The following is a 111,364-nucleotide window of genomic DNA, read 5'->3' on the forward strand; positions in this document are numbered from 1 at the left end:
AGTTCGACGACCCGTCGCTCGCAGCCGTCGTCGTCGGGACCTCCTACTTCGACCCGAGCCAGGGCATCACGAAGGACGACGCGCTCTTCCTCGACGACTCGCTCTCCGAGAAGAACCTGCCCTACGTCAACGTCATCGCCACCCGCGACGAGGACAAGGACAACCCGGCCTGGAAGATCCTCGAGGACACCTACGCCGACCCGCGCGTCGCCGAGGCGCTCGACGACGAGTTCGCCGGGAACTCGATCCTCGTGAAGGTTCCGGTGAAGGACCTCCGCGACAAGCTCGCCGAGCTCCAAGCCGAAGCCGAGTAGGACGATGGCGGCCGATCATCGCCTCCCACGATGACCGGCCGCCACCACGCAGTGGCCGTCCGGGGTCTCCCGGACGGCCCTCCCGCGAGAGGAGCAGGTGATGAACACAGCAATCGTCTTCGAGGACGTCAGCAAGACGTTCGAGGTGAAGGGCCGCGCCTTCGAGGCGCTGCGGAACGTCGACCTGACGGTCGAGCGGGGCGAGATCTTCGGCATCGTCGGGTACTCCGGCGCCGGGAAGTCGACGCTCCTGCGCACCGTCAACGCCCTCGAGCGGCCGACGAGCGGGCGGGTGGTCGTCGAGGGCCTCGAGATCTCCGCGCTCGCCGGGCAGGCGCTGTACGCCGCGCGTCAACGGATCGGCATGATCTTCCAGCAGTTCAACCTCCTGGAGTCTCGGACCGTCTACAAGAACATCGCCTACCCGCTCAAACTCGCGAAGGTGCCGGACGCCGAGATCCTCGACCGCGTCGAAGAACTGCTCGCGTTCGTCGGGCTGAGCGACAAGGCGCTCGCCTACCCGTCGCAGCTCTCCGGTGGGCAGAAGCAGCGGGTCGGCATCGCCCGCGCCCTCACCACCCGCCCGGAGATCCTCATCTCCGACGAGGCCACCAGCGCCCTCGACCCGCAGACGACCGGCGAGGTCCTCGAACTCCTTCGGCGGGTGAACGAGGAGTACGGCGTCACGATCCTGCTCGTCACCCACGAGATCGACGTCATCCGCGAACTCGCCGATCGGGTCGCCGTCATGGAGGACGGCGAGGTGGTGGAGCAGGGCAGCGTGTACGAGGTGTTCTCGGCGCCACGCACCGCGACCGCGCGACGCTTCGTCTCGTCGGTGCTCCACCACATCCCCTCCGAGGAGGTGCTCGCGAAGATCCGAGCCGTGCACCACGGGCGCCTCGTCCAGCTGCACGTCGAGGACCGCGACACCAACCACCCGTTCCTCTCGCGGGTCGCCCGCGACAACGACATCGACTTCAACGTCGTGTTCGGCGGCGTCGACGAACTGCAGGGGCGACTGTTCGGCAGTCTCACGGTCGAGCTGCTCGGACCGGACGACCGCGTGGACGCCGCCATCGCGGGGCTCCGCGCCACGGCGACGGTCACCGCGATCGACCCTGCCCCGGCCGCGCCGGTCGCTGAGCCTGCACCGGTCCCTGAGTCCACGCCGGTCCCTGAACCTGCACCGGTCCCTGAACCTACACCGGTCCCTGAGCCTGTCGAAGGGTATGAACCGCTCGCCGAGGACCCCGACACCCTGAAGGAGCACACCCATGCGTGACTTCGATCCCGACGCGTTCTTCCCGCGTCTCCTCAAGGCCATCGGGGAGACCGGCCTCATGGTGTCCGTCTCCTTCGCCGTCGCGACGGTCATCGGGATCCTGCTGGGCCTCCTGCTCTACGCGAGCCGGCCCGGCAACCTCCTGCAGAACCGCGTCGTGTTCGGCGTCCTGAACTTCATCATCAACGTCATCCGACCGGTACCGTTCCTCATCGTCGCGATCGCGCTCATCCCGCTCACACGGCTCGTGTTCGGCACCGGCCTCGGACCGCTTCCGGCGACGATCCCGCTCATCCTCGTCGCGAGCGTCGCCATCGGGCGCGTCTCCGAGTCGAACCTCGTCGCCGTCTCACCGGGCGCCATCGAGGCCGGCGCGGCCATGGGTGCGAGCCCCGTGCGGGTGCTGTTCACGATCGTCGTGCCCGAAGCGCTCGGCCCGCTCATCCTCGGGCTGACGTACATCCTCGTCGCCCTCGTCGATGCGACGGCCGTGGCCGGGGTGCTCGGCGGCGGCGGCCTCGGTGACCTCGCCATGACCTACGGCTACCAACGGTTCGACTGGATCGTCGTCGGACTCGTGGTCGTCACGCTCGTCCTGCTCGTGCAGCTCGCCCAGTTGCTCGGCAACGTGCTGGCGAAGCGGGTGCTGCACCGATGAGCGCCGACGACTTCGACTCCTTCCTCTCCGCCATCCGCGGCGGCGCCATAGCGCGCGAGACCGACCGGCGCCTCCTGTTCGACGAGGTCGCCGAACTGAAGCACCTGGGCTTCGCAGCAGCCAGGGTCCCCATCACATCCGGGGGTGGCGGACTCACCCTCGAGCAGCTCTTCGAGCGGCTCATCGACCTCTCGGCGGCCGACTCGAGCCTCGGGCACGTCTGGCGAGGGCACATCCTGTTCGTCGAGGCACTGCTCGCCTCCCCCGACGACACCTATCGGGAGCACTGGTTCGCCCGACTGAACGCCGGCGACCTGGTCGGGAACGCGCAGTCGGAGCGGCACGCGACCGCCCACCTCGAGACCGTCCTCGACCGCGACGGCGAGTCGCTCACGGTGACCGGCACGAAGTACTACACCACCGGCAGCATCTACGCCGATTGGATCTACCTGTCCGCGCTCGACGGGACCGACCGCGTCGCGGTGACCGTGTCCGCGCACGATCCGGGAACCCGCTCGGTGGACGACTGGGACGGCTTCGGGCAGCCGTTGACCGGGAGCGGGACGACCACCTTCGACCGCGTGCCGGTGGACCAGCGCGACCTCGTCGTCCACAGCGGCGACGCGGCCGCGTGGCACCGGACGGGCGCACTCCAACAGCTCATCCTCCTCGGCGTGGTGGCCGGCATCGCCCAGCGCGCCCTCGAGGACACCGTCGACTACGTGCGTGCGCGACGCCGGACCGTCGGTCATGCGGGTGAGCACCTGCCGCGCGAGGATCCGCTCGTGCAGTCGATCGTGGGCCAGCTCAGCAGCGTCGTGCACACGGCCCGCGCGCTCGTCCTCACGTCTGCTCGGACCTTGGAGGGACCGGCCACCGAGCCCGACGCCGCCCGGTCCGCACTCCTGGAGGTCTTCCGCGTCCAACAGGTCGTCCTTCCGCTCGTCCTCGACGCGCTCAGCCGTCTGTTCGAGGTCGGTGGCGCCTCCGCCGTCGGCCGGTCCTACGCACTGGACCGGCATTGGCGGAACGTCCGGACGATCGCCTCCCACAATCCCGCTGTGCAGCGTTCGGCGGCACTCGGGCAGTTCGAGCTCAACGGCACCCTGCCCGAGTGGCAGGCTCCGGGCGCACGGCCCGAGACCGAGCCCGTTCCGGCGGATGGAGAGCAGGCATGAGCGACACGGCGACGATCGACCGCGACCTGGCGCAGCGCTTCGCGCCGCTCTTCGACGAGCTGGGGCGGGACGCCGTCGAACGAGAGCGCGAGCGCCGTCTGCCGTATGCCGAGGTGGAGGCGCTGCGTGCGGCGGGCTTCACCCGCGTGACGCTGCCGCGACGGTACGGCGGCGAGGACGCCACGCACGGGGAGCTGTTCGAGCTCCTCGCCGAGCTGGCCAGGCGCGACCCGAACCTCGCGCAGCTGTTCCGCTCCCACTTCTCCTACATCGACCGCACCCTGCACACGCCGTCGTCGGCGGACCGTGAAGCGCGTCTGGCCCGACTGGCCGACGGAGCCATCGTCGGCAACGCGAGCCACGAGCGGTCGGCCGCGAAGGTGGGCTCGCTCGCCACCCGGCTCACCGAGACGCCGGGCGGTCTCCGACTGAACGGGACCAAGTTCTACAGCACGGGGACGCTGTTCGCCGACCTCGTCGGGGTCGCCGCTGAGCAGGACGGCGAGTTCGTCTCGGTGCTCGTGGAGACGGACGCCGCGGGTGTCGATCGGATCGACGACTGGACCGGGTTCGGCCAGCGACTGACGGGCAGCGGCACCACCGTCTTCACCGAGGTCCCCGTCGAACCGTCGACGGTGACCCGGCGCGAGCCGGAGCGCCCCTCGCATGGCGGCGCGTTCGTACAGCTGGTCCTGCTCGCGGCGGCGACGGGCATCGGCCGCGCGATCGTCGACGACGCCGGCGCGTTCGTCCGGACTCGGACCAGGACCTACAGTCACGGCGCGGCCGCGACCGCCCAAGCCGACCCGATCGTGCAGGAGGTCGTCGGCGAGCTGTCGGCGAAGTCGTTCGCCGCCGATGCCGCACTGGCCGCCGCGACGACTGCACTCGGTCGTTCGAGCGCGGCGATCCTCGGAGCCGACCCGGATCTCGTCCAGGAACGGATCGCCGACGTCGAACTCGCGACGGCGCGCGCGCAGCTGGTGATCCTGCCCGCCGTGCTCGAGGCTGCGACCGCCCTGTTCGACGTCGGCGGTGCGAGTGCCGTCGAGACGCACCGGGCGCTCGACCGGCACTGGCGGAACGCCCGCACGATCGCCTCGCACAACCCGTCCCGCTTCAAGGCGAGGGCGATCGGCGACCACGTCGTGAACGGGACGCCGATCGCCTCCTGGTGGAGCACCGGCGAGGCCTGACGCCCCACCGGTCACTGAGCCGAACCCCGGTCCCTGAGCCTGTCGAAGGGCGGAGACCTGAGAGCCCTTCGACAAGCTCAGGGACCGGAAGGGACGCTCAGGGACCGGAGGGGACGCTCGGGGAAACGGGGCAGCACCTACTTCAGCCCGGAGAACGCCAGCCCGTCGATCACCCGGCGCTGGAGGACGATGAACAGGATGAGCACGGGCGCCATCGCGAGGATCGACGCCGCCATCATCACCGGGTAGTCCGTCGTCTTGTCGCTCGAGAGCGTCGCGAGACCGGCGGCGAGCGGCATGGAGTTGGCGTACGTGGACACCACGAGCGGCCAGAGCAGTTCGTTCCACGACCACAGCACGGTCGTGATGGCGAGGACGCTGATGCTGGGCTTGGCGAGCGGCAGCATGATCTTCCAGAAGATCTGGAAGGGTCCGGCGCCGTCGATCCGCGCCGCCTCCTCGAGCTCCGTCGGCAGGTTCAGGAACGCCGTCCGCATGAGGAAGGTTCCGAACGCGCTGAACAGGCCGGGTGCGACGATGCCGAGCGTGGTGTTCAGCCATCCGAAGCCCTGCACGATCTGGTACTGCGAGATGAGGTACGCCTGCGACGGCACCATGAGGATCGACAGCGTCACGGCGAGCAGCACCGCGCGTCCGCGGAACCGCATCCGTGCGAACGCGTAACCCGCCATCGTGCAGAGGACGATCTGCGCGAGCGTCCTGATCACCGTGATGACGATCGACGTGCGCAGCTGATCGAGGAACGGAAGACGCTCGAACACCGCGGCGTAGTTCTGCCACTGCAGTTCGGCCGGCCAGAACGTGGGGACCACGCTCTGCACCTCCGCGTTCGTCGACAGCGACATGATGATCTGCCAGATGAACGGGAACGCCATGATGAGGCCACCGACGCCGAGCACGATATGGGCGACGACGTGCGACCCGCGCCGCTGGCCGGGCCGACCGACCTCGCGGCGTCGCGCGGACGCGGCGGACGGACGACCCGATCCCGGAACGGTGACGGCACGGGTGGTGAGCGGTGCTGTGGCGGTGAGTTGCTCAGTCATTGTTCACCCATCGTTTCTGGAGCCGGAACTGCAGGAGCGTGACGAGTCCGATGATCAGGAAGATCACGATCGCGATCGCCGCCGCGTAGCCCTTGTCGTTCTGGACGAAGCCCTGGTCGTAGAAGAAGTAGACGAGCGACATGCTCTTCGGGAGCACCGGGTTGGTGCTGCCGAGGATCGCGTACAGCAGGTCGAAGAGCTGGAAGCTCGAGATCACCGTGATGATCGTGACGAAGAAGATGCTCGGGGTGAGCAGCGGCACCGTGATCGAACGGAACTGCCGCCACCGGGTGGCGCCGTCGAGCTCGGCCGCCTCGTAGAGCTCCGGCGCGATGTTCTTGAGCCCGGACGCGAGGATGATCATCGAGAAGCCGAGCGACGACCAGAGGCCGACGATCGCCACGGCGAACATCGCGGTGCCCGGCGTGCTGATCCAGTAGGGACCGTCGACACCGACGAGCGACAGCGTGTAGTTGAGGATGCCGAAATCACCGTTGAAGATGATGCGCCAGACGATGGCCACGGCGGTCGGCATCGCGACGTACGGCAGGAAGAAGAGCACCCGGTAGAAGCTCGCGAACCGCAGGCCGGGGAGGTTCAACAGGCTCGCGAGGTAGACGGCGATCGGGATGCCGAGGAGCACCACCGCCGTGTAGATCAGCGTGTTGCCGAGGGAGGCGTAGAGCCGCGGGTCGGCGAACAACCGGACGTAGTTCTCGACGCCCGTGAACGTCGTTCCGCCGAAGACGCCCCACTCGGTGAACGAGTAGTAGGCGGTTTGGATCATCGGCCAGATGAAGAAGACGCCGATGCCGGTGAGGAGCGGGAGGACGAAGACCCACGGCCAGGCGCCGTCACCGCGGGCGGCACCCCGCCGGGCCACGCTCCGCGAGGAGCGTGGCGCCGACGGGGTGCGCAGCACGGTCTGACCGGTCACTTCTTGGCCAGCGCGGCGTTCATCTGCTCGGCGAGATCCTTCGCCACGTCGGCGACCGGCTTGTCACCGCTGAACGCGTCGGGCAGGAGCTCGACCTCGAGGGCGTTCCAGGCGGCGGTGTTCTCCGACACCGGCAGCGGCTTGGCGTAGTCGAGCGCGTCGAGGAAGACCTGCAGGTTCATCGTCGGGTAGGAGTCGACGAACGACTGCTGCGTACCGGTGTACGCGGGGATGACGGCGCCGAGGTCGCCCTGCTGCTGCTGGGCCTCCTCGCTCGCCAGGAAGACCTGCAGGGCCTGTGCAGCCTGCTTGTTCTTGCTCGCCGACGCGACGACGTTGGAGACGCCGTGGATGACCGTCGCCTGCTCCTTGCCGGTCGGCAGCGGGAAGGCCTGGGCGGTGGCGGCGACGTCGGACTCACCGACGAGTGGACGCAGCCAGCTTCCGCCCCAGTACATGGCGAGCTTGCCGGAGGTGAACCACTGGTCGGCCGGCGTGTCCGTCAGCTGCTGGATGCTGGGCGAAGAGCCGTCCGCGATGAGGTCCGTCCAGAACTGGAGCCCTTCCTGGGCCTCGGGGCTGTCGTACTCGGACTCGGTCTGGTCGGCGTTGATGACCTCGCCACCGGCCTGCAGGATCGTGTTGTAGTAGGTGGTCTGGCCGTCCATGCCGCCGGCGGCACCATAGACGCCCTGGTCCTTCAGCTTCGTCGAGATCTCCTGCGCGGCGGTGTCGAAGTCGTCCCAGGTCCAGCCGTCGGCGGGCAGCGCGACGCCAGCCTGCTCGAAGAGCGCCGTGTTGACCCAGACACCGATCGTGTCGAAGTCCTTCGGCACGCCGTACTGGGTGTCGTCCAGCGAGTACAGCTCGTTCAGGGCCTCCGGGTAGTTCTTCGGGTCGATGTCGCCGGCCTTCACGGCCCCGGTGATGGGCTCGATCTTGCCGTTCGCCGCGTAGACCTGGAAGTTCGGCCCGTTCAACCAGAAGAGGTCGGGCAGGGTGTCGCTCGAGGCCTGCGTCTGGAGCTTCGACCAGTACGAGGCCCAGGGTGTGACGTTCACGTTGACCGTGATGTCGGGGTAGACCTTGTTGAAGGCCTCGATGTTGGCGTCGATCGCCTCGACCTGGGCCTGGTCCCAGACGCCGTAGGTGATCTCGGCCTTGAGGTCCTTCGGGGCGGCGGCGTACTCGCCACCGGTGGCGCCCCCGCCACCGGTGCTGCAGCCGGCGGTGAGCGCGGCGGCGGCGAGGAGGCCGATGCCGCTGAGGACGGCGCGGCGGCGGGCGCGACCGCCGGATGCGGTGTTGCGGTTCATGAACGGCGAAGGCATGACTGGAGTCCTTTCGAGGTGCGCTACCGGGTGGCGGCGTCGAGGGAGTGCGGTGCGGTGCGGGCGGTGAGGGAGGAGAAGTACTCGACGAGTGCGGGGTCGAGCGGCGGGACGTCGAGTGGGATCGAACCGTTGCGGAGGGAGTGTGCGGCGAGGGCTCCGGCTGCGACGGCCTGTCGCGCGGCGACCGGCGACAGCGTGGTGGGGGTGCCCTCGGCGACGAAGGCGAGGAACTCGTTCATCGTGTCGAGGTCGGCGTCGGCATGGCCCTCCTCGACGCCCGCGATCGGGTACTCCACGTCGCCCTCGGTGCTCCAGGTACGACGACGGTTCCAGACCTTGACGGTGCCACCGGCGGTGTCGCCGATGTTCTCGAGCCTGCCGTGCGTCCCGATGACGGTGTAGTTCCGCCAGTAGTCGGGGGTGAAGTGGCACTGCTCGTAGCTGGCGGTGATCCCGTGCTCGAGGGTCATGAGCATCATCGAGACGTCCTCGACGTCGACCACGGGGTTCAGACCGCGCTGCGCCTCGGGCGGCCAGTTGTCGTAGGAGAACCAGTCGGCCATGGTCTGGCCGCTGCGGTCCTCGTGGTCGTCGATGTCGCCGTAGACCGCGAGGTCGCCCATCGCGACGACGCGCCGCGTGTACGCGCCGGCGAGGAAGTGGACGACGTCGATGTCGTGGCTCGCCTTCTGCAGGAGCAGGGTGTTCACGCGCGAGCGGTCGGCGTGCCAGTCCTTGAAGTAGTAGTCGCCGCCGTTGCCGACGAAGTGGCGGACCCAGACGGACTTGACCGCGCCGATCTCGCCGCGCTCGATGACCTCGTGCATGAGCCGGACGACGGCGGCATGTCGGAAGTTGTGCCCGACATAGAGCGGCGTCCGCGACTCGTAGGCGGCCTGGAGGACCGCGTCTGCGTCGTCGAGCGTGATCGCGAGCGGCTTCTCAAGATAGACCGCGATGCCGGCGCGCAGCAGGTCGACCGCGATCTCCTTGTGGGTCCAGTCGGGCGTCGTCACGATCGCCGCGTCCACGCCGCCACGCTCGATGAGCGCCTCGTGGGAGTCGAGGACCTCGATGTCGTCGCCGAACAGCTGCCGTGCCCGACCGCGACCGATCTCGGTGGTGTCGACCGCCGCGACGACCGAGGCGGACGTGGGGCTCGTGGCGACGTGTTCGGCGATGTAGGCCCGCTGGCCGGTGCCGATGACGGCGACCCGGAGGCCTTCGGGGGTGGTGGCTGGTGCAGTGCTCACTCGATCACATCCGCTTCCTTGCGTGAAGTTGATTCATATGATGCCAAAACGATCATGAAATGACAATAGGCGATCACAGCGCTGACGCAAGCGCGGGGTGGCTGATGTGGAGAGGTTTTACCGCGCCGAAACATGGGGAGCGCACTTCGACAGGCTCAGTGACCGGGAGGTGGCGGCTCAGTGACCGGGAGGGGGCGGCTCAGTGACCGGGAGGGGGCGGCTCAGTGGTCAGGAGCAGGGTGGCTCAGTGGTTGGGAGGGGCAGCTCAGCGACCGGGAGGTGGATGGCTCAGTGGCCAGGAGCGGGGCGGCTCAGTGGTCAGGAGCAGGGTGGCTCAGGGACCGGGAGCGGAGGACTCAGGCGGCGATGATGAGCTCGACGCCGGCCGCGGCCAGGGCGTCGGCGAACGCCGGATCCACCGGCTGGTCGGTGACGAGCACGTCGATGCGGTCGAGTGGGCAGATGCGGGCGAAGGTCGCCTTCGTCATCTTGGTGCTGTCGGCGACCACGATGACCCGCTTCGCGACCTTGACGAACTCCTGGCTCACCGAGGCCTCACCCTCGTGGAGGGTGGTGGCGCCGAACTGCGCGCTCAAGCCGTCGACGCCCAGGATCGCGACGTCGAGGGCGATCTCGGCGAGCGCCCCCGCGACGAGCGAGCCCACGAGTTCGTAGGACTGGCGTCGTGCGACGCCTCCCGTCACGACGATCTTCACGTGCGAGCGCACGGACAGTTCGAAGGCGATGTTGAGCGCGTTCGTCACGATCGTGACCGAGGCGTCGCCGTCCGAACGGACGAGGTGCTCGCTCCGCCCGATCACCCGCGCGACCTCGCTCGTGGTGGTGCCGCCGTTCAGTCCGACGGCGTCGCCGACGTTGATCAGGGCGGCCGTGGCCTTCGCGATGGCCATCTTGGCGTCCGCCTGGCGGGCGATCTTGTACTGCAGCGGCAGCTCGTAGCCGGTGCCGAGGGCGGCGGCACCGCCGTGGGTCCGCGTGACGAGTCGCTGCTCGGCGAGCGCCGTCAGGTCGCGACGGGCGGTGGCCGCGGAGATGCCGAGCGCTTCGCCGATCTCCGCGATCGTCACATTGCCGCGTTCGCTCACGAGCTCGAGCAGGGCGTTGAGTCGCTGTTGCTGCGTCATCTGTCCTGCTTTTCCGGTCGGGTCGGGCGTACTGTGACCATCATATGGGCGCTCAGCCAGCGCCAGTCTGATTGATTCTGACGATTTGCACTGGTATCGATCAGATTCGATCCGGTATGGTTGCGGCAACGCATCGCCGCGCTGCGATCGCGTCCCCTCACGTGAAAGGCACGTCATGCCCGAGACCTTCGTCGCCGCCGAACTGGCGTCGCAGCCCGAATCCTGGCGCACCGCCGCCGCCCTCGTGCCGGAGGCCGTCGCCGTGCTGCCGCAGCCGGGAGAGCGGGTCGCGGTGGTCGGGTGCGGCACCAGCTGGTTCATCGCGATGAGCTACGCCGTGTTGCGCGAGCAGGCGGGGCTCGGTGTCACGGACGCGTTCGCCGGCTCGGAGTTCCCCGGCGTCCGCGACTACGACCGCATCGTCGCCATCTCACGCTCCGGCACGACCACGGAGATCGTGCACCTGCTGGAAGCGGTGGGCGACTCGGTCACCACCGTCCTCATCACCGCGGTCGACGACTCCCCCGCGACCGTTCCGGCGGCACACGTGATCGCCCTCCCCTTCGCCGACGAGCGTTCGGTGGTCCAGACCCGCTTCGCCACGACGACGCTCGCGCTCCTCCGCGGCTCGCTCGGACACGACGTCGAGGCACTCGCCGCGGAAGCCGAGCGGGCGCTGCAGATCCCGATCGACGAGTACCTCGGCGCCGACCAGGTGTCCTTCATCGGACTCGGGCACGCTGTGGGCCTCACCTTCGAGGCCGCGCTCAAGACCCGGGAGGCGGCACAGTTCTGGGCGGAGTCCTACCCCGCCATGGACTACCGCCACGGCCCCATAGCGATCGCGCAGCCCGGCCGACTCGTGTGGTCCCTCGGACCGACGCCCGCCGGCCTGCCGGAGGACGTCGCGGCCACCGGAGCGACCTTCGTGCAGCACGACCTCGACCCCATCGCCGGGCTCGTCGTCGCGCAGCGCTTCGCGGTCGCGTTGGCCGAGGCCCGCGGCCTCGACGCCGACCACCCCCGTTCGCTCACGCGCTCCGTCATCCTGACGCCGTGACCGAGCGGGCGGTCCTCGGCATCGACGTCGGCGGGACCGGGATCAAAGCCGCACTGACGGATGCCGACGGCACGGTCCTCGGGCGCTGGCGCGAAGCGACGCCCTCGGGCGACACCTCAGGCGTCCTGACCCGCGACATCGTCCTCGGACTCGTCACCGCCGCGAGCCGCGTCGCGGCCCCGGCGGCCGTCGGGGTGGTCGTGCCCGGCGTCGTCGACGAGGAGCACGGCGTCTGCATCCACGCGGTCAACCTCGGTTGGCGCGACCTCGCCTTCCCCGAGCTCCTCCGTCCCGCACTCGACGTCCCGCTCGCCTTCGGGCAGGACGTCCGGGCCGGGGCGCTGGCGGAAGCGGTCTCGGGCGCTGCAGCCGACGTCACGGGCACGATCGCGTTCGTACCGGTCGGAACCGGCCTGGCCTCGGCACTCGTCATCGACGGGGTCCCCTTCGCCGGCGGCGGCTGGGCCGGCGAGATCGGCCAGCGCGTGATCCAGGACGGCCCGCACCGCGGACTCCGGGTCGAGGAGCTCGCCTCAGCGGGCGGCATCGCACGTCGTGCGGGTGCCCGCGACGCGAAGACCGTCGCCGACGCGGTCGCCGGCGGTGACGCCGCCGCCAGCGCCATCTGGAACGACGCCGTCGATGCACTCGCCGAGGCCCTCGCCGGCATCACCGTCGTCGCAGCACCCACCGCCATCGTGATCGGCGGCGGGCTCGCCCTCGCCGGAGCCGCCCTCTTCGAGCCACTCGAGCACGGACTCCGCGAGCGGCTCGACGTCGTCCGCGTCCCGCAGCTCCTGCCCGCTCGTCACGGCGACGAGGCGGCAACGGTCGGTGCGGGGATCCTCGCCCGCCGACTGGTGACGGCGCGATGACGACCACCCCCGCACCGCGTCGCGTCGTGGTCGTGACGCCGAACCCGGCCGTCGACATCACCTACACGGTCGCCGAGCAGCAGCTCGGGGTCACACAACGCGTCCAGTCCGTCGTGCGGCGTGCCGGTGGGAAGGGCGTGAACGTCGCTCGCGTCCTGGAGTCACTCGACGTCCCGACCCTGCAGGTGCTCCCGCTCGGCGGCGCCTCCGGCACCTGGCTCGGGGACGCCCTCGCGGCCGACGACCTCCCCGCCCGGGTCGTGGAGCTCCGCGCCGAGACACGCTCGACGGTCGCGGTCGTCGACGGCATCCAGCATCCGACCCTCTACGCCGAGGCCGGACCGGCGGTGACGCCCGAGGAGTGGGCCGCCCTGACGACCGAGCTCAGGCGCTCATTGCAGGACGCGAGCGCACTCGTCATCTCGGGCTCGCTCCCGCCGGCCACGCCCGGCAGCGTCGTCGAAGCCCTGGTCCGAACCGGGCACGACGCCGGCGTCCCCGTGATCGTCGACGTCAGCGGCACGGCGCTCCTCGCCGCGGCACGCGCCGGTGCGACGATCCTCAAACCCAACCTCGACGAGGCCCTCGAGGCGACGGGCGCGGCCGACCTCGCATCGGCTCGCGCGTCACTCCTCGCACTCGGCGCCCGCGCGGTCGTCATCTCCCGCGGTGCCGACGGCCTCACCGCCGGCGACGCCGATGGCGCCCACGAGGTCCCGGCCGTCCCCGGCGTCAGCGGCAACCCGACCGGCGCCGGCGATGCCGCGACGGCCGGCCTGGTCGCAGCACTCCGCGCGGGAGCCACACTTCCCGAGGCACTCCGCACAGCGGCGGCTGCAGGAGCGGCGGCCGTGCTCGAACCGATCGCGGGCGCGATCGACCTCGCCGCCTTCCACCGATTCATCGACGCACCCGCCGCATCCGACCCCATTGGAGCAACCGAATGACCACCGCCCTCGACTTCACCGCGCTCCTCGCCAACGCCTCGGACTCGAACGCCGGCATCGCGGCGTGCAACGTCGTCCTCCTCGAGCACGCGGAGGCGATCGTCGCCGGCGCCGAGGAGGCCGGGCTGCCGGTCATCCTGCAGATCAGCGAGAACTGCGTGCGGTACCACGGGTCGCTCGCGCCCATCACGCTCGCCTCGCTGGCCATCGCCCGTGCAGCGACGGTCCCGGTCCTCGTCCACCTCGACCACGTGGAGTCGGCCGAGCTCGTGCACGAGGGCGTCGATCTCGGCGTCGACAGCGTGATGTTCGACGCCTCGACCCTGCCGTACGACGAGAACGTCCGCGCGACGAAGGAGATCGTGGACTTCTGCCACGCTCGCGGCGTGGCCGTCGAAGCGGAGCTCGGCGAGGTCGGCGGGAAGGACGGCGTCCACGCTCCGGGCGCGCGCACGGTGCCTGCAGAGGCCGTCGCGTTCGTCGCAGCGACCGGCGTCGACGCCCTTGCCGTCGCCGTCGGCACCTCGCACGCGATGACGAGCCGCGAGGCAGCCGTCGACCACGCGCTGATCGCGCAGCTCCGCCGCGAGGTGCCCGTTCCGCTCGTGCTGCACGGCTCCTCCGGACTCCCCGACGACGAACTCCGCGCGGCAGTGCGTTCCGGGATGACGAAGATCAACCTCTCGACGCACCTCAACGGGTTGTTCACCCGGGCGGTGCGCGACGTCCTCGACGAGCAACCGAAGCTCGTCGACCCCCGCACCTATGTCCGGGCCGGTCGCAGCGCGGTCGCGATCGAGACGGCGCGGATCCTGCGCCTCCTCGCCACCGACTGAGCACTCCCAGGAATCCCACAGCAACACGCAACGCTGAGCTGTTAATATATATTGCGTTGGAGTTCTTCCAGCGTCTCCACCGGTAACCGATCGTCCCCCGCGATCACCCTCCGGCCTCCCGAGCCCGATATCCCTTCGGGTGCGCGGGAGATACGGCCACCCCTCCCCTAGGTGCGGTGGCCCGAAGCTCTGCGACACCGCCGGTCGATGCTCGGGTCTGACCTCGGGCATCGACCCGCGCAAGCAGTGAAGCCCGTTCTTCCCAGGTCGTTCTCAGCTTGGTCGCGTACGTTCATCTCTTGAGTGCCGATGTCACAACCGGCTTCCGTGTGCAGAGTCCACACCTCCACGGATACGCCGATGCTCCCGACACGTCACCACCAGCCGCCCTCCAGAACGGCGAAGAACGATCCACCGGACGGCCCCAGCCGACCAGCGCAGCCGAATCTCGGCGCAGCTGCACTCCGGACGGTCTCGTCGCTCCATCCATGCGACCTGCACCGATCGTCATCGCATTCCCCTTCTGGAACCGGCCCATCCATCATCCGCAACACCAGAATCGAGAACCACCATGTCCATCACCCAGACTTGGACCCCAGCGTCCTCCAACCGTTCCGCGGGCACCGCCGTCCACGGCCGCGGTCACTCCACCGAGAAGCTCACCTACCGCTTCGGTCTCCGCACCCGCGAGACCGGCGCGGAGCAGCGCGGCTCCAGCAGCGCGGCCAACCGCCGCGGCTGAGCCGCCTCACCGTTCCAACCGACGCCCCCGCACGGCTTGACCGTGCGGGGGCGTCGTGCGTTCGGAACCGGCGCCGCTCACGGCGGGTCCGGAGTTCGGACGATCGTACGGACGACCACGGCCTCCCAGGTGGGAGAATCCCCACATGGATCCCGTCGCGCTCATCTCGTGGATCGTCGTGTTCGTCGTCGTCACCGTCATCGTGTCGGGCCTGTCCGGCCGAGCGGGCGTCTCCGCCCCGGTGGCCCTGGTGCTCGTCGGCGGCGTCGCGTCGTTCATCCCCGCCGTCCCGACCGTCGAGATCGAACCCGACCTGATCCTCTACGGCCTGTTGCCGCCGCTGTTGTTCGCGTCGGCGATCCGGATCTCCCTCATCGACATCCGTGCCCGTAACGACGGCATCATCCTGCTCTCGGTGGGTGCCGTCGCGTTCACCGTCGTGTCCGTCGGATTCGCCAGCTGGCTCCTCATCCCGTCGATCACCCTCGCAGCGGCGTTCGCGTTCGCAGCGGTCATCGCGCCGACCGACGCCGTCGCCGTGAGCGCGATCGCCGGACGACTCGGGCTCCCCCGCCGTGTGCTGACGATCCTCGAGGGTGAGAGCCTGCTCAACGACGCCACCGCTCTCGTGGCACTCAACGCCTCGATCCTCGCCATCACGAGCGTCGTCAACCCGGTCATGATCGCCGGCGAGTTCGTCATCGAGGTCGTCGCCGGCGTCGGTGTCGGTCTCGCGGTCGGTTGGGTGCTGTCCGAGGTCCGCCGACGCCTGCGCGCCCCGGTCCTCGACACCTGTCTCTCCCTCATCACCCCGTTCCTCGCGTTCCTCCTGGCGCAGGCGATCCACGGTTCGGGTGTGCTCGCGGTCGTCACCGCCGGGCTGCTGCTCGGCTACCGGGCGCCCATCGTGCAGTCGGCCGAGGCGCGCATCGCCGAGTCCCTCAACTGGCGCACCATCCAGTTCCTGCTCGAGAACGCCGTCTTCCTGTTCATCGGGCTCAACCTGGCCGGCATCCTCGAGGGGGCGATCCAGACCGGTCCGGGGCTCTGGCCGACCGTGTTCATCAGCATCGGGGTCCTCGCGGCGCTCATCGTCTCGCGATTCGTGTGGGAGATGACGGTCACGGCGATCTACCGGCTCGGACCCAGACGGCTCCGTGAGCGGAGCTGGTCCTGGGGCAACGGGATCGCCGTCTCCGCAGCCGGCGTCCGTGGCGTGGTGACCCTGGCGGCGGTGTTCCTGCTGCCCGAGGACACCCCGTCGCGCGAGTTCCTGCAGTTCCTGGCGTTCGTCGTCGTGGTCGGCACACTCCTCTCGGGGCTCGCGCTCCCCCGGATCATCCGCGCGCTGCACCTCCCGCCGCCGAACCACAGCCAGGAGCGCGTCGAGCAGCTGATGCTCATGGCGGAGGTCCAGACGGCCGGCCTGGACCGCCTCGACGAGCTGACGACCGAGGCGGACGAGGAGCAGGTGCTCAACCGTCTGCGGACCAATGCGAGCTTCGTGGCCAACGCCCTCGAGCAGTACACCGGTGACGGCTCGGAGCTCCGGACGGTCGCGTTCGCCCGACTGCGCCGCCAGATGATCGCGGCGGAACGCGAGGCACTCCTCTCGGCGCGCGCCGAGGGTCGCTACCAGGAACCGGCGGTCGCGGCTGTTCTGGCCGCGATCGACGCCGAGGAGGCGACGCTCAAGGCGATGACGCCGAAGCCGCCGCGGTCATAGCACCCCGACCGGTCCGCTCGCACGCCCCGTCCACCAGGCCCGCGCACGACGATCGGTCGGGCAGGATGAGCGCATGATCATGTTGTTCCCGGCCGCCGTCTTCGCGGTGCTCTACGTCGTGAGTCGACGCAGCGATGCCCGCCGCCTGCGCAACGGGGTCTTCCTGGTCTCCGCGATCGCCTGCGGGCTGGTGGCGCTCCTCTCGGAGGCGTCCCGCACGACGCCGTTCACCGTGCTCCTCGCCGCGTTCGGCACAGTCCTACTGGTGGGTGTGCTCGGGGTCCTCCTCATCGGCAACGGCATCACGATGCTCCGGCTCGAAGGACGCAGCCTGGGCAACCTGCTCTCGCTGTTCGCCGGGGTCGCGATCCTCGTCCTGCCCGTGCTGGCCGTGCTGCTGGTCCTCGGAGCGCACCCGCAGTCCCTGCCCTCGTGGCTGACGATCGTCCTCGTCGCGCTGGGCCTCCTGCTCGGGTTTGCCTGCTTCTACGCGGCGGCGACGTTCGCTGCCTTCGGCGTGTACTCACTCGTCTACAGCCGCTATCGGCACACGCGGACGCCCGACGCCCTCGTCGTCCTCGGGTCCGGCCTCATCCACGGTGAGGTCCCGCCGTTGCTGCGCAGTCGCCTGGACCTGGCGCTCCGCATCTACCGGGCCACGTCACCGGGGGCGACGCGGCCGCTCCTGATCCCGTCCGGCGGACAGGGCGACGACGAACCCCGCCCGGAGGGCACCGCCATGGCCGAGTACCTCGTCGCGAACGGCGCGGACCCGTCCGACGTGCTGCCGGAGACCGCGTCCACGAACACGCGCGAGAACCTGGTGCTCTCCCGCGACCTGCAGCAGTCGGTCGGACGGGACGGCGAGACGATCGTGGTGACGAACAACTACCACGTCCTCCGCGCGGCCCTCCTTGCACGTTCGATCGGGAGCGAGGCCCAGGTGATCGGCTCCCCGACGGCCGCCTACTACGTGCCGAGCGCGTTCCTCCGCGAGTACGTCGCCATCATGGTCGAGCACCGCCTGCTCAATGCGCTGGCGATCGCCGGCGTCGCGGCCCTGATCGCGCTCGCGGTGGTCTGGTCGCTCCTACCGATCTGAGCCGCCCTCCCAGCCCGAGGCCGACGACGCCCGCAACGCGCGACGGGCCGTCGTCCGAATGGATCGGATGACGGCCCGTCGGTCGTGTGGTGTCCGACTCAGTCGGGTGCGGTGTCGTAGACCTCGCGGGCGTCGTCGGTGGCCTCGGAGGCCGGCCCGGAGTCGGGCTGGTGGTCGGCCGAACCGTCGGCGTCGCCACCCTCGCCCTCGGCCAGCGGTGCGTCGAGTTCGGTCGAGGGCTCCGGGGTCTCGACGGCCTCCTCGGTCGCCTGCTCCTCGTCGGGAGCCGCGTCCTCCGAGCCGGTGCCGTCGACGGTCTGACTCGACCCGTCCGAGCCCGGTCCGGCGGTCGTCTGGTCGGAGCTCACGAGCTCTGCGGTGTCGATGTCGGCACCCTCCCAGGCTTCCTGGTCCGCTCCGGCCGCACCGGTCGCGAGGTCGTCGCCTGAATGCTGGTCCTGCTGATCCGTCATGATGCACTCCTCTCCGCGGAACGCGTCGCGCTCCGTGTCCTCGGACTCTACGACGTGATCCTCCACGGTCTCCCGGGGTTGACAGCCGCCGACGGGCGTCCGGGCCGGTCGCGATAGCGTGGGGACATGAGCCTCCCCGTCACGGACACGCGCGTCACCTATCCCACCGGAGCCCTCGTCTCGACGGGCACGGTGCTGCACGTCGAACCCGTCGGCGATCACCTCGCCGTCGTGCTCGATGAGACGGCCTGCCACCCGGTCGACGCCGCGTGGCCCGACCAGCCCGCCGACTCGGCGACCATCACCTTCGGTGAGGGCACCAGCGCCGTGGAGGTCGCCGTGACCGACTGCGTCGTCGCCGCGAGCGACGGGACCCGGCTGTACCTCGGCGCCGACATCCCTGTGAAGAAGGGCACCGAGGGGTGGGCCTTCCTCGTCGCCCACCTGGTCTCCATCGAAACGGCCCGGAGCGCCGTCGAGGGCGCGACGGCCCGCATCGAGGTGGACGCGTCCACCCGACACGCGCTCTCCGCCGGGCACACCGGGTGCCACCTCGCATCACTCGCCTTGAACGCCGCGCTCGCCGACGCCTGGCGCAAGGAGGTCGTCCCCGATGCCCTCGGAGCCCCGGATTTCGACGCGCTCGCCTGCGAGTCGTCGCGGATCGCTCCGAACGCGTCGACCGACCGTTACCGCATCGGCAAGTCGCTCCGTCGAAAGGGGTTCGACCCGGCCGCCCTCGACGACCTCGACGCACTCGGGTCACGCATCCGGAACACCCTCGACGGCTGGCTGGACAGCGGCGCCGCCGTCCGGATCGATCGCGAGGGCGAGCTGCTCACCGATCGGCGCAGCTGGCACTGCGAGCTGCCGGGCGGCCCTGCGGTCATCGCCTGCGGCGGCACCCACGTGGCGTCGTTGGGCGAATTCTCGAGCATCGCGGTGTGGCTGGAACGCGAAGAGGTCGACGGCGCCGTGGTGCTGTCGATGATCAGCACCGTCGTCCCGGCCGGCTGACCGGAGGCTCGACGGCTGACCGGCGGCTAGGCGGCGATGCCCGTGGAGGCCGCACCGCCGACGCCGGCGAGCAGGCCGCCGATGACGAACACCCAGAGCAGCACGAGTGCCGCCCAGACGAGCAGGAACAGCCCGTTGAGCACGACGCCCGTGATGGCCATCGCCCGACCGGCGGGCTCACGGCGGAGCCCCATGAGGCCGAGCACGAATCCGACGACCGGGAGCACGAAGGTGAACCCGAAGAACAGCGACACCAGGCCGATGACCATGCTGGAGATGCTGAGGCCCTTCGGCGGCGACGCCGGGTACGGGTAGGGCGGGGGGTACACGGGCGCGTACGGCTGCATGCCGTACTGCGGCGGGTAGGGCGCCTGCTGGGCGTACGGCTGCACCCCGTACTGCTGCGGCTGGAGCTGATGTTGCGGGTACTGCTGCGGCTGGAGCTGCTGTTGCGGGTACTGCTGCGGCGGAACCGACTGCTGCGAGTGTGCCTGCTGCGGCGCAAGGGGCTGCGGCTTCGATCCGTCCGGTGTGCTCATGCCCGTCAGCCTATCGACGAGCAGCCACTCGGTGCCCGAATCCGCGCCCCGACGGCAGCCTCCAGCTCTCTGGGAGCTCACGCTCAAGGGCGGCGAGGGGCCCGGAAAGCGACTACCGTATTCGTGCGGTCCTCGCAGGGAACCCGGAACACGGACCGCGCCACACCCAGAAGGAGCACCGTGCAGAACGACGCGATCGCCGAGGAACAGGACCATCTCGATCGGCTGCACGACGTCATCCGGTCGCAGTCGGACATCGAGGAACGGCGCTCCGAGCTCGCCCTCCGCGCCTTCGACGGCGACGACGACTCGAGCTTCTCGGAACGCGACGCCCTGGTCGCCCATCACCGCCAGCGGATGGTCGAGCTGCGTTCGTCCAGCTACGGACTCCTCTTCGGCCTCCTCGAACGCGAGACCGACGAACGGCACCACATCGGCCGCATCGGGCTCCGCGACCCGGAGAGCGGCGACCAGCTCCTGTTGGACTGGCGCGCACCGGCCTCGCGCCCGTTCTACACGGCGACGCCACTCCGCCCCGAAGGCCTCCGCCTGCGCCGCCGCATCGGCACGGCCGGTCGCCGCGTCACCGAGGTGCACGACGAGGTGCTCGACACGACCATGCTCAGCGACGACGAGCCGAGCGGCATCGGCGAGTCCGGTGCGCTGCTGGCGGCCCTCGGTCGCGCTCGTACCAAGCACATGGCGGACATCGTCGACACCATCCAGGCCGAACAGGATGCGATCATCCGGGCGCCCCTCCCCGGCACGCTCCTCGTCCAGGGCGGTCCGGGCACCGGCAAGACCGCCGTCGCCCTCCACCGTGCCGCCTATCTGCTCTACGAGCACCGCGAGCGACTCATGCGCAGCGTCGTGCTCATCGTCGGGCCGAACTCGACGTTCCTCGACTACATCAGCCGTGTGCTGCCGTCACTCGGCGAGACCGCCGTCGTCCTCGTCACTCCGGCGACCCTCGTGCCGGGCCTCGACGCGCACGCCGAGGACTCGCTCGAGGCCGCCGAGCTCAAGGGCCGGCTGCGCATGGCCGACGTCGTCGCCCGGGCCGTCCGCGAGCGTCAGGTGCCGCTCGACCAGCCGGTCACCATCCGCATCGCCGGCGACGGCCCGCTCCGCGTCACGCCGGGCGTCCTCCGCCGGATCAAGGCCGGGATCGAGCGATCGGGCACCCCGCACAACGAGGCCAAGCTGCGGTTCGACCGCGCCGTGCTGACGCACCTCATCGGGCTCGAAGCGAAGCGCGACGGCTTCGAACCCCGCACGGGTGAGGACGCCGACGAGCGGCGACAGGAGCTGAGCGAGGAGCCCGAGGTCGAAGAACTGCTCGACACGATGTGGCCGATCCTCGAGCCGGCCGAGATCATCGACCGCCTCTTCACCGATCCCGAGCTGCTGGCTCGCGTCGCTCCCGACCACACCGAGGAGGAGCGTCGCCTGCTGCTCCGTCAACCCGCCGCCGGAACGGACGGCGCGGGTGAGGTCGACTGGGCCGCGCGGCTCACGCCCGGCGACATCGCCCTCGTCGACGAGGCCGCCGAGCTCATCGGCGAGGATCAGCGCCCCGAGCTGGAACGGCAGCGCCGCGCCGCCTACGAACGCCGTCACGACGTCGAGTACGCGCGCAGTGTGCTCGAGATGATCGGTGACATCAGCATCGACGACGAGGCCCAGGACGACGACTACCTCCGCTCCGCCCAGGACCTCGCCGACCGCCAGACCGTGGAGGACGACCGCAGCCCCGCCGAACGCGCCGCGAGCGACCGCACCTGGGTCTACGGGCACGTCATCATCGACGAGGCCCAGGAACTCACCCCCATGCTGCTTCGAGCCGTCCTGCGACGCGGTCCCAACCGCTCGATGACGCTCGTCGGCGACATCAACCAGCAGAGCACCTCCGCCACCCGCTCCAGCTGGCAGCAGCTGCTCGGCCCGCAACTCCCGCGCTGGACGGAGGAGCTGCTCACCGTCAACTACCGGACGCCCGAGCAGATCATGGCGCTCGCCGATCCCGTCCGGCTCGAACTCGACCCGGACTCCCCGGCGCCCGTCTCGATCCGACGCGGCGAGGAGGAGCCCGTGCAGCTCACGGTCGAACCCGCCGCGCTGGCCCCGACGGCGGTCCGCGCCGCCGTCGACGCGATCACCGCACACGCCGGCATCGCGGGGGTCATCGCTCCCCGCTCGCTCCTGGCGGAGATCGACGCCCTCCTCGCCGAGACCGGAGCCGATCGCGCCCGGGTGTGGACCGGCACCGCGCGCGAGAGCAAGGGCCTCGAGTTCGACAGCGTCGTCCTCGTGCAGCCCGACGCGCTGGGCGGGACGGGCCACGCGGCCCTGTCACTCCGGTACGTCGCACTCACCCGCGCAACCCAACGGCTCACGGTCATCGACTCGTCGAGCTGACCGTCGGCAACCGGCGACGCACCGTCGTCCGGACCCCTCCAGAGCACCAGGCGACGGGAAGGACCGTAGGCTTGGGCTCTGCCAACAGAATGTGAGGCTGGGATGAAGGTCATCAGCTACAACCTCCGCAAGAACAAGGCCAGCGGCGAGCTCGTCGCACTCACCGAAGAGTTCGGCCCGGACGTCCTCGCGTTGCAGGAGGCCGACACCCTGCAGCTGCCCGCCGAACTCGGCGGCCTGCACCTCGCCGACAGCACCCACCGCAACCGGCTCGGCCTCGCGATCTACTACCGCCGCGACCGGTTCACCGCCGAGTCGACGCAGACGTTCGCGCTGAAGAAGTCGCTGCACGACATGGTGCTCGCGCCGGCGCACGAGCGGCTCATCGGCACCCGCCTCACCGACGTCGAGGCCGGGCGCGAACTCATCGTCGCCTCGTTCCACGCGGCCCCGCTCACCGCGCTCAACTCACTGCGTCGGCACCAGATCAAGGCCGCGCACGAGCAGCTGCACGCGATGGGCGACGTCCCGACGCTCATGGTCGGTGACTACAACTACCCGCTCTTCCAGAAGGGCCTCGGCACCAAGATGCAGGAGAGCGGCTACGATCTGAGCCTCAGCGACCGCAGCACCTACACGCGCTACAAGATGTTCCGTGGACACTTCGACTTCGCGACGTCCGTGGGCCTGAAGATCGACCGGGTGCAGACGCTCCGCCGCGGTATCTCGGACCACCTGCCGATCCTCGTGGACGCCACCTACGGTGCGGCCGTGCCGGTCGACGACGACGCTCCGGAGTCCGCCGCCCGCTGACCCGGTCGCCTGCCTCTGCGCGCGCCCCGTCCGGTTCGCAATTCAGGATGCGCTCGGCGCGGTGCCCTCCGCCGCGGCGTGCCGCGCGGGACACGCCGCGCTCGTCCTGAGTTGTGAACTCGGAAGCGACGTCAGATGAGGCCGCGGAGGAACTCCTGGACACTCGTCCCGGCCTCGCGGGCGCGGCGGACCAGGCGCTCGTGCTCGTCGGTCGTGAGGTCGAGGGTGAGCTGGTGCCACGTCGGTTCGACGTCGAGTGAGAACAGCGCGCCGTCGTCCTCCGCGTCGAACACGGGGGCGGTGCGTTCCTCCTGGACCTCGAGCTCGGCGAAGAGCTCCGGCTCGGTCGTCTCGGGAGCGTCGTCAGCGTCGGCATCAGCCTCGGGGGTGGACAGGGTCTCCGCAGCTCCGGCACCGGTCCAGCCTGGTCCCTCCGGGACCGGCGTCTTGCGCTGGAACGCCTCGGCGGCCGTGCGGGCACGGATGTCGGCGGCCTCGTTGAGTCGGTGACCGACGTGCCCCTTCACCCACTCGAACCGGTAGCGCCTCCCGGCGATGGCGGCGTCGATCTCCTGCATGAGTTCGAGGTTCATGACGGGCTTGCCGTCGCCCTTCTTCCAGCCCTTCTTCTTCCAGCCCGGCATCCACTTCGTGATGGAGTCGATGACGTACTTGCTGTCGCAGAGGATGTGGAGGTCCTCGTCGAGGTGCTCGGTGGCGCGGAACAGTTCGAGGACGGCGCGAAGCTCGCCCATGTTGTTCGTGCCGTGCGGCCATCCCCCGGCTGCCCAGCAATCGTCGTCGACATACCAGGCCCAGCCGGCGGGTCCGGGGTTGCCGAGGGCGGAGCCGTCTGCGGCAGCGGTGATCGTCATGTGCGCCTTTCGATGAGTGCCCTCCATCGTATCGACGCACCACCGACGCCCCGACGCCGGCCTCGCGGTGCCGGCGTCGGGCCGGGCGACGTCAGGCGGGCGCGAAGACGCTGAGCGTGACGGCGACCGTGACCGTCGTGTAGCCGGGTAGGTCGGCGATCGCCTGCTCGAACACGTCGTCGTCGAGGTGGTGGGCGCTCGGCCCCATGCGGACCTCGTCGCGCACCTCCTCCGGCATGAGTTCGACGGCGTAGTCGAGCGTGTCACGGGAGCGGAGCGTGAAGCCGTCGAGCTGCGCGTCGAGGCGGGCGTCCTTGCGCTCGGCGATCCCGATCATGCCGAGTCGGTCGCGCAGCTCGGCCAGGTGACCGGGTTGGGGTGTCACGACGGTGAGCAGGCCGTCCGGACGCAACACCCGACGCATCTCGGGACCGTTCCGCGGGCCGAAGATGCTCAACAGATGATCGACCGACGCCGCCTGCAGCGGGAACGGCGCCCAGGCGTCAGCGGTCGCCGCTGCAGCCCGGCCGTGTGCGCGCGCGGCGCGACGTGCTGCGAGCGGTGACAGGTCGAACCCGAACCCGCGCCAGGCCGGTCGGGCGTCGAGGATCCGGCCGAGGTAGTAGCCGGTCCCGCCGGCGATGTCCACGACGAGGGGCGACCCGCTGTCGTCGACCGTGCCGTCCGGGTGCAGGCGCGCCTGCGGCAGCGTCTCGGCGACGTGGTCGGCGATCGGTTCGTAGTGCTCGGCTTCGAGGAAGGCCGCCCGGGCCGCGACCATCTCCTGGGTGTCGCCCGTCTTCGGGGTCCGGCCACCGACGACGAGCGACGCATACCCCTGGCGGGCGATGTCGAAGCTGTGGCCAGCCGGGCAGCGGAGCACGCGGTCTCCGAGGGTCAGCGCCGCCGAGCAGATGGTGCAGGCGAGATCCGGGGCGACGAGCGTGAGCCGGTCGTGCTGCGGGACCTCCGCGAGCGCCGGCACGTCGACGAACCGCTCCGATTCCAGCTGCGACGATCGCTGTCGTCGCATCGTTTCCGGTTGTCGCACGTCACCCACACGGTGAGTCTAGGCGCGCCGGGCACCCCCGTGCGACGCCGCGTCCCTCAGTCGTCCAGCGCGGAACGCAACCGCTCCGCCTCGGCGCGGGTGGCCTCGCCCGCGCGCTGTGTCCGGTCCGCCTCGCGCTGTCGGCGGGCCAGCTCCCGGGTGGCGTCCGCAAGCTCCGCGTCCAGCTCGTCCAATCGACGGGCCAGGTCCTCCCGCTCACGGAGGAGCTCCGAGCGACGCACCGTGGACTCGTCGAGCAGCGCGGTGGCCTGCTCGCTCTCGCGATCCGCGGACTCCTCGGCGCGCTCGGCCGCTTCGAGCCGCGCACGCAGTCGGCGCCGTCGGTCATCGGCGTCGGCGGATGCGCCCGTTCCGGCGGTGTCGTCGCCGCTCTGGCCGCCGTCCGACCGTGCGGTCGACGCGTCCTCGCCTGAGGCTCCGGCCCCGCCGACCACACCGCCCCACCCCGCTCCACTCGACGTCGGGGCGTCGGTCAGTCGACCGGACGACACCTGCGCGGCGAGGTCGGCGTCGGCACTCGCCGCTTGAAGACTCTGGCGGACGGTCTCGATCACCGCTCCGGAGAGGGACGCCCCCTCCGCTGCTGCGGCTTCGACGGTGGCGGTGACGAGCGTCGCGATCAGCGAGCGACGTTCGGTGCCGAGCGTGCGGAGCGCTGTGGCGTCGCCGGAGCGTTGGGCGTCGCCGAGCGCGGAGCCGAGTTGTTCCAGTTCGCTGAGCAGGTCCGGGCGGTGCGCCGTCAACACGTTGAGCGCCCAGGCGGCGACCGACGGTTTGCGGAGGGCGAGGATCGCGGTCGCCAGCTCGTCGTCCCCGTCGTCGCGCGCTGCGACGGCCAGGCGTCTGCGCTCCGTCACGAAGCCGCTGAGCGGGACGCGCAGTAGCTCGACGGCGGCAGACGCCAGGCCCGTCGGGGCCGGCGTCCCGGTGTCGCGGTCGTCGGGCACGGTGCCGCTCCCTCGCATCATTTCACGTCAGGCTAGCGCTCTCTTGCGCCAGAACGGCGTCCGACTGTCGCCTTTTCGGGGGTCGATACCGACAATGTGGACATGGATGCCAGACCTTACCCCGACACGGCGGAGCCGCCTGAAACAGCGGCCTGCGCCGATTTGAAGTCCCTCCTCAGGACCGTGGACTTCCCGATCTCACGCCGCGAACTGCAGTCGATCGCCGTCCGTTCAGGACTCGACCGCGGGACCCTCGCCGCGCTCAACACGCTCACCGAAGAGCACTACGCCGGCTCGTTCGGCATCCTCCGCGAACTCCGCCACCACGGCGAGCTCCGTCGCTCCGCCTGACCGCCCCGTCCGACACCTGGTGGACTCCCCAGCGCGGTGCGCTGACGTGAGCGCGGGTCACAGACCCGGGCGCGGGTCTCCGGAGGGGCGCACTCACGCCTACGGGGCGCGGTGACGTCAGCGCACCGCGCTGGCGATTCCGACAGACATCGTGCAACGCAGAAACCCCCGCCGAGGCGAGGGTTTCGAGCTGAGATCCAGTGCGGAGACGGCGGGATTTGAACCCGCGGTCCCCGTGAGGGGACTCCACCTTAGCAGGGTGGTGCACTAGGCCGAACTATGCGACGTCTCCATGTGCGCTCGCAAGCGGACGCACGACGACCAGCATAACCGGAGATGGGCGTGGTGACGAATCCCCGTGTCCGCGACGCCCTTCGACACGCTCAGGGAACGAGGTCGGGACGCCTACTGGTCGTCGAGGGTGCGGCCGCGGGAGCAGGTGCGCTGGTCGGCGGTCTGGCCCGTCACCGTCGACGGAAGCACCACCGCACCCCCGGCGGACGTGTCGGTCGCATCGGCAGGCGGAGCCGTCGCGGCAGGATCGCCACCTGCATCCGCACCTTCGGCGGGATCGACCGCGGTCGGGTCGGTCGGGTTCGTCACCGCACCGGCGCCGGTCGCGCCCGACAGCTGGATGGGCTGGTCGTTACCGAGGGCCTCGAAGAGCGCGGCGGCCGCGTCGTCGATCGGTTCGACCCCGCCCTCGACGGCCGCGTTCGGGTACTGCACGAACGCGATATTCGACAGGTCGACGTCGCGCAGCGTCATGGCGATCGCGATCATCGTGTCCAGGCTCGTCAGGCTGTCGGACAGCTGCATGTTCTGCGCCGCCGCCTTGGCCAGGGAATAGAGGGTCCCAGGGTTGGTCAGCGTCTCGGCACTCTTGACCTGCTGCATCATCGCCGACAGGAACACCTGCTGGTTGCTGATGCGACTGAGGTCGCTGCCGTCCCCGACACCGTGCCTGGTGCGGAGGAACTGCAGCGCCTCGTAGCCCTCGAGCGTGTGTTCGCCGGCCGACAGGAAGGTGTTCGTGTACTCGTCCTCGATCGGGTCGGCGACGCACACCGTCACCCCGCCGAGTGCGGTCGACATCGCCATGACGCCGCTGAACTGCACCTCTGCGGCGAACGGGATCTCGAGACCGGTGAGCTGCGACACCGTCAGCGCCGTGCACGCGAGCCCGCCGTAGCTCAAGGAGGTGTTGATCTTCTGCCGGCTCATCGAGTCGAACGAGCCGCCGGCCGGGTCGGGGCAGGACGGGATGGGGACGAACATGTCGCGCGGGAAGCTGACGACCGTCGCGTTGCTGTGGTCCTCCGAGATGTGCACGAGCATCGTGACGTCGTTGAGGTTGCCGGTCTCCTCCTCGGCGTCGCCGAAGACGGGGTCCTGGCCGGCGCGGGAGTCGCTGCCGACGATGAGGAGATTGACGCCGCCCGGATACGCTCCGATCGCCGGCAGGTCGGTGACCGCCTCACCCTGCGAGTCGACGAGCGCGACACCGGGCTTCACCGAGGCGGCGACGTCCCAGAGGGCGATCCCCGCGACGATGCCACCGCTGACCAGCGCGACGGCCAGGGTCGAAGCGATGATCTTCAGGCCGGTCCGCACGGCGCTCGGTCGCTGCAACCGCCCGTGACGGGCGATGGTGCTGAGCTTGCGGGAACGTCCCTCACGACCGGTTGCGCCACGGCCCGTGCGGTTCCGCGCGGGCTCGACGGCGTCAGACGTGATCGGGGGCATCGGAACAGTAAAGCAGGTCCGGCTGTGAACGAGGGTGCGCGACCGGGTTTCCGCGACGCATCAGTCCCAGCGCACCACCGGGGTTCCCGAGGTGAAGTCCACCTGCGGCGAGCCGAGCGAGGGACCGAACAGGATGTCGCAACCGCCGGTCGCTCCGTTCTGCGTGCAGCTCGTCGAGGACGCCTTGACGCTCCCGATGTAGTCGCCATAGACCTGGAGCGGGTTGACGAACGTCTCGCGGGGTTCGAGGTTGGCGAGGTTGGCCTGCGCGTCCGCACTCAGCGTGCGCGTGATGGTGCCGTCCGCGACCGCCGTGCCGTCCGACAGTGTGGCCGGGATGTCGAGACCGCACCCTGCGGTGAGGCTGGTCGAGGCGATGCAGGCGTTCACCGCTTCCGTCACGGCGTCGCGGAACTGCTTGACGCCTGCCTCGTTGAGCTCGACCTTCACGTCCGAGAGGAGGTCGTAGGAGTCACCGGCGGCGACGAGGTCGTCTGCTCCGGAGATCGAGAACGATTCCTCGAGTGTCTTGGGGAGCGCGAGTTGGTAGGCGCCGGGGAACACCGTCCAGGAGTCGCCCTTCGCCTCCTGTCCGTTGACCGTTACGGTGACGCCGTCGAGCATCGACGGGTACAGGCTGACCGTTCCCCCCGAGAGGATGGAGTAGCCACCTTTGTACGCCTTGTAGACGGTGAACTCCTGGGTCACGGGGGTGGAACCGACCGAGAACGTCGCCGTGACCGTGGTGGTGGAACTGGATTCCTTCGCGGAGGTCAGCTTGACCTTGCTGATCTTGCCGAGCTTCGCGGACGCTTTCAGGACGTCGTCGGTGAGCAGCGTCTTGTCGCTGATCGACTCGTCGAGGTAGCTCAGTGCCTGCTTGGCGTCGCCGTCCTGCAGGGCGGTGAAGTAGTCGGTGACGATGCTCTTCGGGTCACCCTGCGCCCCGCGGATCGCGGAGCTGATGCCGATACCGGCGGCCGTGACCACGATGATCACGAGGACGACCGCCCCCGCGATGATGCCGATGAGTCCGCCGCGGGACAACTTGCGCCGCTTGGCGGGACCGGCGACTCCGGGGGCGTAGGGGGACGGTGCACCGGCGTAGGGGTTCTGGGACGCACCGTACGGATTCTGCGGAGCGCCCGCCGGGCTCTGGGACGCGCCGTACGGGCCCTGCGGGACACTGACGGGATACTGGGACGCACCGTACGGATACTGCTGAGTCCCCGCACCGTTCTGCGGTGCATCGGCACGCGGCATGGATCCGTCGGTCGACGGGGTCTGTGGGACGGGGCCCTGAGGCGGCGGCACCTGCCCGCCCGTCTCCTGGGAGTTCTCAGGCTGGTCGGATGGCTCGGTCATCGCTGGTTCTGCTTTCGAATCGTCTGCCGACACGAGTCGACGAGTACGCACTCGAGCCGCTCCATGTCTACATATCAGTCGATGAATATCATACCGATGAACGGTGCAGCGCAGGCCCACCCAGCCATTCCGAATACGTGCGGAGGGCGTGGGATTCGAACCCACGAGACATTTCTGCCCACCAGTTTTCAAGACTGGCTCCATCGGCCGCTCGGACAGCCCTCCTGATGGTCGATCGTCCGCCATGACGCAGCTGACGACCAGGATCGAGTGTATCGGATGGGGCCAGCGGCGAAGCGGCCCCATCCGATCACGCGGTGACTACTGGTCTTCCTCCGGACGACCGGCCGTGCAGGTGTTCTGCGCGGCGTTCTGGCCGGTGATCGTGTCGGGCAGGGCGACGGGGCCGGCGGCGGACGGGTCCGCGGGCGCAGCCGGGTCCGCCGTGGCAGCGGGATCCGCCGCCGCGTCGGTCGTCGCCGGGTCTGGCGTGACCGGTGCGTTCGGGTCGGTCACGACGTACTTGCCGGTGGCGGACAGCGCGACGGCCTGATCACTCTGCAGCGCCGTCCACAGGACGTCGGCATCGGACGTCGCCGCGACCCCGCCCTCGACCGTGGCCGTCGGCGTCTGGACGAACGCGACGCGGTCGAGCGGGATGTCCTTGAGCGCTGCGGCGATCGACACCATCGTGTCGATGTTGTTCAGGCTGCTCGACAGGGTCACGTTCTTCAGCGCCGCACGGGCGATCGAGTAGAGCTTGATCGGGTCGGAGAGCGTGTCGCTGCTCTTCAGCGTGCGGACGAGCGAGGAGAGGAACACCTGCTGGTTCGAGATGCGCGAGAGGTCGCTGCCGTCGCCGACGCCGTGACGCGAGCGGAGGAAGGCGAGCGCGGACGCACCCGAGAGGTCGTGGGTACCGACGTCGAGGTTGATGCCGCTCCAGGCGTCGTTCAGCGGCTCGGTGATGCAAACGGGAACGCCGCCGACCGCGTTGGACATCGAGATGACACCGTCGAAGCCGATCTGCGCGGCGAACGGGATGGAGAGCCCGGTGATGCCTTCGACCGTGGAGACCGCGCAGGCGAGCCCGCCGTCGGCCCCGCCGTACATGAGGGCGGTGTTCATCTTGTCGCGACCGTTGCCGCCGTCGGCGCAGTCGCCGATCTGCACGTACATGTCACGCGGGAAGCTGACCACGGTCGCGCTCGAGTGGTCTGCCGAGATGTGCATGAGGATCGTGACGTCGTTGAGGTTCTCCTCGCGATCGCCGTACGCCGCATTGCCGTCGCCCGAGTCGCTGCCGACGAGGAGCAGGTTGACGCCGCCCTCGATCGCGCCGATGTTGGGCGGCGGTGCACCCGGCGTCTCGTTGTCGAGGTGGGCGACGGGCTTCACGCTGTTGGCGAGGTCGAGTGCGGCCACACCGGCGACCGCGATACCACTCACGCCGACGACGGCGGCCGTCGCGGCGACGATCTTCGCGACGGTGACGAACGGGTTCGACTTGCGGAGTCTGCCGTGACGGACGGCGGCGCGCGGTTTGGACGCGTCGGCGTTGCGGGTCATGGATCTCGCTCTCGTCTCAGGAACAGGGGTTGCCGGAACCCTGGAGACCGGGCTGCGGCGAGTCGTCCGGCGGACACCTGCAGCAGGCTCGCACCGACGCCCCGTGCCCACCGGAAACGGCGTGACGACACGGAGCTTTGGACGATGCTAACCCGAAATGCTCCTCAGGAGCTGAGAGAGACCGTCGTCGGTGACCGTCCCGGTGACCTCCGACGCGACCGCGAGGACCTCCTCGGGTGCCTGGCCCATGGCGACACCACGTCCTCCCGCTGCCGCCCAGCCGAGCATGTCGACGTCGTTGCGGCCGTCGCCGACGGCGACCATCTGCGAGCGCTCGAGCCCCAGCCACTCCCGGACACGCTCCAGCGCGGTCGCCTTGTTGACGCCCTTCGGCGCGATGTCGAGCCACGCCGTCCACCCGATCGCGTAGCTCACCTGGCTGAGCCCGATCTCGTCGACGATGCGGAGGAACTCCTCCTCGTCGTGGCTCGGGGACACGACGACGACGCGCGTCACCGGGCTCGTCACGAGTTCCTCGAACGGCACCTCGATCGCGTTCTCGAGGTTCCAGTCCTCCACACCGACCGTGTACTTGCGGAAGCCGTCGGGGTACTCGACCATGTAGCTGCCCTCGGAGAGGTGCGGCTGGATGAGCCCGAGGACCTCGGTCGGGTCGAAGGTCTCCGTGAAGAAGCGCTCGTAGGAGTCGGGCTTCGACTCGTCGCGCTTCATGATGAGCGCACCGTTCGCGCAGACGACGTACTGCGGCGTCAGCTCGAGCTCCTCGAGCACCGGGCGCGTGCTCTCCCAGCTGCGACCGGTGGCGAGCGTCACGATGTGGCCGAGGGAGACCACGCGACGCACCTCGTCGGCGACCGACAGGCTGAGCGAACCGTCCTCGTGCAGCACGGTGCCGTCGATGTCGAGGGCGATGAGCAGCGGGGTGGCGGTGGTGGTCACCTCGTCCGTCATCGGATCGGCCTCGCGACCTCGATGCCGCCCAGGTACGGACGCAGCACCTCGGGGATGACGACGCTGCCGTCCTCCTGCTGGTGCGTCTCGAGGATCGCGACGATCCAGCGAGTGGTCGCGAGCGTTCCGTTGAGCGTCGCGACCGGCGTGGTCTTGCCCGACTCCGTGCGGTACCGGGTGTCGAGGCGACGCGCCTGGTAGGTGGTGCAGTTCGAGGTGCTGGTGAGTTCGCGGTACGCGTCCTGCGTCGGCACCCAGGCCTCGACGTCGAACTTGCGTGCCGCGCTCGACCCGAGGTCGCCGGCGGCCGTGTCGATGACCCGGTAGCTGAGGCCGAGCGACTGCAGCATCGCCTCCTGGTACGACAGCAGGCGCTCGTGCTCGGCGGCGGCGTCCTCCGGCTTGGTGTAGACGAACATCTCGAGCTTGTTGAACTGGTGCACCCGGATGATGCCGCGGGTGTCGCGCCCGTAGGATCCGGCCTCCTTGCGGTAGCAGGTCGACCAGCCGGCGTAGCGGAGCGCGCCCTGCTCGAGGTCGAGGATCTCGTCGGAGTGGTACCCGGCGAGCGCCACCTCGCTCGTGCCGGTGAGGAAGAGGTCTTCGCCGGCGATCTGGTAGACCTCGTCGGCGTGTTCTCCGAGGAAGCCGGTGCCCTTCATGATCTCGGGGCGCACGAGCGTCGGGGTGATGAGCGGGACGAAGCCGGCCTCGATCGCGCGGTCGAGCGCGAGGTTCATGAGGGCGATCTCGAGGCGGGCGCCGATGCCGCGGAGGAAGTAGAAGCGCGAGCCGCTGACCTTGGTGCCGCGCTGCATGTCGATGGCGCCGAGGAGTTCGCCGAGCTCGAGGTGGTCGCGGGGGGCGAAATCGAAAGACGGGCGTTCGCCGACCTCGCGGAGCGTGATGAAGTCGGCCTCGCCGCCGGCGGGTACGCCCTCGAGGACAGGGTTCTGGATGCGGCCGGCGACGTCGGCGAAGTAGGCCTCGGCCTCCGTCGCGACCTGCTGGGCCTCCTTGACGCGGGCGGCGAGCTGCTGCGCCTGGGCGACGAGGGCGGCCTTCTCCTCCTTGGGGGCCTTGGCGACCTGCTTGCCGAACGCGTTCTGCTCGGCACGGAGTTCCTCGAACCCGGTGATCGCGGCGCGGCGTGCGGTGTCGGCGTCGATCGCCTGGTCGACGAGGTCGACGGAGGACCCTCGCTTCTGCTGCGACGCTCGGAGGACTTCTGGCTGTTCGCGGAGGAGTACGGGATCGATCACCCGGCAAGTCTAGCGATCGAGGTCGGTGACGAGGCCCCGGGACAGTACCGTTGGGCCATGCCGACTCCCGCGCACGCCGCGCTCGTGTACAACCCGGTGAAGGTCGACGCCACCAGGCTGCGGAGCGCGTTGGAGGCGCGGTCGCAGGAGGCGGGATGGGCGGCTCCGCACCTGTATGAGACGAGTGTCGACGACCCCGGTGTCGGTCAGGCGCGGCGCGCGGTCCTCGACGGCGCCCGGGTGGTGCTCGTGGCCGGCGGCGACGGGACCGTGCGGGCCGTCGCCGAGGGGCTGCGCGGGAGCGGTGTGCCGCTGACCCTCATCCCCTCGGGGACCGGCAACCTGCTCGCGAGGAACCTGAAGCTGCCGCTCGGCGACCAGGTGGCCGCGATCGGGACGGCGTTCACCGGCGACACGCGCGCGATCGACATCGGCGTCGCCATGATCACCCGTGCCGACGGGTCGGAGGAGGAGTACGCGTTCGTGGTGATGGCCGGCATGGGCATCGACGCGATGATGATCGCCACCGCGAACCCCGACCTCAAGAAGTCGCTCGGCTGGCTCGCCTATGTCGAGTCCGGTCTCCGCTCGATCGCCACGGCCGCGCCGTTCCGCATCCACTACCAGTTGCGCGGGCACCGTCAGCATGCGGCGACCGTGAGTTCGGTGCTCGTCGGGAACTGCGGCACGTTGCAGGGCGGCGTGCAGCTCATGCCGGACGCCGAGCTCGACGACGGCTTCCTCGACGTCGCGGTGCTGCAGCCGAAGGGTGCCTTCGGCTGGCTGCTCGTGTGGCGGAAGGTGACGTGGGAGAACCGGGTCCTGCGGCGGACGGCCGTCGGGCGGCGGATGATCCGGTTCACCGAGGGCCGAGGTGGGAACACCGTGACGAACCTGCGTGCTGAGGCGTTGACCGTGCGGGTCGACGAGGCGCAGGACCTCGAGCTCGACGGCGACGCGTTCGGTATGGCGACGATGGTCGCGTTCGACGCGCACCGCGGCGGGCTGCTCGTCAAGCTCCCGTAGTCGGCGACACCGCTGAGCCCGGCTACCCTCCTTCGACGAGGTCCGCGATCTCGGCGAGGAGCGCCGTCGCCCGCTCGAGGTCGGGGCGGAGGTCGCGGTCGGCGTCGTCCGAGCCGAGCGACGCCGATGCCCGGGCGAACACCTCGGCGAGCACCCCGGTCAGTCGATCGGCCACACCGAGACGCCGCACGACCCGCACCGCTCCGAGGAGTTCGCAGCCGATGAGCGTCCTCGTGGCGACGACCGCGTCCTCCAGCTGGGCGACGGCCTGCGCGGCGAACGGCGCGTCCTCCTCGGCTCCGCGCGACAGGACGACCGTGCCGAGCGCCGCCGGTTGCGCCGCATGCCGGATGTCGGCGACCGCGCCCGCCGCGACGTACTCGACCATCATCAGTCCTGAGGCACCCGGTTCCCCGTCGCCGAGGAACGGCGGCAGCCCCGTGAACGCGGGCTCGTTCAACAGTCGCAGGCGGGAGAATGTGACCGTCGACGCCTGCGCGAGCGCGAGTGCGGTCGCGTCCAGTTCCGCTGCCAGCTGCGCCTGGAAAAAGGCGCCATGGTGGAGGACCGCGCGTGATCCGTCATCGACACCGAAGACGTACAGCGGGTTCTCCTGCGCGGCACCGATGAGCGCTTCCACCTGGTCCGCGAGCCGGTCCGCCGCCGTCACCACCACGCCCTGCGTGATCGCCGCGATGCGGAGTGCGAACGGGTCCTGGATCCGGGCCGGTTCCGGCACGGGTCCGATGAGCGCGCGCACCGCCGCAGCAGCGGCTTCGACACCGGGTGCGGCGGACGCACCCGCGGCCGCCTCGGCGTACGCCTGCGCATTGCCGTCCAGCGCGTGGAAACTGAGCGCGCAGACCGCCGACCAGGCGCGGTCGAGCCTCCGCAGCTCCGTGACCGCGAGCGCCGCGCGCGCGATGGTCAGGGCGCTGCTGCTGATGAACGACAGGGCGCTCTCCGAGCCCCAGGCGTCCAGCGCCTCCAGTGGCGTCGACGCCGGCCGTTCGCCGAGGAGGGTCAGCGCCGTACCGGCGAGCGCGGTGAGGTCGCCGGTCCCGATCGACCCGAGGGTCCGGACGGTCGGCAGTGCGTCGCGGCGCAGCATCTCGGCGAGCGCCGCGACGACCGCGGGCTCGACACCCGATCCGCCGACGGCGAGCTGGTTGAGCCGGACCGCGAGCATCGCCCGCACGACCCGGTCGGGGACGACCTCCCCCGCGTCGACCGCGTGGCTGCGGAGCAGGCGGCGTGCGTGGGCATCGCCGTCGTCGGCCACCGCGGTGTCCTTGTTCGCCCCGACGCCCGTGCTCCTGCCGTAGACGGCCGCGTGCTCGGCGAGGTCCCGTGCTTCGTCATGAGCGGTGGCCAGCCGGTCGAGCACCGCGCGAGGCACCGAGGCCTCCTCCTCGAGGTCCGCGATCCGCCGCAGCTCGGCGATCCCCAGTGCTCCCGCGATCTCGATCATCCCGACACCCTCTCTTGCGCTCCGCCGTCGTGTGCACCATCCTTGCTCACACGGCGAACGTCCCACCAGATGAAATTCGAGTTTTACCTGACGGAAACATTCGAGGCGGTTCGCTGAAACGGCGGAGCCATAACGTGGTGGCTCGACAGAGAGGGATCTGATGGCTGAATCATCGACTCGAACCGTGGAGCGTGCACTCTCGCTCCTCGCCGTGGTGTGCGACCGCGGTCGCACGACCCTCGCCGAGAGCGCGCGACTCGTCGACCTCTCGCCGAGCACCGCCCTCCGGCTCCTCCGCACCCTGGAGTCCACGGGGTTCGTCCGGAAGGACGCCGACGGCAGCTACCGACCCGGCAGCCGCGTCGTCCAGCTCGGCACGCAGGCACTCAGCAACGAGTCGCTCGTCGGCTTCTGCCACACGGAGATGCTCGACCTCGTCGAACGCACCGGCGAGTCCGCCTACCTGAGCGTCGAGGGTCACGCGTCCACCGCGCTCTACCTCGCGATCACCGAGGGCACCCACTCCGTCCGTCACGCGAGCTGGGTCGGTCGCACGATCCCCCTCGACGGGTCCGCCGCGGGTGCCGCACTCACCGGGCGGACCCCCTCCGCCGGATACGTCACGGTCGAACGGGGCGTCGAGTCGGACGTCACCGCGATCGCCGCACCAGTCCGCTCGGGAGCTCGGGTCGTCGCGGCGCTGAGCCTCGTCATCCCGAGCTACCGGATGACCGACGACCTCATCGCCTCCTACGGCGAGCTCCTCGTCGCCGCCACGGACCGGCTCTCCAGCGGGCTCGCCTCGTACACCGGCCCCATCGACAACACACCCGCGACCGTCCCCGACGACGCCGCTGACCTCCTGGAGGGACGCGCATGATCCGCTTCACGAACGTCAAGAAGGCCTACCCGGACGGCACGGTCGCCGTCCACGACCTCTCCTTCGAGGTGCCGACCGGATCCCTCACGGTGCTCGTCGGCCCGTCCGGCTGCGGCAAGACCACCTCGCTCCGGATGATCAACCGCCTCATCGATCCGACCTCCGGGTCGATCCTGCTCGACGACGTCGAGACCCAGTCGCTCGACCGCGTCACCCTCCGTCGTCGGATCGGCTACGTCATCCAGAACGCCGGTCTCTTCCCGCACCGCACCGTCGTCGACAACGTCGCAGCCCTCCCGCGCCTCCTCGGCGGCTCGCGTCGGGAGACACGCACGGCGGCCCTCGAACTACTGGAGCGCGTCGGTCTCGACGAGAAGTTCGCGAAGAAATACCCGTGGCAGCTGTCGGGCGGTCAGCAGCAGCGCGTCGGCGTCGCCCGCGCCCTCGCGACGAACCCGCCGTTCCTCCTCATGGACGAACCCTTCAGCGCGGTCGACCCGATCGTCCGGACGCAGCTCCAGGACGAGTTCCTGCGTCTGCAGGCCGACATCTCGAAGACGATCGTCATGGTCACCCACGACATCGACGAGGCACTCAAGCTCGGCGACCAGGTCGCGGTCCTGCGCGAGGGCGGCCTCCTCGCGCAGATCGCGCCGCCGGTCGACCTCCTGACCCGCCCCCACGACGCGTTCGTCGCCGACTTCGTGGGCGAGGCCCGCGGCTACCGTGCACTCGGCTTCCTCGGACTCGACCACGACGACGCCCTCCACCGCGAGCCCGTCGCCCGGCTCGGCGACACCGCCGTGACCGGCGTGCACGCGAGCGGCTGGGTGGTGGTCACGGACGACGAACGCCGTCCCCTCGGCTGGTTCGACACGGCAGCCGGTCACGGCTCCGTCTCGACCGACACGATCAGCGGTCACGGCCTGTTCGTCCCGCGCACGGCGTCGCTCCGCATCGCGCTCAACGCAGCGCTCGCGCACCCGAGTCGACGCGTCGGCCTCCTCGACGACGACGGCCGACTCACCGGCACCATCGCCGCCAGCGAACTGCTCGAGCGTCCCGCCCCCGAGCGGAGCCTCCGATGACGATCGACTGGATCTGGGAGAACCTCCCGCTCATCGGCGACCTCACGCTCAACCACCTCTGGTTGACACTCACCCCGACGGTGCTCGGCCTCCTGGTCGCCCTCCCGTTCGGCTGGTGGGCGCACCGCTCGCGTCGCGGCCGACCGTTCATCGTCGGTACCGCCGGGCTGCTGTACACGATCCCGTCGCTCGCGCTGTTCATCATCCTGCCGACGATCCTCGGCACGAAGATCCTCGACCCGATCAACATCGTCATCGCCCTGACCGTCTACACGGTGTCGCTCCTCGTCCGCGTCGTCTCCGACGGACTCTCCTCGGTGCCCGTGGACGCGGTGCAGGCGGCCGAGGCCATGGGCTACCGGTCCTGGCAGCGACTCGTGCTGGTGGAACTACCCGTCGCCGTCCCGGTGATCGCCGCCGGCCTGCGCGTCGCGGTCGTCTCCAACGTCAGCATCGTGACGATGGCCGCCCTGCTCGGCATCCCGCAACTCGGGACACTGTTCACGCAGGGCTTCCAGCTCCGCCTGTTCGTGCCGCTCGTCACCGGCATCCTGCTCTGCGTCGTCCTCGCCGTGATCCTCGACCTCGTCATCGTCCGGCTCGGCTCGCTCGCGACGCCCTGGCGTGATCGGACGGTGGCGGCATGAGCGTCATCGACTGGCTGACCGACCCCGCCAACTGGACCGGCCCCGACGGCATCCCCTCGCAGATGGGCTACCACCTGCTGTACACGGGCATCGCGCTCGTGATCGCCGCTGCGATCGCCGTGCCGCTCGGTGTCCTCGTCGGCTACACCGGCAAGGGCGAGCGCCTCGTCGCCGGATCGGCCAACGCCCTCCGCGCCCTGCCGACCCTGGGCCTCCTCATCCTGCTGTTCCTCCTCATCTCGCCGGTGGTCCCCGGGCAGCTCGTCTACGTCATCCCCACGATCGTCGTCCTCGTACTCCTCGCCGTCCCGCCCATCCTGACCGGGACGTACACGGGCATCCAGAGCGCCGATCCCGACGCGGTGGGCGCCGCCCGCGGCATGGGCTACACGAGACTGCAGATCCTCTGGCACGTCCAGCTCCCCTGCGCCCTCCCCCTGCTGCTGTCCGGCATCCGCTCGTCCACCCTCCAGGTCGTCTCGACCGCGACAGTCGCCGCCTACCTCGGCCTCCAGGGGCTCGGCCGGTACATCATCGACGGCCGCGCCCAGGCAGACTTCTTCCAGATGGCCGGCGGCGCGATCCTCGTCGCCGCCCTCGCCTTCGCTCTGGAGATCGCCTTCACCCTCCTCGGCACCCTCATCGTCTCCCCCGGTCTGCGGCGCACCAGCCGCAGGCGGCGGACGGCGGCCCCGACCACCGTCACCGGGGCGATCCCCCGGCCGGCCTGAGCCGCACCCGCACCGCACGACCACCTCCGCACGACCGCACCACCGATCCGTCCATCTCACCGAATCGAGGTCCTCATGCCCTTCCCCACCTTCCCCCGTCGACTCGCGGCCATCGCCGCGACCACCGCAGCCGCCGCTCTCGTCCTCACGGGCTGCGGCGGCCAGGACGCCCTCAGCAGCGACGGCGCGTCCGGCTCCTCCGGCGACGCCGTCATCATCGGCTCAGCCGACTTCACCGAGAGCCAGCTCATCGCCACCATCTACTCCCAGGCGTTGCAGGCCGAGGGCGTCACAGTGAAGGAGCAGTTCAACATCGGCAGCCGCGAGGTCTACATGGCCGCGCTGCAGGACGGCTCCATCGACCTCCTCCCCGAGTACTCGGGCGCACTGCTCAAGTACCTCGACTCCGAGTCGAAGGCCAGCACGAGCGAGGACGTCGTCGCGGAACTCGGCGACAAGCTCCCGAAGGGTGTCAGCATGCTCGACATCTCGCCCGCGGAGGACAAGGACGTGCTCGCCGTCACCCAGGAGACGGCCGACAAGTACGACCTCAAGACGATCTCCGACCTCGTGCCGTACATGTCCGAGCTCAGCCTCGGCGGCCCGCCGGAGTGGAAGACGCGCGTCAACGGCGTCGTCGGCCTCGAGCAGGTCTACGGTCTCACCTTCAAGGAGTTCGTCAGCCTCGACGCCGGTGGGCCGCTCACGATGACCGCGCTCACGAGCGGTCAGGTGCAGGTCGGCGACATCTTCAGCACCGACCCCGGGCTCACCGCGAACAAGCTCGTCGCCCTCGAAGACGACAAATCGCTCTTCGCCGCCGAGAACATCGTCCCCGTCATCAGCACGAGCAAGCTCGACGACACGATCTCGAAGACGCTCGACAAGGTCTCCGCGGCCCTCACCACCGAGGACCTCATCGAGATGAACGGCAAGGCGTCCGACGGCACGAGCCTGAAGAGCATCGCCGAGGAGTGGCTGAAGGACGCCGACCTGGGCTAGCAGCACCCCTCGACGGGCTCAGGGGCCGAGAAGCAGCTCAGGGCCGAGACCCGGTTCAGGGCCGGCGACCCGCCCCTGAGCCCGTCGGAACAGCACCACCACCACCGCACCGCAGACGTAAAGGACCAGCGCATGCCGACCACCACCCGGACCATCCGTGCCGCCCGCGGCACCACCCTCACCGCCAAGAGCTGGCAGACCGAGGGCCCGCTCCGGATGCTCATGAACAACCTCGACCCCGAGGTCGCCGAGCACCCCGAGGACCTCGTCGTCTACGGCGGCACCGGGAAGGCCGCGCGGAGCTGGGAGGCGTACGACGCGATCGTCCGCACGCTCGAAGGGCTGGAGGCCGACGAGACCCTGCTCGTGCAGTCCGGCAAGCCCGTCGGCGTCTTCCGCACGCACGAGTGGGCGCCCCGCGTGCTCATCGCGAACTCCAACCTCGTCGGCGACTGGGCGACGTGGCCCGAGTTCCGCAAGCTCGAGGCCGAAGGTCTCACCATGTACGGACAGATGACCGCCGGCTCGTGGATCTACATCGGCACGCAGGGCATCCTCCAGGGCACCTACGAGACCTTCGCCGCCATCGCCGACAAGCGGTTCGGCGGCACCCTCGCCGGGACGCTGACCCTCACCGGCGGCGCGGGCGGCATGGGCGGGGCACAGCCGCTCGCCGTGACGCTCAACGAAGGCGTCGTGCTCATCGTCGACGTCGACCCGAGCCGCCTGGAGCGACGCGTCGAACACCGCTACCTCGACGAGATGACGGACGACCTCGACGACGCCGTCGAACGCGTGCTCGCCGCCAAGGCCGAACGGCGCCCCCTGTCGGTCGGTCTCGTCGGCAACGCCGCGACCGTCTTCCCCGAACTGCTGCGGCGCGGTGTCGCCATCGACATCGTCACCGACCAGACGAGCGCTCACGACCCGCTCGCCTACCTGCCCGAGGACACGGCGCTCGCCGACTGGCAGACCGAGGCGGCGGCCGACCCGGTCGACTTCACGCGCCGCTCGCGACTCGCCATGGCGAAGCAGGTGCAGGCGATGGTCGACTTCCAGGACGCCGGCGCCGAGGTCTTCGACTACGGCAACTCCATCCGCGCCGAGGCGAAACTCGGCGGTTGCGAGCGCGCCTTCGACTTCCCCGGCTTCGTGCCCGCCTACATCCGGCCGCTCTTCGCCGAGGGCAAGGGCCCGTTCCGGTGGGCGGCCCTCTCCGGCGACCCGGCGGACATCGCCGCGACCGACCGCGCCATCCTCGAACTGTTCCCCGAGGACGAGAAGCTGCGCCGTTGGATCACCTCGGCCGGCGAGAAGATCGCCTTCGAGGGGCTGCCAGCCCGCATCTGCTGGCTCGGCTACCAGGAGCGCCACCTGGCCGGCCTGAAGTTCAACGAGATGGTCGCCTCAGGTGAGCTGAGCGCACCCGTGGTCATCGGCCGCGACCACCTCGACTCCGGTTCCGTCGCCTCGCCGTACCGCGAGACGGAGGCCATGGCCGACGGCTCCGACGCGATCGCCGACTGGCCGCTGCTCAACGCCCTGCTCAACACGGCGTCCGGCGCGACCTGGGTGTCGATCCACCACGGCGGCGGGGTCGGCATCGGCCGGTCCATCCACGCCGGTCAGGTGATCGTCGCCGACGGGACGCCGCTCGCCGCCGAGAAGATCGCGCGCGTGCTCGTCAACGACCCGGGCACCGGCGTCATGCGTCACGTCGACGCCGGCTACGAGCGGGCGGCCGAGGTCGCCCGCGAACGCGGCCTGCGGGTGCCGATGTGGGAGGGCGAGTGACCGACGGCCTGATCGCCCACGGCCGGCTCGCCGGGCTCGACGAGATCACCGGCGTCGGGGTCGATCCGGCACGCGGCGGGTACTCCCGGCATGTCTGGACGCCGGCAGAGTTCGAGCTGCGCGAGTGGTTCACCGCTCGCGCCGCCCGACTCGGTCTCGACGTCGAGACGGACCGGAACGGCAACCTGTGGGCGTGGTGGGGCGCGCCTGGGCCCGACGCGGTCGTCACCGGCAGCCACCTCGACTCCGTCCCGGGCGGCGGCGCGTTCGACGGGCCGCTCGGCGTCGTCTCAGCGCTGGACGCCGTCGCGCGTCTGCAGGCCACCGGGTTCCAGCCGTCGCGTCCCGTCGCCGTCGTGGTGTTCGCCGAGGAGGAGGGGTCCCGGTTCGGCGTCGCCTGCCTCGGATCCCGGCTCCTGTCCGGGGCGATCACCGCGGACGCCGCCCGAGCGCTGACGGACGCCGACGGAGTCACCGTCGCGGAGGCCGCAGCCGCTGCCGGGCTCGCTCCCGAGCACCTCGGCCGCGACGACGAGGCGCTCGGCCGCATCGGACTCTTCATCGAGTTGCACGTGGAACAGGGTCGCGGCCTCATCGACCTCGGCTCGCCAACCGCCGTCGCCTCGTCGATCCTCGCCCACGGCCGCTGGCGCCTCCGGGTGAGCGGTCAGGGGAACCACGCCGGCGCGACCGGCATGCGCGAGCGCCGTGATCCCGTGGTCGCCGCAGCACGCGCCGTCCTCGCGATCGAGCAGGCCGCCCTCGCGACCGACGACGCCCGCGCCACCGTCGGTCGCCTGCGCATCGTGCCGGGCGGCACCAACGTCATCGCCTCCGAGGTCGACGCCTGGGTGGACGCCCGCGCGGCCACCGACGCCGGCACGCGCGCCCTCGTCGCGGACATCGAGGGCCGGGTGCAGGAGGCCGTCGTCGACTCCGGCTGCGTGGTGGAGCTGATCGAGGAGTCCTGGTCGGGCGTCGTCGAGTTCGACCCAGAACTCGCCGCACGGCTCGCCGGCACCCTCGGCGGGGTCCCGCTGCTGCCGACGGGCGCAGGCCACGACGCCGGCGTCCTGAGCGGCGCGGTGCCGACCGCAATGGTCTTCGTCCGGAACCCGACCGGTGTCTCGCACTCGCCGGAGGAGTTCGCCGAGACGGCCGACTGCGTCGCCGGCGTCGAAGCGCTCGAAGCCCTGCTCCGGAGCGTCCTGTGACGGTCGCGAGCGTCGACCCCGGCGCGGCGGACGTGCGGGCTCCCATCTGGGCCGCGACGGCGATCATCGACGGTCGCCCGACCGGCCGCGTGCGCTTCACGTCCGACGACTCCGGACGGATCGCGACCGTCGAGCGCGGCGTCGAGCCGGAGGCGGGCGACCGCCGCCTCGGAACGGTCGTCCCGGGCATGGGGAACGCCCACTCCCACGCGTTCCACCGTCTGCTCCGCGGACGCACCCACGCCGACGGCGGTGACTTCTGGCAGTGGCGCGAGGCGATGTACGCGGCGGCCGCGAGCCTCGACCCGGACCACTACGGCCGGGTCGCACGTGCCGTGTTCGGCGAGATGCTCGTCTGCGGCTGGACGGCCGTCGGCGAGTTCCACTACGTGCATCACCAGGCCGACGGCACCCCGTACCCGACCGCCCACGCGATGGAACTGGCGGTCGCCGAAGCCGCCGCCGACGTCGGCATCCGGCTCACCCTCCTCGACACGGCCTACCTCGCAAGCGGCCTCGGGCCCGCCGGGGGTCCTGCCGCACCGCTGCTCACCGAACAGCTCGCGTTCGGCGACGGCGACGCGGCCGACTGGCTCGCCCGCTGGCATCGACTACGCGACGCACTGTCCGGCTCCGTCGGTACCGCCGGACTCGTCACGCTCGGTGCCGCGCTGCACTCGGTGCGTGCCGTGCCCGTCGACGCCATGCGCACGATCCTCGCCGGCCTGCCCGACGACGTCCCGCTGCACGTCCACCTGTCGGAGCAACCGCAGGAGAACGTCGACACGCTCGCGAAGACGGGCAGGACGCCGACGGGCGTGCTCGCCGCGCTCGGAGCGCTCGCCCCGCGCATCAGCCTCGTCCACGCGACGCACCTGACCGACGCGGACGTCACGGCGATCGGACGGTCCGGCGCGACCGTCGTCATGTGCCCGACGACCGAAGCCGACCTCGGCGACGGCATCGGACCGGCCCGCCGCCTCGCGGACGCGGGGGCCCGGATCGCCGTCGGATCCGACCAGAACGCGGTGGTCGACCCGCTGCTCGAACTGCGTGGTCTCGAAGCCGGGGAACGGCTCGCCTCCGGCAGACGCGGCCGGTTCTCGCCCGCCGAGCTCCTCCAGGCGGGCACCGACCACGGCTACCGTTCGCTCGGACTCGGGCGGCACGCGCTGGATGTTGGCGACCCGCTCGACCTCGTCGAGGTGTCGACGTCGAGCCTCCGCACCACCGGCATGGACCCGGCGCAACTCGCCCTCGTCGCGACCGCGTCCGACGTCGAGCGTGTCGTCGTCGGCGGGCGGCTCGTGGCGGAGCGAGGTCGGCTGCTTGCGACATCACGGGAGTCCACGCCGGAACAGCTCCTCGCGGTGGCGCTGGCAGAGCTGGCAGCATCGACGGAGACGCCCCGGGCGGCCGCCTCGCACCCGACACCCGATCACCCCTCGCAGGAGAGACAGCCATGACCAGCGAACTCATCACCGGCATCGCCGAGCTCACCACCAACGCGGGCTCCGGGCCGGGCGACGTCGACGGCAATCGGATCACCGATGCGGCGGTCGTCATCGAAGACGGCCGGATCGCTTGGCTCGGCGCAGCGGCCGACGCACCCGACGCCGACACGCGGACCGACGTTGGCGGACGCGCCGTGCTCCCGGGTTGGGTCGACACGCACACGCATCTCGTGTTCGCGGGCGACCGCTCGGCGGAGTTCGAGGCGCGCATGGCCGGCGGCCGGTACGCGGCGGGCGGGATCGCGACGACCGTGGCCGCCACTCGGGCCGCATCGGAGGAGCAGCTCGTCGCGGGTGCGCAGCGGTTGCGAGCGGAGGCGCTCGCGCAGGGGACGACCTTCCTCGAGGCGAAGACGGGCTACGCGCTCGACGTGGAGGGCGAGGCGCGATCCGCTCGGGCGGCGGCCGAGGTCGCCGACGTCGTCACCTTCCTCGGGGCCCATCTCGTGCCGGCCGGCGTCGACCGCCGCGACTACCTCGACCTCGTGACCGGACCGATGCTCGCGGCGGTGGCCCCGTTCGCGTCGTACATCGACGCGTTCTGCGAGGTCGGGGCCTTCGACGTCGAGGAGTCGCGTGAGGTGCTGCTCGCCGGTCGCGCTGCGGGCCTGGGCGTCCGGGTGCACGGGAACCAGCTCGGCGAGAGCGGCGGGGTGCGCCTCGCGGTCGAGCTGGAGGCTGCGAGCGTCGACCACTGCAACCACCTGTCGGACGCCGACGTCGACCTCCTGGCCGGTTCGTCGACGGTCGCGACCCTGCTCCCGGCCTGCGACCTGTCGACGCGCGAGCCGTTCCCGCCGGCGCGCGCGCTCATCGACGCCGGTGCTTCGATCGCGCTCGCGACCAACTGCAACCCGGGCACCTCGTACACGACGTCGATGGCGTACTGCGTGGCGACAGCCGTGCTGCAGATGCGACTGACGATCGCCGAGGCGGTGTGGGCGGCGACGCGGGGGGCCGCAGTGGCGATCGGTCTCGAGCACGGTGCCGAGGCCGTCGGATCGCTTCGCGTGGGTGGTCTTGCGGACCTGCAGGTGCTCGACGCGCCCTCGGTGTCGCACCTCGCCTACCGGCCCGGCGTGCCGTTGACGGTCGGCGTTCGGCACCGCGGCGAGCGTGTCACGGCTGGGACGACGCAGCGGTGAGCGACACGACGGAGGGCCGCGCACTCGTGCTGCTGCCGGCCGACCGGCATCGGAGCTACCGCTGGCGGAACGGGCTGGGGACCGCGACGGAGATCGCCGTCGAGGCCGTCGGGCTCCGGACCGATGGTGGGCTCGACGACGGTGTCGGTGACGCACCGGCCGCTCCGGGGTGGACGCTGAGCATCGCGACGGTCGAGTCGGACGTCGCCTTCTCATCGTTCCCGGGCGTCGACCGTCAGCTGATGGCGTTGTCGGCGGGCGGACTCGGACTCGTGATCGACGGTGAGCCGGTCGAGTTGGACCGGTGGCGGGTCGCCGCCTTCGACGGGGCCTCAGCGGTGTCGTCGCGGGGCGTGGTCGGGCCGACGCTCGATCTCAACCTGATGGTGTCGCGGGACCGGTTCCGTGGATCGCTCGAGGTCGGCGTCGTCGACGGCTCGAGGCTCGTCACCACGCCCCCGGGTGCCACCACGTTCGTCGTGTTCCTCGATGGGCTGCTGTCGGCGGAGGGGCCAGGTCTGGACCCTCGTGCGCTCCAGCGGCACGACACCCTCCGACTCGAGGCCGGCACCCTGTCCCTGACCGGCGACGCCACGATCGCGCTCGCCCGGATCCTCCCCCGTCGGTGATGGGTGCCAGCGCGGTGCGCTGACGCGAGCGCGCCCCACAGCCGCGAGCGCGGGTCTCCGGAGGGGTGCGCCCACGTCGCTGACCCGCACTCACACCGACTCGACAGCTCTCGCGCCAGCGCACCGCGCTGACCTGAGACCTCCCCTCCGGGTGCCGGCGCGGTGCGCCCACGTGAATGGCGCACACCCGGCGTGAGCGCTCCCCGCGCGCGTGAGCGCGGGTTCCCGGAGGGGCGCGCTCACGTCACAGACCCGCGCCCACGTCAGCGCACCGCGCTGGCGCAACCAGACCGGGCTACTTCGTTCGGTCGAGGACCGCGAAGCGGAAGGTGTAGGTGGCGTCGAGCGTGTCCTCGAGGCCCGTCACGTTCTTCTGAGCGAGGACCGTCTCGGTGCCCTGGAGGAGCGGGATGATCGGAGCCGCGGTCGCGGTCAGCGCCTGGATCTGCTCGATCGCCGCGATGCGCGCCGCCGGGTCGGTCGCCGTCGCCTCGGTGTCGATGAGCGCGTCGACGGCCGGGTCCGAGTAGCCGTTGGCGACGGACGCCCCGGTCGTCGAGTACGCCGAACGCAGGAAGTTGTCGGGGTCCGGGTAGTCCGGGAAGAACCCGAGCTGGTACGCCGGGTAACCGGACTCCGGGTTCAGCTCCTTCACGTAGCTCGTCCACTCCGTCGACTGCAGGTCGACGGTGAACAGACCGGACTCCTCCAGCTGCGACTTGATGAGCGCGTACTCCTGGTCGGAGTCGGGGCCGTAGTGGTCGCTCGTGTACTGGATCGGCAGAGCGACGGGGGTGCTGACGCCCGCGGCCGCGAGGATCGCGGCAGCCTTCGCCGGGTCCGGCGCGTCACCGTACGCGGTCTGGAACGCGGGCGTCGCACCCGTCTGCCCGTCGAGGACGACCGAGTAGGCCGGCGCGTACGTGCCCTTGTAGACCTGGTCGGCGATCTCCTCACGATCGACGAGCGACGCGACCGCCTGCCGGATGGCGAGCTTCTGCGCGTCGTTCGCGCCCGGTTGGGTGTTCAGGTTGAACGTGAGGAACCGCACCGAACCGCCCGGCCCCTCGACGACCTGCAGGTCGGAGTCGCTCCGGAGGTCGGCGACGTCCGTCGCGGTCAACGAGCGGTAGGCGATGTCGACGTCGCCCTTCTCCAGGTCGAGCCGCAGGTTCGACGCCGTCGTGTACGGCTTGAGCACGACGTGCTGCGTCTTCGCGCGGGTCCCGGAGTAGCGCGAGTTCGCCTCGAGGGAGAGCAGCCCGCCCGCCTGGTAGCTGTCGACCGCGTAGGGGCCGGAGCCGATCACGTCGTCGTCGCTCAGCAGCTTGTCAGCCGGGAAGACCTCTTCGTCGACGATCGGCCCGGCCATGCTCGTGAGCACGTAGGGCCAGGTCTGGTCGTTCGGCACCGTGAGGTGGAAGACGACCTGGTTGTCGTCACCCTCCTCGACGCTGTCGAGGTTCGCGAGCAGCGGCGACGGGCCGTTGTCGGCGGCGATCTCACGGACGCGGGTGAAGGAGTAGACGACGTCCTCGGCCGTGAGTGCGTGACCGTTGGAGAAGGTCAGCCCCTCCTTGACCGTGCAGACGTAGGTGGTCTCGTCGGTGAAGTCGCACGATTCCGCCGCGTCGGGCGCGGGGACGACGTCGCCTTCGTCGTAGCTGAGGAGGTGCTGGTAGATCTGGTTCTGCGGCGTGAAGGATCCGCGATCCCAGGCACCGGCCGGGTCGAGCGAGACGATCTGATCGGTGGTGCCGATGACGAGCGCGGTGGTCGTGGTGGTGCCGCCCTGGGCGGTGCAACCGGTGAGGGCGGCGACGACACCGAGGCCGACGGCGACCGTGGTGAATCTGGCGGATCGGTTCATGGAGCGGTTCCTTCGGGTGACTGCGGGAGTGCTGATGCTGATGGCGCGACGGGGACCGCGTGCGCGGCGAGCGCGAACCTCGGGTGCGGTTCGGCTCCGTCGACGAGATCGGCGATGAGGCGTCCCAGCACCGGGCCGAACTTGAACCCGTGACCGGAGAATCCCGTCGTGACGATGATGCTGTCGATCCGGTCGATCACGAAATCCTCGCTGGGGCTCAGATCGTAGAGGCAGCTGATGGTATGTGGTTTGGACGCGTCGACGCCGGGCACCCATTCGGCGACGTAGGCGGTGAGCCGCGCGAGTTCCTCGGGTTCGGCGAGGCCGTCGCGTTCGTCGGGGTGGACGTGGACGGCACCGCCGTGCAGCCCGACCTTGACCCCCTCGCCCGGCGTCAGCAGCCCGTACACGCTCGACCCCTCGGCGGGGTAGTGGACGAAACTCGGCCAGGCGTCGGCGCGCAGCCCGCTCGGGAAGTGCGCGGGCTGGACCTGCGTCACGACGATCTCGGGCAGCGGACGACCGACGCTGCGAGCGAGCGCGCCGACGAGGTCTGGCGTCCAGGAGCCGGCCGCGACGACCACGTGGTCTGCGACGACGTCGCCCAGCTCGGTGCGGACGACGGCACCGCCGACACCGGCGGTCGCATCGTTCGACCCAGTCGGTTCGACACCCGACACCCGCACGCCGAAGCGCAGGGTCGCTCCGGCCACCTCGGCGAGGTCGAGCAGGGCCTCGATCGCTTCGGCGGAGTACAGTCGCCCGCCGGTCGCGTGATGGAGGACCTCGCGGTCGAACCGCAGTCCGGGCCAGCGGTCGCTCGCCTGATCCGGGGTGAGGCGCTCCGACGCGACCCCACCTCGGGTCATCGCCGTCTCGATGGCCGCGAGCATCTCGGGGCGGCCGTGGTCGAGCGCGCCGGTGAGGTCGAGCAGCGTCCGCCCGCTCGCCGATTCGAGCGCCCGCCAGGCCGCGAGCGCCTCCGACGTCAGGGCGACGTAGTCGTCGGCGTCGTAGCCCTGACGGAAGATGCGGGTCGCTCCGTGGGAGGAGCCGTGCTCGTGACCGCGCGGGTACCGCTCGAGAAGCAGGACGTCGCGGCCCTGCTCGGCCAGCGAGCGCGCAGCCGCCGCACCGACGATCCCGGCACCGATGACGACGACCTCGGCGCGCGCCGGCAGCGCGGTCGGCGTCGCGTCCGCTGCCAGACCCGGCGCGGTCATCGGCCCGACTCCGCAGGCAGGCCCGACTCCGTCGTCACGCGCTTCGCTGCGGTGGCGCGCGCGTCGACCGCCCGACGGGCCGGCATCGCGGCGGCCACGGCGGCTTCGTCGGCGAACGGACGGGACGGGAACCGACCGGGGGCGTACCGCGACGCGTCGACGAAGGGGCTCTCACCCGTGACGATCAGTTCGGCGAGCATCCGGCCGAGTCCAGTGCCGTGCGTGACCCCGGACTCGTTGTCGCCGGCCACGACGAACAACCCGTCGAGCTCCGGGACGGACCCCGCGATGAAGCGGCGGTCCGCGGTGTACGACACGATCCCCTGCACGGCTTCGGCGTCGTCGACGACGGGCGCGGCGGCCGGGATGAGCTCGGAGACGATCGGCGACAGGTGCTCGCGCATCGCCTCGACGAGGTCGGGGCGGTCCGGTCGACGATCCGCGGGGCTGTCGCGCACGGCGAGCGCCTCGTAGCCGACGCCGTTGCCGTACGTGAGACCACCGAGGTGTTCCCTGATCCACAGTCCGTCCAGCTCCGGGATCATGAGGGTCGGCACCTCGCCGAGACCGAACGGGGCGGTGGTCAGGCGGCTCGCGATCACCCGCGCGAACGGCAGCACGCGGTCCGTCGCGGCGAGGAGCTCGTTCGTCCAGGACCCTGCGGCGAGGACGACCTCGTCGCCGAGGACGCGCTCGCCGGTGGCGGTCAGCACGCCGACGGCTCGGCCACCTTCGGCGAGGAGATCGACGACGGGCGTCTGCTCGATGATCTCGACGCCCTCGGCCCGGGCGAGCGCCGCGAGCGCGATTCCGGCGTCGGGCGCGCTGATCTGGATGCCGTCGGGATGGATGAACGCCCCGACGATCGCTTCGGGGTCGAGACCCGGAACGAGCTCGGCGGTCTCGACGGCGGTGAGCAGGCGGGCGTCCTCGGGGCGGAGCGGGTGCTCGGCGAACGGCAGCAGGTGGTCGAGCACGGCCTGCTCGGTGAGGGCGAGCCACACGTTGCCCGTGTTCCGCAGCCCGATGTCGTATCCGGCAGCGTCGAGCCCGCGGTAGAAGTCGAGGCCGGCCTGCTCGAGGGCGAGTTCCGACTCGTCCCAGTACCAGGCGTAGCCCGCCGCCCAGAGGCCGACGAAGCCCGCTCCGGCTGCGGTCGTCGCACCGGCGGCGGTGCCCGACTCGAGGATCGTCACCCGTCGACCGGCGCGGGCGAGGTGGACGGCGGTCGCCAGGCCGAAGAGGCCGGCGCCGACGATGACGGTGGTTGCGGGGCGGGGGTCGGTCACCCTTCGAGGCTAGTCACTCGCCGTCCAGGGGCCGACCACCCCGTCGCAATCCGACACCCGCCGCGTCCCTCGCCGGCGGGTTCCGCGTCCCCGACTCAGGAGGTGTGCGGCGCGCCGGGCCCGTCAGCGGTCGACGCGCCGCAGGACTCCTGAGTCGGGGACAGAGCTGGGCTAGATGACGCCCTGGGCGAGCATCGCGTCCGCTACCTTCACGAACGCGGCGGTGTTCGCGCCGACGACGTAGTCGCCCGGCCGGCCGTACCGTTCGGCGGCCTCATAAGCGGCGCGGTGCACGCCGTGCATGATGCCGCGCAGTTTCACCTCGCTGTCGTCGAAGGACCACCGCTGCCGGGCCGCGTTCTGGCTCATCTCGAGCGCCGAGGTCGCCACGCCACCGGCGTTCGCCGCCTTCCCCGGGCCGAAGAGGACGCCGGCCTGCTGGAACACCCGCACGGCCTCGGGCGTCGACGGCATGTTCGCGCCCTCCGCGACCGCGATGACGCCGTGCTTCACGAGGGCGATCGCGTCGCGTTCGTGCAGCTCGTTCTGCGTCGCGCTCGGCAGCGCGATCTCCCCTGGGACGTCCCAGACGCTGCCGCCGGCGACGAAGTGGGCGCCCTGGCGGCGGGCGGCGTACTCGGAGATCCGGCCGCGCTCGACCTCCTTGATCTGCTTGAGGAGCTCGAGGTCGATGCCGGCGTCGTCGACCACGTACCCGGAGGAGTCCGACGCCGTGACGGCGGTACCACCGAGCTGGTGGACCTTCTCGATCGCATACGTCGCGACGTTCCCGGAGCCCGACACGATGACGCGCTTGCCTTCGACCCCGCGGCCGTCGACGGCGAGCATCTCGTCCACGAAGAACACCGTCCCGTACCCGGTCGCCTCGGTGCGCACCTCGGCGCCGCCCCAGCCGACGCCCTTGCCGGTGAACATGCCCGACTCGTGACGGTTGGTGATCTTCCGGTACTGGCCGAAGAGGAAGCCGATCTCGCGCGCGCCGACGCCGATGTCACCGGCCGGGACGTCGGTGTGCTCGCCGAGGTGGCGGTAGAGCTCGTTCATGAAGCTCTGGCAGAAGCGCATGATCTCGGCGTCCGATCGCCCGTGCGGGTCGAAGTCGCTCCCGCCCTTCGCGCCGCCGATGCCCTGCGCTGTGAGGGCGTTCTTGAAGATCTGCTCGAACCCGAGGAACTTCACGATCGACAGGTTCACGCTCGGGTGGAAGCGCAACCCGCCCTTGTACGGGCCGAGCGCCGAGTTGAACTGGACGCGGAAGCCGCGGTTCACCTGCACCCGGTTGCGGTCGTCGGTCCACGGCACGCGGAACACGACCTGCCGCTCGGGTTCGACGAGACGTTCGAGGATGCCCGCCTCGAGGTACTCCGGGTGTTCGTCGAGCGCCGGGCGGATGGACTCGAGGACTTCGAGGAGCGCCTGGTGGAACTCGGGTTCGCCCGCGTTGCGCCGCATTGCGGCCTCCGCGACGGCGTGGACGGGGTCGGTGGACATGGTGGTGCCGGTCACTGTGGTGCTTTCTGATCGGCCGACCAGGCGTCTCCGGCTGTCGTTCGACGGTGGTCGGGGGCAGTGGAGCGCGACTCGCCGGCGGGGAGGTACACGGGCCGTCGTGGGGCCTCGGCAAGCCTGGCAGCCGCGATAGATATCCGTCAAACGTCGACTAGACGAGCCGACCGGACCGGTGGGACGACGGCCTAGAGGTGGTCGCGCTCCGCGGCCTCGCTCGGGATGATCGGGATCGCGAGGGCCGGGAGCACCGCGATCGCGAGGAAGGCGAGCGGATAGCCCACCAGGCCGATGAGCGCGCCGACCGCCGGGCCGACGACCGACGCGGCGATGAACTGGCCGGTGTTCTGCGCTCCCAGCGCCCGCCCCGCCCAGGTGGGGCCTGCCATCTCCGCGACCGAGGTGAAGGCGAGCCCGTTGTCGGCGACCGTCACCGCACTGGCGACGACGAGCGCGACGGCGACCGCCACCGGCCACTGCAGCAGCCCGACACCGGCGAGGAGCAGCATGACGACGACCGCCGACACCGCCACCCAGCGCAGCGGCCGCACCCGGCTGCCGAGGCGGTCGCTCAACACCCCGACGCCGATCCGACCGATCGCTCCGACGAACTGCGCGACACCGACGAGGACGCCCGCCGCGAGCGCGTTCCAGCCCTGATCGGCGACGAGCCAGACGAGCGCGAAGGTCGTGAGGGTGAACTGCGGCACCACGAGCAGGATCGACACGGCGTGGATGCGCCAGAGGAAGCCGTCGCCTCGGTAGGGGTTGCGGGGTCGCGCGGCCACGGGGTTCGGCGTCGTCTCCGTCGGGACCGGCTTCGGCACGGCGGTCCGTGGCGGATTCCGGAGTCCGATCGTGCAGGCCACGGCGAGGACACCCGTCGCGACGAGCGAGATCACGAGGGCGGCGGAGATGCCCGACGCCGCCGCCACGGACGGCACCGTCACCGCGGCCGCCGTGACGCCGAGGGGCTGAGACATCTGGCGGATCCCCATCGCGAGACCGCGTCGGTCCTTCGGAAACCAGCCGACGACGATCCGGCCGCTCGCCGAGTTCGTGCTCGCGGAGGCGGCGCCGCCGAGCAGGAGCAGGATGCCGAGCGGACCGTAGCCGAGCGACGGGATGAGGCCGTCCGCGGCGATCGCCCCGGCAGCGGCCAGAGCGGTGAGGGCGAGGCCGCCGGCGATGACGATGCGCTCGCCGACACGGTCGGCCAGCCAGCCCCAGGCGATGAGCGTCAGCACCATGCCGAGGGTGGGGGCGGCGGCCAGGACGCCGGCCTCGCCGAGCGACATGCCCCGCTCGGCGTGCAGGAGCGGGATGAGGAACGCCGGGGTGCTGACGAAGAGCGTGCCGGCGGTCTGCGCGGCGACACCGAGCCCGAGGACGGTCCAGGCCCGACCGGCGTTCGGCATCGGTGGACGCGCCCCGCGAGCGGTCGCCGGGGCCTCGGGGGCTGGTGTCGATCCGGTCATCGTGCCGCTTCCTGCGGTGGGTGTCTCCCGCTGCTAGCATGACGGTACACCATTTTGGTATACCAATTGTCACCGGCCGGATCGGGAACACGCATGAGTAGTCCGACGCAGACCACGCAGCTCTACGAGCGCCTCCGCGGGGCGATCCTGACCCTCGACCTCGCGCCCGGGCAGCCGCTCACCGAGCGCGGGCTCGAGCAACGGTTCGCGGCGTCACGGACGCCCGTGCGCGCCGCACTCACCCGGCTCGAGGCCGAGGGTCTGGCGCGTCGGGACGGCCGCGGCTGGATCGTGTCACCCATCGACCTCGAGGAGATCGGGCTCATCGCCGAGGTCCGTGAGGCGCTCGAGACCGCCGGCGTCCGGCTCGCCGCCGAACGCGCGACCGAAGCGCAGCTCGCCACGATCCGCACCCTCCTCGACGAGCCCCGCCCCGACGACGAGCACACGGTCCTCCGCGTCGGCGGCGACTTCCACGAGGAGCTCGCGGCGCTGTCCGCGAACCACCTGCTCGCCGAAGGGGTGCGCGGCGCGATGGTCCGGCTCGCCCGCACCCGTTGGCTCGAGGTGCGGACGCCTGAGGCCCGAGAGCAGGCCGCCACGGAGCACCGCGCCATCCTCGATGCGGTCGCGGCGCGCGACCCCGAGCGCGCGGCGGACCTCGTCGCGCGCCACATCCGCGGGACGAACGAGCGGCTCATCGCATCGCTCACCGCCGACCAGCGGCGCCTCCGCGGTCACGGTGTCGACATCGTCAGCTGAACGCGACACCCGACCGCCACGGCGGCTCAGTCGTCGAGCGGCTCCGCCGACAGCAGCCCGCGCAACCAGTCACGGGCCTCGATGAACACCTCGTCGTTGTAGCGCGAGTGGTAGTCGACGGCGGTGCGGTCGGCGCTCGGGTACGAGCCCAGGAAGATCACGTTCGGGCTGAACCGCCGGAGCCCGAGCAGGGCGTCGGCCATCCGCTCGTCCTCGATGTGACCGAGGGCGTCGATCACGAAGCGGTAGCGGCCGAGCGCGTCGCCGATGGGCCGGGACTCGATGAGACTCAGGTTCACACCTCGCGTGGAGAACTGCTCGAGCATGCCGAGCAGCGAGCCGGACTCGTCGTTCGGCAACTCGACGATGAGGCTCGTCTTGTCGGCGCCCGTCCTGGCCGGGATCTCCCGTGAGCGACTGACGACGACGAAGCGGGTCACGGCGTTCGGGTTGTCGCCGATGTTCTCCGCGAGGAGGTCGAGGTCGTAGTGGTTCACGATGCCGGGCGGGGCGACCGCGGCGTCGGCGGTCGAGGTGCCGTCGAGCAGGGAGGCTGCGGCGGCGACGTTGCTCGACGCCGGGATGTGTCCGTGCGAGGGCAGCTTGGCGTCGAGCCAGAGGTGGCACTGCCCGTAGGCGACGGGGTGCGCGTTGACGACCGCGACGTCCTCGAGGCGGGTTCCGGGGCGGGCGACGAGTACGAAGTTCACCGGCACGAGCACTTCGCCGACGATGCGGAGACCGGGCATCGTGGCGAGTGCATCCTGCGCCACGGACACGCCCCCGTCGACCGAGTTCTCGATGGCGATGACCGCGGCAGTGCTGCGGCCCTCGAGGACGTCGCCGAGCGCCTCGCCGACGTTCGACACGGGCTTCCAGATCTGACCCTTGGCCTCCTCGACCTGGCCGAGCGCCACCTCGGTGAAGGTCCCGCTCGGACCGAGGAAACTGTAGCTCCGGAGGGCGTCGTCGGCGGGTGCGGCTGGCATGCCTCCGAGCGTACCGTGTGCTTTGCGACACGCTCTGGAACGGCCGTTGACTCCCATCCAGGTCACATTCGGGTGATTTCCAGGAAGATCGGGCCGTTTCGGCCCCGATACCCCCCGTTTTGAGCTATTCAAATCACGCCAATACCCGTCACAATGGATACAAGGGTGTATTGAGCGCTGCCGCTCGTCTCGGGAAGCGAGTTCACGGCCGTTCGTCTCCCCGATCTCGATGCGTGACCCATGTCGCGCGAGGCGCCACCCGACGGGCTGAGACAGGAACAGGAGTGACGTGACGAGTGTCTTCACCGACGCCGCCCCGCGGTCCACTCCCCGGCTGAACCTGGCGAGCGGCGGCGAGGCCGTGTTCAGCCTCGGCTCCTCCTGGAACCTCCCGTCGTTGTCGCTGCCGGCCTGGGTGCACCGGCCGATCTCGGCCGCCCGAGCGACACTCGTCAAGTCGCTCGTCATGACCGTCGCGATCGCCGCGATCCTGGCCGGCGTCGTCACGGTGACGCAGACCTCGACCGCCGGCGCGACCGCGATCTCCGCCGCCGACTTCGCACCGGCGGCCTCCTCCGTCCCGACGATGACGGCCGCCGCCTTCACCACCGCCTACGCCGGCGACCTCGCTGCGGCGGCGACGGCCCTCACGACGATGTCCTCATCGCAGGTCGCACAGCTGTGGACCGAGCTCGCTCCCGGCTACCGCGCACTGCTCATCACCGGTTACCCGGCGGTCATCGGCAACCTCGAGGGCGTCGCCTACACGGACCGGGCGACGGCCAACGTCTCCCGCCTCGCCGGCCTCCTCGCCGACACCGAGGCGAGCTACCGCTCGCTGACGGTGAGCAGCGACCAGGTCGACGGGCAGGCGGACTCGGCGGCGCTCGCCACGACCCTGTCGCGGCTGGACGCGATCAAGCTGCTCGTCGACCGGTACTCGCCGGACGCGATCGCCGCCCGCCCCCAGCCGGAGTACCTCATCACCTTGCAGGCGGGCGGCTCCGGACCCCCGCGGGTCGCTGTCGCCGTGGGAGACGTGGACACCGCCGCCTACGTCACGGTGTTCGTCCCCGGGATGAACAGCAGCGCCCTCGAACTCGACGACTACCTGCGCGGGGCGAAGCGCATCCAGAGCGCCGCAGCCGACAGCGCGGTCATCCTCTGGATCGGCGGACACAGCCCGAGCGCGCTCGAGGTGCCGTCGAACGACCGGGCGGTCGAAGGGGCACCCCTGCTCGCCGGAGTGCTCGCCGGATACGACGCCGTCCGTTCCGCGCGCGGCATCGTCTCCCAGTTGAGCGTCGTGGCGCACTCCTACGGCACGGCGACGGCCTCGCTGGCGTTGGCGTCCGGCGACTACCACGTCGACGACTTCGTCATGCTCGGCTCGGCCGGCATCCCGACGGAGATCGGGATCGAGGATCTGCACGTCCCGGCCGGCCGCGTGTACGCCTCCCAGGCGAGCGCCGACACCCTCGCCGGTCTCGGCCAGTTCCTGTCCGGTCGAGCCGATCCGGCGGTGAGCTCCTGGGGCGCGACCACCTTCGGCTCCGACGGCCTGACGCTCGGCGACGGCGACCACCTCGGCGCCGTCGACGGGCACAACGCGGTCGGGTCGAGCAACGCCGACGACCGGGGGAAGTACCTCGGGCCGGCGACCGAGAGCCTGTACGCGATCCAGCGCATCGTCACGGGTCGGGCGTCCGCGGTCGCCGATCTGACGACGCCCGGGTCGTCCCACCAGCGCGGCTCCGTGCCGGATGCCGCGGGCGTCGGGGCGGGCGCATCCACGACGAGCTCCTCCACGACCACCTCCGCTTCCGCCTCGGCCGCGGCGGTCCTCGCCACGCACTAGTCGACGGCCCTCCACAGGTACCTGGAGCAACGCCCACTCCACAGATCCGTTTCGGCTCACCCCTGCGCCGATGGGAGAAGGTAGCGTCGTTGACATACCGACATACGCCTTCGTCGGCTCGCAACCTGGTTGGAAGATGCCGTCCGATCGAGAGAGCCCCTGGGCGTCAGCGAAGCCGTGCTCGCGGGGTAGATCCGGATCGTGACCCAGCGTCGGATCTTCGTCGATCTCACTCCGATCTCCGTCGCGCTGGACCAGATGCAGCGACTCCGCGACGAGCCCGGGGTACAGGTGGTCCGCCCTGGCCCGTCGTTCTGGACGGTCTTCACCTCGCTCTGTGCAGCGGTCGAGGCCCGAGGCAACCTCGTCTCGGACGCGGCCCACGCCGCACTCGCGATCGAACACCGGGCGACCTTCGTGACGCTCGATGGCGACTTCGTGCGCTTCCCGGACCTCCGGTGGGAATCGCCACTCGCCACGGGTCAAGCGCCTTCCTGACATCGGTCGTTCCTGCCAGACTGGTGCGATGAACGATCGCGCAGGTACCCCCGCCACCGAAGCAGATCTGATCGACGTCCCGTCGCTCATCGACGCCTACTACACACTGAAGCCGGACGTCTCGATCCCCGAGCAGCGGGTGGTGTTCGGCACCTCCGGCCACCGCGGCTCCTCGCTGAACACCGCGTTCAACCAGGACCACATCGCCGCGACCACGCAGGCGATCGTCGAGTACCGCACGAGCCAGGGGATCACCGGGCCGCTCTTCATCGGATCCGACACCCACGCGCTCAGTGGGCCGGCACAGACGACGGCGCTCGAGGTCCTGGTCGCCAACGGTGTGCGCGTCCTGGTGGACGAGTTCGACGACTTCGTCCCGACCCCCGCGCTCAGCCACGCGATCCTCAAGTACAACGCCGAGGGCAACGGCGACCAGGCGGACGGCATCGTCGTCACGCCCAGCCACAACCCGCCGGCCGACGGCGGCTTCAAGTACAACCCCCCGCACGGCGGACCTGCCGACTCCGACGCGACCTCCTGGATCGCGAACCGCGCCAACGAGCTCATCGCCGGTGGGGTGCACGACGTCAAGATGGCGGAACCGTCCGCCGTCGAGACGTACGACTTCCGCGGCAACTACGTCGACGACCTGAAGCACATCATCAACCTCGACGCCATCAAGCGCAGCGGGATCCGCATCGGCGCCGACCCCCTCGGCGGTGCGAGCGTCCACTACTGGCAGGCGATCGCCGACCGTTACGAGATCGACCTCACCGTCGTGAACCCGCACGTCGACCCGGCCTGGGCGTTCATGACGCTCGACTGGGACGGCAAGATCCGCATGGACCCGTCGTCGCCCTCCGCCATGGCGGCGCTCGTCGCACGACGCGACGAGTTCGACCTCCTCACCGGCAACGACGCCGACGCCGACCGCCACGGCATCGTCACTCCCGACGCCGGGCTCATGAACCCCAACCACTACCTCGCCGTCGCGATCGACTACCTCTACGCGAACCGGCCGGGCTGGCGCGACGACGCCGCCGTGGGCAAGACCCTCGTGTCGTCGTCGGTCGTCGACCGCGTGGCCGAGTCCCTCGGACGCCGCCTCTGGGAGGTCCCGGTCGGCTTCAAATGGTTCGTCCCCGGTCTCGTCGACGGTTCGGTCGGCTTCGGTGGCGAGGAGAGCGCCGGCGCGAGCTTCCTCCGCTTCGACGGCTCGGTGTGGACCACCGACAAGGACGGCATCCTCCTCTGCCTGCTCGCCGCGGAGATCCTCGCCGTGACGGGCAAGACCCCCTCGGTGCTCTACCGCGAACTGACCGAGCGCTTCGGCGACCCCGTGTACGAGCGTGTCGACGCCGCAGCCTCGAAGGAACAGAAGGCGCGGCTCGGCAAGCTCGACGGCGACGCCATCACGGCGACCGAGCTCGCCGGCGACCCGATCGTCGCGAAGCTCAGCCACGCGCCGGGCAACGATGCGGCCATCGGCGGCGTCAAGGTCGTGACCGAGCACGCGTGGTTCGCCGCGCGTCCATCCGGCACCGAGGACGTCTACAAGATCTACGCCGAGTCGTTCAAGGGCGCGGAGCACCTCAAGCTCGTCCAGGCGGAGGCGAAGCAGATCGTCGACGCCGCCCTCGGCGCCTAGCTCATCTCCTGGTTCCTGAGCCTGTCGAAGGGCGGTTCCTGAGCCTGTCGAAGGGCGCACTTCGACAGGCTCAGTGACCGGTCTTCCCTGACGCTACCCCGGTCCCTGAGCGGACGCCCGGTCCCTGAACCGACGCCCGGTCCCTGAACCGACGCCCGGTCCCTGAACCGACGCCCGGTCCCTGAGCCGACGCCCGGTCCCTGAGCCGACGCCCGGTCCCTGAGCCTGTCGAAGGGCTAGTTCAGGTATCCGGGAGCCGCCGGGAGCCCGAAGAACTCCTCGAGCGTCGTCACGCCCGTGTTGTGCATCTCGGTCGCGAGCGGCACGCCGATGTAGCGGTAGTGCCACGGCTCGAACGAGAAGCCGGTGACGTCGACCTTGTCGGCCGGGTACCGCAGGAGGAACCCGAAGCGGTAGGCGTTCGCGGCGAGCCACTGCCCCTCCGCCGTGTCGCCGAAGCAGGTGTTGAGCGAGCAGTTGCCGCTCTCGGCACCGATGTCCATCGTCCAGCCGGTCTGGTGCTCGCTGTACCCGGGGCGTGCGGTCGTCGAGTCGTCGGGTTCACTGTCGTATACCGACACCTGGCTCGAGTAGCTGCGATACGCGCTGTTCGAAGCGAGCGACAGGCCGGCCTCGGCTGAAGCGGTGTCGAACAGCTGCACGATCGCGGCGGCGGCCTCGGCACGCAGCAGCGGGTCCCAGGTGTGGGCGACGGGGACGGACACGAGGTCCGGTGGCGTGTAGTCGACCGGGTTCAGCGGCCGGGTCTTGTTGACGACCACCCACGGGCTCAGCGGGTCGTCGATCGAGTAGGCGGCCTTGTCGAACGCCGGCGGGGCAGGCGGCGCGACCGGAACCGTCTCCGTCGGCGTCGGCGTGAGGGTCGGCGTCGGGGTGACGGACGGGGTCGCAGTCGGTGTCTTCGTGGCGGCGGCCGGAGTGGGCGTGGCGCCGCCGGCGATGTTCACGACGAGCACCACCAGCAGGATCGCGAGCGCGGCGGCCAGGACGCTCAACGCGATCACGCGGTTGCGTCGGACGCGCCGCGAAACCGGGCGTCGGTGGGAGGGCTGGTGGGCTGCGGTCACACGTCGAGCCTAACCGCGACACGGCGCATGCGCCTCTGCCACACTGTCGACAGGCTTGCACACCGGACGAGGGGCCCGACCATGACCGCAGGGACGCCAGCACACCACGCGCCGACGCACCGGAAGCGCCCGCGGTTCCGTCGGCTCCTGACCGCGGCCGCCGTCGTGATCGGTCTCGGCCTCGTCGTCGCGGTCGTCGCGGCCATCACCCCGTGGCCGTCCGCGCTCCTCATCCGCTCGGTGTTCGAACGCGGCGGTGCTGCGACGGTCGCCGAGATGGAGCCGTACGTCCCCGACACGAAGCTCACGGAGTTCCGCGACATCGCGTACGCGGCACCGAGCGGCGGCCGACCACAGGTGGACACCACCCTCGACGTCTTCACCCCGGCGGACGGCACCGAACCGCTCACCACGATCGTCTGGATCCACGGCGGCGCCTGGATCTCCGGCGAGAAGGGCAACGTCGAGCCCTACCTCCGCATCCTCGCGGCCGAAGGGTACACGACGATCGCGGTCAACTACACGATCGCTCCCGAGGCCGTCTATCCGACGGCCGTGAATCAGCTCAACGACGCCCTCGCGTACATCTCGGAGCACGCCGCCGAGTGGAACGGGAACCCGGACCGCCTGGTGCTCGCGGGCGACTCAGCGGGATCGCAGCTCGCCAGCCAGCTCGCCGTCCTCACGACCAACCCCGACTACGCGACGCTGTCGGGCATGACCCCTGGCATCGCTGCGGACCAGCTCGTCGGGACGATCCTCAACTGCGGGGTCTACGACCTGCCGTCGATGGCCGAGCTCGACGGCATCGGCGCCTGGGGCCTCCAGACCGCCCTCTGGGCCTACGCCGGCACGAAGGACTGGTCGGAGACGTCGACCGGCGCGCTCATGTCGACGATCGACTTCGTCACCGCCGACTTCCCGCCGACCTTCATCACCGGTGGGAACGGCGACGCGCTCACCTGGCTGCAGTCGGTCCCGATGAGCAGTGCCCTCGAGGACGCCGGCGTCGACGTCACGAAGCTCTTCTGGGCCGCGGACCACGAGCCGGCGCTCCCCCACGAGTACCAGTTCCACCTCGACCTCGACGACGCCCACGTGGCACTCACCGCCACCCTGGACTACCTCGCGGCGCTCGACGCGGACCTCGACGCAGCGCCGACCACCGCGCCCTGACCGAAGCGGTTGCCGCGGAACTTGCGCCGGGTGTAAGTTTGCACACTACGCAAAATCCCCAACGTCGGTGCGCCTGCAGACCGGCGCGCCCAGAGTCGAACGAGACCGCATGTCATCCAGTTCCCCCGCCTCGACCGAGCCGTCGGGATCCGCCCCCGTCCTCAGCCACCGGCAGATCCTCTTCATCATCTTCGGCCTCATGGCCGGGATGTTCCTCTCCGCACTCGACCAGACCATCGTCGGCACCTCGATGCGCACGATCGCCGACGATCTCGACGGCATGGCCCTCCAGGCGTGGGTCACCACCGCGTACCTGATCACCTCGACCGTCTCGACGCCGATCTACGGCAAGCTGTCCGACATCTTCGGCCGCCGCCCGCTGTTCATCATCGCGATCTCGATCTTCCTCATCGGCTCACTGCTCGCCGGCATGTCCGGTTCGATGTACGAGCTGGCGATCTTCCGTGCCATCCAGGGCCTCGGCGCCGGTGGCCTCATGGCCCTGCCGCTGACGATCATGGGCGACATGCTCGCCCCGCGCGAGCGCGCCAAGTACCAGGGGTACTTCCTCGCGGTCTTCGGTGTCTCGAGCGTCATCGGCCCGCTCATCGGCGGCCTGTTCGCCGGTGCCCCCGAGCTGCTGTTCATCACCGGTTGGCGCTGGGTGTTCCTCATCAACCTGCCGATCGGCGTCATCGCGCTCGCGATCGTCCTCCGCTTCCTGCACATCCCGCACACCCGCCACAGCGTCCGCATCGACTGGTGGGGTGCCGCAACGGTCGTCCTCGCCGTCGTGCCCCTGCTGCTCGTCGCCGAGCAGGGCCGCATCTGGGGCTGGGCTTCGGCCGGGTCCATCGCCTGCTACGCCATCGGGGTCGCCGGCATCGTCGGGTTCATCCTCGTCGAACGGGCGATGGGCGACGACGCACTCATCCCGTTGAAGCTCTTCAAGAACTCGACCTTCCGGGTCGCCACGATCCTCGGTGTGCTCGTCGGGTTCGGCATGTTCGGCGCCATGATGACGGTGCCGCTGTTCCTGCAACTCGTCGAGGGCGCGACGCCGACCGAGTCCGGTCTGCTGATGCTGCCGATGATCCTCGGCCTCATGATCTCGTCGATCGCGAGCGGCCAGATCATCGCCCGGACCGGCAAGTACAAGGCGTTCCCGATCGTCGGTACCTTCCTGCTCCTGAGCGGCTTCTTCTACTTCAGCTTCGCGACGGCCGACAAGCCCGTCTGGTGGATGATGGGCGGCATGCTGCTCGTCGGCCTCGGACTCGGCCAGCTGATGCAGACGCTGACGATCGCGAGCCAGAACGCCGTCGAGGCACGCGACATCGGGGTGGCGACGAGCTCGTCGACCTTCTTCCGCCAGATCGGTGGAACGTTGGGCACGGCCGTGATCTTCTCCGTGCTCTACACGCGGATCCCGACGACCATCGCGGCGGCGTTCGCCGACCCGACGCTCAGCGAGCGGGTCCGGGCTGCGGCGCAGGACCCGGCCGTGCTGTCGGACCCGGCGAACGAGGGCATCCTCAAGGTGCTGCAGCGTGCGCAGGAGAACAGCGGCTCGGCCGGTTCCGCGCTCGACGGCGACACCTCGTTCCTCGTCGGTGCGAACCACGACCTGGCCGCGCCGTTCCTCACGGGGTTCGCGGATGCGACCGTGACCGTGTTCTGGGTGAGCTTCGCGGTGGTCGCCGTCGCGTTCGTGCTGAGCTGGTTCCTCAAGGCGCCGCCGCTGCGGGCGAAGTCGGCGCTGCAGGAGCGCACCGATGCCCAGGCTGCGGAGGACGCCGAGGACGAGTTGTCGCTCGCCGCCCAGCGTGCCGCCGAGCTGGCGGGGTCGCAGCTGTCACCCGACACCGCGAGCAACCGCGTCGTCGATCCCTCCACCCGTCACTGACCGTCGTTCGTCGGTTTGCCAGCGCACCGCGCTGACGTGACCGCGGGCTGACCGCCGCCAGCGCACCGCGCTGGCGGGGGCATCCGGGTGTCAGCGCGGCGCGCTGACGTGAGCGCTGTCGAATCGGCGTCACCGCGGCCCCAGCACGTGAGCGCGCCCCTCTGGAGGGGCGCGCTCACTCCGTAGACCCGCGCTCGCGTCAGCGCACCGCGCTGGCGCCACACCCCACCCACACGCGAGACCGACATGAGAGCGCTCTCAGCAGGCGATAGCATGGGCGTGCACCCAGCCACGAGGAGCTTCGATGACGCACGCCCCCCAGCCCACCACCCGCCCGGCCCTGATCCCGCCGCCGTTCCTCTGGGGTTCCGCCACCGCGGCCGCCCAGGTCGAGGGGGCGGCACACGAGGACGGCAAGGAGGACTCCATCTGGGACGCCTTCGCCCGGGTGCCCGGAGCGATCGCCAACGGTGACGACCTCGAGGTCGCCGTCGACCACTACCACCGCACCGCCGGCGACATCGCGATCATGTCCGAGCTCGGCCTCGACGCCTACCGCTTCTCCACGAGCTGGGCGCGCATCAAGCCGGGCGACCGCGACGTCAACCCAGCCGGCCTCGACTTCTACAGTCGCCTGGTCGACCAGCTCCTCGACGCCGGCATCCTCCCCTGGCTCACCCTGTACCACTGGGACCTTCCGCAGGCGCTCGAGGAGCAGGGCGGCTGGACGAACCGCGACACCGCCCTGCGCTTCGTCGACTACGCCGAGGCGACCTACGACGCGCTCGGCGACCGCGTCCGGCACTGGACGACCTTCAACGAACCGTTCTGCTCCTCACTCCTCGGCTATGCGGTCGGCGTGCACGCACCGGGTCGCCGCGACGAGGCCGCCGCGCTCGCCGCCATCCACCACCAGCACCTCGCCCACGGGCTGGCGACCACCCGCCTCCGCGAGCTCGGTGCCGAGCAGATCGGCATCACCCTCAACCTCACCAACGCGATCCCGGCGGACCCCACCGACCCGGCCGACGTCGACGCCGCCCGCCGCGTCGACGGCATCATGAACCGCATCTTCCTCGAACCGATCGTCCTCGGCGAGTACCCGGCCGACGTCGCCCAAGACCTCGAGGGCCTCGGCCTCGACACGCTCGTCCACGACGACGACCTCGAGACCATCTCCGCCCCGATCGACTTCCTCGGCGTCAACCACTACCACGACGACCTCGTGTCGGGTCACCCCGACGACTCCGGCGCCGACGGCGGCCACTCCGGCGCGACCGAGCGCGAGGCCGGTTCGCCGTGGCTCGCCTCCCCCGACATCTCCTTCCCGAGCCGCGGACTCCCGCGCACCGCGATGGACTGGGAGGTGCACCCCGCCGGCCTCCGCACCCTGCTCGTCCGGCTCGGCCGCGAGTACCCGACGCTGCCGCCGCTGTACGTGACCGAGAACGGTGCGGCCTACGACGACGTCGTCGCGGAGGACGGCCGCATCCACGACGTCGACCGCGACGCCTTCATCCAGGACCACATCGACCAGGTGGAGCTCGCGATCGCCGACGGCGCCGACGTGCGCGGCTACTTCGTCTGGTCGCTGCTCGACAACTTCGAGTGGGCCTACGGCTACGACAAGCGGTTCGGCATCGTGCGGGTCGACTACGACACGCAGGAGCGCACGATCAAGGACAGCGGGCTGGCGTACGCACGCCGCATCGCCGCCTCGCGTGTGGTGCCCGCCGTGGCGGAGCTTCCCTGACGCAGGAACACTCCGGCGTGTCGCGATCGAGGGGCCGCGACACCCCGGTCGCCTCCTGAGGAGCGGCACCGGCCACGGACGTCCAGGCGCCCGGCGATACACTGCACTCGGCACGCTCACCCGCTCGGAAGGGGACGATGATGCAGTCCGGTCAAGGGGCCCCGACACTCGAGATGGTGGCGGCACGCGCAGGCGTCTCCCGCGCGACCGTGTCGCGCGTCGTCAACGGCTCGCCGAAGGTCACGGCCGAGGTCGTCGCGGTCGTGAACGAGGCGATCGCCGCGCTCGACTACGTCCCGAACCGCGCCGCCCGGTCCCTGGCCTCCCGCCGGACCCAGGTCATCGCGCTCGTCGTCCCGGAGTCGACCGCCCGGGTGTTCTCGGACCCCTTCTTCGCGGCGGTCGTGCAGGGAGTGGCCCTCGAGCTGGCGGAGACCGACTACACACTCAACCTCCTCATCGCGAGTGAGGCGAACTCCGAGAAGACCCGCCGATACCTGCTCGGCGGCAACGTCGACGGCGCGCTCGTCGTGTCACACCACAGTGGCGACCACTCGTACACGCGGCTCGGCCAGGAGCTCCCGATCGTGTTCGGCGGTCGCCCGATGGGTGCCGACGTCGTCGACAGCACCTACGTCGACGTCGACAACGTCGAGGGCGCGAGGACCGCGGCCCGTCACCTCATCGAGGCCGGCCGGACGCGGATCGCGACGATCGCGGGCCGTCAGGACATGCCGGGTGGGGTCGACCGACTCGCCGGGTGGCGTGCGGAGCTCGAGCTCGCGGGTCTTCCGCACGACCTCGTCGAGGTGGGCGACTTCTCCCCGGCCGACGGCGCTGCCGCGATGCGGCGTCTCCTCGCGCGCGGCGTGCCCATCGACGGACTCTTCGCCGCGAACGACCAGATGGCCGCCGGCGCCTACTCCGTCATCCGCGAAGCCGGCCTGACGATCCCCGGCGACATCGCCGTCGTGGGCTACGACGACGACCGCTACGGCGAGACCGCCGCACCGCCGCTCACGACGATCGCGCAGTCGCCCATCGACCTCGGTGCCGAGATGGCGAAGGTGCTGGTCCGTCGTCTCGCCGGCGAACCGGTCGAGCGCGTCACGATGATGCCGACCCGCCTCGTCCAGCGCGCCTCCGTCTGACCCTCCCCACCAGCCCGCGAACGGTCACCAGACGACAGTCCCGGGCGCAGCGACTGTGCTGAACTGACAGTTCGCGGGCTAGGAGAGGCGGGAGCGGATGATCTCGATCGCCTGCGGGTTCTCGTCGACGAGGACGTAACGACGACCGAGCGCCTTCGCGACCGCCCCCGTCGTCCCACTGCCGGCGAAGAAGTCGAGCACCCAGTCGCCCTCGCGGGAGGACGCCTGCACGATGCGACGCAGGATCCCTTCCGGCTTCTGCGTCGGGTACCCGGTCTTCTCACGGCCGGTCGGCGACACGATCGTGTGCCACCAGACGTCGGTGGGGAGCTTGCCGCGCGCCGCCTTCTCCGCGGTGACGAGCCCGGGCGCCATGTAGGGCTCGCGGTCGACGGTCGCGTTGTCGAAGTGGTACCCCTTCGGGTCCTTCACGTAGACGAGGATCGTGTCGTGCTTCGTCGGCCAGCGGCTCTGCGCCTTCGCGCCGTAGTCGTAGGCCCAGATGATCTCGTTGAGGAAGCACTCCCGGCCGAAGAGGGCGTCGAGGAGCACCTTCGCGTAGTGCGCCTCGCGGTAGTCGAGGTGGAGGTAGAGGGTGCCGTCGGCGGCCAGGACGCGCCAGGCCTCGACGAGTCGCGGCTCGAGGAAGCCCCAGTAGTCGTCGAAAGCGTCGTCGAAGCGTCTGAGGTCGCCGCGGATGCGCTCGTACGCCTGCCCTTTGAAGCCGGCGAAACGGTTCACCCCCGTCTCAGCGGTGCGCACCGAGGTCGAGGAGTGGCGACGCTGCACGCGGCCGGTGTTGAACGGCGGGTCGAGATAGATGAGCGTGAACGCCTCGTCGGGCAATTGGGCCACGACGTCGAGGTTGTCGCCCTGGAGGACGAGGTCGGGGCCGTCCGGGGTCCATCGCAGCGGCACTTCATCGGCTGCTGCGGCGAGGGACATGTGCCTATTCTGGCAGCCCGCGGCCTGCACACCCGGGAAGGAACGACCGACCCCGCGCGTTGTACCGCGTATGACCACGGAGTTCGCCAACGAGACCGATGCCCAGCGCTACACCATGCATGTCGACGGCCAGCTGGTGAGCGTCGTCGACTACCGCATCTCGGGCGACTCGATCTCCTTCCCCCGCACCTTCACCACGCCGCCGTTCCGCGGCAAGGGGTACGCGGGCGAACTCGTCGCCTACGCGGTCGACGACGTCGAGCAGCACAGCGACCGTCGGATCGTCCCGATGTGCTGGTACGTGGGCGAGTGGTTCGACGCGCACCCCGAGCGTCAGGACCTCCTCACCCGCTCCGCCGGCTAGCCACGAGCGCGTCACCCACCGGCCACCTGGCGGTCACGCACGGGGACTAGCGTCCCGACCATGCAGCAGCTCGTCTCGCACTACGCACCACCGCCCGCACTCGACCAGGTCGACGGTTACCAGGTGGTCGATGTCGACGACGACGACCCCATCCTGCTCGACGCCGCGGGTAGCCACGTCGACACGTGGCGCGAGGGCTACCCGTATGCGGAGCGCATGTCGCGTGAGCAGTACGAGAGCGACAAACGGCTGCTCCAGATCGAGCTGCTGAAGCTGCAGAACTGGATCAAGGCGAACGACCGTCGGCTGGTCGTCGTGTTCGAGGGACGCGACGCCGCGGGCAAGGGCGGCACGATCAAGCGCTTCACCGAGCACCTCAACCCGCGCGGCGCCCGTGTCGTGGCGCTCGAGAAGCCGACCGCCCGCGAGTCCACGCAGTGGTACTTCCAGCGCTACGTCCAGCACCTGCCGGCCGCCGGCGAGATCGTGCTGTTCGACCGGTCCTGGTACAACCGCGCGGGCGTCGAACGCGTGATGGGGTTCTGCACCCCGGCGCAGTACGACGAGTTCATGCGCCAGGCACCGCTGTTCGAGCAGATGCTCGTCGGCGACGGCGTCGACCTCGTGAAGTTCTGGTTCTCCGTCTCCGCCGACGAGCAGCGGACGCGCTTCGCGATCCGGCAGGTCGACCCGGTGCGGCAGTGGAAGCTCTCCCCGATGGACCTCGCGTCACTCGACAAGTGGGGCGATTACACCCGCGCGAAGGAGGCGATGCTCGAAGCGACGGACACCGCCGACGCCCCGTGGACGATCGTCAAGAGCAACGACAAGAAGCGCGCCAGGGTCGAGGCGATGCGGCACGTGCTGCACCGCTTCGACTACGACAACAAGGACCACGAGGTCGTCGGCACGCCCGACACCAACATCGTCGGGCCCGCCGCCTCGGTCTACGAGCGCGGCGAGCGCAACGTCGGCGACTGAACCGGGGACGCGGGGCCGCAGCGCCCGCTATCCTCTGGATCATGCAGCCGAAACCGTCACCGTTGCGACGCCTCACCTCGTCGAGCGCGATCTACGGCACCGTCGTCTACGCCGGCCTCGTCGGCGCGTCGAGCGTGTACGAGGACGACGACGTCGAACAGGTGCTCATCACGAGTGCGCTGACCCTCATCGTGTTCTGGCTCGCGCACGTCTACTCGGCCGCCCTCGCGCACCACGGTGACGACCGGCACGAGGCGCTGGTGACGCTCGGCGCGTCGATCAGGCACGGGTTCCAGGAGTCGTCCGGGATGCTCCTGTCCGCCGTGCTCCCGACGATCCCGCTCGTGTTCGGCATCGCCGGTGTGCTCAGCCATGAGCACGCCGTGATCCTGGCGCTGCAGGTGTCCACGCTGATGCTCTTCGTGCTCGGCTGCGCGGCCTTCGTGGTGCGCGGGTCACGCTGGTGGTGGTGTCTCCTCGGCGGTGTCGCGACGGCCCTGTTCGGGATCGTCATCATCCTGCTCGAGGCCGGCACCCACTAGTCCGGCCCGCGACGGGTCCCGAATGGCTGGTGCCGAGCGTCCGGGACCGACCGCTCGGGCCCCTTCGCGAGCTCAGCGGCGGGCGGCGAGCGCTTTCGCCGACTGCTGCGCGGCGCGACGGACCTCGCGGTCGGGGTCACGGAGGAGCGCTTCGAGGAGCGGCTTGGCGTCCTCACCACCGACGACGGCGAGCGCCCGCGCCCCAGCTGCGCGCACGCGGGCATGGTCATCGTTCAGCAGCGTCGCGATCGAGGCGACGTCACCGACGCTGCGCTCGGCGCAGACGCGTGCGGCCATCTCGCGGACGCGCCAGGCCTGGTTGCCGAGTGCTCCGACGACGGGCGCGGTGGCCGAGTCGTCCCACACGTGCAGCAGGGCGCGGGTGCCCCAGAGCTCGGGCCAGTACAGCGCGGGCGCTCCGCCGAGGATGCCCTCGGCGTGGTGTCCGCCGACGACGCGGAGGAAGTCCTCACCCTCGTAGCGACCGGCGAGCAGGGAGACGCAGCGTTCGACGACCCGGGTCTCGCTCTCGGCGGCCACCGCGTCGGCGAGCCGTTGCTCGAGGGACGCCTGCGTGGCGGGGGTCGACGGGTCGGGTGTCTCGTTCTGCGCTGTCATCGTCCCCCCACCCTAGCCCGCGAGCTGCCACCAACGGTGGGTGATGCAGGCCTACACCCGCCACTGGTGACAGTTCGCGGGCTGCGGCAGGCTATGGGACGCGGGTGAGCCAGGCGTCGGTGGCGAACTTGTCGGTGACGAGCTGCTCGGCGGCGGCGCGCTCGGCATCGGTGACGTGGCCGGGGGTCGCGCCGGTGATCTCGACGAAGGTGTCCTTCATGCGGTCGATGATCTCGGCCCGCGAGAGCCCGGTCTGGCTGCGGAGCGGGTCGACGCGCTTCGCCGCAGAAGTCGTGCCCTTGTCGCTGAGCTTCTCACGCCCGATGCGGAGCACCCGGGTCATGAGCTCCCCGTCCATGTCGTAGCTCATCGTGACGTGGTGCAGGACGGCGCCGTTCCCGAGTCGCTTCTGCGCGGCACCGCCGATCTTGCCCGACGGGCTCGTGATGTCGTTGAGCGGCTGGTACGTCGCCTCGATGCCGAGCGAGCGGAGGGCGACGAGCACCCAGTCGTCGAGGTAGGCGTAGGAGTCGGCGAAGGTCATGCCGTTCACGAGCTCGGCCGGGACGTAGAGCGAGTAGGTGATGATGCCACCGCGCTGCATCATCATCGCGCCACCGCCGGAGACGCGGCGGACGACCTCGAAGCCGTTCGCCTTCGCGTTGTCGAGGTCGACCTCGTTCTTGAGCGACTGGAAGCTGCCGATGACGACCGCCGACTGGTCCCACTCCCAGATGCGGAGCGTCGGACCGCGGCGGCCCTCGCCGACCTCGTTCGTCAGGACCTCGTCGAGCGCGAGGTGGAGCTGCGGTGACACCGAGCCCTCGTGGATGAGCTGCCAGTCGTAGTCGCCCCAGCCCGTCGCCTTCGCGAGCGAGCGGCGGATCGCCGTCGCGACGGCCTCGGGCGTGAAACCGAGGAGCACGGCGTCCTCGGGCAGGGCGCCGCGGATGGCTGCGGCGAGGCCGGCGGCGTCGGTGGTGGCGGGGAGCCCCGTGACGGCGCGGTCGATCAGCGCGAGTGCGTCGTCGGGTTCGAGGAAGAAGTCACCCGCGAGGCGGAAGTCCGCGATGCGGTCGTCGACCACCTCGAGATCGACGACGACGAGCTTGCCACCCGGGACCTTGTACTCACCATGCATGCCCCCAGCCTATTCCTGGACGGCGTCCGGATTCCCCGGAAGGGGCGTCGAATCAGGTCAGGAGTCGAAGCCGATACCGAAGCGGTCCATGACCTTCAGGAGCAGGCCGTCGCGGCCCTCGTTCGCGTCGGAACGGGCGACCGCACGGCGGACGGTCTGGATCGCGGGGTTCGCGATGGGCTCCGGAGGGATGGGGATCGGCTTGGACCTGACCATCTTCAGGCGGGTCAACTCGGTCGACTCGCCACTCAGCAGATCGAGCATGACCTTCGCACCGAAGCGCGTGGCGCCGACCCCGAGTCCGGTGAACCCGGCGCTGTAGGCGACGCGTCCGCCGAGTGCCGTGCCCTGGAACGCCGAGAGCCGCGAACACATGTCGATCATGCCGCCCCACGCGTGGGTGAACCGGACGTCGAGTTGCGGGTAGGTCGTGAAGAAGTGGTCGGCGAGGGTCTCGAACGTCTCGCGGCGCTGATCATGCTCCGGCCGGATCCTGCCACCCCGGTGGTAGACCGCGTCGAAGCCGCCGTAGAGGATGCGGTCGTCGGCGGACCTGCGGGAGTAGTGGAACTCGCGACTCGAGTCGGCGATGCCGAAGCGATCGGTCCACCCGATGCTCTCGAGCTGCTCCGGGGAGAGCGGCTCGGTCATGAGCACGTAGTCGTACACGGGGATCGTCAGGAGCTCCGTGCGCTTGAGGAGCGACGGGAAGCCGTTGGTGGCGAGCGCGACGTGCCGAGCCTGCACCCCGCCCTGCTTCGTGGTCACCGCGACGCCGTCGCCCGAGCGTCGCAGCCGGGTCGCCGGGGTGTGCTCGAAGACCCGCACTCCGAGCTCGATGCAGGCGCGCTTCAAACCCCAGGCGAGCTTCGCCGGGTGCACGAGCGCAGTGCTCTTCCACTCCCGCTGACCAGCCAGGTAGACGGGTGAGTGCACGAGCGCCTGGACGGCCTCGCGATCGAGGAAGACACCGTCGCCCGACACCTCGCGCAGCGCGTCGACCTGATGCGGCTCGGTCGCGACCGTGAGCACACCGGTGTGCTCGAACTCGGCGTCGATCCCGAGGCGGTCGAGCGTGGCGACGAACTCGTCGAAGTTCTCGTCCGCCAGGCGATCGAGCTCCGGCAGTTCGTCGGCGAAGTGGCGCTCGCCGTTGTCGACACCGTGGGTGAGGCTCTCCTCGAAGAAGCCGCCGTTCCGGCCACTCGCCGCCCAGCCGACCTCCTTGCCCTCGATGAGCACGACGTCACGCGAGGGGTCGGCCTCCTTGGCGATGAGGGCCGTCCAGAGTCCGGAGTAGCCGCCGCCGACGACCAGCAGATCCGCCGTGACCTGGCCGGCGAGTCGGGGCTCCGGCGTCGGCCGGTCGGGGCTGTCGAGCCAGTACGGGACCGTACTCGCTCCCGCGAGCGACCGCGCGATGCGCTCGGCCGAGTTCCGTCTGCGGTGGCTGTAGGTGGGTCCGTCCGAGGTCACCGGGTCTCCTCTGCGTCGAGTGTGGGTGTCGCGACTGTACCCCGCGGCCCCTGAGCTTGTCACCGGTCCGGATACCCGGCGACCCGCCCGCTCAGGTGCGCTGGTCGAGCCACTCCACGACGTCGCGCTCGACGTCCTCGCGGTTCAGCTCGTTGAAGATCTCGTGCCGCGCCTCGGGGTAGATGACGAGCGTCACGTCCGTCAGCTTCGAGCGCTTGACGTACGCGTCGCGGAGCAGGGTCAGGCCGCGGACGCCGCCGAGGGCATCGTCGGAGCCGCCGAGGATCAGCACGGGCAGCTTGCGCGGCAGGCGCTTCGGCGGGCGACCGAGGAAGGCGAACGCCTGGATCGGGTTCCACACCGGGGTCACGCCGATGTCGAAGTTGCGCTCGTCGGCGGCGAACGCGGCCCAGGCGGCCGGGTCGCGGTTGAGCCACTCGAGACCGGTCTTCCCGGTCTTCCGCCAGCGCTTGTTGAGGTCGCCGGCGTTGATGACGCCGGGCATCGCGAGTGAAGTGCCGGAGAGGATGAGGAGTTCGTACAGATCGTGTTCGGCGACGACCTTCTGCGCCATGAGCGAGCCCCAGCTGTGACCGAGCAACGCGAGCCGCGACTCGGGGAAGCGGGTCCGCAGGTACCGGCCGACGGCGGCGACGGAGTCGATCGCGCCCCGGGTGGTCCGCGGGCCGAGCTTGCCGAGGCCGAGGTGCTCGAGGCCCGTGCGACCGTGGCCGCGGTGGTCGTCGGCCACGACCGTGTATCCCGCGTCGTTGAGCCGTGCGGCGAGACGCCCGTACCGGAGGGCGTGCTCGCCCGCGCCGTGGGCGATGTGCACGACGGCCCGCGGGTTCGGCACCTCCCACAGGTAGACGTAGACCGTGACGCCGTCGTCGTCGACGATCGTCTCGGTCGCATACGGTCGTGGCTCGACGGGGCGGTTCGCGTCGTCGACGGGTGGCGGGGTCTGCTCGCTCATCCCGCCAGCGTATGCCCTCGGACCGTCCGCGTCGCGAGTCCGTTTGCGGTTCCCGGAGGGCAGGCGTACGGTGAACGAGGCCCGAACGGCGGGCCGGCAGGTTTCGACGGAAGCGAGGTGAGCGGCCATGGCTGGTGACAGTACCCGCGCCACCGCATCGACGAGCCGCCCCGCCTCCCTCACCCGGTAGGCGCTGCCACCGCCGGTGCCGAGGCGCCCTCACTCACACCTCCCCGGGTGCGATCCACCGAGATCGCCTGCACCCGCGCGGCCGCCGCACGTTCCCGTCGATCGATGGACGGAGACCTCATGGCACTCATCGACAACGGCATCTACGTGACCGGACGGCGCTCGGCGAGCCCGCGATCGCTCGACGCCACGTACGAGCTCCTCAACGAACAGCGCGGCATGGCCTGGATCGGTCTGTACCGCCCCGAACCGTCGGAAATCCGCTCCGTCGCTCAGGAGTTCGACCTGCATCCGCTCGCCGTCGAGGACGCCTTGAAGGGCCATCAGCGGGCGAAGCTCGAGCGGTACGGCGACACGCTGTTCGTCGTGCTGCGTCCCGCCCGCTACCTGGACGAGGAGGAGCGGGTCGAGTTCGGCGAGGTGCACCTGTTCGTCGGACCCGGGTTCGTCGTCACGGTCCGCCACGCGGAGAAGCCCGACCTCGGCCAGGTCCGGCGGCGACTCGAAGCCCGGCCCGACATCCTCGCACTCGGTCCCGACGCCGTCCTGCACGCGGTGCTCGACCAGGTCGTCGACGGCTACGGTCCGGTCGTCGCGGGGCTCGAGAACGACATCGACGAGATCGAGGACGAGCTCTTCGGCGACGCCGCGGACGTCTCGCGTCGCATCTACGAGCTGCTGCGCCAGGTCATCGCGTTCCAGCGCGCGACCACGCCCCTGCGGGCCATGCTCCACGGCCTGCTGCAGGGTGCCGACAAGTACGGTCTCGACGAGGAGCTGCGCAACGGCTTCCGCGACGTGCTCGACCACACCCTCCGGATCGCGGAGCGCGTCGACTCCTTCCGCCACCTGCTCCGGAACGCGCTGACGGTGCACGCGACGCTCATGACGCAGCAGCAGAACGAGGAGATGCGACGCCTCTCGGAAGCGAGCCTCGCGCAGAACGAGGAGTCGCGTCGGATGAGCGAGACGGCGCTGGCGCAGAACGAGGAGATCAAGCGGATCTCCTCCTGGGCGGCGATCCTCTTCGCCCCGACACTCATCGGCACCGTCTACGGCATGAACTTCGACGACATGCCGGAGCTGCACTGGCAGTTCGGCTACCCGGTCGCCATCGGAGCGATGCTCGTCCTCTCCGGGACCCTGTACGCCATCTTCCGAGCCCGCCGCTGGCTCTGACCCCCCCTGCTCGCGAACTGTCACCAACTGCCAGTCCTGCTCCCCGTGCACTGTCGGTTTGTGACAGTTCGCGGGTATACTTAGGGTGGCTAATGAGCTAGGCTAATGGATCGTGGCAAGCGGAGCAGCGACGAAGACCAGGGCACTGACGATCGCCGAGCAGGCGTCCGAACTCCGGATGGGCACCTTCCGGCTCGCGAGACGACTGCGCGGGGAGAAGTCGGTCGACGACCTCAGCGACCCGCAGTTCTCCGTCCTCGGAGGGCTCTACAAAGAGGGCTCCGCAACCCTGCGGGCACTGGCCGAACGCGACCGCGTGTCCGCGCCATCCATGAATCGCACCGTCAACTGCCTCGAAGAGGCCGGGTACGTCACCCGAGAAACCGACGCGGCCGACCGCCGGAAGGTCACCATCGCCCTCACCGAAGCGGGCCACACCACCGTCACCGAGACCGTCCGGAAACGCGACGCGTGGATCACCCAGCAGCTGCGCGCGCTCACCCCGGACGAACGCGACACCCTCGCCCGCGCAGCCGAGATCATGAGGAGACTCGCCACCCAGTGAGTGCAATGTTCCGTTCCCTGTCCAGCGTCAACTACCGCATCTGGTTCATCGGCGCACTCGTGTCGAACGTCGGCGCCTGGATGCAGGCCACCACCCAGAACTGGGTCGTGCTGACCGACCTCACCGACAACGACGCCGTGGCCGTCGGCGCCACCATGGCCCTGCAGTTCGGGCCGCAGCTCGTCCTCGTGCCGATCACCGGTCTCATCGCCGACCGCTTCGACAAGCGGAAGATCCTCATCCTCACCCAGTCGAGCCTCATGCTCCTGGCCGCAGCCCTCGGCGCCCTGCTCATCTTCGGTCACGCCGAGCTGTGGCACATGTACCTCTTCGCGCTGGCCCTCGGCATCATCAACGCCGTCGACGGCCCGGCCCGCCAGACCTTCGTCTCCGAGCTCGTCGACGAGCACAACATGTCGAACGCCGTCGCGCTCAACTCGGCGTCCTTCAACGCGGCGCGCATGGTCGGCCCCGCCATCGCCGGTCTCCTCATCGTCGCGATCGGCTCCGGGTGGGTGTTCGTCGTGAACGCCTTCACCTTCCTCGGCGTCATCGGCGCCCTGTTGGCCCTGCGCACCGGCAAACTCCGTCGGGCGCCGCGCGCACCGCGGGCGAGAGGACAGTTCGTCGAGGGCTTCCGCTACGTCCGCGGACGGCCGGACCTCATGGTGATCTTCGTGATCGTGTTCATCATGGGCGCGTTCGGCATGAACTTCCCGATCTTCGCCTCGACCATGGCCGTCGAGTTCGGCAAGGGCGCGGGCGAGTACGGCATCCTCTCCTCGGTGCTCGCGATCGGTTCCCTGACCGGCGCGCTCCTCGCGGCGCGGCGTGCGCAGGCCCAGATGCGGATGATCGTCGGCGCGGCCGGGCTCTTCGGAGTCGCTGCGCTCACGGCCGCGTTCATGCCGAGCTACTGGTCGTTCGCCGCCGTGCTGATCCTCGTCGGCTTCTCGACGGTGACGCTCCTGACGACGGCGAACGGACTCGTGCAGACGAGCACCGATGCCGCCGTCCGTGGCCGGGTGATGGCGCTGTACATGGCGATCCTCATGGGTGGCACCCCGATCGGCGCGCCCATCGTCGGATGGGTGGCGAACACCTTCGGGCCGCGCTGGGCGCTCGGCCTGGGCGCTCTCGCCGGGTTCGCGGCCTGCGCCACCGGTTTGGCCTACGGGGTGTTCCGTCATCACCTCCGTCTGCGCGTCGCACCGGACTCCCGCTGGCGCCTGCAGTTCACCCACGACGGGGTCGTCTCACCGGTCACGCCGGAGGACTTCTCGGAGCAGATCGCGCTCACCTCGCCGATCCCGCTGCCGAAGCCGAAGTCGCGCGCGAAGGCGCCCGAGCCGCGTCCCGAATCGTCACCGGTCGACGAGTCGACGACCCTCACCGGCTCCCGCCGCTAGACGGTCCTCCGCTCCGACCCGCTCGGCGTCCACAACTCCTGCATCCTGCGACCGCCGGGGCTCCCGGCCGGGCGGGGCGGCGGGTGACGCGGCCGGTCGTCACGCGCAGCAGGAGTCACGAACGACCCGACACCGGGCGGACACTCGGGACCCAGCACCGCAGCTCATCGCGGTAGCGGCGGTAGGGCTCGCCGAAGCGCGCTTCGAGGTCGGCCTCCTCGACGGGCCGGACCAGGACGTTCCAGACGACGGCTCCGAAGACCGCGTAGACGACCACGATCCAGGACGACAGCAGGAGTCCGACGCCGACGCCCTGGGCGATGCTGCCGACGGCCATCGGATTGCGGACGAAGCGATACGGCCCGGCGATGACGAGTCGGTTCGGCATCGCGGCGGGCAGCGGCGTCCCACCCCCGGTCGTCGCCATCGCGGCCGCCGACCAGAGCCCGACGACGCTCCCGAGCACCACGACGATGATGCCGGCGACGACGGCGATCTGCTCCGCGCCCGGCGGCAGGGCGATCGCGACCTGCCACCGCAGCTCGAAGAACCGCAGGACGGCGGGGATCACCGCGAGGAAGACGCCCCAGAACGCGACGATCTCGACGGCGGTCCTCACGAGTTGCGAACCGGTCGACGCCGACGCGTCCGCCGGGCGGAAGGCGAACGGCCCGACGGCGATCCACGCTCTCGGGATCCCGCCCGTGAGGACGAGCGCGAGTGCCGTGACCGAGCCGACCGCGGCACCGACCATCAGCAGGGCACCGATGCCCGCCTCCTGGGTCACGGCCGCGAAGATCCCCAGTGACACGGTGACCAGCAGCGTCCATCCGGTCGCGAGGATCGCCGCCCATCGGATGGCGCATGCGGCGAGCGCCGAGGCGACGACGAAGAGCGGGACGTCGAGCACGGCCATGACGACGGGGTCGAGGCTGCCGAGCGTCGCCGCACGGACGGGCGGGACGAGGAACACCGACACCCACCACGCTGCACCGGCGATGGCCTGCACCGCGAAGTACCAGCGTCCCCAGCGCTCGGCGCTCATGTGCTCGTCGGTGTCGGGGTCGGGGTCGGGGTCGTCATCGGCGTCGGCGCGCGATGAGCCACGCGACGAAGCGCCACCCCAGGAGGAGTGCGGCGAGGACGAGGACGGTCACGATGATGAAGCTGAGTTGGACGCCTTGGCCGGAGACCGCGCGCAGCACCATCCCGACGACGACGGTCGACACCCAGACGACGACGCCGGCCCAGCGGACGGAGCGGGTCTCACGCTGACCGAGGACGAGTGCGAGGACGTGTCCGACGAGGAGTCCGACGGCGAACGGCCACAGCGTCACGAGGAGTCCGAGGATGCCTTCGCCGTGGCTGGCGCGGCCGATGAGGACGAACACGATGACGGCGAGGAGGTCGATGCCGACGGTCGCGGCGAATCCGGCGGGGGTCCTGCTGGGGCGGTCCATCCCCTCACCCTATTGGCGTCGCCGCCGCCCTCCCTGGAGGGAGGCCGCATGGCGCGCTGCGAGGCCTGTCGCTCGTTGCCGTCGATGGCTACGATGGCGCTGACACCCGATCGACGAAGGAGCCGTCATGTCGTTCCAGGCCTATCTCGATGCCGCCGAGGCGAAGACCGGCAAGACCCCGCGCGAGCTCGTCGACGAAGCGCACGCCCGAGGCTTCGACGCGTCGACCAAGGCCGGCGAGATCCTCGAGTGGCTGAAGACGGACTACGAGCTCGGCCGGGGTCATGGGATGGCGCTCGTGCACGTCATCAAGAACGGTCCGACGATCAGCGCGAAGCACGTCGGCACCGACGGGGTGCACCGCGACGAGTCGACCGAGCTCTGGCTCGACGGAGCGGCGACGAAGCCCGCCGCGGGCTGATTCCCCGTCCGGGTTGCTGCCAGCGCGGTGCGCTGACGCGAGCGCGGGGCTGTGGCGTGAGCGCGCCCCTCTGGAGACCCGCGGTCACCCGCCAGACCCGCGCTGGAACCCGAACACCGCCGCTCGCGTCAGCGCACCGCGCTGGGCCCGGAACAGCGACCTTCGCGTCAGAGCGGTGCGCTGGCGGACGGAGTCTTCGCTCAGTACCAGAAGATCGGGATCCAGTCGCGATGATGGGCGTGCACGATCGCGAGGAAGACGATCGCGTCGAACAGCAGGTGGACCGCGAGGATGTAGCCGAGCGACCGCGTCTTCGAGAACAGGTACCCCTGGAGGAGTGCGAACGGGAACGTCAGCAGCGGACCCCACGAGCGGTAACCGAGTTCCCACAGGAACGAGACGAAGATGACGGCCTGCAGGAGGTTGGCCTGCCAGACCGGGAAGTGCCGTCGCAGCAGGGCGAAGCAGGTGCAGATGAAGAACAGCTCGTCCCACGTGCCGACCGCGTTGACGCCGACGAAGAACCGGCCGAGTTCCCCGGCGTCGCTGATCACCGGCCAGTTCTCGTAGGCACCGGAGCGGATGAAGTAGAACGGGAGTATCGCCCAGCCGAGCAGCGGAACGGCGACGAGATAGGCGATCTCGCCCTTCGTCTTCTTCTCGCGGCTGCGCCAGGGGAAGGTGATCGCCTTCCGCCGGTAGACGAATCGGTCGATGAGGAACGGGACACCGACCGCCAGCAGGAGCACGGTGCCGATGCGGAAGAAGCTCGGCCAGGAGACGTCCGCCTCCACGGATGTGGTCGAGACGATCCCGATGCCGATCGCGATGAGGAACAGGTCCTTCGCGAGTTCTCGGTCGATGAGGATCGCGGTCGCGAGCGCGGCGACGAGGAGCGGATAGCCGGCGAGCGGCTGGATGAGGCCGAAGAGGCAGAACGCGGACGCGGCGAGCAGCACCGCGGGGATCAACTTCATCGGGCGGCGGGCCGGGACGATCATCTCGGTCTGCATGCCGTCGATCCTACGGGTGCCGGCGCGGGGCGCTGACGTGAGCGCGGGGTTACGGGCGTCGGCGCGATGCGCTGACACGAGAGCGCCCGAACGGGCACGACCGCGGGGCTGGCGCGTGAGCGCGACGCTCCGGAGACCCGCGCTCAAGCGCATGACCCGCGCTCACGTCAGCGCACCGCGCTGACGCACCCACCGAGGAGGGTGTGCCCCACGTCGGCCGGCGGGTCAGGCCTCTCGGGTGATCTCGACCTTTACGAAGAGCTTCGAGCGGTAGGGGCCCGCGTACACCCCGCGGAGCGGGGAGACGTCGCCGTAGTCACGACCCCGCCCGATGAGGACGTGACGCTCACCCACGTCGACCATGTTCGTCGGGTCGAACCCACGCCAGTCACCGCAGAACCACTCGACCCACGCGTGCGACTCACCCGTCACGGTCTCGCCGATCGCCGCGTGCGGCTTCGGGTGGAGATACCCCGACACGTAGCGGGCCGGGATCCCGACCGAACGCAGCGCCCCGAGGACGATGTGCGTGATGTCCTGACAGACGCCCTTGCGGTTCGCCCACGCCTCGGCAGCGGTCGAGTACACACTCGTGACGCCCTGCACGTAGTCCATCTGCTCGCCGATCTCCCGGCTGATGGCCATCGCGGCCTCGCACGGGCTCTCGTGGCGGTCGGCGATGGTCCGGGCGAGCTCGACGAGGTCGTCCGGCGGCGTCGTGCGGCGCGTCTGTTCCAGGTGCTCCACCCGCGTCACGGCGGCCTGGGTCGCGATGTCGAGCTGCTCCCAGCCCGTCGGGTGCGGTTCGTGCTGGCGCGGCCGGACCTCGACGAGGCTCGTCGCCGTGAGCGAGAGCTCGTCGTGTGGGGTCAGCACCTCGAACGCCGAGACCTTCATGCCCCAGTAGTCGGTGTACGTCGACTGCGACGCTCCCGGCTGGATGTCGATGTGCGAGTACAGGGCGTACTGGTCCTCGGTCGTCACCGGCAGCATGCGCGCCTCGTTGTACGACGCGTTGACCTTGCCGCCGTAGGAGAAGCCGGTGCTGTGCTTGATGTGGAGCCGGGTCATGAGTTCTCTCCGATCCACGCGGGCACCGCGTGAGTGGGGAAGTAGCGTTCGCGGATCGCCTCGGACACCTGGCTGGTGACGTTCTGCACGGCGTCCATCCGACCGGGGAGGTCGACGAGCGTGTCCTGGATGGGCCGGTATTCGAGGTCGCTCCGGATCTGTCCGAGCAAGCGCTGGGCGGAATCGACCGTCCCGACGCGGCCTCGGCGCGGTTCGAGGTCGCGCATGCACTCCTCGGCCCGACTGATGGAGAACATGACCGACCTGGGGAAGAGCTGGTCGAGCAGCAGGAACTCGGCCGCGTTCTTCGCGCTCGGCATGCCGCGGTACGTGCGCAGGTAGGCCTCGTAGGCGCCGCAGGAGCGGAGGATCGTCGTCCAGGACGGGCCACTCGCCTCGGTGAGCGACCGCGTCGCCAGGAGCCGGGCGGTCATGTCGGCGCGTTCGAGGCTGCGACCGAGGGTGAAGAAGCGCCAGGCGTCGTCACGACTCGTGGCGGAGTCGACGATGCCGACGGCGAGGGCCGAGCGCTCGCGCACCCACCCGAAGAACTCGTGCACCTTGTCGCTCGCGACCCGGCGCGGCATCCGGGCACGCGTCGTGTTGAGGCACTCCCAGAGCTCGGTCGACACGATCTCGCGGGCACGACGCGCGTTCTCGCGGGCTGCGCCGAGCGAGTATGCGATCGACGCCGGGTGGGTGCGGTCGACGGCGAGCTGCGCGAGGACGTCCTGGCGGGTGAGCTCCTGGTCGGCGGGCGCGTCGCTCCCCATGACGGACAGCAGTGACCGGCAGGCGGTGTCCTCGTCGATCCACGGGTCCTCGAGCAGCAGCTGCAGGTGGACGTCGAGGATGCGCGCGGTGCCGTCGCTGCGCTCGATGTAGCGGCCGATCCAGAAGAGGCTCTCGGCGATGCGGCTCAGCATGATGCGTCCTCCTGCCCGGTGACAGCGGGCGTGGAGAGCGTCTGCTGCTGTTGCTCCTGCTGGTCCTGGTTGCCGACCGGACGGTCCTGGGGCGAGTGCTCCGGGGTCGTTCCGTGGTCGTAGATGATCGGGATCGACGTCGTCTCGGTCGTGGCCTGCTCGGCGACGAGACCCTGGATGTCGTGCGACGAGGCCTCGGGCGCGGCGTTCGGGTCGAAGGCACGGCCGACCACCCAGGTGTCCTTCGAGCCACCACCCTGGCTGGAGTTCACGACCAGCTGCCCCTCCGGCAGGGCGACGCGTGTGAGTCCGCCCGGCAGCACCCAGACGTCGTTGCCGTCGTTGACCGCGAACGGTCGCAGGTCGGCGTGGCGGGGACGCATGCCGTCCTCGACGAGCGTCGGGATGGTGGAGAGCATGACGACCGGCTGCGCGATCCAGCCGCGCGGGTCCTCCTGCAGCTTCGTCTTGAGGGTCGCGAGCTCCTCCTTCGAGGCGTCCGGGCCCACGACGAGGCCCTTGCCGCCGGAGCCGTCGACGGGCTTGATGACGAGCTCGTCGAGGCGGTCGAGGACCTCTTCGAGGGCGAGCGGGTCCTCGAGACGCCAGGTGTCGACGTTCGGGAGGATCGCGTCCTCGGCGAGGTAGTACTTGATGAGGTCGGGCAGGTACGTGTAGACGAGCTTGTCGTCGGCGACACCGTTCCCGACGGCGTTCGCGATGGTCACGTTGCCGAGACGTGCGGCGAGCATGAGCCCGGGCGAGCCGAGCATGGAGTCGGCACGGAACGACAGCGGGTCGAGGAACTCGTCGTCGACGCGGCGGTAGATGACGTCGACGCGAGTGGGTCCGGCGGTCGTGCGCATGAAGACCTTGCCGCCGGAGCAGAAGAGGTCACGGCCCTCGACGAGTTCGACGCCCATGAGCCGCGCGAGCAGTGTGTGTTCGAAGTACGCGGAGTTGTACACGCCGGGGGTGAGGACGACGACGTTCGGGTCGTCGACGCCCGGCGGGGCCGACGCACGCAGTGCCTGCAGGAGCTTGTTGGGATAGTCGCCGACGGGCCGGACGCGCATCGAGACGAACAGCTCGGGGAGCGTCTGCGCCATCACGCGACGGTTGGAGATGACGTAGCTGACGCCGGACGGGACCCGGACGTTGTCCTCGAGGACGCGCATCTGACCGTGCTCGTCGCGGATGAGGTCGATACCGGAGACCTGGATGCGGACGCCGTTCGCAGCCTGGATCCCGTAGGCCTGCCGGTGGAAATGCGACGACGAGGAGATGAGCTTCGCGGGGATGACGCCGTCGCGCACGGCGAGCTGCGGGCCGTAGACGTCGGCGAGGAAGGCCTCGAGCGCCTTGACACGCTGTTTGATGCCGGCCTCGACCTGTGTCCACTCCTGCTGCTCGATCACCCGCGGGACCGCGTCGAGCGGGAACGGACGCTCCTCACCGGCGAAGTCGAAGGTGACGCCCTGCGCGAGGTAGGAGCTGGCGAGGGCGTCGGTGCGACCTCGGAGCTCCTCCTGGGTCATCCGAGCGAGGGAGCTGTAGATCTCCTGATACGCCCGCCTGGCGGTCGCACCACCCGCATGTTCCGCCGCCTCGCCGAACATCTCGTCGAAGGCGGGGACGCCGCCCGGAGTCTTGCGCGGGGCGAGCGTGCCGCCATAGCCGTTGAACAGGTCACCCATGGGCCGACTCTACCGGGACACGTGTTGCCGGGGTGTTTCGGAGCGCGGGGAGGTGCCCTCGCCGGGGCCGCCCCTACGCGACCGAGGCGGCGGTGAGGGCGGCCAGTTCGTCGGCGGAGAGTTCGAGCGTGGCGGAGGCGAGGAGGTCGGGCAGCTGCTCGACCGTGCGGGCGCTCGCGATCGGCGCGGCGACGGTCGGCTGCGAGCGGAGCCACGCGAGCGACACCGTCGCGACGGAGACGCCGTGGGCCGCGGCGACCTCGTCGAGGACGGGCAGGAGCGCGGCGTGGTCGGCGAGGTAGGCCTGCGCGCCCTCGGCACGGACGCTGTCGACGCTCGACCCCTCGCGGTACTTGCCCGTCAGGAAGCCCTTCGCGAGCGAGAAGTACGGCAGCACCGCGAGCTGCTCGCGCTCGGCGATCGTGCGCAGCTCGCCCTCGAACTCGCGCTCGACGAGGTTGTAGTGCGGCTGGAGGGCGATCGGGCGGTGGAGCCCCTTGGCCTCGACGATCTCGAACCACTCGGCGATCCGCGCTGCGGAGTAGTTGGAGATGCCGAGGTGGCGGACCTTGCCGGCGTCGACGAGCGACGACAGTGCCGTCACCGTCTCCTCCAGCGGGACGGACTCGTCGTCGAAGTGCGCGTAGTAGAGGTCGATGTGGTCGGTGCGGAGGCGCTCGAGCGAGGCGTCGGCCGCCTTGAGGATGTTGTCGGCCGCGAGGCCTGTGAAGTCGGGGTGCTGGCTGACCTTGGTCGCGATGACGAGCTCGTCGCGGTTGCCTCGGAGTTCCTGCCACTCGCCGATGAGTCGCTCGGAGTCACCGCCGGTGTTGCCGGGCACCCACGCCGAGTAGCCGTCGGCGGTGTCGATGAAGTTGCCGCCGCCCGCGACGAAGGCGTCGAGGATGTCGAACGAGGTCTGCCGGTCGGCGGTCCAGCCGAACACGTTGCCGCCGAGGTTCAGCGGGAAGACGGACAGGTCGGACGTTCCGAGGGTGGTGCGGGCGTGAGTCATCTGATGATCCTCCAGGGTTCGGTGCATCGCTGGTACTTCTCTTCACGCTAAGCCCGCGGACGGCTCGACTATTCCGTCGTGTCGTCCGATGACGAGCGGGCCACCGAGGCCGGACTGGCTCTCCACGGTCCGGTGCCGGCCGTCCTACGGTGGCTCGATGGGCTATCGCATCGACGACTCGAAGGACCGCATCGACCGGGACGCCGTGTGGGCCCTGCTCCGCGAGGTCTACTGGACGAAGTGGCGCAGCCGAGCCGACGTCGAGACGCAGATCGACGACGCCTGGCGCGTGATCGGCGTGTACGAGGAGGAGACGGGCGCACAGGTCGGTTTCGCACGAGCGGTGTCCGACGGACTCGGCTTCGGCTACCTCGCCGACGTCGTCGTGGACGAAGCGCACCGGGGCCACGGGCTCGGCAAGCGGATCGTGCAGGCCATGATCGACGACGGTCCCGGCGCGCACTTCCGGTGGACGCTCTTCACGAGCGACGCGCACGGCCTCTACGAGCAGTTCGGGTTCACCGACCCCGGCCCGACCGCGCTCGTCCGCCCAGCCGCGCAGCTGCCTGTCCACCCGACGCAGGTACCCACCGCCTGAGTTGCGGCACGTCGTCGCTGAACCGCGGCCCGGGCGACCGATCACCTCACTTCACCTCATCACTCTCGCCCGGCCTCCAGCCGCGACGGGCTAGCGTTGACGTATGTGGATCTCCGACGACGGCCGATACAACATCGTCGATGTGCCCGCGGAAGCGTATCCGGGGCGCGCCTATCTCCTCGAACTCGTCGCCGGACTCGATCCCGACGAGCTGCAGACGCTCGTGACCCGCATGCAGACGTTCGATGACGCGATGATCGACCGACTCGAGGTCCTCGTCGACGACGAGGCGCCCGAGGTCGCACCGGATCCGGAGCGTGAAGCGCCGTACGTCGATGAGATGATCCCGCGACGCGTCCTCGACTCGATCGACTGGGACGCGATCCTCACCCCACCGTTCCGGATCGAGGCGATCGACGTCGCCGGTGACCGCTGGCGCATGGATGCGTGGGCCTTCCTGGAGTCGATCGTCGAACCGCCCGTCACCCGACCGAGCGCTCGCAACCTCGGCTCCTCCCCCATCGATCCGGCGTAGACCCGCACCTGCCGAATAGGCTGGGTGTCATGACCGACGACGACGTCACCATGACGAACGAACCCTCGCCGCTGCTCGCCGAGGGAGCCGAACTCGAGCACCTGTACACGGGCGCGATCTGGAGCGAGGGCCCCGCGTGGATCGCCGAGACCCGCAGCGTGCGGTGGAGCGACATCCCGAACAACCGCATCCTCGAGTTCGACACCGCGACCGATGAGACGGCCGTGTTCCGGGACGGCGCCGAGTACACGAACGGCCGCACGATCGACCGCGAGGGCCGGGTCGTGCAGTGCAGCCATGGGCGTCGCGCGGTCGAGATCGAGGGGCCCGACGGCCCGATCACGCTCGTCGACCGTTGGGCCGGCGGCCGCTTCAATTCCCCGAACGACGTCGTCGTGCACTCCGACGGCTCGATCTGGTTCACCGACCCGCCGTACGGCATCGACGCCAGCGGGCGTGAGGGGCACCCGGGTGAGCAGGAGTACGACGGCTGCTACGTCTTCCGCTTCGAGCCGGACACCGGAGCGATCGAGCCGGTGATCACCGCCCTCGTCCACCCGAACGGGCTCGCGTTCTCCCCTGACGAGTCGATCCTGTACGTGTCGGACACGGGTGACGGCGCACTCCGCATCGCCGCGTACGACGTCGCCGAGGACGGCGTCTCGGTCGTCTTCGGTGACACCCCGGGACGCACCTTCGCGAGCACCGCGGTCCCCGCATCCGACGGCTTCCGGATCGATGTCGACGGTAACGTCTGGTCGTCTGCGGGCGACGGCGTCGAGGTCTTCGACCCCACCGGCGCGACCATCCTGCGCATCCCGGTCCCCGAGCGCACCGCGAACGTCTGCTTCGGTGACGAAGACGGCCGCAGCCTCTACATCACGGCCAGCACGTCCCTCTACCGGATCCGAACCGCCACCCGCCAGAGCCCGCGAACTGTCACTCCAGCACAGTGACGGGGCGCTGGACTAGCCGTTGGTGACAGTTCGCGAGCTGGCTCGGGGGACGAGTTCGGGGGCGAAGACGATGTGGCGGGATGACGGGGGCGGGACGGGGGCACCGTCGGCGACCGCGAACTCCTGGAGGAGCAGCTCGACGGCCGCGACACCGAAGCCCTCGTGCGGCGCACGCACCGAGGTGAGCGGGATGATCGACGACTCCGCGAACTCGATGTCGTCGTAGCCGACGATCGCGATGTCCTCGGGCACCCGGACCCCGTGCTCGACCACGAGCGCCTGCATGATGCCGAGTGCCAGCAGGTCGTTGACCGCGAAGACCGCGTCGGGACGGGCGTCGACCGGTCGTGCGGCGATCGCGCGTCCGAGCTCGCGCCCCTCGGCGATCGTCCGCTCCGTGCCCGCGATCACCTCCAGCGTGGCTCCCGGAATCGCTGCGACGGCGGCACTCGCACCCTCGAAGCGGTCGGCGACCTGGCGGATGCCGAGGGGACCACCGACGAACGCGAGCCGACGACGACCGGTCTGCAGCAGGTGCTCCGCGGCGAGGAACCCACCCCGGACGTCGTCGACCGACACCGACGGCTGGTCCGGTGACGACGCGAGCTGCCCGACGAGGACCGACGGGATGCCCCGCTGCCGGATGCTCGTCAACCGCTCCTCGACGGACTCGTGGGAGGCGACGAGCATGCCCTGCACACGCTGCGCCTCGAACATGCCGAGATAGGCGTCCTCGCGCTCACGACTCCGGTTCGAGTTGGCGATGAACACCGAGAGACCGTCTTCGGCCGCGCGCTGCTCCACCCCCTCGGCGATGGTCGCGAAGAACGGGTTGCTGACGTCCGGCGCGATGTACGCGATGGTGCCACTCCGACCGAGACGGAGCTGCCAGGCCGCGTTGTTCCGCACGAACCCCAGCTGGTCGATCGCCCGCTGGATGCGTTCCTGCTTCTCCGGGGAGACCCGATCGGGGTGGTTGATGTAGTGCGAAACCGTCCCCATGGAGACGTCGGCGAGCGTCGCGACCTCGCGGATTCCGACTCGTCCCATGCTCAACCCCTCCTGTCGTCCTGCGGCGCTGCGGGCACTCGCCCGCGGCCCGGCTCAGTCTAGATCGCCGGGTCCCGGGCGGTCCTGAGCGCTGCCGGGCTGCTGGTCGCGCGGCTCCGGGCCGGTCCAGCCCGGTCCGAGCGGCTCGGGGATCTCCACGCCGACCTCGATGAGGGCGTCGGTGACGACGCGGATCGCGTTGAGGGCGCGAGGGAACCCCGCGTACTGCACGGTGTGGATGACCGTCTCGAGGATCTCCGTCGCGCTGCAGCCGACGTTGATCGCACCGCGGGTATGGCCGCGCAGCTGTGGTTCCAGCCCACCGAGCGCGACGAGAGCCGCGAGGGTGATGAGCTCCCGCTGCGCCAGCGTGAGCCCCGGCCGGGAGTAGATGTCGCCGAAGTTGAACTCGATACCGAAACGCGCGAGGTCCTGCGCGAGCCCGGTCTGCATCGCGACGAGCCCCTCCGACTTCCCCTCGCCGTACACCTCGTCGAACTTCGCCTTGCCGCGCTCGAGTCTCGTCATGTCCTCTGGTCCTGTCGTCATCGTCCGTCGCCTCAGATCGAGTGTCCGCCGTCGAGCGGCAGGATGAGGCCGGTGAGGTTCACGGCGGCGGGTGAGGCGAGGAAGACGACCGTCTCCGCGAGGTGCTCCGGCTCGCCGAGGAGCCGGGTGGGGATCTGCGCGAGGAGCGCCTCGCGGCGTTCCGGGGTGTCGTTGTCGCGGCCGGGGGTCGCCTGGGCTCCGGGGGCGAGCGCGTTGACGGTGACACCCTGCTCGGCGACTTCGATCGCGAGCGCCTTCGTGAGTCCGACGACGCCGGCCTTGGCCGCGGCGTAGGCCGTCGCCCCGCGCACGAGGCGTCCGCCACTGACGGCGGCGATGGACGCGATGCTGATGATGCGACCGGAGCGCTGTTCGAGCATCGAGGGCAGGACCGCGCGCGTGACGTTGAACACCGAGTTGAGGTTGCGGTCCATCTGGGTCATCCAGGTCTCGTACGTCATCTCGTGGAAGAAGCTGACCGCGCCGCCGCCCGCACCGTTCAGCAGGATGTCGACCCCGCCCCACTCGTCGACGATGCCGCCGACGGCAGCCTGGACGGCGTCGAAGTCGGTCAGATCGGCCGTCGCCGATGCGGCCCGCACCCCGTGCGCACGGACGAGTTCCGCCGTCTCCTCGAGCCCGGCGGCGTTGAGGTCGAGGCCGGCGACGTCTGCCCCCTCCGCGGCGAGCTTCTGGGCGATCACCCGGCCGAGCGCTCCTGCTGCTCCGGTGATGACGGCTCGTTTGCCCTGCAACCTCATGTGCGGTTCCGTTCCTCGTCCGGCGGGTCGAATCGCCGTTTATCGTCGTTGACTGTGGTCGTGCCGACATGATCGAGATCACGGGACGACGATCACCCATTCTCGTCGCCGTCTTGAAACGTGTCAATATGCATTCCGTCCAGCCGTCGTCATGCCGGAAGTGCCTCGCCGAGCGGAACTGATCCGACGCTTGACATGCGACCCGTGCGCGGTTAGCCTCGGCCATTGAAACGCTTCAACTTTGCTCGCGACCATCACCGCTCGCGTCTCAACATCACTGCCACATCTTCAAGGAGGAAATGTGTCCACAGCGCACCGGGCCCCGAAACGTCGGTCGGCCACCGCCATCGCCGCTCTCGGCGTCACCGCTCTCGCCCTGACCGCCTGCGCAGGGAACGGCGGCGCGTCGAGCGCCACGTCGTTCGACTACCTCGCGGCCGTCGAGAACTCGATCGTCCGCGACGAACTCACCGCTCTCGGCGACGGCGCGTGCGCCGCGAACGAGAAGGCGCTGCCGCTCAAGGTCGAGACCCTGCCCCAGGCCGACGTGCTCCAGCGCGTCACGCTGCTCGCCAGCCAGAACGCCCTGCCCACCACCTTCACCGCACCGACCGCACCGCTGCGGCCCGGCGGCACCCTCGGCGACGACGACACCGTCCTCGACCTCGAAGACACCCTCACCGAGCTGGGCGTCATGGACGACATCCTCCCCTCGGCCGTCGCCACCGTGAAGAACATCTACGGCGACCGGTTCGTCTCGATGCCCTACCAGTACAACGTCGAGGGCTTCTTCTACAACAAGACGATGTTCACGGACCTCGGCATCGCGGTCCCGCAGACGTGGGACGAACTGCTCGACGCGGCCGACACCGTTCAGGCCTCCGGCAAGTCCGCCTTCACGGTCTCCGGTGCCCAGGGCTGGACGATCACCCGCTACATCAGCACCTACCTGTTCCGACTGCTCGGCCCGGACGCGATGAACGACATCGCCTCGGGCGACGCCAAGCTGACCGACCCCGAGTACGTCGAGGCGATCACCGCCGTCGCTGACCTCGGCAAGTACTTCGGTGCCGGCATCACGACGATGGACATGCAGACCGCGACGAGCGAGTTCTTCACCGGCAACGCGGCCATGATGTACAACGGCACCTGGATGCTCGCCGACGTCTACAACACCGAACTCAACCAGATCGGTGAGGACGCCGTGGGCTTCATGCCGTTCCCGACCGTCGAGGGCGGCAAGGGTTCGATCGACCAGTACCCGGCCAACACCGGTGCGGCGACCTCGTTCTCCACGAAGGGCTACGACGAGGAGAAGGTCGGCGGCTGGCTGAGCTGCATCGCGGAGAACTACGGCTCCAGCGTGCTGAAGAACCAGGGCGTCATCTCCGGGTTCAAGCTCAACGAAGAGGTGACCGACGTCCCCGCGCTCACCGCCGAGGTGCAGGGCATCATGGCCGACACCGATGAGACGGTCACATGGTTCGAGACCTTCCTCCCCGAGAAGGCCGGCGTCGACGCCCAGACCAACGCCGCCCCGCTGCTCACCGGCGGCATCTCCCCCGAGGACTTCGCGGCGCTCGTCCAGGCCGGCGTGGACGCGGGTCTCAAGAAGTAACCGGCGATCCGGTCGCCCGGCAGTAGCCCGGCGACCGGATCCGTCCGTCCGCGGACATCCACCTCTGCAGCGGGTCTCGCACCTCGCCGCCCAGCCTCACGGTCCCCCGACCGACTCAGGAGCACAGCATGAAAGACGTCCTCGGCGACAGGAAGGCCATCGCCATCCTGCTGGGCCCGGCCCTGCTCATCTTCACCCTGGTGAAGCTCGTCCCGGTGATGTGGTCGTTCGGCCTCACCTTCTTCCAGGGCGACCTGCGCGGCTTCGAGTTCGTCGGCCTCGACAACTTCGCCCAGCTGTTCGCCGACCCCACGGCACCGGAAGCGATCTTCTTCAGCATCAAGTACTCGCTCATCGCGACGGTCGCGCAGATCGCCCTCGGCTATGCACTCTCCCTCTTCTACGTCTTCGTCCTGAAGAAAGCGTCGACGCTCGTCCGCACGCTCGTGTTCTTCCCGGTCGTGCTGCCGACCGTCGCCGTCGGTCTGCTGTTCAAGCGCCTGTTCGAGGTCGCGCCGCAGACCGGACCGGTCAACGCCATCCTGAACGGCTTCGGCATCGACTCGGTGGACTGGTTCAGCTCGCCCGACAGCGCGTTCGTCGTGATCATCATCATGGACCTCTGGCGGTCGATGGGCTTCTACGCCGTCCTGCTCTATGCGGGGCTCCTCGACATCCCCGAGGAGGTGATCGAGTCGGCCCGCATCGACGGTGCCCGCGGCCTGAAGCTCGTCCGGTACATCATCGTGCCGCTGTCACTCCCCGTGCTGCTGTCCGCGGTGATCTTCAGTTTCAACGCGACGCTCAAGGTGTTCGACTCGGTGCTCGCCTTGACGGGCGGCGGGCCAGGGACGGCCACGACCCCGCTGACGCTGTACATGTACAACACGACGTTCACGTACCAGAACTACGGCTACGGCTCGACGCTCGCGTTCGTGCTCACGATCATGTGCTTCCTCGTGACGCTCCTGATCTTCAAGACCTCCCGCAAAGACCTGACGAAGGACTGACGCCATGACGACCGCCATCACCCCGGCGCCCGGCGCCACCACACCGGCCTCGAGCGGCAGCGGCGACGGATCCGGCACCGCCGTCCGCCGGCCGAAGATGCGTCGCGCTCCCCGCTCGCGCGCCTACTACCTGCGGAAACTGCCCTCGGTCATCCTCATCGGACTCCTGCTCGTGATCGAGATCTACCCGATCGTCTGGCTGTTCCTGTCCTCGTTCAAGAACCAGCGCGAGTTCCTGCAGGAGTCCACCTTCTCCCTCCCGGAGTCGTGGAGCTTCGACAACTACGTCACCGCCTGGACGACCGGCAACATCTCGCAGAACCTGCTCAACAGCGTCATCGTGACCCTGCCGTCACTCGTCTTCATCCTCATCTTCGGCGTCGCCGCCGCCTTCGCCCTCGAGGTGATGGTGTGGAAACGCCGCAACCTGACGCTGCTGCTGTTCATCTCCGGCATCATGATCCCCGGCCAGATGATCCTCGTGCCACTCTTCGTCGCCTACTTCAACCTCGGCCTGACGAACACCTACTGGCCGATGATCATCACCTACACGGCGCTCGGGATGCCGCTGACGGTCTTCATGATGACCGCCTACTTCCGGGCCGTGCCGCGCGAGGTGTTCGAGGCGTCGACGATCGACGGAGCCGGCATCATCCGTTCCTTCTGGTCCATCGGACTGCCGATGGTGCGGAACGCGCTCTTCACGATCGGGCTCGTCCAGTTCCTCTCCATCTGGAACGACCTGCTCATCTCGCTGACCTTCACGACGAACGCCGACCTCCGCACCATCCAGGCCGGCCTGTTGAACTTCAGTGGGGAGTTCGGCCAGGTCGACTACGGGCCGCTGTTCGCGGGCATCTGCATCAACGTCTTCTCACTGCTCGTCGTGTTCGTGTTCCTCAACCAGCGGATCATGAAGGGGCTGGCATCCGGCGCACTCAAGGGGTGATGCCCGAGTGCCCGACGACTGCAGGATGGACGACATGATCAACGACGACACGACCCACACCTCCTCCACCGACCGGACGACCGCGGCAGTGGCGACACCAGACGACCTCCGACCGCTCGGCTCGACCGGGCTCGTCGTGAGCCCGGTCACGGTCGGCACCTCAGGACTCGGCACGCCGGCGAGCGCCGACGGCTCCCCCGGCCCGGGCTCCACGGCGTTCGCAGCGGCCGCCCTCCGTGGTCCGAATCTGCTTGTGGACACGTCGAACAACTACTCGGACGGACGCAGCGAGACGGCGATCGGCGACGCCATCCGTCAGAGCGGTCTGCCCGAGGGACGCGGAGTGGTGACGAAGGCCGACCAGGATCCGTCGACGGCGGTGTTCGACCGCGACCGGGTGCTGCGGTCCTTCGAGGAGAGCCTCGAGCGGCTCGGCGTCGAGCGCATCCCGGTGTTCCACCTGCACGACCCGTACTCGGTGTCGTTCGAGGAGGCGTCGGCACCGCGTGGTGCGATCGAGGGCATGCTGGCACTCAGGGAGCAGGGCTTGGTCGACGCGATCGGGATCGCGGCCGGTCCGCTCAGCGTCATGCTGCCGTATGTGCGGACCGGCGCGTTCGACGTGTTGCTGTCGCACAACCGGTTCACGCTCGTCGACCGGTCGGCGACCGGCCTGCTGGAGGAGGCGCGCTCGCTCGGGATGGGCGTCTTCAACGCGGCTCCGTTCGGGGGCGGACTCCTCGCCGGACGGCGCGGGCGCGACGGCAAGCCGGCCACGTACGCGTACCAGGTCGGATCACCCGAGTTGCTCGCCTGGGTCGACCGCGCCGACGAGCTGGCCACCCGCCACGGCATCCCGCTCGCGGCTGCCGCGCTCGCGTTCTCGACGAGATCGGAACTCGTCGACTCCACCGTCGTCGGGATGAACCGGCCCGAGCGATTGGAACAGGTCGAGACGCTGCGAACGACCCACATCCCCGAGGACTTCTGGTCGGACCTCGACGCACTCGGCACCCCGCCGAGCACCATCACCGACTGAGCCCGTCCTCCATCCATCCATCCACCCACCCGCTCCCCTTTCCCTTCCACTGTCCCTTTCTCAGGAGTCCGCCGGCGTGGCGTCCGCTGGCCGGGCCGGCGCGCCGATGACCTCCTGAGAAAGGGACGCCCGACGATGAAGGTTGCACGACGATGAACGACTCAGCACGGCTCGCGGCGTCGTGGGTCGAAGATCCGATCCCGGGGACCGGCCGGCGGCGACCCCGTGCCGACGAACTGAGCGACGCACGTCGGTTGTCCCTCAACGGCGACTGGGCGTTCACGCTCTCGCCCACGGCCGACGGGACGGGCGACGCCTTCGGTGATCCGTCGCTCGACGACTCCTCCTGGGACCGCATCCGGGTGCCCGCGCACTGGGTCCTCGAGGGCCACGGGCAGCCGCTGTACACGAACACCGCGTTCCCGATCCCGATCGACCCGCCTCACGTGCCCGAGGAGAACCCGACGGGCGACTACCGCCGCACCTTCACCCTGCCGGAGGACTGGCGTCGCGATGACACGGTGCTGCGCTTCCAGGGTGTCGACTCCTGCGGGACCGTGTGGTTGAACGGCGTGCTCCTCGGCCACAGCAAGGGCAGCCGTCTCCCGGTGGAGTACGACGTCGGCGAGCACCTCGTCCCCGGTGAGAACGTCCTCGCCGTGCGGGTGCACCGGTGGTCGAGCGGCACGTACCTGGAGGACCAGGACATGTGGTGGTTGCCGGGCATCTTCCGCGACGTCGACCTCCTGGAACGCCCGGCCGGCGCGATCGACGACGTCCAGGTCCGCGCGAGCTACGACCATCGCGACGGCATCGGCGTCCTGCGCGTCGACACCGACGTCCCCGGCCTCGTCGACGTCCCCGAGCTCGGCATCCGCGACCTCCCCACCGGCACCGCGACCGCTCTGCCGGTCGAGCCCTGGAGCGCCGAGGTACCGCGCCTCTACACGGCGCACCTCAGGCCACGGCCGACCGATGAGACGCCCGTGGCCGACGAGACCGTCGAGCTGCGCATCGGCTTCCGCACCGTCTCCATCGAGGACGGCCGCTTCCTCGTGAACGGCGTCCCGGTGCTGTTCCGCGGGGTCAACCGGCACGAGCACGACCAGGACCGCGGCCGTTCGCTCGACACGGAGACCATGCGGCGGGACATCCTGCTCATGAAGCAGCACAATCTCAACGCCGTGCGCACGAGCCACTACCCGCCCCACCCGGACTTCCTCCGCCTCTGCGACGAGCTGGGGCTGTGGGTGGTCGAGGAGTGCGACCTCGAGACCCACGGCTTCATTTACACCGACTGGGCCGGCAATCCGCCGACGGAGCCGGTCTGGCGCGACGCGATGCTCGACCGTGTCCAGCGGATGGTCGAGCGAGACAAGAACCACCCGTCGATCGTCGTGTGGTCGATGGCGAACGAGAGCTGGGTCGGCGAGAACTTCGACGTGCTGGAGCAGTGGATCCGCGAGCGCGATCCGTCTCGGCCGATCATGTACGAGCGCGATCCGTCGTATCGGAACTCGGACTTCTCCAGCCTCATGTACCCCGACCAGGAGCTGCTCGAGGCCATCGGCCGTCGCGAGGAACCGACCCCCGTGGGCGTCGTGGCGGGGTCGCCGGACGACGTGCGTCGGCGGCGACTCCCGTTCCTGCTCTGCGAGTACGCGCACGCGATGGGCAACGGCCCGGGGTCGCTCGTCGACTACCAGCGGATCCTCGAGTCCTCCGACCGGTTCTGCGGCGGCTTCGTCTGGGAGTGGATCGACCACGGCTTCCGCAGCACCGACGCCGCCGGGAACGAGTTCGTCATGCACGGTGGCGATGTCGCCTTCCGACCGAACGGCGGACGCTACTGCCTCGACGGACTCGTCTTCGCCGACCGCACGCCCTCCCCCGGCCTCGCCGAGCTGCACGCCGCGATCAGTCCGGTCGAGCTCCTGGCGGACGCCACCACCGGCACGCTGACGGTCAGGAACAAACACGACATGCGGTCACTCGATCACCTGGCGCTCCGGTGGCAGCTGGAGGACGACGGCCTCGCCGTCGCGTCGGGCGCGTTGACGACACCGCCCGTGGACCCCCGGAGCGCGGTGACCGTCGACCTGCCGGCCGAGGCGACCGTGCCGACCGCCGGTGTCGATCCCGTCTCCGGCGCACCCGTCGAGCGTTGGCTCACCGTGCGCGCGGTCCTGGCGGCCGACGAGCCGTGGGCGGCAGCGGGACACGAGGTCGCGTTCGGGCAGGCGCGGATCGCCGCCGACCGACCGGCGGATCCGACCGGCGTCACCGTTCCCGTGGCGTCCGCGGCACGCAGACCGCTCGCTCACGCCGACCGCACGCCGGGCCACCGCATCACCCTCGGCGCAGGCTCCTTCGACGCCCGCACCGGCCGACTCCGCGCGCTCGGCGATCTCGAGTTCGACGGGCCCGTCCTCGACATCATGCGCGCACCAACCGAGAACGACCGGGGCCAGGGGCCGCGGAACACGGCCGCAGCCAGTTGGAAGCTCACGGGACTCGACCGCTTCCTCCACCGGACCGACGCCGTCGAGCGGATCGACGACGGGCAGGGCGGCGGCCTGCGGGTCTCCGGCCGCAGCGCCCCCGCCGCGCACGGGCTCGGCCTGCGCTGGACGTTCGACTGGACCGACGCGGGCGGCGCCTTGGACCTGTCGGTCACCATCGTCCCCGAGGGGATCTGGGAGCACACCCCCATCGGCGATCACGTGCTGACGCTGCCGCGCCTGGGCCTCCGACTCGGACTACCGGGCAGCTATACGGATGCGACGTGGTTCGGTCGGGGCCCCGGCGAGTCGTACGTCGACAGCCTCGCCGCGGCGCGCATCGGTCGCTTCACGAGCAGTGTCGACGGGCTCCAGACCGACTACCCGGTGCCCGAGGAGAACGGCAACCACGTCGGGACGCGGTGGGTGGAACTCACCGGCGACGGCCTGCCGGCCTTGCGAGCCGAGCAGCTGCAGGACACCGGCTTCGACTTCACCGCCAGACGATGGACGAGCGAAGCGCTCGAGGAGGCCCGCCACCCGCAGGACCTCCGAGACTCCGGCCGCGTGTGGCTCAACCTCGACCATGCGCAGCACGGGCTCGGCAGCTCGTCCTGCGGGCCGGCCCTGCCCGAGCGCTACCGGGTGCCGGTGGCGGAGACGACCTTCGGTGTGCGGCTGCGGACGCTCACGCCCGACCCTGCAGGATGAGGTTCCAGTACACCCAGGGCAGGACGTGGCGGTCGGCGATGAACGTGAACCGGCGCTCCTTCGCGAGTCCGTTCCAGAACGGGATCGAGGGCTTCGGGCGGTAGCGGTCGTCGAACTCGGCGAACACCACCGTCCCGCGGGAGACCGTGAACGGGCACACCGAGTAGCCGTTGTAGACCGTGCTCGGCTCCTGGCCGGACCGCACGGCGACGAGGTTCTTCGCGAGGGTCTTCGTCTGTTGCCGGAGGGCTCCGCCGGACTTCGAGCTCATCACCGCGGCGGCGTCGCCGAGCGCCCAGACGTCGGGGAAGCGCGGATGCCGCAGGGTCAGCGAGTCGACCTCGACGAAGCCACCCGGGTTGCCGGGCTCGGCGAGCGCCGTTGCCGCGAGCCAGTCCGGTGCGGACTGCGGCGGCACCGCGTGGAGGACGTCGTAGGGGATCTCCTCCCGAAGTCCCCCCGTCACGCCGTCCTGCCCGCGATCCGGGCCGTCCTGCGGGTCGGTCTGCGCGATGGTCACCACGCGCTGCTCCGGGTCGACCGCGACGAGCTCGCGCGAGAACCGCACCTCGATGCCGTACTCGGCGACCTTGCGGTCGAGTTCGGCGTCGATCATCGGCATGCCGAACATCGTGGGTGTGGGCACGACGAGCACCACACGGATGTCGTCGAGGACGCCCGTCTGCCGCCAGTGGTCGCACGCGAGGTACATCGGCTTCTGCGCGGCGCCCGAGCAGCTCGCGGGGCCGGCGGGCTGCGTGAACACGACGGTGCCCGAGCGGACCGACCGGAGCACGCGCGAGGCCTTCTGCGCGTACTCGAACGTGTAGTTGGAGATCCCCACCGGCGAGGCCATCGCCTCCGTCAGACCGGGCACGGCGTCCCAGTCCTGCTGGATGCCCGGAGCGACGATGAGCTGGTCGTACTCGACGGCGGTGCCGGATTCGAGTGTCAGCGTCTTCGCGACCGGGTCGATGGACCGGACCCGGTCCTGGATCCAGGTCACGCCCTTCGGCGTCACTGCGCGCTGGGGCCTCGTGGCCACCGATGCGGACGCGGTCCCGCCCGCGACGTGCGAGAACATCGGCTGGTACCGGTGGTGTTCGCGCGGTTCGATGACCGCGACGTCATCGACCCCGTATCGCCGGAGCCTGCCCGCGACGGACAGACCGGCGTTGCCGCCACCGATGACGACCACCTCGTGATGGAGCGGAGCCCTGCTGGAGTCGGTCACGGTGGCGGCGGCGCTCAGGATCCGGACTGACCGCGACCGGTGGCGTTCTGCAGCCGGTCGATGTGCTCGGAGGCCTGCGCCTTCGTCAGGTCGGCGGGGAGCTCCTCGCCGGCCTCGCGCGCCAGGGTGTCGAGGTAGCTGCGCTGCGGGCCGGTCATCGGCTCGTCGCCGGTGACCCAGTCCTCGGGGTCCTTGCTCGCGCTCGTCGAGCTGTCGTCGCCCCGGGCCCCGAGGGTCTCCTCGGTGGCGCCGATCGTCTCGGGCGAGCCGGAGGTCGTGGCGTCGGGGGTCGTTGCGTCGGTCTGTTCTGCGTCAGTCATGCGGCAACGGTACGTCGAGCGGGCGATCGCGGAGGAGGGGTTGCGCGTCCACGTCGGACCGGTCTCGGAATAGCGATGGACGACCCCCGGTTGACCCAGGCGACCGCGTGCGGCCGCACCGTCCACGAAGGAGACCCATGTCCGACACCGCTTCCGGAACCGTCCGATCCCCCGACGACCCCGCTCCGTCGCAGGGCGTCGCCATCGGCATCCTCGGTGCCGGCAAGGTCGGCACGGTCCTGGCACGACTCGCGGTCGCCGCCGGCTATCGGGTGCTCATCAGCGGTTCGCGCGACGCCGCCCGGATCGCCCTGACGATCGACGTCCTCGCTCCGGGTGCCGTCGCCACGACCGCCGCCGAGACAGCGACCCAGGCCGACCTCGTCATCCTCGCGCTGCCCCTCGGCAAACATCGCTCGGTGCCCGTCGACGAGCTGCGCGGCAAACTCGTCATCGATGCCATGAACTACTGGTGGGAGGTCGACGGCCACCGCGAGGACCTCAGTGCGCCGGAGACCTCGACGAGCGAGCTGGTCGCCGCCTTCCTGCCGGAGTCCCGGGTCGTGAAGGCGTTCAACCACATGGGGTACCACGACCTCGACGGGGAGCCACGTCCCACCGGCGCACCGGGCCGCAAGGGCATCGCGATCGCCGGCGACGCCCCCGCGGACCGGGCGGCCGTCTCGGCCGTGGTGGACGCCCTCGGGTTCGACCCGGTCGAGATCGGGCCGCTGCGGGCTGGCGTCGTCCTCGAACCGGGGCACGAGCTCTTCGGGGCGAACATCGGTGCCGACGAGATCCGCGAGGTCGCCGAGGTGCGGGCGTTGGCCGAAGCCGAGGCCGGCGTCCGCTAGGCGACGCGGCGGGTTCCCGCGCCGGACGGTCTCGACCGTTCGTACCACTCTCGGGTGCAGCGCCGACTTTGGGCGTGCCGACCCGGATCGCCTCGTCGAGCGCGTCGTCAAAGCCGTACTCAGCGAGGAGGAACGCCCGATCGGCCTCGGATGCCCCGTCGCCGGTCAACGGCATCGCGCTCGCGCGAACCGGGGTGCACTCATCCGTCGATCGTCCGATCAGCGCCTCGTTCGTTTCCGTGCCGATCAGGCCCGCACTGCATGCTCGCGCTCGAACTCGTCCCGCCAGGAGTACTCGGGCTCGAAACCGAGTCGTGTGCGGGCCTTGTCGATGGACATGAGCGTTTCGAACTCGCCGAGCCCCGCCCGCAGCGGGACGCCGGGGAAGTGCGTCGCCGCGAGCTCCGCCGACGGCACGGTCGTCCCGTTGTCGGAGGCGCACACGTCGAAGACCTCGAAGCCGGGCTCCGCTCGGGTCAGCGCCAGCGCGACCGCCTGCGCACCGTCACGTGCGTCGACATAGCTGAACAGGAGATCGCGTCGGTACCCGGGCTCCGACGCCCGCGCGAACGTGCCGTACTCCCCCGGCGCTACGACGTTCGTGAACCGCAACGCGGTGATCGACATCCCGTCGGCCCACCGCACCAGCTGTGCGGCCATCGCCTCCTCGGCGACCTTCCCGAGCGCATAGGTGTTGTTCGCGCGACTGACGGTCTCGTCGATCGGCAGGAACTCGGGCGCCTCATCGAACGGGAATCCCATGGCCGTGATGCTCGACGCCGTCACGATCGTCCGGATGCCCGCCCGCAGCGCCGCGTGCAGCACGTTGAACGACACGGTCAGGTTGTTGTGGAACGTCGCCGCATCCGGCACGAGCCCGTTCACCGGGATCGCGGCCAGGTGCACCACGGCGTCGAGACCTGCGAACCTCGCCGTCACCCCGAGCAGGCTGTCGATCGTCTGCCCGTAGTCGGTCAGGTCCACACGGGTGAACCCCGGCCCGGCCGTGCCCGCGACGTCGAGTCCGTGCACGTCGTGGCCGTCCCGCAGCAGTCGTTCGACGGTGGCGGAGCCGAGCTTGCCCGAACTCCCGGTGACGGCGATGCGCATACGGACGATCCTAGGCTCGGGCCGGGAAGTCGGCGGGCAGCGGGAGTGCGGTCACCACGTGCCCGGCTGCGTCCTCCTCGTTCGCGTGCAGATGGCCGACGCGCCCACCGGCCGGGAGTCCCGTCTCCGTGAAGAAGCCACGGATCGTCTCGTACACCTCGACGATGTCGTGGGTGTCGCCCGCCTGCGTCAGCACGATGTCGCCCGACTGCACGTAGCGCTCGCCACCGTCGACGAGCACCTTCCCCTTGCCCTCGGTGATGAACCAGATCTCGTGGTCGTCGTGGTGGTGCCGGTCGAACCGTCCGCCGTCGACCGACACCGCGAACCGCCCGATGGTGCCGATCTCGCTCCAGTCCGGCTTCGAACCCGGATGCACCCAGGAGCCCGGTTCGATCACCGGCATCAGCGGTCCTGCTTCCAGCTCGGCGCCGTTCCGGCGTCGAGGATGCGCGCGTCGGGCAGGCCGTCGAGCCCCGTCTCCGCGCCACCAGGGGTGTACACGACCGACAGTCGCAGCGGGCGCCACGTCGTGTTGTAGGTGGAGTGCACGGTGTCCTTCGGGATGTACACGGCGTCGCCCTCGCGGATCGGGAACGCGGGACCGTCGCCGACGGTCTGCACGCCCTCGCCGGAGATCACCGTGATGACCTCCTCCTCGCCCGGGTGCTGGTGGGGTGCGTGGCCCTGTCCGGGGTAGACGATGACCTCGCCGACCGTGAGTCCGGCGCCCTCGTCGAGGTGCGGGGTGACGAGCCACTTGATGGTGCCCCAATCGAAGACCCGGGTGGGGACCTCGTCGGGGCGACGGCCGGCGGTGGCAGGGGTGATGGCTGGTTCGGTCATGAGATGCTCCTCGTCGAGTGGTCGGGTGGTCGGTCGTGCCGTCGGTCAGCGGGTCTGGATGGCCTTGAAGTCTTCGATCTGGCGTTTGATCGCCCGCTCGGTCGGGAGGCGTTCGGCCGAGGACGCGCCGAAGAACCCGGCGACGCCCGTCGTGTTGGCGAGGATGAAGGCGGCGTCCTCCGGTTCGGCGATCGGACCGCCGTGGCACAGCACGATGACGTCCGGGTTGATCGCGACGGCCGCGTCGCGCATCTCCTGCACCCGGTGCGCCGACTCCTCCAGCGAGAGTGCCGTGGTCGCGCCGATCGTGCCGGCCGTCGTGAGGCCCATGTGCGGGACGAGGACGTCAGCACCCGCCTCGGTCATCGCGACCGTCGACTCGACGTCGAAGACGTACGGGGCCGTGAGGAGGTCACGCTCGGCGGCGAGGCGGATCATGTCGACCTCGAGGTCGTAGCCCATGCCCGTCTCCTCGAGGTTCTGGCGGAAGACGCCGTCGAAGAGCCCGACGGTCGGGAAGTTCTGCACGCCGGTGAACCCCATCGTCTTGAGCTCGTCGAGGAAGCGCTCCATGATCCGGAACGGGTCCGTCCCGTTCACGCCGGCGAGCACCGGGGTGTCGCGGACGATCGGCAGCACCTCCCGACTCATCTCCACGACGACCTGGTTGGCGTCCCCGTAGGCGAGCAGGCCCGACAGCGAGCCGCGACCGGCCATCCGATACCTGCCGGAGTTGTAGATGATGATGAGGTCGACGCCGCCCGCCTCCGCGGACTTCGCCGAGATGCCGGTGCCCGCCCCGGCGCCGATGACGGCCTGGCCGCGCGCGACGGTGGCGCGAAGTCGTTCGAGTGCGATGGTCCTGTCCATGGTCAGTCCTGTTCCGTGGTGTCGGTGTGGTTCCTGTCGCCGTCTCGCTCGATCACAGCGTGGAGGGTGTCGGCGGCGAGCCTCGCGAACACCGGATCATTGAGATGTTCCGGACGGTCGACGACCGTGACCGCGCTGCCCTGCACACCCGCGAGCACGGCTTCCATGAGTGCAGCATCCGCCTCCGCGTCGCGGAAGGGCAAGCCCTCGGCGTCGAGCGCCGAGACGCCGCCGCGCGGGATCAGCAGCACGGTGGGGGCCTCGGCGCCGCTGAGCTTCGCCCCGATCCGCTCGCCCAGCTCGCGGTTCTCGTCGACCGTGGTGCGCATGAGCGTCACCGTCGCGTTGTGGACGAAGAAGTCGCGATCGGCGAACCGCTCCGGCACGGTGTCGCGAGGGCCGAAGTTGACCATGTCGAGCGCACCGAGGCTGACGAGCTGTGGGACGCCTGCCGCGCCGGCCGCGGTGAGTCGGTCCGGGCCCGCCGTCAGCACGCCGCCGACGAGATCGTCCGCGAGTTCGGTGGTGGTGAGATCGAGGACCCCTGCGAGCATGCCGCTCCGAGCGAGCGATTCCAGGGCCCGCCCGCCCGAACCGGTGGCGTGGAAGACCAGGACCTCGTAGCCGAGTTCGTCGAGCCGCTCACGGGCCACGTCGACCGCCGGCGTCGTGACCCCGAACATCGACGCCCCGACGAGCGGGCGGTCCGTCCGCTCGGCGGACGAGGCCGGACCGCGCGCCTGCGCAGCCGCCGCCATGCCGGCGATGGCCGCCACCGCGTTCCCGAGGACGGCACGGGAGATCTGGTTGATCCCGGCGATGTCGACCACGCTGTACATGAGCGTCACGTCGTTCGCGCCGACGTACGGCGCGACGTCCCCGGACGCCATCGTCGACACGAGGAGCTTCGGGGCCCCGATCGGCAGTTCGCGGAAGACCCGGGCGGCGATGGCCGAGCCGCCGCTGCCACCGAGGGCGAGTACGGCGTCGACCCGCCCGGTGGCGTGCAGCCGTCCGATCACCGTCGCGGCACCTTCCGCCATCGCGCTCACGGCGGCTCCACGGTCATCCGCGGCGAACAGCGTGTCGAGATCGGTCCCGCCAGCGGCGGCCACCTCGTGGTTCGGGTGGTCCACGGCGGCGTCGTACCCGTGGGGCTCACGCGTTCCGGCGTCGACGACCACGACGTCCGCGCCCAGTTCGCCGAGACGCCCGGCGGCCCATCGGTACTCGGCGCCCTTCGTATCGAGGGTGCCGACGAGGGCGACGGTCGGTCTGGCTGGTGCTTCGGGTGCGGTCATCGTCGCTCTCCATCGTCGTCGTCGTGAGCGCAGGACGGCCGTGTGTCGGCGCGCCCCACCTGACGGATCCGCTTCGACCCCGCCAGCGCCTCCATCCTGGTCCAAGTTTTGAAACGTGTCAAGAAGTGTTGCACCTTCCTCGCTTTCTCGCATACCAACGCTGTAGCATCGGGTTTTGAAACGTGTCAGAGTTGATCGCCGAGCGAGCTGCGACGCGCCCAGCCTGACGAAAGGACCAGCAGCCACGATGGTGACCACGAGCGCCCCCAGATTCGAGCACCTCCGCGAGGCCCGGGGGATCGGCGACGCCACCCCGAGGCTGAGCTGGACGAATCTGGCGCCCGCCGGCTGGGAGCAGCACGCCGCCGAGATCGAGATCACCCGCGACGGACGGGTCACGACCACGGGCCGGGTCGCCACCGGTGAATCCGTCCTCGTCGCCTGGCCCGCCGCTCCGCTCCGCTCGCGTGAGGTGGCATCGGTGCGCGTACGGGTGTGGGGCACCGACAGCGGCCCTGGCCAGGCGGTCGAGGTGGCCGACTGGAGCCCGGTGGCGACGGTCGAGGCCGGCCTGCTCGCACCGGGCGACTGGGTCGCGGTGCCGGTCGCAGCCGACTGGGATGAGGAGCCGGAGAGCGACACGCGTCGGCCACCGCTGCTGCGGCGGGGCTTCACCGTCGGTGCCGGCCTCGTGTCGGCGCGGTTGTACCTCACAGCGCACGGTGTCTACGAGGCGGAGATCAACGGTCGTCGCGTCGGGGACGAGGCGCTCGCGCCGGGTTGGACCAGCTACGCGAGCCGGCTGCGCACGGCGACGCATGATGTCACCGAGCTCCTGCACCCCGGCGACAACGCGATCGGCTCCTGGATGGGCGACGGCTGGTACCGGGGTCGACTGGGGTGGCGCGGTGGCTTCCGCAACCTGTTCGGCTCGGACCTCTCGCTCATCGCCCAGCTCGAACTCCGCTATGAGGACGGTCGCGTCGAGACCATCGCGACCGACGAGCACTGGCGCGCCTCGTTCGGCCCCATCGTCAGCTCCGGCAACTACGACGGTGAGCACTACGACGCCCGCGAGGAGCTCCCCGGATGGTCGGAGCCCGGCTTCGACGACAGCGGGTGGGCCGGCGTACGGATCGGCACCCGCGACCCGGCCACCTTCGTCGCACCGCAGGGTCCCCCGGTGCGCGCGACGCAGGAGGTCGCGCCGATCGCGGTCCTCACGAGCCCGAGCGGCAAGCGCATCCTCGACCTCGGCCAGAACCTCGTCGGTCGACTGCGGATCCGAGTCACCGGTCCGGCGGGCGAGACGGTCGTGATCCGGACCGCGGAGGTCATGCAGGAGGGCGAGATCTACACCCGTCCACTCCGCGAGGCGAAGGCGACCGACAGCTACACCCTCGCCGGCCGCCCGGCTCCGGCGGACGGCGGTCCCGCGGAGGAGTGGGAGCCGCGGTTCACGATCCACGGTTTCCGGTACGCGGAGATCACCGGATGGCCGGGCGATCTCGACGAGGCGGTCGCGAACGGCGACGTCGTCGCGCGGGTCTACCACTCCGACCTCGAGCGGACGGGCTGGTTCGAGAGCTCCGACGAGCGGGTGGACCGCCTGCACGAGAACGTGCTCTGGAGCATGCGTGGGAACTTCGTCGACCTCCCCACCGACTGCCCGCAGCGGGACGAGCGCGTCGGCTGGACCGGCGACCTGCAGGTCTTCGCGCGCACCGCCTCGTTCCTGTACGACGTGTCGGGCATGCTCGGCTCCTGGTTGCAGGACGTCGCGGTCGAGCAGCACGAGGACGGCACCGTGCCCTGGTACGTCCCGTTCATCCCCGACGACGGCCAGTGGACGCCGAACCGACCCGGCGCCGTGTGGGGCGACGTCGCCGTCCTCACCCCGTGGGTGCTCTACGAGCGCTTCGGCGACATCGGCGTCCTCGCGGCCCAGTACGACAGCGCGAAGCGGTGGGTCGACCTCGTGCACCGCCTCTCCGGCCCCGACCACCTCTGGAACGAGGGGTTCCAGCTCGGCGACTGGCTCGACCCGGCCGCACCACCGGATCGGCCGGCGGAGTCGCTCACCGACCGCCACCTCGTCGCCACCGCCTACTCGGCCTGGTCCACAGCGCACCTCGCGAAGACCGCCGCCGTGCTCGGTCGCATCGACGACGCCGAGCACTACGCCGAGCTCGCTGAGGCGACCCGCCGGGCGTTCCTCGCGGAGTACGTCGGCGAAGACGGGCTGATGACGAGTGACGCGCAGACCGCGTACTCGCTCGCGATCGCGTTCGAGCTCCTGCCGGACCCGGCAGCAGTGGACCGTGCCGGCGAGCGGTTGAGCGCCCTCGTCGCCGCCGCCGGCAACCGCATCGCGACGGGCTTCGTCGGGACGCCGATCGTGAGCGACGCGCTGACGACGTCGGGCCATCTCGACCGCGCCTACGACCTGCTGCTCGAGGACGAGTGCCCGTCCTGGCTGTACGCGGTGGGCCAGGGCGCGACCACGATCTGGGAGCGCTGGGACAGCATGTTGCCCGACGGGACCGTGAACCCGGGGCAGATGACCTCGTTCAACCACTACGCGCTCGGAGCGGTGGCCGACTGGCTGCACCGGGTCGTCGCCGGCATCGCTCCGTCCGCACCCGGCTACCGCTCGATGCTGTTCCGGCCCCGACCCGGCGGTGGGCTCACCCACGCCTCGGCCGTGCACCTGACGCCCTACGGTCGGGCGTCGATCGCTTGGCGGATCGAGTCGGACACGTTGCACGTCGAGGTCGAGGTGCCCACGGGGACGACGGCCGTCGTCGACCTGCCGGGCCACCCGCCGTTCCCCGTCCGCTCCGGCCTCCACACCATTGCCCGCGAACTGTCACTTCCGGCTAGTGTGCAGGCCTCGCACTAGCCGCAAGCGACAGTTCGCGGGCGGAATAGGGGGGAACTGGGGCCGGTTGAATCAACAGTGAAGAAGATCGGGTTCCTGTCCTTCGGACACTGGCAAGACGTTCCGGGCTCCAGCGTGCGCACCGGACGTGACGCACTGCTGCAGAGCATCGACCTCGCGGTCGCGGCGGAGGAGGTCGGCGTCGACGGTGCCTACGTGCGCGTGCACCACTTCGCCCGGCAGCTCGCGTCACCGTTCCCACTGCTGGCGGCGATGGCGGCGAAGACCTCGACGATCGAACTCGGCACCGGTGTCATCGACATGCGCTACGAGAACCCGCTCTACATGGCCGAGGAGGCGGCGGCCACCGACCTCATCAGCGACGGCCGACTGCAGCTCGGTGTGAGCCGGGGATCACCCGAGACGGCGCTCCGCGGGTCGGAGTCGTTCGGCTACGTACCGAGCGACGACGAGACCGACGCTGACATCGCCCGCTCGCACACCGAGGTGTTCCGGGCGGCCATCGCCGGAGCCGGTGTGGCCCGCGCGAACCCGCAGATGACGGGGACGAACGGACTGCTCGCGATCCAGCCACAGTCGCCGGAGCTCGGCGAGCGCATCTGGTGGGGTGCCGGCTCGCGGTCCACGGCGGTGTGGACGGCGGAGCAGGGCATGAACCTCATGTCGTCGACGCTCCTCACCGAGGACACCGGAGTGCCGTTCGACGAACTGCAGGCGGAGCAGATCCAGATGTTCCGCGACGCCTGGTCCGAGGCCGGCCACGAGTGGCAGCCGCGGGTCTCCGTGAGCCGCAGCATCCTGCCGCTCATCGACGACGAGACGCGCCGCTACTTCGGACTGCGCGCTCAGGCCGACTCGAAGGACCAGGTCGGACACCTCGACGGCGGACTCGCGCGCTTCGGCCGCAGCTTCATCGGCGAGCCCGACGTCATCGCCGCCGAGCTCGCGGCCGATGCCGCCGTGCAGGCCGCCGACACCGTCCTCGTCACCGTCCCGAACCAGCTCGGCGTCGCTTTCAACGCGCGCATCCTGGAGTCGATCGTCAAGGACATCAAGCCGTCCCTGGGGTAGCCCAAGGAGGCCAACGTCGGGCTGAAGTGGTACGCTTTTCAGTACCACTTCAGGAGGTTCTTCATGTCAGCGATCACCGCGACCGACGCACGCAAGAACCTGTTCGGTCTGATCCAGCAGGTGAACGACGACCACGTCCCGGTCGAGGTCGTGTCGAAGCAGGGAAACGCGGTCCTCGTGTCGAAGGACGATTACGACGCCATGGTCGAGACGGCGTACCTGCTCCGCAACGCCAAGGGTGCCGAACGCCTCCTCGCCTCGATCGAACGCGCGCGGAACGGCGAGTTTGAGACCCACGAGCTGCTCGACGCGTGACCCGGCAGCTGGCCTTCGACCGCAGCGGCTGGGAGGATTACACCTCCTGGCAGAGCCAGGACCGCAAGACGCTCAAGCGGATCAATCTGCTCATCCAGGACGTCCTCCGGGATCCGTTCGTGGGCATCGGGAAGCCCGAGCCCTTGAAGCACATCCTCTCTGGAGCCTGGTCCCGACGGATCGACGACGCGAACCGACTCGTGTACCTGGTGACCGACACCCACATCGTCATCCTGCAGGCGCGCGACCACTACTGACGATCGGCGCCGGTCCCGCCCGCGCGCAGCCACGGCCCGAAGGCGCGCACGAGGAGCGGCATCACGACGAAGGTGAGCAGCGAGACGAGCGTCACCGACAGGATGAGCGTCACCACCGGGATCGGCAGGCCGAGGATGAGTGGCCCGAGCGCCAACAGCAGCAGCGTGATGAGCGGGTACACACCGAGCCAGGTGACGACCGCCATCTTCCAACGGGGCGGCGGCGTCATGCGGCGTACGCCCCGGCGGCGATGTCCTCGATCAGCGTCGGCCCGATGGGTTCCCACCCGTAGGCGGCTCGGGTCGCAGTGCTGGACGCCGTCATCTCGGCGCCGAAGAAGCGCCCGATGAAGCCGAAGTGCTCCACCGCGTCGTCCGGATCGATGGATGCCGTTGGGAGGCCGAGCGCCTCACCGATCGCCTCGGCTATCCGACGCGTCCGCACGCCTTCCTCACCGACGGCGTGCACTCGGGCCCCCGCAGGAGCCTGCTCGAGCGCGAGTCGCACGAGTCGGGCCGCATCACCGCGATGCACGGCGGCCCAGGAGTTCGAACCGTCGCCGAGGTAGCCGGAGACGCCCGTGCGCCGCGCGGCCGCGACGATCTGCGCGATGAAGCCATGGTCATGGTGACCGTGCACCGTGGGCGCGAAACGAAGGGCGATGCTGCGGACCCCGCGATCCCGGTAGTCGAATGCGAGGTTCTCGCTTCCACCGCGCATCGACTCCGGCCCGACGGCCGGGTGCGGATCGGTCTCGAGTACCGGCCGGTCCGCGTCGGGTCGGAACAGTCCGGAGGCGAGACCGAGCGTCTTCCCGGAGCCGACGAGCGCTTCGGCGAGCGTCTCGACCGCCGCACGCTCAGCGCGGTTCGACTCCGCAGGGTTCGACCAGTCGTGCTTGTTGGCGAGATGGAGCGTCGCCTCGGACTCCACGGCTCCGCGACGAAGCAACGCGAGGTCGTCGAGATCACCGCCGAGGACGACCGCCCCCTTCGCTTCGAGGGAAGCCGCGGAGGCGTTGCTGCGGGCGAGGCCGAGCACCTCGTGACCCGCCGCGAGCAACTCGTCGACGGCGGCACTCCCGATCCAGCCGCTTGCTCCGGTAACGAAAACACGCATGGCGTGCTCCTTTCATGTCAGTGAATGACATCACTCTAGCATCTGATGTCAGCCACTGTCATCGCTAGGATGGATCCATGGCTCGTTGGCAAGCGGATACCGAGGGGCGGCTCAAGCTGGCCGCCATCGAACTCTTCGGGACGCACGGATTCGAGGCCGTCACCGTGAGCGACATCGCCGCAGCCGTCGGCGTCACCGAGCGCACCTTCTTCCGCCACTTCACAGACAAGCGCGAGGTGTTGTTCACGAACCAGGACGACTATCAGGCGCGGTTCCTGGACGCGCTCCTCGCATCCGAAGCCACGGCGCCGATGAGCCTCGTCGAGGCCGCACTCCACGGGGGCGCGGCGTTCTTCGCGGACGAACGGCGCCCGTGGTCCCGCGCACGCCAGCGGATCGTCGACTCCAGCGCGGCACTGATGGAACGCGAGTCACTCAAGCGCAGCTCGCTCACCGACGCCCTCACGACCGCACTCATCACGAAGGGCGTCGCCCCCATACCCGCAGCACTCGCAGCGCAGAGCGGTTCCGCAGCCTTCCACCTGGCCTTCGCCGCCTGGATCGCCGACGACGAGACGAGATCGTTCACCGAGTTGCTCGACGTCGTCCTCGCCGACCTCCACCGGCTGCTCGGCTGACGACGAAGCGACCGGGAACGAGCGTGCTTCGCACGACGTCCGTCACTCAGGCCTCGGCAGCCGACCACCGGCGCAGGTACGGCGCCTCGCGTTGCGCCGCGAAGAAGTCGGACACGGCCGCCGCATTCCGTCGGACGAGCGGGTCCTGCTCCACGCCGCCGGTCGACCAACCGAACGGGAACGGGAAGCGGTCGGCGAGGTGGTCCATCAGGTACCGCACGAACGTCCAATCGTCGTCGAGCACGGCGTCGACACGGCTCACGCCGCGCTCACGGAAACCAGCCGTCCATCGACCCGTGGCGTCGCGGCTGGCCGAGAACTCAGGGTCGCTGAAGTAACCGACCTGCGTCGCAGTCGGCTCCGCCCAGAGCATGCCACCGCCGCTCGACCAGGCGCGGACCGCCTCGACGAGCGACACCGGGGTCCAGGCGACGGGCAGTCGCGTCAGCAGCGCCACCCCGAGGACCACAGCCGAGGGATGATCCGGCGCTCCAGTGGCCCCGTCGCCACTCGAGGCAGAACGCTGCAGAGCGCCGGCCGAGGCGATCACCGAGCACAGCGCCAGGGTCTCGGCGAACGGCCCGCCGGACGCACGACCGATCTCGGCGACATGGACGGCGAGCGCGCGATGGAACGTCTTCGATTCGTCCAGGTCGCGGAACGGTGGGACCGGGATGCGGACATCGGGGACGATCTCGGGCCACGACTTCGACATGCCCCGATGCTAGTCCGCGGCCGATCCCGGGAGCGCCGAGGGAACCTGCCAGGCGCCGGCTCCGTCGCGCTCGAGCGGGAGCTCGGCGGTGATCGCCGGGCCGGCGGTCGGCAGCGGCGCGAGGATGCGCGGTTCCGGCTCCAGAACCACCTCGATGCCGGTCGCCTGCAGCTCCTCCACGTCGAGCACGATGAGCACGAGCGGCAGCTGGAGCGATCCGTAGACGCGCTCGAGCACTTCGGGCAGCCGGTCGGCGGTCGTCGCGTGGACGAAGCCGGCGTCGACGAACGGCACGGCTCGCGTCGACACCTCGTACTCGCCGAACGGCCGACTGGCCTCCCAGTCGTCGACGATCGCGACATGCAGGATCTTCGTCATCTCCACCCTCTCCATTCAATGAGACGTTACCGTATCATTAGAGCATGGAATCGAGACGTGGTCGCCCGACGGCAGCCGAACGCGACCGCCGCCGCGGCGCGATCCTCGACGCCGCCATCCGCCGGTTCACCGAGCACGGGTACGGCGGGACGACGATCGAGGCGATCGCCGCCGACGCGGGCGTGACGAAGCGGACCATCTACACCTGGTTCGGTGACCTCGCCGGCGTGCTGACGGCGGCGGTCGAACGCCAGCACGGGTACCTCCTCGCGGCCGACGATCCAGGCTCCGAGGCGGAGCCTCTCGAGGACGCGGCTGCCCGACTGGTCATCGCGCTGCACTCGGACGTCTCGGTCGCGCTGCACCGACTCGTGATCGCGGAGTCTCCGCGCTTCCCCGAGGTCGCCGCCGGTTTCTACGCGGCCGGCCCGGCCCGCTCGATCGCGTTCCTCTCCGGCCACGTCGGCGAGCGGGCGGAGCAGCTCTACACCCTGCTCCTCGGCGAACCGCATCGACGCAGGCTGCTCGGCCTGGCCGCTGCGCCGACACCGGATGCAGCACGGGCGCACGCCCGCGCGTGCCTGGCGCTGGTCTCCAGGAGGAGCCACCCACCGCGCGCTCAGCGGTCGTAGACCTCGCGACGGTGCGCGATCCGGAACACGGTCACCAGCACGACACCGTCCAGGATTTCGTAGAGGACGCGATAATCGCCGACCCCAATCCGCCATGCGTTCTCG

Annotated in this window: 107 protein-coding genes and 2 tRNA genes (2 of these 109 running past the window's edge); 57 read left to right on the top strand and 52 right to left on the bottom strand. The window is 70.1% G+C overall.

Annotated elements, in window-relative coordinates; genetic code table 11:
- The 5 genes from HOW07_RS17080 to HOW07_RS17100 all read left to right on the top strand — a co-directional run.
- Window positions 1-314, top strand: the 3' portion of a protein-coding gene (locus tag HOW07_RS17080; protein ID WP_175117959.1) for a MetQ/NlpA family ABC transporter substrate-binding protein. Its footprint begins 667 nt before the window's first position; 314 of the gene's 981 nt are visible here — the last part of the coding sequence; the start codon falls outside the window, past its left edge; the stop codon is at window positions 312-314.
- Window positions 315-414: 100 nt separating this feature from the next.
- Entirely contained in the window at window positions 415-1,599 is a 1,185-nt protein-coding gene (locus tag HOW07_RS17085; RefSeq protein ID WP_175117960.1) for a methionine ABC transporter ATP-binding protein, read from the top strand.
- Complete coding sequence (locus tag HOW07_RS17090) at window positions 1,592-2,257, top strand: methionine ABC transporter permease (protein WP_071260563.1); 666 nt, start codon at window positions 1,592-1,594, stop codon at window positions 2,255-2,257. The genes HOW07_RS17085 and HOW07_RS17090 overlap by 8 nt, the downstream gene beginning before the upstream one ends.
- Entirely contained in the window at window positions 2,254-3,435 is a 1,182-nt protein-coding gene (locus HOW07_RS17095) for a hypothetical protein (protein ID WP_175117961.1), read from the top strand. The genes HOW07_RS17090 and HOW07_RS17095 overlap by 4 nt, the downstream gene beginning before the upstream one ends.
- Window positions 3,432-4,631 (top strand): acyl-CoA dehydrogenase family protein, encoded by a 1,200-nt coding sequence (locus HOW07_RS17100; protein ID WP_175117962.1) that lies wholly within the window; start codon window positions 3,432-3,434, stop codon window positions 4,629-4,631. The genes HOW07_RS17095 and HOW07_RS17100 overlap by 4 nt, the downstream gene beginning before the upstream one ends.
- Before the next feature lie 137 nt (window positions 4,632-4,768).
- On the opposite strand, the gene HOW07_RS17105 is transcribed toward HOW07_RS17100, so the two are convergent.
- The 5 genes from HOW07_RS17105 to HOW07_RS17125 all read right to left on the bottom strand — a co-directional run bounded on the left by HOW07_RS17105 (window position 4,769) and on the right by HOW07_RS17125 (window position 10,367).
- Complete coding sequence (locus HOW07_RS17105; protein WP_079003468.1) at window positions 4,769-5,698, bottom strand: carbohydrate ABC transporter permease; 930 nt, start codon at window positions 5,696-5,698, stop codon at window positions 4,769-4,771.
- Window positions 5,691-6,635: a carbohydrate ABC transporter permease gene (locus HOW07_RS17110; protein ID WP_079003469.1), complete on the bottom strand. Its 945-nt coding sequence runs from the start codon at window positions 6,633-6,635 to the stop codon at window positions 5,691-5,693. The genes HOW07_RS17105 and HOW07_RS17110 overlap by 8 nt, the downstream gene beginning before the upstream one ends.
- Window positions 6,632-7,966: a sugar ABC transporter substrate-binding protein gene (locus HOW07_RS17115; protein WP_254628459.1), complete on the bottom strand. Its 1,335-nt coding sequence runs from the start codon at window positions 7,964-7,966 to the stop codon at window positions 6,632-6,634. The genes HOW07_RS17110 and HOW07_RS17115 overlap by 4 nt, the downstream gene beginning before the upstream one ends.
- Window positions 7,967-7,989: 23 nt before the next feature.
- Window positions 7,990-9,222: a Gfo/Idh/MocA family protein gene (locus HOW07_RS17120; protein ID WP_175117963.1), complete on the bottom strand. Its 1,233-nt coding sequence runs from the start codon at window positions 9,220-9,222 to the stop codon at window positions 7,990-7,992.
- Window positions 9,223-9,578: 356 nt separating this feature from the next.
- Window positions 9,579-10,367 (bottom strand): DeoR/GlpR family DNA-binding transcription regulator, encoded by a 789-nt coding sequence (locus HOW07_RS17125; protein ID WP_064296851.1) that lies wholly within the window; start codon window positions 10,365-10,367, stop codon window positions 9,579-9,581.
- A gap of 175 nt (window positions 10,368-10,542) precedes the next feature.
- Between HOW07_RS17125 and HOW07_RS17130 the strand changes: the two genes are divergently transcribed.
- The 7 genes from HOW07_RS17130 to HOW07_RS17160 all read left to right on the top strand — a co-directional run bounded on the left by HOW07_RS17130 (window position 10,543) and on the right by HOW07_RS17160 (window position 17,655).
- Window positions 10,543-11,427, top strand: coding sequence for an SIS domain-containing protein (locus HOW07_RS17130; RefSeq protein ID WP_071260570.1), 885 nt, complete (start codon window positions 10,543-10,545; stop codon window positions 11,425-11,427).
- Window positions 11,424-12,302 carry an ROK family protein gene (locus tag HOW07_RS17135; RefSeq protein ID WP_175117964.1) on the top strand — a complete coding sequence of 293 codons (879 nt, stop codon included), beginning with the start codon at window positions 11,424-11,426 and terminating at the stop codon, window positions 12,300-12,302. Before HOW07_RS17130 ends, HOW07_RS17135 begins: the two co-directional genes overlap by 4 nt.
- Window positions 12,299-13,249, top strand: a complete 951-nt coding sequence (locus HOW07_RS17140) for a 1-phosphofructokinase family hexose kinase (protein WP_175117965.1) — start codon at window positions 12,299-12,301, stop codon at window positions 13,247-13,249. The genes HOW07_RS17135 and HOW07_RS17140 overlap by 4 nt, the downstream gene beginning before the upstream one ends.
- Window positions 13,246-14,085, top strand: a complete 840-nt coding sequence (locus tag HOW07_RS17145; protein WP_175117966.1) for a class II fructose-bisphosphate aldolase — start codon at window positions 13,246-13,248, stop codon at window positions 14,083-14,085. The genes HOW07_RS17140 and HOW07_RS17145 overlap by 4 nt, the downstream gene beginning before the upstream one ends.
- Before the next feature lie 571 nt (window positions 14,086-14,656).
- A complete protein-coding gene (locus HOW07_RS17150; RefSeq protein ID WP_175117967.1) occupies window positions 14,657-14,827 on the top strand; it encodes a hypothetical protein in 171 nt (56 codons plus the stop codon).
- A 145-nt stretch (window positions 14,828-14,972) separates the two neighbouring features.
- The gene (locus HOW07_RS17155; RefSeq protein WP_064296856.1) at window positions 14,973-16,553 is read left to right on the top strand and encodes a sodium:proton antiporter; all 1,581 of its coding nucleotides are present in this window, start codon (window positions 14,973-14,975) and stop codon (window positions 16,551-16,553) included.
- A 73-nt stretch (window positions 16,554-16,626) separates the two neighbouring features.
- Window positions 16,627-17,655 carry a YdcF family protein gene (locus HOW07_RS17160; RefSeq protein ID WP_121292315.1) on the top strand — a complete coding sequence of 343 codons (1,029 nt, stop codon included), beginning with the start codon at window positions 16,627-16,629 and terminating at the stop codon, window positions 17,653-17,655.
- Between the two features lie 98 nt (window positions 17,656-17,753).
- Here the strand turns inward: HOW07_RS17160 and HOW07_RS17165 are convergent, their stop codons facing one another.
- Window positions 17,754-18,128: a hypothetical protein gene (locus HOW07_RS17165; protein ID WP_175117968.1), complete on the bottom strand. Its 375-nt coding sequence runs from the start codon at window positions 18,126-18,128 to the stop codon at window positions 17,754-17,756.
- 126 nt (window positions 18,129-18,254) lie between these two features.
- Here HOW07_RS17165 and HOW07_RS17170 point away from each other — a divergent pair, with 126 nt between their 5' ends.
- Entirely contained in the window at window positions 18,255-19,145 is an 891-nt protein-coding gene (locus HOW07_RS17170) for a metal-dependent hydrolase (protein ID WP_121292311.1), read from the top strand.
- A gap of 26 nt (window positions 19,146-19,171) precedes the next feature.
- On the opposite strand, the gene HOW07_RS17175 is transcribed toward HOW07_RS17170, so the two are convergent.
- Window positions 19,172-19,684, bottom strand: a complete 513-nt coding sequence (locus HOW07_RS17175; protein ID WP_121292309.1) for a DUF4190 domain-containing protein — start codon at window positions 19,682-19,684, stop codon at window positions 19,172-19,174.
- Between the two features lie 180 nt (window positions 19,685-19,864).
- Between HOW07_RS17175 and HOW07_RS17180 the strand changes: the two genes are divergently transcribed.
- Window positions 19,865-22,102, top strand: coding sequence for a UvrD-helicase domain-containing protein (locus HOW07_RS17180; RefSeq protein WP_175117969.1), 2,238 nt, complete (start codon window positions 19,865-19,867; stop codon window positions 22,100-22,102).
- A 102-nt stretch (window positions 22,103-22,204) separates the two neighbouring features.
- Window positions 22,205-22,915: an endonuclease/exonuclease/phosphatase family protein gene (locus tag HOW07_RS17185; RefSeq protein WP_064296862.1), complete on the top strand. Its 711-nt coding sequence runs from the start codon at window positions 22,205-22,207 to the stop codon at window positions 22,913-22,915.
- A 131-nt stretch (window positions 22,916-23,046) separates the two neighbouring features.
- Here HOW07_RS17185 and HOW07_RS17190 read toward each other — a convergent pair whose 3' ends face one another.
- The 3 genes from HOW07_RS17190 to HOW07_RS17200 form a co-directional block, all read right to left on the bottom strand.
- Window positions 23,047-23,790, bottom strand: a complete 744-nt coding sequence (locus tag HOW07_RS17190) for an RNase H family protein (RefSeq protein WP_175117970.1) — start codon at window positions 23,788-23,790, stop codon at window positions 23,047-23,049.
- 91 nt (window positions 23,791-23,881) lie between these two features.
- On the bottom strand, window positions 23,882-24,823 hold the full coding sequence (locus tag HOW07_RS17195; protein ID WP_175117971.1) for a putative RNA methyltransferase: 942 nt from the start codon (window positions 24,821-24,823) through the stop codon (window positions 23,882-23,884).
- A 74-nt stretch (window positions 24,824-24,897) separates the two neighbouring features.
- Window positions 24,898-25,830 carry a hypothetical protein gene (locus HOW07_RS17200; protein ID WP_175117972.1) on the bottom strand — a complete coding sequence of 311 codons (933 nt, stop codon included), beginning with the start codon at window positions 25,828-25,830 and terminating at the stop codon, window positions 24,898-24,900.
- An 81-nt stretch (window positions 25,831-25,911) separates the two neighbouring features.
- On the opposite strand from HOW07_RS17200, the gene HOW07_RS17205 reads away from it, so the two are divergent.
- Window positions 25,912-26,160: a DUF2795 domain-containing protein gene (locus tag HOW07_RS17205; protein ID WP_175117973.1), complete on the top strand. Its 249-nt coding sequence runs from the start codon at window positions 25,912-25,914 to the stop codon at window positions 26,158-26,160.
- 203 nt (window positions 26,161-26,363) lie between these two features.
- Here the strand turns inward: HOW07_RS17205 and HOW07_RS17210 are convergent.
- The 7 genes from HOW07_RS17210 to serS all read right to left on the bottom strand — a co-directional run bounded on the left by HOW07_RS17210 (window position 26,364) and on the right by serS (window position 33,074).
- A tRNA-Ser gene (locus tag HOW07_RS17210) sits at window positions 26,364-26,452 on the bottom strand.
- A 113-nt stretch (window positions 26,453-26,565) separates the two neighbouring features.
- Window positions 26,566-27,906: an LCP family protein gene (locus tag HOW07_RS17215; protein WP_079003511.1), complete on the bottom strand. Its 1,341-nt coding sequence runs from the start codon at window positions 27,904-27,906 to the stop codon at window positions 26,566-26,568.
- Window positions 27,907-27,966: 60 nt separating this feature from the next.
- The gene (locus HOW07_RS17220; RefSeq protein ID WP_175117974.1) at window positions 27,967-29,271 is read right to left on the bottom strand and encodes a hypothetical protein; all 1,305 of its coding nucleotides are present in this window, start codon (window positions 29,269-29,271) and stop codon (window positions 27,967-27,969) included.
- A 140-nt stretch (window positions 29,272-29,411) separates the two neighbouring features.
- Window positions 29,412-29,496, bottom strand: a tRNA-Ser gene (locus HOW07_RS17225).
- 96 nt (window positions 29,497-29,592) lie between these two features.
- On the bottom strand, window positions 29,593-30,840 hold the full coding sequence (locus HOW07_RS17230) for an LCP family protein (RefSeq protein ID WP_079003513.1): 1,248 nt from the start codon (window positions 30,838-30,840) through the stop codon (window positions 29,593-29,595).
- A gap of 147 nt (window positions 30,841-30,987) precedes the next feature.
- Entirely contained in the window at window positions 30,988-31,812 is an 825-nt protein-coding gene (locus tag HOW07_RS17235) for an HAD family hydrolase (RefSeq protein WP_175117975.1), read from the bottom strand.
- Window positions 31,809-33,074, bottom strand: a complete 1,266-nt coding sequence (serS, locus tag HOW07_RS17240) for a serine--tRNA ligase (RefSeq protein WP_121292296.1) — start codon at window positions 33,072-33,074, stop codon at window positions 31,809-31,811. The genes HOW07_RS17235 and serS overlap by 4 nt, the downstream gene beginning before the upstream one ends.
- 57 nt (window positions 33,075-33,131) lie before the next feature.
- Here serS and HOW07_RS17245 point away from each other — a divergent pair, with 57 nt between their 5' ends.
- The gene (locus HOW07_RS17245) at window positions 33,132-34,100 is read left to right on the top strand and encodes a diacylglycerol kinase family protein (protein WP_175117976.1); all 969 of its coding nucleotides are present in this window, start codon (window positions 33,132-33,134) and stop codon (window positions 34,098-34,100) included.
- Between the two features lie 22 nt (window positions 34,101-34,122).
- Here the strand turns inward: HOW07_RS17245 and HOW07_RS17250 are convergent, their stop codons facing one another.
- On the bottom strand, window positions 34,123-35,571 hold the full coding sequence (locus HOW07_RS17250) for an aromatic amino acid lyase (protein WP_175117977.1): 1,449 nt from the start codon (window positions 35,569-35,571) through the stop codon (window positions 34,123-34,125).
- A gap of 160 nt (window positions 35,572-35,731) precedes the next feature.
- Here HOW07_RS17250 and HOW07_RS17255 point away from each other — a divergent pair, with 160 nt between their 5' ends.
- The 10 genes from HOW07_RS17255 to HOW07_RS17300 all read left to right on the top strand — a co-directional run bounded on the left by HOW07_RS17255 (window position 35,732) and on the right by HOW07_RS17300 (window position 46,215).
- Complete coding sequence (locus HOW07_RS17255; RefSeq protein WP_175117978.1) at window positions 35,732-36,451, top strand: IclR family transcriptional regulator; 720 nt, start codon at window positions 35,732-35,734, stop codon at window positions 36,449-36,451.
- Window positions 36,448-37,539: an ABC transporter ATP-binding protein gene (locus HOW07_RS17260; protein ID WP_137244126.1), complete on the top strand. Its 1,092-nt coding sequence runs from the start codon at window positions 36,448-36,450 to the stop codon at window positions 37,537-37,539. The genes HOW07_RS17255 and HOW07_RS17260 overlap by 4 nt, the downstream gene beginning before the upstream one ends.
- The gene (locus HOW07_RS17265) at window positions 37,536-38,186 is read left to right on the top strand and encodes an ABC transporter permease (RefSeq protein ID WP_175117979.1); all 651 of its coding nucleotides are present in this window, start codon (window positions 37,536-37,538) and stop codon (window positions 38,184-38,186) included. Before HOW07_RS17260 ends, HOW07_RS17265 begins: the two co-directional genes overlap by 4 nt.
- On the top strand, window positions 38,183-38,917 hold the full coding sequence (locus HOW07_RS17270; protein ID WP_071260603.1) for an ABC transporter permease: 735 nt from the start codon (window positions 38,183-38,185) through the stop codon (window positions 38,915-38,917). The genes HOW07_RS17265 and HOW07_RS17270 overlap by 4 nt, the downstream gene beginning before the upstream one ends.
- A gap of 75 nt (window positions 38,918-38,992) precedes the next feature.
- Window positions 38,993-39,919 (top strand): ABC transporter substrate-binding protein, encoded by a 927-nt coding sequence (locus tag HOW07_RS17275; RefSeq protein WP_064296877.1) that lies wholly within the window; start codon window positions 38,993-38,995, stop codon window positions 39,917-39,919.
- A gap of 132 nt (window positions 39,920-40,051) precedes the next feature.
- Window positions 40,052-41,713 (top strand): urocanate hydratase, encoded by a 1,662-nt coding sequence (hutU, locus tag HOW07_RS17280; protein WP_175117980.1) that lies wholly within the window; start codon window positions 40,052-40,054, stop codon window positions 41,711-41,713.
- Window positions 41,710-42,927 (top strand): allantoate amidohydrolase, encoded by a 1,218-nt coding sequence (locus tag HOW07_RS17285; RefSeq protein WP_153303545.1) that lies wholly within the window; start codon window positions 41,710-41,712, stop codon window positions 42,925-42,927. The genes hutU and HOW07_RS17285 overlap by 4 nt, the downstream gene beginning before the upstream one ends.
- Entirely contained in the window at window positions 42,924-44,393 is a 1,470-nt protein-coding gene (locus HOW07_RS17290) for a formimidoylglutamate deiminase (protein ID WP_371743702.1), read from the top strand. Before HOW07_RS17285 ends, HOW07_RS17290 begins: the two co-directional genes overlap by 4 nt.
- Window positions 44,390-45,586, top strand: coding sequence for an imidazolonepropionase (gene hutI, locus HOW07_RS17295; RefSeq protein WP_175117981.1), 1,197 nt, complete (start codon window positions 44,390-44,392; stop codon window positions 45,584-45,586). The genes HOW07_RS17290 and hutI overlap by 4 nt, the downstream gene beginning before the upstream one ends.
- Window positions 45,583-46,215: a HutD family protein gene (locus HOW07_RS17300; protein WP_175117982.1), complete on the top strand. Its 633-nt coding sequence runs from the start codon at window positions 45,583-45,585 to the stop codon at window positions 46,213-46,215. The genes hutI and HOW07_RS17300 overlap by 4 nt, the downstream gene beginning before the upstream one ends.
- 295 nt (window positions 46,216-46,510) lie before the next feature.
- On the opposite strand, the gene HOW07_RS17305 is transcribed toward HOW07_RS17300, so the two are convergent.
- The 5 genes from HOW07_RS17305 to HOW07_RS17325 all read right to left on the bottom strand — a co-directional run bounded on the left by HOW07_RS17305 (window position 46,511) and on the right by HOW07_RS17325 (window position 53,602).
- A complete protein-coding gene (locus HOW07_RS17305; protein WP_175117983.1) occupies window positions 46,511-48,085 on the bottom strand; it encodes an ABC transporter substrate-binding protein in 1,575 nt (524 codons plus the stop codon).
- Window positions 48,082-49,308 (bottom strand): FAD-dependent oxidoreductase, encoded by a 1,227-nt coding sequence (locus HOW07_RS17310; protein ID WP_175117984.1) that lies wholly within the window; start codon window positions 49,306-49,308, stop codon window positions 48,082-48,084. Before HOW07_RS17310 ends, HOW07_RS17305 begins: the two co-directional genes overlap by 4 nt.
- Window positions 49,305-50,597 carry an FAD-binding oxidoreductase gene (locus tag HOW07_RS17315; RefSeq protein WP_175117985.1) on the bottom strand — a complete coding sequence of 431 codons (1,293 nt, stop codon included), beginning with the start codon at window positions 50,595-50,597 and terminating at the stop codon, window positions 49,305-49,307. Before HOW07_RS17315 ends, HOW07_RS17310 begins: the two co-directional genes overlap by 4 nt.
- 171 nt (window positions 50,598-50,768) lie before the next feature.
- Window positions 50,769-52,109 carry an NADP-specific glutamate dehydrogenase gene (gdhA, locus tag HOW07_RS17320; protein ID WP_175118124.1) on the bottom strand — a complete coding sequence of 447 codons (1,341 nt, stop codon included), beginning with the start codon at window positions 52,107-52,109 and terminating at the stop codon, window positions 50,769-50,771.
- Window positions 52,110-52,312: 203 nt separating this feature from the next.
- On the bottom strand, window positions 52,313-53,602 hold the full coding sequence (locus HOW07_RS17325) for an MFS transporter (protein WP_371743703.1): 1,290 nt from the start codon (window positions 53,600-53,602) through the stop codon (window positions 52,313-52,315).
- Between the two features lie 93 nt (window positions 53,603-53,695).
- On the opposite strand from HOW07_RS17325, the gene HOW07_RS17330 reads away from it, so the two are divergent.
- Window positions 53,696-54,364, top strand: coding sequence for a GntR family transcriptional regulator (locus tag HOW07_RS17330; protein WP_121292278.1), 669 nt, complete (start codon window positions 53,696-53,698; stop codon window positions 54,362-54,364).
- 26 nt (window positions 54,365-54,390) lie between these two features.
- On the opposite strand, the gene pheA is transcribed toward HOW07_RS17330, so the two are convergent.
- Window positions 54,391-55,353 (bottom strand): prephenate dehydratase, encoded by a 963-nt coding sequence (pheA, locus tag HOW07_RS17335; RefSeq protein WP_175117986.1) that lies wholly within the window; start codon window positions 55,351-55,353, stop codon window positions 54,391-54,393.
- 289 nt (window positions 55,354-55,642) lie between these two features.
- Between pheA and HOW07_RS17340 the strand changes: the two genes are divergently transcribed.
- The 3 genes from HOW07_RS17340 to pgm all read left to right on the top strand — a co-directional run bounded on the left by HOW07_RS17340 (window position 55,643) and on the right by pgm (window position 59,357).
- The gene (locus HOW07_RS17340; RefSeq protein WP_175117987.1) at window positions 55,643-57,211 is read left to right on the top strand and encodes an alpha/beta hydrolase; all 1,569 of its coding nucleotides are present in this window, start codon (window positions 55,643-55,645) and stop codon (window positions 57,209-57,211) included.
- Window positions 57,212-57,412: 201 nt separating this feature from the next.
- Window positions 57,413-57,709 (top strand): PIN domain-containing protein, encoded by a 297-nt coding sequence (locus tag HOW07_RS17345; protein ID WP_175117988.1) that lies wholly within the window; start codon window positions 57,413-57,415, stop codon window positions 57,707-57,709.
- Between the two features lie 28 nt (window positions 57,710-57,737).
- On the top strand, window positions 57,738-59,357 hold the full coding sequence (gene pgm / locus HOW07_RS17350; protein ID WP_175117989.1) for a phosphoglucomutase (alpha-D-glucose-1,6-bisphosphate-dependent): 1,620 nt from the start codon (window positions 57,738-57,740) through the stop codon (window positions 59,355-59,357).
- Between the two features lie 236 nt (window positions 59,358-59,593).
- On the opposite strand, the gene HOW07_RS17355 is transcribed toward pgm, so the two are convergent.
- Window positions 59,594-60,445 (bottom strand): M15 family metallopeptidase, encoded by an 852-nt coding sequence (locus tag HOW07_RS17355; RefSeq protein ID WP_371743704.1) that lies wholly within the window; start codon window positions 60,443-60,445, stop codon window positions 59,594-59,596.
- Between the two features lie 81 nt (window positions 60,446-60,526).
- Here HOW07_RS17355 and HOW07_RS17360 point away from each other — a divergent pair, with 81 nt between their 5' ends.
- From HOW07_RS17360 to HOW07_RS17375, 4 genes are all read left to right on the top strand, one after another.
- On the top strand, window positions 60,527-61,621 hold the full coding sequence (locus HOW07_RS17360) for an alpha/beta hydrolase (RefSeq protein WP_175117990.1): 1,095 nt from the start codon (window positions 60,527-60,529) through the stop codon (window positions 61,619-61,621).
- Between the two features lie 109 nt (window positions 61,622-61,730).
- Window positions 61,731-63,527 (top strand): MDR family MFS transporter, encoded by a 1,797-nt coding sequence (locus HOW07_RS17365; protein WP_175117991.1) that lies wholly within the window; start codon window positions 61,731-61,733, stop codon window positions 63,525-63,527.
- Between the two features lie 304 nt (window positions 63,528-63,831).
- Complete coding sequence (locus tag HOW07_RS17370; RefSeq protein ID WP_175117992.1) at window positions 63,832-65,280, top strand: GH1 family beta-glucosidase; 1,449 nt, start codon at window positions 63,832-63,834, stop codon at window positions 65,278-65,280.
- A 137-nt stretch (window positions 65,281-65,417) separates the two neighbouring features.
- On the top strand, window positions 65,418-66,431 hold the full coding sequence (locus HOW07_RS17375; RefSeq protein WP_175117993.1) for a LacI family DNA-binding transcriptional regulator: 1,014 nt from the start codon (window positions 65,418-65,420) through the stop codon (window positions 66,429-66,431).
- Window positions 66,432-66,509: 78 nt separating this feature from the next.
- On the opposite strand, the gene HOW07_RS17380 is transcribed toward HOW07_RS17375, so the two are convergent.
- The gene (locus HOW07_RS17380) at window positions 66,510-67,376 is read right to left on the bottom strand and encodes a site-specific DNA-methyltransferase (RefSeq protein WP_121292262.1); all 867 of its coding nucleotides are present in this window, start codon (window positions 67,374-67,376) and stop codon (window positions 66,510-66,512) included.
- A gap of 70 nt (window positions 67,377-67,446) precedes the next feature.
- Between HOW07_RS17380 and HOW07_RS17385 the strand changes: the two genes are divergently transcribed.
- Genes HOW07_RS17385 through HOW07_RS17395 form a run of 3 tightly spaced genes read left to right on the top strand, consistent with a single transcriptional unit; the run spans window position 67,447 to window position 69,263 of the window.
- Window positions 67,447-67,740, top strand: a complete 294-nt coding sequence (locus tag HOW07_RS17385) for a GNAT family N-acetyltransferase (protein ID WP_071260637.1) — start codon at window positions 67,447-67,449, stop codon at window positions 67,738-67,740.
- Window positions 67,741-67,800: 60 nt separating this feature from the next.
- The gene (gene ppk2, locus HOW07_RS17390; protein WP_079003532.1) at window positions 67,801-68,721 is read left to right on the top strand and encodes a polyphosphate kinase 2; all 921 of its coding nucleotides are present in this window, start codon (window positions 67,801-67,803) and stop codon (window positions 68,719-68,721) included.
- Between the two features lie 41 nt (window positions 68,722-68,762).
- Window positions 68,763-69,263, top strand: a complete 501-nt coding sequence (locus HOW07_RS17395; RefSeq protein WP_079003533.1) for a hypothetical protein — start codon at window positions 68,763-68,765, stop codon at window positions 69,261-69,263.
- Between the two features lie 72 nt (window positions 69,264-69,335).
- Here the strand turns inward: HOW07_RS17395 and HOW07_RS17400 are convergent, their stop codons facing one another.
- The 4 genes from HOW07_RS17400 to HOW07_RS17415 all read right to left on the bottom strand — a co-directional run bounded on the left by HOW07_RS17400 (window position 69,336) and on the right by HOW07_RS17415 (window position 73,474).
- Window positions 69,336-69,881, bottom strand: coding sequence for a HEAT repeat domain-containing protein (locus tag HOW07_RS17400; RefSeq protein ID WP_175117994.1), 546 nt, complete (start codon window positions 69,879-69,881; stop codon window positions 69,336-69,338).
- A gap of 91 nt (window positions 69,882-69,972) precedes the next feature.
- The gene (locus HOW07_RS17405) at window positions 69,973-71,022 is read right to left on the bottom strand and encodes a biotin/lipoate A/B protein ligase family protein (protein ID WP_121292256.1); all 1,050 of its coding nucleotides are present in this window, start codon (window positions 71,020-71,022) and stop codon (window positions 69,973-69,975) included.
- 57 nt (window positions 71,023-71,079) lie between these two features.
- Window positions 71,080-72,498 (bottom strand): NAD(P)/FAD-dependent oxidoreductase, encoded by a 1,419-nt coding sequence (locus tag HOW07_RS17410; RefSeq protein ID WP_371743705.1) that lies wholly within the window; start codon window positions 72,496-72,498, stop codon window positions 71,080-71,082.
- A 91-nt stretch (window positions 72,499-72,589) separates the two neighbouring features.
- Entirely contained in the window at window positions 72,590-73,474 is an 885-nt protein-coding gene (locus HOW07_RS17415) for an alpha/beta hydrolase (protein ID WP_167620527.1), read from the bottom strand.
- A gap of 309 nt (window positions 73,475-73,783) precedes the next feature.
- On the opposite strand from HOW07_RS17415, the gene HOW07_RS17420 reads away from it, so the two are divergent.
- The 3 genes from HOW07_RS17420 to HOW07_RS17430 all read left to right on the top strand — a co-directional run bounded on the left by HOW07_RS17420 (window position 73,784) and on the right by HOW07_RS17430 (window position 76,816).
- Window positions 73,784-74,842 (top strand): magnesium and cobalt transport protein CorA, encoded by a 1,059-nt coding sequence (locus HOW07_RS17420; protein ID WP_064295772.1) that lies wholly within the window; start codon window positions 73,784-73,786, stop codon window positions 74,840-74,842.
- 112 nt (window positions 74,843-74,954) lie between these two features.
- Window positions 74,955-75,407 carry a MarR family winged helix-turn-helix transcriptional regulator gene (locus HOW07_RS17425; protein ID WP_229939713.1) on the top strand — a complete coding sequence of 151 codons (453 nt, stop codon included), beginning with the start codon at window positions 74,955-74,957 and terminating at the stop codon, window positions 75,405-75,407.
- Between the two features lie 5 nt (window positions 75,408-75,412).
- Window positions 75,413-76,816: an MFS transporter gene (locus HOW07_RS17430; protein WP_175117995.1), complete on the top strand. Its 1,404-nt coding sequence runs from the start codon at window positions 75,413-75,415 to the stop codon at window positions 76,814-76,816.
- A gap of 115 nt (window positions 76,817-76,931) precedes the next feature.
- Here HOW07_RS17430 and HOW07_RS17435 read toward each other — a convergent pair whose 3' ends face one another.
- Both HOW07_RS17435 and HOW07_RS17440 read right to left on the bottom strand, forming a co-directional pair.
- Window positions 76,932-77,861, bottom strand: coding sequence for an isoprenylcysteine carboxylmethyltransferase family protein (locus HOW07_RS17435; protein WP_175117996.1), 930 nt, complete (start codon window positions 77,859-77,861; stop codon window positions 76,932-76,934).
- Between the two features lie 34 nt (window positions 77,862-77,895).
- Window positions 77,896-78,276 (bottom strand): DUF3054 domain-containing protein, encoded by a 381-nt coding sequence (locus HOW07_RS17440; RefSeq protein WP_175117997.1) that lies wholly within the window; start codon window positions 78,274-78,276, stop codon window positions 77,896-77,898.
- 127 nt (window positions 78,277-78,403) lie between these two features.
- Between HOW07_RS17440 and HOW07_RS17445 the strand changes: the two genes are divergently transcribed.
- Window positions 78,404-78,697, top strand: coding sequence for a DUF4287 domain-containing protein (locus HOW07_RS17445; protein ID WP_175117998.1), 294 nt, complete (start codon window positions 78,404-78,406; stop codon window positions 78,695-78,697).
- A 200-nt stretch (window positions 78,698-78,897) separates the two neighbouring features.
- Here HOW07_RS17445 and HOW07_RS17450 read toward each other — a convergent pair whose 3' ends face one another.
- From HOW07_RS17450 to HOW07_RS17470, 5 genes are all read right to left on the bottom strand, one after another.
- Window positions 78,898-79,710, bottom strand: coding sequence for a CPBP family intramembrane glutamic endopeptidase (locus HOW07_RS17450; RefSeq protein ID WP_175117999.1), 813 nt, complete (start codon window positions 79,708-79,710; stop codon window positions 78,898-78,900).
- Between the two features lie 225 nt (window positions 79,711-79,935).
- Entirely contained in the window at window positions 79,936-80,781 is an 846-nt protein-coding gene (locus tag HOW07_RS17455) for a transglutaminase family protein (protein WP_175118000.1), read from the bottom strand.
- Window positions 80,778-81,707, bottom strand: a complete 930-nt coding sequence (locus tag HOW07_RS17460; protein ID WP_064295753.1) for an alpha-E domain-containing protein — start codon at window positions 81,705-81,707, stop codon at window positions 80,778-80,780. Before HOW07_RS17460 ends, HOW07_RS17455 begins: the two co-directional genes overlap by 4 nt.
- Window positions 81,701-83,404, bottom strand: coding sequence for a circularly permuted type 2 ATP-grasp protein (locus HOW07_RS17465; protein ID WP_121292247.1), 1,704 nt, complete (start codon window positions 83,402-83,404; stop codon window positions 81,701-81,703). Before HOW07_RS17465 ends, HOW07_RS17460 begins: the two co-directional genes overlap by 7 nt.
- 73 nt (window positions 83,405-83,477) lie before the next feature.
- Window positions 83,478-84,419, bottom strand: a complete 942-nt coding sequence (locus HOW07_RS17470) for an aldo/keto reductase (protein WP_064295751.1) — start codon at window positions 84,417-84,419, stop codon at window positions 83,478-83,480.
- Between the two features lie 157 nt (window positions 84,420-84,576).
- Here HOW07_RS17470 and HOW07_RS17475 point away from each other — a divergent pair, with 157 nt between their 5' ends.
- The 3 genes from HOW07_RS17475 to HOW07_RS17485 all read left to right on the top strand — a co-directional run bounded on the left by HOW07_RS17475 (window position 84,577) and on the right by HOW07_RS17485 (window position 86,508).
- Window positions 84,577-85,017, top strand: a complete 441-nt coding sequence (locus HOW07_RS17475; RefSeq protein WP_175118001.1) for a GNAT family N-acetyltransferase — start codon at window positions 84,577-84,579, stop codon at window positions 85,015-85,017.
- A 103-nt stretch (window positions 85,018-85,120) separates the two neighbouring features.
- Window positions 85,121-85,552 (top strand): hypothetical protein, encoded by a 432-nt coding sequence (locus HOW07_RS17480; RefSeq protein WP_064295749.1) that lies wholly within the window; start codon window positions 85,121-85,123, stop codon window positions 85,550-85,552.
- A 29-nt stretch (window positions 85,553-85,581) separates the two neighbouring features.
- Window positions 85,582-86,508, top strand: coding sequence for an SMP-30/gluconolactonase/LRE family protein (locus HOW07_RS17485; RefSeq protein WP_254628461.1), 927 nt, complete (start codon window positions 85,582-85,584; stop codon window positions 86,506-86,508).
- Between the two features lie 12 nt (window positions 86,509-86,520).
- Here HOW07_RS17485 and HOW07_RS17490 read toward each other — a convergent pair whose 3' ends face one another.
- Genes HOW07_RS17490 through HOW07_RS17500 form a run of 3 tightly spaced genes read right to left on the bottom strand, consistent with a single transcriptional unit; the run spans window position 86,521 to window position 88,868 of the window.
- Window positions 86,521-87,558: a LacI family DNA-binding transcriptional regulator gene (locus HOW07_RS17490; RefSeq protein ID WP_175118002.1), complete on the bottom strand. Its 1,038-nt coding sequence runs from the start codon at window positions 87,556-87,558 to the stop codon at window positions 86,521-86,523.
- A gap of 54 nt (window positions 87,559-87,612) precedes the next feature.
- The gene (locus HOW07_RS17495; protein WP_217485398.1) at window positions 87,613-88,107 is read right to left on the bottom strand and encodes a carboxymuconolactone decarboxylase family protein; all 495 of its coding nucleotides are present in this window, start codon (window positions 88,105-88,107) and stop codon (window positions 87,613-87,615) included.
- 11 nt (window positions 88,108-88,118) lie between these two features.
- Window positions 88,119-88,868, bottom strand: a complete 750-nt coding sequence (locus HOW07_RS17500) for an SDR family NAD(P)-dependent oxidoreductase (protein WP_064295740.1) — start codon at window positions 88,866-88,868, stop codon at window positions 88,119-88,121.
- A gap of 301 nt (window positions 88,869-89,169) precedes the next feature.
- On the opposite strand from HOW07_RS17500, the gene HOW07_RS17505 reads away from it, so the two are divergent.
- The 5 genes from HOW07_RS17505 (at window position 89,170) to HOW07_RS17525 (ending at window position 96,696) form a co-directional block, all read left to right on the top strand.
- Window positions 89,170-90,486 carry an ABC transporter substrate-binding protein gene (locus HOW07_RS17505; protein WP_079003547.1) on the top strand — a complete coding sequence of 439 codons (1,317 nt, stop codon included), beginning with the start codon at window positions 89,170-89,172 and terminating at the stop codon, window positions 90,484-90,486.
- Between the two features lie 128 nt (window positions 90,487-90,614).
- Window positions 90,615-91,496, top strand: a complete 882-nt coding sequence (locus HOW07_RS17510) for a carbohydrate ABC transporter permease (RefSeq protein WP_064295739.1) — start codon at window positions 90,615-90,617, stop codon at window positions 91,494-91,496.
- Window positions 91,497-91,500: 4 nt separating this feature from the next.
- A complete protein-coding gene (locus HOW07_RS17515) occupies window positions 91,501-92,445 on the top strand; it encodes a carbohydrate ABC transporter permease (protein WP_228507330.1) in 945 nt (314 codons plus the stop codon).
- A 34-nt stretch (window positions 92,446-92,479) separates the two neighbouring features.
- On the top strand, window positions 92,480-93,484 hold the full coding sequence (locus HOW07_RS17520; RefSeq protein WP_175118003.1) for an aldo/keto reductase: 1,005 nt from the start codon (window positions 92,480-92,482) through the stop codon (window positions 93,482-93,484).
- Window positions 93,485-93,636: 152 nt separating this feature from the next.
- Complete coding sequence (locus HOW07_RS17525) at window positions 93,637-96,696, top strand: glycoside hydrolase family 2 TIM barrel-domain containing protein (RefSeq protein WP_175118004.1); 3,060 nt, start codon at window positions 93,637-93,639, stop codon at window positions 96,694-96,696.
- On the opposite strand, the gene HOW07_RS17530 is transcribed toward HOW07_RS17525, so the two are convergent.
- Both HOW07_RS17530 and HOW07_RS17535 read right to left on the bottom strand, forming a co-directional pair.
- Window positions 96,674-97,930, bottom strand: a complete 1,257-nt coding sequence (locus tag HOW07_RS17530; RefSeq protein ID WP_175118005.1) for an FAD-dependent oxidoreductase — start codon at window positions 97,928-97,930, stop codon at window positions 96,674-96,676. The two genes, HOW07_RS17525 and HOW07_RS17530, sit on opposite strands and share 23 nt — an antisense overlap.
- A 14-nt stretch (window positions 97,931-97,944) precedes the next feature.
- A complete protein-coding gene (locus tag HOW07_RS17535) occupies window positions 97,945-98,250 on the bottom strand; it encodes a DUF3072 domain-containing protein (RefSeq protein ID WP_064295746.1) in 306 nt (101 codons plus the stop codon).
- Window positions 98,251-98,387: 137 nt separating this feature from the next.
- On the opposite strand from HOW07_RS17535, the gene HOW07_RS17540 reads away from it, so the two are divergent.
- Window positions 98,388-99,104 (top strand): NADPH-dependent F420 reductase, encoded by a 717-nt coding sequence (locus HOW07_RS17540; protein ID WP_175118006.1) that lies wholly within the window; start codon window positions 98,388-98,390, stop codon window positions 99,102-99,104.
- 246 nt (window positions 99,105-99,350) lie between these two features.
- On the opposite strand, the gene HOW07_RS17545 is transcribed toward HOW07_RS17540, so the two are convergent.
- From HOW07_RS17545 to HOW07_RS17565, 5 genes are read right to left on the bottom strand one after another with little or no spacing between them, the layout of a single operon-like run.
- Window positions 99,351-100,214 carry an NAD(P)-dependent oxidoreductase gene (locus tag HOW07_RS17545; RefSeq protein WP_175118007.1) on the bottom strand — a complete coding sequence of 288 codons (864 nt, stop codon included), beginning with the start codon at window positions 100,212-100,214 and terminating at the stop codon, window positions 99,351-99,353.
- Window positions 100,215-100,224: 10 nt separating this feature from the next.
- The gene (locus tag HOW07_RS17550) at window positions 100,225-100,620 is read right to left on the bottom strand and encodes an AraC family ligand binding domain-containing protein (RefSeq protein ID WP_071260405.1); all 396 of its coding nucleotides are present in this window, start codon (window positions 100,618-100,620) and stop codon (window positions 100,225-100,227) included.
- On the bottom strand, window positions 100,620-101,060 hold the full coding sequence (locus HOW07_RS17555; protein WP_064295734.1) for a cupin domain-containing protein: 441 nt from the start codon (window positions 101,058-101,060) through the stop codon (window positions 100,620-100,622). Before HOW07_RS17555 ends, HOW07_RS17550 begins: the two co-directional genes overlap by 1 nt.
- 45 nt (window positions 101,061-101,105) lie before the next feature.
- Window positions 101,106-101,930, bottom strand: coding sequence for a phosphoenolpyruvate hydrolase family protein (locus HOW07_RS17560; protein ID WP_064295733.1), 825 nt, complete (start codon window positions 101,928-101,930; stop codon window positions 101,106-101,108).
- 2 nt (window positions 101,931-101,932) lie between these two features.
- Window positions 101,933-103,231: a Tm-1-like ATP-binding domain-containing protein gene (locus HOW07_RS17565; protein WP_175118008.1), complete on the bottom strand. Its 1,299-nt coding sequence runs from the start codon at window positions 103,229-103,231 to the stop codon at window positions 101,933-101,935.
- 247 nt (window positions 103,232-103,478) lie between these two features.
- Here HOW07_RS17565 and HOW07_RS17570 point away from each other — a divergent pair, with 247 nt between their 5' ends.
- From HOW07_RS17570 to HOW07_RS17585, 4 genes are all read left to right on the top strand, one after another.
- Window positions 103,479-106,133 (top strand): glycoside hydrolase family 78 protein, encoded by a 2,655-nt coding sequence (locus tag HOW07_RS17570; protein ID WP_175118009.1) that lies wholly within the window; start codon window positions 103,479-103,481, stop codon window positions 106,131-106,133.
- Window positions 106,134-106,190: 57 nt separating this feature from the next.
- Window positions 106,191-107,204 carry an LLM class flavin-dependent oxidoreductase gene (locus HOW07_RS17575; protein ID WP_175118010.1) on the top strand — a complete coding sequence of 338 codons (1,014 nt, stop codon included), beginning with the start codon at window positions 106,191-106,193 and terminating at the stop codon, window positions 107,202-107,204.
- A gap of 63 nt (window positions 107,205-107,267) precedes the next feature.
- Window positions 107,268-107,519: a type II toxin-antitoxin system Phd/YefM family antitoxin gene (locus tag HOW07_RS17580; protein WP_175118011.1), complete on the top strand. Its 252-nt coding sequence runs from the start codon at window positions 107,268-107,270 to the stop codon at window positions 107,517-107,519.
- A complete protein-coding gene (locus HOW07_RS17585; protein WP_056010787.1) occupies window positions 107,516-107,776 on the top strand; it encodes a Txe/YoeB family addiction module toxin in 261 nt (86 codons plus the stop codon). The genes HOW07_RS17580 and HOW07_RS17585 overlap by 4 nt, the downstream gene beginning before the upstream one ends.
- Here the strand turns inward: HOW07_RS17585 and HOW07_RS17590 are convergent.
- Window positions 107,770-108,006, bottom strand: a complete 237-nt coding sequence (locus tag HOW07_RS17590) for a hypothetical protein (protein WP_121292220.1) — start codon at window positions 108,004-108,006, stop codon at window positions 107,770-107,772. The two genes, HOW07_RS17585 and HOW07_RS17590, sit on opposite strands and share 7 nt — an antisense overlap.
- Window positions 108,003-108,896 carry an SDR family oxidoreductase gene (locus HOW07_RS17595; protein ID WP_175118012.1) on the bottom strand — a complete coding sequence of 298 codons (894 nt, stop codon included), beginning with the start codon at window positions 108,894-108,896 and terminating at the stop codon, window positions 108,003-108,005. The genes HOW07_RS17590 and HOW07_RS17595 overlap by 4 nt, the downstream gene beginning before the upstream one ends.
- A gap of 77 nt (window positions 108,897-108,973) precedes the next feature.
- On the opposite strand from HOW07_RS17595, the gene HOW07_RS17600 reads away from it, so the two are divergent.
- Window positions 108,974-109,534 carry a TetR/AcrR family transcriptional regulator gene (locus tag HOW07_RS17600; RefSeq protein ID WP_175118013.1) on the top strand — a complete coding sequence of 187 codons (561 nt, stop codon included), beginning with the start codon at window positions 108,974-108,976 and terminating at the stop codon, window positions 109,532-109,534.
- 46 nt (window positions 109,535-109,580) lie between these two features.
- Here the strand turns inward: HOW07_RS17600 and HOW07_RS17605 are convergent, their stop codons facing one another.
- Window positions 109,581-110,249, bottom strand: coding sequence for a hypothetical protein (locus tag HOW07_RS17605; RefSeq protein ID WP_175118014.1), 669 nt, complete (start codon window positions 110,247-110,249; stop codon window positions 109,581-109,583).
- Between the two features lie 9 nt (window positions 110,250-110,258).
- Window positions 110,259-110,627 carry a DUF952 domain-containing protein gene (locus HOW07_RS17610; protein WP_121292213.1) on the bottom strand — a complete coding sequence of 123 codons (369 nt, stop codon included), beginning with the start codon at window positions 110,625-110,627 and terminating at the stop codon, window positions 110,259-110,261.
- 44 nt (window positions 110,628-110,671) lie between these two features.
- Here HOW07_RS17610 and HOW07_RS17615 point away from each other — a divergent pair, with 44 nt between their 5' ends.
- Window positions 110,672-111,259 (top strand): TetR/AcrR family transcriptional regulator, encoded by a 588-nt coding sequence (locus HOW07_RS17615; RefSeq protein ID WP_175118015.1) that lies wholly within the window; start codon window positions 110,672-110,674, stop codon window positions 111,257-111,259.
- On the opposite strand, the gene HOW07_RS17620 is transcribed toward HOW07_RS17615, so the two are convergent.
- Window positions 111,247-111,364, bottom strand: the end of a protein-coding gene (locus HOW07_RS17620; protein ID WP_175118017.1) for a type II toxin-antitoxin system RelE/ParE family toxin. 134 nt of this gene lie beyond the right edge of the window; 118 of the gene's 252 nt are visible here — the last part of the coding sequence; its start codon lies off the right edge, out of view — the gene reads right to left on this strand; it ends in the stop codon at window positions 111,247-111,249. The two genes, HOW07_RS17615 and HOW07_RS17620, sit on opposite strands and share 13 nt — an antisense overlap.

The organism is Plantibacter sp. MCCC 1A11337, assembly GCF_013349365.1.
Lineage (GTDB): Bacteria > Actinomycetota > Actinomycetes > Actinomycetales > Microbacteriaceae > Plantibacter > Plantibacter flavus_A.

Coding starts and splice junctions, on each gene's coding strand:
- HOW07_RS17085 (WP_175117960.1), top strand. CDS start 415: ATGAACACAGCAATCGTCTTCGAGGACGTCAGCAAGACGTTCGAGGTG.
- HOW07_RS17090 (WP_071260563.1), top strand. CDS start 1,592: ATGCGTGACTTCGATCCCGACGCGTTCTTCCCGCGTCTCCTCAAGGCC.
- HOW07_RS17095 (WP_175117961.1), top strand. CDS start 2,254: ATGAGCGCCGACGACTTCGACTCCTTCCTCTCCGCCATCCGCGGCGGC.
- HOW07_RS17100 (WP_175117962.1), top strand. CDS start 3,432: ATGAGCGACACGGCGACGATCGACCGCGACCTGGCGCAGCGCTTCGCG.
- HOW07_RS17105 (WP_079003468.1), bottom strand. CDS start 5,698: ATGACTGAGCAACTCACCGCCACAGCACCGCTCACCACCCGTGCCGTC.
- HOW07_RS17115 (WP_254628459.1), bottom strand. CDS start 7,966: ATGCCTTCGCCGTTCATGAACCGCAACACCGCATCCGGCGGTCGCGCC.
- HOW07_RS17125 (WP_064296851.1), bottom strand. CDS start 10,367: ATGACGCAGCAACAGCGACTCAACGCCCTGCTCGAGCTCGTGAGCGAA.
- HOW07_RS17130 (WP_071260570.1), top strand. CDS start 10,543: ATGCCCGAGACCTTCGTCGCCGCCGAACTGGCGTCGCAGCCCGAATCC.
- HOW07_RS17140 (WP_175117965.1), top strand. CDS start 12,299: ATGACGACCACCCCCGCACCGCGTCGCGTCGTGGTCGTGACGCCGAAC.
- HOW07_RS17145 (WP_175117966.1), top strand. CDS start 13,246: ATGACCACCGCCCTCGACTTCACCGCGCTCCTCGCCAACGCCTCGGAC.
- HOW07_RS17150 (WP_175117967.1), top strand. CDS start 14,657: ATGTCCATCACCCAGACTTGGACCCCAGCGTCCTCCAACCGTTCCGCG.
- HOW07_RS17155 (WP_064296856.1), top strand. CDS start 14,973: ATGGATCCCGTCGCGCTCATCTCGTGGATCGTCGTGTTCGTCGTCGTC.
- HOW07_RS17160 (WP_121292315.1), top strand. CDS start 16,627: ATGATCATGTTGTTCCCGGCCGCCGTCTTCGCGGTGCTCTACGTCGTG.
- HOW07_RS17165 (WP_175117968.1), bottom strand. CDS start 18,128: ATGACGGATCAGCAGGACCAGCATTCAGGCGACGACCTCGCGACCGGT.
- HOW07_RS17170 (WP_121292311.1), top strand. CDS start 18,255: ATGAGCCTCCCCGTCACGGACACGCGCGTCACCTATCCCACCGGAGCC.
- HOW07_RS17175 (WP_121292309.1), bottom strand. CDS start 19,684: ATGAGCACACCGGACGGATCGAAGCCGCAGCCCCTTGCGCCGCAGCAG.
- HOW07_RS17185 (WP_064296862.1), top strand. CDS start 22,205: ATGAAGGTCATCAGCTACAACCTCCGCAAGAACAAGGCCAGCGGCGAG.
- HOW07_RS17190 (WP_175117970.1), bottom strand. CDS start 23,790: ATGACGATCACCGCTGCCGCAGACGGCTCCGCCCTCGGCAACCCCGGA.
- HOW07_RS17195 (WP_175117971.1), bottom strand. CDS start 24,823: ATGCGACGACAGCGATCGTCGCAGCTGGAATCGGAGCGGTTCGTCGAC.
- HOW07_RS17200 (WP_175117972.1), bottom strand. CDS start 25,830: ATGATGCGAGGGAGCGGCACCGTGCCCGACGACCGCGACACCGGGACG.
- HOW07_RS17205 (WP_175117973.1), top strand. CDS start 25,912: ATGGATGCCAGACCTTACCCCGACACGGCGGAGCCGCCTGAAACAGCG.
- HOW07_RS17215 (WP_079003511.1), bottom strand. CDS start 27,906: ATGCCCCCGATCACGTCTGACGCCGTCGAGCCCGCGCGGAACCGCACG.
- HOW07_RS17220 (WP_175117974.1), bottom strand. CDS start 29,271: ATGACCGAGCCATCCGACCAGCCTGAGAACTCCCAGGAGACGGGCGGG.
- HOW07_RS17230 (WP_079003513.1), bottom strand. CDS start 30,840: ATGACCCGCAACGCCGACGCGTCCAAACCGCGCGCCGCCGTCCGTCAC.
- HOW07_RS17235 (WP_175117975.1), bottom strand. CDS start 31,812: ATGACGGACGAGGTGACCACCACCGCCACCCCGCTGCTCATCGCCCTC.
- HOW07_RS17245 (WP_175117976.1), top strand. CDS start 33,132: ATGCCGACTCCCGCGCACGCCGCGCTCGTGTACAACCCGGTGAAGGTC.
- HOW07_RS17250 (WP_175117977.1), bottom strand. CDS start 35,571: ATGATCGAGATCGCGGGAGCACTGGGGATCGCCGAGCTGCGGCGGATC.
- HOW07_RS17255 (WP_175117978.1), top strand. CDS start 35,732: ATGGCTGAATCATCGACTCGAACCGTGGAGCGTGCACTCTCGCTCCTC.
- HOW07_RS17260 (WP_137244126.1), top strand. CDS start 36,448: ATGATCCGCTTCACGAACGTCAAGAAGGCCTACCCGGACGGCACGGTC.
- HOW07_RS17265 (WP_175117979.1), top strand. CDS start 37,536: ATGACGATCGACTGGATCTGGGAGAACCTCCCGCTCATCGGCGACCTC.
- HOW07_RS17270 (WP_071260603.1), top strand. CDS start 38,183: ATGAGCGTCATCGACTGGCTGACCGACCCCGCCAACTGGACCGGCCCC.
- HOW07_RS17275 (WP_064296877.1), top strand. CDS start 38,993: ATGCCCTTCCCCACCTTCCCCCGTCGACTCGCGGCCATCGCCGCGACC.
- hutU (WP_175117980.1), top strand. CDS start 40,052: ATGCCGACCACCACCCGGACCATCCGTGCCGCCCGCGGCACCACCCTC.
- hutI (WP_175117981.1), top strand. CDS start 44,390: ATGACCAGCGAACTCATCACCGGCATCGCCGAGCTCACCACCAACGCG.
- HOW07_RS17305 (WP_175117983.1), bottom strand. CDS start 48,085: ATGAACCGATCCGCCAGATTCACCACGGTCGCCGTCGGCCTCGGTGTC.
- HOW07_RS17310 (WP_175117984.1), bottom strand. CDS start 49,308: ATGACCGCGCCGGGTCTGGCAGCGGACGCGACGCCGACCGCGCTGCCG.
- gdhA (WP_175118124.1), bottom strand. CDS start 52,109: ATGTCCACCGACCCCGTCCACGCCGTCGCGGAGGCCGCAATGCGGCGC.
- HOW07_RS17325 (WP_371743703.1), bottom strand. CDS start 53,602: ATGACCGGATCGACACCAGCCCCCGAGGCCCCGGCGACCGCTCGCGGG.
- HOW07_RS17330 (WP_121292278.1), top strand. CDS start 53,696: ATGAGTAGTCCGACGCAGACCACGCAGCTCTACGAGCGCCTCCGCGGG.
- pheA (WP_175117986.1), bottom strand. CDS start 55,353: ATGCCAGCCGCACCCGCCGACGACGCCCTCCGGAGCTACAGTTTCCTC.
- pgm (WP_175117989.1), top strand. CDS start 57,738: ATGAACGATCGCGCAGGTACCCCCGCCACCGAAGCAGATCTGATCGAC.
- HOW07_RS17360 (WP_175117990.1), top strand. CDS start 60,527: ATGACCGCAGGGACGCCAGCACACCACGCGCCGACGCACCGGAAGCGC.
- HOW07_RS17365 (WP_175117991.1), top strand. CDS start 61,731: ATGTCATCCAGTTCCCCCGCCTCGACCGAGCCGTCGGGATCCGCCCCC.
- HOW07_RS17370 (WP_175117992.1), top strand. CDS start 63,832: ATGACGCACGCCCCCCAGCCCACCACCCGCCCGGCCCTGATCCCGCCG.
- HOW07_RS17375 (WP_175117993.1), top strand. CDS start 65,418: ATGATGCAGTCCGGTCAAGGGGCCCCGACACTCGAGATGGTGGCGGCA.
- HOW07_RS17380 (WP_121292262.1), bottom strand. CDS start 67,376: ATGTCCCTCGCCGCAGCAGCCGATGAAGTGCCGCTGCGATGGACCCCG.
- HOW07_RS17385 (WP_071260637.1), top strand. CDS start 67,447: ATGACCACGGAGTTCGCCAACGAGACCGATGCCCAGCGCTACACCATG.
- ppk2 (WP_079003532.1), top strand. CDS start 67,801: ATGCAGCAGCTCGTCTCGCACTACGCACCACCGCCCGCACTCGACCAG.
- HOW07_RS17395 (WP_079003533.1), top strand. CDS start 68,763: ATGCAGCCGAAACCGTCACCGTTGCGACGCCTCACCTCGTCGAGCGCG.
- HOW07_RS17400 (WP_175117994.1), bottom strand. CDS start 69,881: ATGACAGCGCAGAACGAGACACCCGACCCGTCGACCCCCGCCACGCAG.
- HOW07_RS17405 (WP_121292256.1), bottom strand. CDS start 71,022: ATGCATGGTGAGTACAAGGTCCCGGGTGGCAAGCTCGTCGTCGTCGAT.
- HOW07_RS17415 (WP_167620527.1), bottom strand. CDS start 73,474: ATGAGCGAGCAGACCCCGCCACCCGTCGACGACGCGAACCGCCCCGTC.
- HOW07_RS17420 (WP_064295772.1), top strand. CDS start 73,784: ATGGCACTCATCGACAACGGCATCTACGTGACCGGACGGCGCTCGGCG.
- HOW07_RS17430 (WP_175117995.1), top strand. CDS start 75,413: ATGTTCCGTTCCCTGTCCAGCGTCAACTACCGCATCTGGTTCATCGGC.
- HOW07_RS17435 (WP_175117996.1), bottom strand. CDS start 77,861: ATGAGCGCCGAGCGCTGGGGACGCTGGTACTTCGCGGTGCAGGCCATC.
- HOW07_RS17440 (WP_175117997.1), bottom strand. CDS start 78,276: ATGGACCGCCCCAGCAGGACCCCCGCCGGATTCGCCGCGACCGTCGGC.
- HOW07_RS17445 (WP_175117998.1), top strand. CDS start 78,404: ATGTCGTTCCAGGCCTATCTCGATGCCGCCGAGGCGAAGACCGGCAAG.
- HOW07_RS17450 (WP_175117999.1), bottom strand. CDS start 79,710: ATGCAGACCGAGATGATCGTCCCGGCCCGCCGCCCGATGAAGTTGATC.
- HOW07_RS17455 (WP_175118000.1), bottom strand. CDS start 80,781: ATGACCCGGCTCCACATCAAGCACAGCACCGGCTTCTCCTACGGCGGC.
- HOW07_RS17460 (WP_064295753.1), bottom strand. CDS start 81,707: ATGCTGAGCCGCATCGCCGAGAGCCTCTTCTGGATCGGCCGCTACATC.
- HOW07_RS17465 (WP_121292247.1), bottom strand. CDS start 83,404: ATGGGTGACCTGTTCAACGGCTATGGCGGCACGCTCGCCCCGCGCAAG.
- HOW07_RS17470 (WP_064295751.1), bottom strand. CDS start 84,419: ATGACTCACGCCCGCACCACCCTCGGAACGTCCGACCTGTCCGTCTTC.
- HOW07_RS17475 (WP_175118001.1), top strand. CDS start 84,577: ATGGGCTATCGCATCGACGACTCGAAGGACCGCATCGACCGGGACGCC.
- HOW07_RS17480 (WP_064295749.1), top strand. CDS start 85,121: ATGTGGATCTCCGACGACGGCCGATACAACATCGTCGATGTGCCCGCG.
- HOW07_RS17485 (WP_254628461.1), top strand. CDS start 85,582: ATGACCGACGACGACGTCACCATGACGAACGAACCCTCGCCGCTGCTC.
- HOW07_RS17490 (WP_175118002.1), bottom strand. CDS start 87,558: ATGGGACGAGTCGGAATCCGCGAGGTCGCGACGCTCGCCGACGTCTCC.
- HOW07_RS17495 (WP_217485398.1), bottom strand. CDS start 88,107: ATGACGACAGGACCAGAGGACATGACGAGACTCGAGCGCGGCAAGGCG.
- HOW07_RS17500 (WP_064295740.1), bottom strand. CDS start 88,868: ATGAGGTTGCAGGGCAAACGAGCCGTCATCACCGGAGCAGCAGGAGCG.
- HOW07_RS17510 (WP_064295739.1), top strand. CDS start 90,615: ATGAAAGACGTCCTCGGCGACAGGAAGGCCATCGCCATCCTGCTGGGC.
- HOW07_RS17515 (WP_228507330.1), top strand. CDS start 91,501: ATGACGACCGCCATCACCCCGGCGCCCGGCGCCACCACACCGGCCTCG.
- HOW07_RS17520 (WP_175118003.1), top strand. CDS start 92,480: ATGATCAACGACGACACGACCCACACCTCCTCCACCGACCGGACGACC.
- HOW07_RS17525 (WP_175118004.1), top strand. CDS start 93,637: ATGAACGACTCAGCACGGCTCGCGGCGTCGTGGGTCGAAGATCCGATC.
- HOW07_RS17535 (WP_064295746.1), bottom strand. CDS start 98,250: ATGACTGACGCAGAACAGACCGACGCAACGACCCCCGACGCCACGACC.
- HOW07_RS17540 (WP_175118006.1), top strand. CDS start 98,388: ATGTCCGACACCGCTTCCGGAACCGTCCGATCCCCCGACGACCCCGCT.
- HOW07_RS17545 (WP_175118007.1), bottom strand. CDS start 100,214: ATGCGCATCGCCGTCACCGGGAGTTCGGGCAAGCTCGGCTCCGCCACC.
- HOW07_RS17550 (WP_071260405.1), bottom strand. CDS start 100,620: ATGCCGGTGATCGAACCGGGCTCCTGGGTGCATCCGGGTTCGAAGCCG.
- HOW07_RS17555 (WP_064295734.1), bottom strand. CDS start 101,060: ATGACCGAACCAGCCATCACCCCTGCCACCGCCGGCCGTCGCCCCGAC.
- HOW07_RS17560 (WP_064295733.1), bottom strand. CDS start 101,930: ATGGACAGGACCATCGCACTCGAACGACTTCGCGCCACCGTCGCGCGC.
- HOW07_RS17565 (WP_175118008.1), bottom strand. CDS start 103,231: ATGACCGCACCCGAAGCACCAGCCAGACCGACCGTCGCCCTCGTCGGC.
- HOW07_RS17570 (WP_175118009.1), top strand. CDS start 103,479: ATGGTGACCACGAGCGCCCCCAGATTCGAGCACCTCCGCGAGGCCCGG.
- HOW07_RS17580 (WP_175118011.1), top strand. CDS start 107,268: ATGTCAGCGATCACCGCGACCGACGCACGCAAGAACCTGTTCGGTCTG.
- HOW07_RS17590 (WP_121292220.1), bottom strand. CDS start 108,006: ATGACGCCGCCGCCCCGTTGGAAGATGGCGGTCGTCACCTGGCTCGGT.
- HOW07_RS17595 (WP_175118012.1), bottom strand. CDS start 108,896: ATGCGTGTTTTCGTTACCGGAGCAAGCGGCTGGATCGGGAGTGCCGCC.
- HOW07_RS17600 (WP_175118013.1), top strand. CDS start 108,974: ATGGCTCGTTGGCAAGCGGATACCGAGGGGCGGCTCAAGCTGGCCGCC.
- HOW07_RS17605 (WP_175118014.1), bottom strand. CDS start 110,249: ATGTCGAAGTCGTGGCCCGAGATCGTCCCCGATGTCCGCATCCCGGTC.
- HOW07_RS17610 (WP_121292213.1), bottom strand. CDS start 110,627: ATGACGAAGATCCTGCATGTCGCGATCGTCGACGACTGGGAGGCCAGT.
- HOW07_RS17615 (WP_175118015.1), top strand. CDS start 110,672: ATGGAATCGAGACGTGGTCGCCCGACGGCAGCCGAACGCGACCGCCGC.